Genomic DNA, 101,916 nt, shown 5'->3' on the forward strand with positions numbered 1-101,916 from the left:
CGGCTCCCCGGAATGGGGAGCCGCTTTTTTGTTTTTCAGACAGACTTTGGGAGACTAGCCGGAGCTAGACAACCCGACCGCCGCGGATAACGCGCAGCAGGATGGCGATGATGGCGATAACCAGCAGGATGTGAATCACATTATTGCCGGCCAGACCTGCGCCGAGTACGCCGAAGAAGCCGAGGGCCCAGATGATAATCAGGATGACGGCGATGATGTACAGCAGATTTCCCATGGTGGTTGGAGGTTGGTTGGAAAGCTGGAGAGAGAAACAAATCACTTTAAAGCCGGTTGAATCTGGTTGGATTCACGCTGTAAGGCGATTTGCGGTTTTGTACGCGGGCCTTTTCAAAAGGATATATCTCAATAAAAAAATTTAGCACTCCGCGGGGGGCTTCTCGCCTAAAACCCCGTTGAAGACCTGCAAAAGCACTTTTCTGCACCTATACTTTTTTTACATGCCCCGGGGATTGGCGCCCAGCGGCAGCTTGGGCACCCGTGAAATTCGGCTTAGCTTTGTGCCGCTGCCGACTCCGTTTCCCCGGACCGGGAGCGGCTTTTTCTTTCCCACCCTCCTTTTTTCCGCTCTGCATGATCAACGTTGCCGTTATTGGCTCGGGTACCATGGGCAATGGTATTGCCCACGTGTTTGCCCAACACGGCTTTGCCGTCGCCCTGATTGATATCAGCCAGCCCGCCCTCGACAAAGCCTTAGGTACCATCGGCAAGAACCTGGACCGGCAGGTAGCCAAAGGCGGCCTCACCGACGCCGACAAAACCGCTACTCTGGGTCGGATTCGCACCTTTACCAGCATTGCCGAAGGCGTGCAGGGCGTGGGCCTGGTGGTGGAAGCCGCCACTGAGAACGTGGAGCTCAAGCTCCAGATTTTCCGCGAGCTGGACCAGCACGCCCCCCAGGATGCCATTCTGGCCTCCAACACCTCCTCCATTTCGATTACCAAGATTGCCGCCGTTACCAAGCGGGCCGACAAGGTCATCGGCATGCACTTTATGAACCCGGTGCCGGTGATGAAGCTCGTGGAGGTGATTCGCGGCTACGCCACCTCCGACGCCGTGACGACCCAGATCATGGACATTTCGCGGCAGCTGGGCAAAACGCCCACGGAGGTAAACGACTACCCGGGCTTCGTGGCCAACCGCATTCTGATGCCGATGATCAACGAGGCCATCATCACCCTGTTTGAGGGCGTGGCCGGCGTGGAAGAAATTGATACCGTTATGAAGCTGGGCATGGCTCACCCGATGGGCCCGCTGCAACTGGCCGACTTTATCGGCCTCGACGTGTGCCTGGCCATCCTGCGGGTGCTGCACGAGGGCCTGGGCAACCCCAAGTACGCCCCCTGCCCCCTGCTGGTGAACATGGTGACGGCCGGCCGCCTGGGCGTGAAGTCCGGCGAGGGCTTCTACACCTGGGGCCACGGCACCAAGGACCTCATCGTCGCCGACCGGTTCAAGAAGTAAGTCAGCAGCACAAACTTTAGCACAAGCCCTTCCCGAGTTGTCGGGAAGGGTTTTTTGCATCCCGCAAAGCCTTTGGGACTAGTGCCGGGGGCCGGCGGGAGGCAATAACCCTCCCGGGACTTGTCTCGGCGGGCTTTGGGAAGCCCACGAGTGCTTCGGGACTTGTGCTGATGGGCTTCAACACTTACCAAAACGCTGCGGGACTTGTCTCGGCAGGCTTTAGCATTTGTAAAAACGCCTCGAGACTTGTGTTGATGGGGTTTAGCACTTACAAAAATGCCTCAAGACTTGTCCCGGCCGGCCGCTGTACTTACCAAAGGGCGCCGAGGCTGGTCCCGGCCGGATTTGGGCGCCTGGGCGGGGGCGGATGGTGCAGCGGATTGACGGTTCCGCCGGAAACCTTCAGTCCGGAAATTCGCTTATAAGCGTATCTCTTTCGAATTACACTTTTCGCAGATAACAGAATGGAACAAGCCACATTTGGCGGCGGCTGCTTTTGGTGCACCGAAGCCGTATTTCAGAATCTGAACGGGGTGGAGAAAGTCGTGTCGGGCTACACCGGCGGACGCATTGCCAACCCAACTTACAAGGAAGTTTGCAGCGGTCTGACCGGCCACAACGAGGTGATTCAGGTAACCTACGACCCCAAGGTTATCAGCTACGAGGAGCTGCTGGAGGTATTCTGGAAAACCCACGACCCGACCACGCTCAACCAGCAGGGCAACGACGTGGGCACCCAGTACCGCTCGGGCATCTACACCCACAATGAGGAGCAGCAGCGCCTGGCCGAAGCCTACAAGCAGAAGCTCACCGAGGCCGGCGCCTTCGAGCGGGGCATTACCACCGAGATTCTGCCGCTCAAGGCCTTCTACCCGGCCGAGAACTACCACCAGAACTACTACAACCTCAACGGCTCGCAGCCCTACTGCCAGTTCGTGGTCAAGAGCAAGGTCGACAAGGTGAAAGCCGTATTCGGCGACAAGCTGAAGAAGTCGGTGGCGTAAGTGCCCGGATTGCTGTTAACAAAAAAGCCCGCTGGTTAGCGGGCTTTTTTGTTGGGGGAAACCGGCCTAATAGCCGTGCTCCTTCTCATATTCGGCCAAGTAGTGCTTGAGTTCGTGAGCAGTACTGGTGACTGTAACAGACCCATCGTATCTGTTCACGATGAATGGCGCATTGCCAAGCAGACCGTAGCCTATATCCTTCGTTTCCAGAAACCTCTTGGAATTGTAGACAAAGATCCAGCCGTATGGCTTTGTAAGAATATGCTTGTCAACAAGTACACAATCCGTTACGGCATACGGGTCACCATAGGAATTGGCATTCAGCTTTTCCAGTTCACACAAAGCAATTAGGTATGCTTCTTCAAAGCTGAGCATGTTCTGCAGCGTTTACACGCTCACCCCGAAGTCGCGCAGGGCGTCGTTGAGCGAGGTTTTCAGGTCCGTGCTGGGCTTGCGCTGGCCGATGATCAGGGCGCAGGGCACCTGGTACTCGCCGGCGGGGACGGTCTTGGTGATGGAGCCGGGAATCACCACCGAGCGGGCCGGCACGAAGCCTTTATACTCCACGGGCACTTCTCCCGTCACGTCGATGATCTTGGTGCTGCCGGTGATGGTCACGCCGGCGCCGATAACGGCCTCCTTGCCCACGTGGCAGCCTTCGACCAGGATGCTGCGCGAGCCGATGAAGGCGCCGTCCTCGATAATCACCGGAGCCGCCTGCACGGGCTCCAGCACGCCGCCGATGCCCACGCCCCCGCTCAGGTGCACGCCGGACCCAATCTGGGCGCAGGAGCCCACCGTGGCCCAGGTGTCGACCATGGTACCCTCGCCCACCCAGGCGCCGATGTTCACGTAGCTCGGCATCAGAATCACGCCGGGAGCCAGGTAGGCGCCGTAGCGAGCCGTGGCCGGCGGCACCACCCGCACACCCTGGCCGGCATAGTCGGTTTTGAGGCGCATTTTGTCGCGGTACTCGAAGGGCTTCAGCTCGATGGTTTCCATCTGCTGAATCGGGAAGTAGAGAATAACGGCCTTCTTCACCCAGTCATTGACCTGCCACTGCCCGTCGGCGGTGGGCTCGGCCACGCGCAGGCGGCCCTTGTCGAGCTCCTCAATAACGGCGTGAATGGCCTCGGTGGTACGGGTTTGCTGGAGCAGGCTGCGGTCGGCCCAGGCGGCTTCGACGAGTTCTTGCAGGTTGGTCATGGGTTGGTCTTTCGTTGGTGGTTTCTGGTTGCTGACCGGCTAAAAACCTACTTCGGGAGTCGGGCGGCCCAACCAAGAAGTGCAAACTTACCATCTTAGCGGCCACAATGCCGCATCTTCAGGCTCCGACCGTCGTTTTACTGGCCTCCGTGCTCAAGCCTACGGACGATACGCGCATGCACGAGAAGTTCGGACGCACCCTGGCCCAGCGGCCCGGCTGGCAGGTGCACGTGGCCGGCCGCGCGGCCCCACCCTCGGCCGAGGCCCCACCCAACCTGCACGCCCATCCTTTGCTGAACGGCTCCCGCCTGAGTCTGGCCCGGCTGGGCGCCCAGGCCCGCTACTGGCGCCTGCTCGGCCGTCTACAGCCCGACCTGGTGGTGGTCCACGCCCCGGAGCTGCTGCCGCTCACCGTGCTCTGGCAGTGGCTGCGCCCCGCTCGGCGCCGGTTTATCTACGACGTACGGGAAAACTACGCCCTAAACGTGACCACCCAGCAGGTGTACGGGGGCCTGACCCGGCGCGGGCTGGCCACTGCGCTGCGCTGGGTGGAAGCCCGGGCGGCCGGCCGGGCCAGCGGCCTGGTTCTGGCCGAGCAAAGCTACGCCACGGAGTTGCCCTTCCTGGCCCGGCTGCCCGCCGGCCGCGTGGTGGTGCTGGAAAACAAGTACCAACCCGCTTCAGGCGAGGTGCTGCCGACTTCGGCCCAGCCCCTGCCCGGCCCCACCGAGCCGCTGCGGCTACTTTACTCGGGCACTATCTCGGAACTGAACGGCGTGTTTGAGGCCCTGGACTTCACGGTTCGCCTGCGCCAATACTGGCCCCAGGCTCACCTGACCATCATCGGCTACTGCCAGCAGCCCGACCAGCTGCGGCGCCTGGAGCAGGCCTTAGCGGCTGCTGGGGGCGCGGCTACGCTGGTCGGGGGCGCCGCCCCGGTGCCGCACCAGCGGATTCTGGCCGAAATCCGGCGCAGTCACTTGGGCCTGCTGCCCTACCGGCCGCACCCCAGCACCTGGCGCTGTCTCCCGACCAAGCTCTACGAATACCTGGCCCACGCCCTGCCCGTGCTGATTCCGCCCAATGCCCTCTGGCAGCAGCTGGTGGCGCCGGCCGGCGCGGGGCTGGTGGTGCGCTTCGACGCGCCGGCGGACCTGGCCGGGCTGACCGAGCAGCTTTCCCGGGGCCGGTTTTACGCTCAGGGGCCACCCGCGGAAGCGCTGTGGGCCGCCGAAAGCAGAAAATTGTGGGCATTCCTGGATAGTATCGGGTAACTGCCGACCTTTGCGCCCCGTTACAGAAAAAACGGCCGGGGCTTTTTGCTACCTTCGGCTCCTTTTCTGCTCTCTCTCCCGCCTATTCCCACTTTTCTTATGAGTACCCTCCGACATTCCGAAATTGCCGGCGTCGGTCATTACGTCCCCGAGCGGGTTGTGACCAATGCCGACCTCACCACCCTGATGGAAACCACCGACGAGTGGATTCAGGAACGCACCGGCATCCGGGAGCGGCGCTGGTTTGAGGAAGGCAAAGACACCACCGCCAACATGGGCGCCAACGCCGCTCGCAAGGCCCTGGAAATGGCCGGCCTCGAGCCCGACGACGTGCAGATGATTGTGTTTGCCACGCTGTCCCCCGATTATTTCTTCCCCGGCTCGGGCGTGCTGCTGCAGCGGGAACTCGGCATCAAGGCGCCCATCCCAGCCTTCGACGTGCGCAACCAGTGCTCGGGCTTCGTCTACGCGCTGAGCATGGCCGACCAGTTCATCAAAACCGGTATGTACGACACGGTGCTGGTCGTGGGCTCGGAAATTCACTCGTCGGGCCTCGACATCAGCACCCGCGGCCGGGGCGTGTCGGTGATTTTCGGCGACGGCGCCGGGGCCGTGGTACTGCGCCCCAGCACCCGCGAAGGGCACGGCATTCTGAGCACCCACCTGCACGCTCAGGGTGAGCACGCCGAGGAACTGATTGTAAAGGAGCCTGGCTCCAACCGCAACAACCGGGTGCAGTACGTGGTGGCCAATGAGCTCGACATGTACCCCTACATGAACGGCCAGAACGTGTTCAAGCACGCCGTGGTGCGCTTCCCGCAGGTTATCAAGGAGGCCCTCGACCAGAACGGCATGCAGCCCCAGGACATCGACATGCTGATTCCCCACCAGGCCAACTTGCGCATTACTCAGTACGTGCAGCAGAAGATGGGCCTCTCCGACGACAAGATCTACAGCAACATCCAGCGCTACGGCAACACCACGGCCGCCTCGGTGCCCATTGCCCTGAGCGAGGCCGTGGCCGAAGGCAAGATCAAGCGCGGCGACCTGGTTTGCCTGGCCGCCTTCGGCTCGGGCTTCACCTGGGCCTCGGCGCTGATCAAGTGGTAGTGCTTGGCTGAGTAGTTCCGGCTTTGGCCGGACAACCAGGTTTTCAAAACGGGGTAGCGGGCAGGTTGCTCCGCTGCCCCGTTTTTTGCTAATATTTGCCCCGGCCTCCGCCCAGCAGCGGCCCCATTGTTCACCCTTGTTACCGATCCGTCCGCTTTGCCTAGCTACACCGAGGAAAATTACCTGAAGGCCATCTACAAGCTCTCGGAAGCGGAGCCCGGCGTGGAAGTGAGTACCAACCGCATTGCGGAGGTCCTCCAGACCCGGGCTGCCTCCGTGACCGATATGCTGCGCCGGCTTGGGGAGAAAGAATTGCTGCACTACCAACGCTACCGGGGCGTGTCGCTCACCCACGAAGGCCGGCGGCTGGCGCTGCTTACCATTCGCAAACACCGGCTCTGGGAAGTGTTTTTGGTGCAGAAGCTGGGCTTCAACTGGGACGAGGTGCACGAGGTGGCCGAAGAAATGGAGCACCTGCAGTCCCCGCTACTCATCCGCCGCCTCGACGAGTTCCTGGACTTCCCCCAGTTCGACCCCCACGGCGACCCTATCCCGGCCGAGGACGGTGCCATCCTGCGGCCCCGCCACCGCCTCGTGGCCGACCTGCAGCCCGGCGACGGCGGCACCGTGGTAGCCGTCAAAAACACCTCCGCGCCGTTCTTGCAGTACCTCGATAAGGTCGGGCTAAGCCTGGGCGCGCAGCTTGAAGTCCTGGACAAGGTATCGTTTGACAACTCGTTAGAAATCAAAGTAAACAACAACGGAACGGCGTTGATTTCGGCGGAAGTAAGCCGTAATCTTTTCGTGGCGGGCTAAGCGGCGAGCCTGCCGTTCTAATGCCGCAGGAGCGGGGTTCCGGGCCGGCCTGCGGCGGCGTTTTCTATCTTTGCGGCCCGTTCACTTTTTCCCGCTGCCGTGGCCCTTCCGCTTCCTCTCGCGCTTTCCGATACCATTGTGGCGCTGTCGACGCCGCCCGGCGCCGGCGCCATTGCCATGCTGCGGCTCTCCGGCCCCGAAGCCATCAGCCTCACCGACGCCGTATTTGCCGGCAAACGCCTGCGCGACCAAGCCTCCCACACCCTGCACTTCGGCACCATCCGCGACCAGGACCGCATTCTGGACGAGGTGGTCGTGTCCTTGTTTCGGGGGCCGCACTCCTACACCCGCGAGGACGTGGTCGAAATCAGCTGCCACGGCTCCGACTACATCGTCCAGCAGATTCTAGCTTTGCTCACCCGCCGGGGCGCCCGCCTCGCCGAAGCCGGGGAGTTTACCAAGCGTGCCTTCCTGCACGGGGCCTTTGACCTGGCCCAGGCCGAAGCCGTGGCCGACCTGATTGCCGCCGACTCGGCCCTGTCGCACCAGGTGGCGCTGCAGCAGATGCGGGGCGGCTTCTCCCAGGAGCTGCGCGAACTGCGGGGCCAGCTGGTGAAGTTTGCGGCCCTGCTGGAGCTGGAGCTCGACTTTGGGGAAGAAGACGTGGAATTTGCTGACCGCACCGGGCTGGTAACGCTGCTGCAGGAAGTGCAGACCCTGGTTCGTCGGCTGCTCCGCTCCTTCGAGCTGGGCAACGTCATCAAGAACGGCGTCACCACCGTCATTGCCGGCAAGCCCAACGCGGGCAAGTCCACCCTGCTCAATGCCCTGCTCAACGAAGAGCGCGCCATCGTCTCGGCCATTGCCGGCACCACCCGCGACCTGATTGAGGACGAGGTCAGCATCGAGGGCATCCGCTTCCGCTTCGTGGATACGGCCGGCCTGCGCGACACCACCGACGTGGTCGAATCCATTGGCGTGGAGCGCACCAAGAAGCGGGTAGCTCAGGCCGCTTTGCTGTTGTATCTATTTGATATAACGAGCACTACCCCCGCGGAAGTTCAAGCGGAAATTGAAGCGCTGAACCCAGGCCGGCTGATTCCGATGCTGGCCGTGGGCAACAAGCGCGACGTGGCTTCGGACGAGGAAATCACGGCCTTTCAGGACCTGCCCGACACGGTGCTCATTGCCGCTTCCCGCGGCGACGGCCTCGATGAGCTCCAGCAGGAACTGCTGCGGCGGGTGCGCGGCGAAGGACTTGACCGCACCGGCTCGGCCACCATCGTCACGAACCTGCGCCACGCCCGCAGCCTCGAAAAAACCAGTCAGGCCCTCGACAGCGTGCTCACCGGCCTCGGCCAGGGCACTGGCACTGAGCTCTTAGCCGCCGACCTGCGTCACGCGTTGGCCGCGCTGGGCGAAATAACCGGTGAAATTTCGTCCGACGACCTTCTGACGAGTATATTTACGCAGTTTTGCATCGGGAAATGACCATTGTCAGGGCCGGCTAACTTCCCCCGAAACTACTCGGCAAGCCGCTCATTACGCCCGGCAAACCGGTTTTTTAGCCTTCTCATTTTCAAACAACACCCTGGGGGAAATTGTAGTATAGAGTTGAAACGCACCGGAATTTTTCCGGCTTGCCGGTAATTCTTTAGTTTCGCCCCGCAACCACCCTCTAACCAACCCCTATGGCAGAGTCTGCTGAATTGATCCTGGACGGGAAGTCCTATTCCCTGCCCGTCATCGAAGGTACCGAACACGAAAAAGCATTCGACATTGGCAAGCTGCGCGACCAGACCGGTTACGTAACCCTCGATTCGGGCTACAAAAACACCGGTGCCACGAAAAGCGCCATCACGTTTCTCGACGGCGAGGAAGGTATTCTGCGCTACCGCGGCTACCCGATTGAGCAGCTCGCGGAGAAATCCAGCTTCCTGGAAGTAGCCTACCTGCTGATTTACGGCACGCTGCCCACCCAGGCGGAGCTGGCCAACTTCGGCGACCAGATCACCAAGCACACGCTGGTGCACGAAGACGTGCGCAAGATTTTCGACGGTTTCCCGTCGGCCGCTCACCCAATGGCCATTCTGAGCAGCCTGATCTGCTCGCTCACCGCCTTCTACCCCGAAAGCGTGTCGCCGGACTTGAGCAAGGAGGAAATTGACCTCAACGTTATCCGGTTGATGGCCAAAATCTCCACCATTGCGGCCTGGACCTACAAAAACAACATGGGTCACCCGCTGAACTATCCGCGCAACGACCTCGACTACTGCTCCAACTTCCTGTACATGATGTTCAGCTTCCCCACGGAGAAGTATGAAATCAACCCCAAGGTGGTCAGCGCCCTCAACAAGCTGCTCATCCTGCACGCCGACCACGAGCAAAACTGCTCTACCTCGACCGTACGCCTGGTGGGCTCGGCCAACGCCAGCCTCTACGGCTCGGTTTCGGCCGGCATCAACGCCCTGTGGGGCCCACTGCACGGCGGCGCCAACCAGGAAGTGTTGGAGATGCTGCAGGCCATCCAGAAAGACGGCGGCAACACCCAGAAGTGGGTGGACAAGGCCAAGGATAAGAACGACTCGTTCCGTCTGATGGGCTTCGGTCACCGCGTCTACAAGAACTTTGACCCCCGCGCCAAGATCATCAAAAAGGCTGCCGACGAAGTCTTGACCGCCCTGGGTATTGACGACCCGCTGCTCAAGATTGCCCAGGAGCTGGAGCAGGCCGCCCTCACCGACCCGTATTTCGTTGAGCGCAAGCTGTATCCGAACGTCGACTTCTATTCCGGCATCATCTACCGCGCCATCGGCATTCCGACCGAGATGTTCACGGTGATGTTTGCCCTGGGCCGCCTACCCGGCTGGATTGCCCAGTGGAAAGAGATGCGCGAGAACAAGGAGCCTATCGGCCGTCCGCGTCAGATCTACACCGGCGAACTGGAGCGTGACTACGTCAGCATCGAAAAGCGCTAGGTTCAATTAGCCATCGTAAAAGAAAAAGCCCGCTCACGAGCGGGCTTTTTCTTTTACGATGGGTGCTGCTTACGTCAAATTTACTGCGCATTAACGGCCACGGTGCTGATTTTAGCTTCGTTGTAGGCGGCCAGCTGCCGGGGCTGGAGCACGGCGGCCAGGTCCCAGTCGTAGCGGGCTTGAAGCTCAGCAAGCTGCTCATCCATCTTGACGGGCTCCGCGGCAAAGCGGGCTTTGATGGTTTCCATCTCGCTCATCATCACCAGATTCAGGCGCTTTACCCGCACGTACTGGCCTTCGCTGAGCTTGGCCGTTTCGGCAATGCGCCGCGACAGAGACGTCACGCGGCTGTGCAGGGCGGCCTCGTTGGCCACCACATTCTGGGCCAGCAATACCGGCGCCCCAAGCGTGAGCAGTAGACAGGCGGTGGTGTAGATCTTTTTCATAGAACAGTGGTGGGTTGGAGTGAAACGATGGAAAGTCAGGGCGAACTACTACATAAGAATACGCATTCTATTATATAATAGCAATATTTTTTATAAATAAATTACAATGTACCTGACAACATACTTTTAATAGCTGCTGCATCCTGAGGGCATTGTCGCCAAGCAAAAAAGCCCGCGGTGAGGCGGGCTTTTTTCCGGATGCGAGGCGCAGTTTAGCGGGGCGTGCTGCCGAGGGCAGTCATCGTTTCCAGCGACTGGTGATACATGGCTACCTGCTTAGGCCGCAGTAAGGAGGCAAGGTCCATCTCATAGCGCATCTGGGTTTCGGCCAGGTGTTGATCCATAATGGAGGGGTCGGCAGCGAAGCGCGTCTTGAGGTCTTCGGCTTCGGTGAGCATCCGAATGTTGAGCAGCTTCACCTTGAGGTATTGCCCTTCGTCCAGCTGCACTTTCTTAGACATGGAGCGGGTCATGGCAGTAGCGCGGGCCTGAATGGCGGCCGTGCCCCCATCCGAGTCGGCGGCCAGTGCGGCAACCTGCAACCCAAGCAGCATAAAGGCGAAAACGTAGGCTTTTTTCATTGTGTGAACGGTTGGTGAAAAGGAAGAGAAAAGCGAATGGTTGGTAGTCTGATGGCAAGCTGCCGGGTGGGCCTACTACAGGGAGGAAATAGGATTGCCGGGCGGCGTTGAGGAATCAGAATACCCAAAGATAATACTTTTATTTAAACATAAAAAGATTTTTTATAACTATTCTACTTTAAAGCTTTTTTACATCGCCCCTCCCCCACTCAGAATCAGCGTTTTAAAAATCCCAGAAAAAAGAAATACTGCAATAAAAAAAGACCCGCTGCCGGATGGCAACGGGTCTTCGAGCGGGATAAACACCCGGCTCTTTACAAAATGCGGAACTCAATCCGGCGGTTTTGCTGGCGGTGCTGCTCGGTGTCGTTGGCACCCAGGGGCTTGGTTTCGCCGTAGCCTTTGTAGCGCAGCCGCGTGGCTTTCACCCCGTGCTCCACAAGGTAATTATACACCGAGCGGGCCCGGTTCTGCGACAACGTCATGTTATCAGCATCGGCGCCCACGTCGTCGGTGTGGCCGGATATTTCCACCGCCACCTCTTGGTACTGGCGCATAAACTGAATCAGGCGGTTCAGCTCCGTGCGCGACTTGGGCTTGAGGTCAAACTGGTTGGTGTCAAAAAACAGGTTGTTGAGCACGATGCTGCGGCCGGCCCGCAGGGGTTCGAGGTAGATGTCGAGCGTGAGCGGGTCGAAGCTGCGCTTATCGGAGTAGTCGAAGCTCAGGCTCTTCATCAGGTACTTGTCGGCCGCGGCGTACATGGCGTACTGCCGGCCCTCGTTGAGCACCACCGTGTAGTCGCCTTCCTCGGGGTCGGAGGTCACGAACTGGGTTAGCTCGTCGGTGAGCAGGTCGTAGAGCTGCACATCGGCCTTGATGGGCTTTTTGGTCATGGCATCGAAGACCCGACCCTGGGTGTAGGTGCTGGTTTCCCGGGCTTTCACGGGCGGGGGCACTTCGAAGGCAAACAGCTCCACCGGCCGTTCCCGCTCCGACTTGGTGCCCGGCTCGGCGGCCCGGGAGCGGGAGCAGAAGCCGCGGCGGTTGTCGGAGGAAATAAACAGCGAGGCTTCGTTTTCGAACGTGTTGAGCGGGTAGCCCAGGTTCTGCGGGTCGCTCCACTTGCTGCTGGTGCCGGAGCCCTGCAGCTCGCAGCGGTACACGTCGAGGCCGCCCATGCCCACGAGCCCGTCGGTGACGTAGTAGAGCGTGGTGCCGCTGGCGTGAATGAAGGGCGCCATGTCCTTGCCCGGGGTATTGACCGGCTCGCCCAGGTTGCGGGCCAGGCTCCAGGTGCCGTCGGGCTGCAGCGTGGTCACGTAGATATCTTCCTGACCCTTACCACCCCGGCGCGTGGAGGTAAAGTACAGCGTGCGGCCGTCGGCCGACAGCGTGGGCTGGGAATCCCACTCCACGGAATTGACGTTGCGGCCCAGGTTCTGGGGCTTGCTCCAGTTGTTGCCGGTGCGCCGCGAGATGTACAGGTCGCAGTTGCCGACGGCGTTGGGTCGGTCGCATGAGGCAAAAACCAGCGTTTTGCCGTCGCCGGAAATCGTGCCCGCGCCTTCGTTGTAGGGCGTGTTGATGGCCGTGGAAATGGGCACCGGCTGGCCCAGGGAGCCGTCCTTGTTCTGCTTGGAAATGTAGAGGTCCTCGTCACTCTGGGCCGTGGGCCGGGCCGTGTAGAGCAGGAAGCGGTTGTCGGCCGTCAGGGCGGGGAAATACTGAAACCGGAAAGTATTGAGCGGTTCGCCGAGGCGCTCCGGAGTCACGCCCACGGGGTTAGCCATGGCTTTCACGGCGTAGTCGCAGTTGAGCAGCTGGCGCTGGGCCCGAAACACGAACCGTTGGCCCTTGGGGGCCGTCTTGATATAGCGCCGGTAATTGTCGCCGGCCGTGGCGTAGTCGCCGAAGCTCATGGCCAGGTCGCCGAGGGTGTAGTAGTCCAGGGACCGGGCCGGGTCGACGGGCATCTTGCTCAGGCCACTGCGGTAGGCTTCGAAGGCCCCGCGGTTTTCGCCCATGGCCTTCAGCAGGGAGCCCTTGAGCACGTAGGGCTCCCCCAGCGAGGGAAACTTTTCGTTGAGCTGGGTCAGGGTTTCGAGGGCCTTGTCGAAGTTGCGGTCCTTGGCCTGCTCCTTGGCTTTTTCAAACAGGTTGCGGGCTTTGGTATTCGCAATCGGCTTGCTCTGAGCCACTGCCGAACCGGCGGACAGCACGCTGAGAGAGACGAAAGCAACGGGGAGTAGTAGCAAACAGCGCATAGGGCGGGAAGCTACGGAATATCGAGGTATTTATGCGTCTGTAAAGAGACCTGCCAGCGCGGATTCTGCTTCACATAATCCACTATCTGCGGGGTCATTTGGGCGGCCCGGCTCCATTCGGGCTGCAGGTACAGGCGCGTGTGCTCCCCGACCTGGGCGGCGTGCTCCTCGGCCCACTTAAAGTCGCTCTGGTTGAAGACGATTATTTTCAGCTCGTGGGCCTGGCGCAGCACCTCGGGCAGCGGGGCTTTAAACTTCTTGGGCGACACGCAGATCCAGTCCCACTCGCCGCTGAGCGGGTAGGCCCCGGAGGTTTCAATCCAGTTCTGGCAGCCCGCGGCGTGCAACTCGGCCGTCAGCTGGGTCAGGTCGTGCATGAGGGGCTCGCCGCCGGTGATGACCACGTTGCGGCCCGGGTGCTCGAGTACGGCGGCCACCATCTCGGCCACGGCCACGCGCGGGTGGGCGGCCATGTCCCAGGACTCCTTCACGTCGCACCACACGCAGCCCACGTCGCAGCCGCCCAGGCGCAGGAAGTAGGCGGCGCGGCCGGTGTTGAAGCCTTCGCCCTGAATAGTGTAGAACTGCTCCATCAGGGGCAGCGCGGCCACCGCCGGCGCGGGGGCCGAGGGTGCCGACGTAACGGGAAGTACGTGCAGCAAAACGAGAGGAAAAAGGTAAGGTCCGGTTTCGAGAACCGGCCGGGGCACCACAGCACCCCGGCCGGTTCTCGAAACCGGACCCCAAAATTACGACAACCCGCGCAGGTTTAAAAGGTTGGCGAGCAATAAGTCGGCTTAGCGCGGGTAGACCTCGCCTTTGGCCGCCCGCAGGGTGTTGAGCAACAGCATGGCAATGGTCATAGGGCCTACGCCGCCGGGTACGGGCGTGATGTAGCTGGTTTTGGGCGCTACCTCCTCGAAGTTCACGTCGCCGCGCAAGGCCCAACCGGCCTTCTTGGTGGCGTCCTCCACCCGGGTCGTGCCCACGTCGATAACCACCGCGCCGGGGCTGACCATGTCGGCCGTCACGAAGCCGGGCCGGCCCAGGGCCGCCACCAGAATATCGGCGGTGCGGGTTATTTCGGCCAGATTCTGGGTGCGCGAGTGGCATAAAGTCACGGTGCAGTTGCCAGGCTCCAAGTTCTTAGCCAGCAAGATGCTAACCGGCGTACCCACAATGTTGCTCCGCCCGATTACCACGCAGTGCTTGCCATCGGTAACCAGCTCGTAGCGCCGCAGCAGCTCCACGATACCCGAGGGCGTGGCGGGCAGCAGGGCCGGCAGCCCGGCCACCATCCGCCCGATGTTCATGGGGTGAAAGCCGTCCACGTCCTTCTCGGGCCGGATGGCTTCGATGACCTTATTGGGGTCGATTTGCGCGGGCAAAGGCAGCTGCACGATAAAGCCGTCGATGGCCTCGTTCTCGTTCAGGGCTGCCACCTGGGCCAGCAGTTCGGCCTCGGTGATATCGTCCTCGAAGCGCAGCAGCGTGCTCTCGAAGCCGACCCGCTCGCAGGCCAGCACCTTGTTGCGCACGTAGGTTTCGGAGCCCCCGTCGTGGCCGACGAGGATGGCGGCCAGGTGCGGGGTTTTCAGGCCGTCGGCTTTGCGCTGGGCAACCTCGGCGGCAATTTCCACTTTGATGTCTTCGGCGGTCTGCTTGCCGTCGATGAGGCGGTAGGTAGCGGGGGCTTCGGAAGTGGTGGTCATAGAAGGGCTATTCTTGGTTGGCTTTCTGGTTGGCTTCGTGGAGGGCAATAGCTTCGCGGCCGGACTGGAGAATGTTCTTCTCCATCTCGGGCCAGTCGTCGCGCCAGCGAAACTTGAGCTCCTGGCCGCGGCGGATTTTCTCCAGCTGCATTTCGGTCGTACAATCCTGGGTGAGCTTGTTGTTCATCGGGGTAGCGTTAGTCACACAGGGCTGTTGCCAGAAATGCATGAAGTGAAAAAAAGAAGCGCAAAAAAAACGCGGCTCGGGGGCCGCGTTTTGGTAAAATCAGTCGAGTTTAAGGACCGCCAAAAAGGCTTCCTGGGGTATTTCCACGGAGCCCACCGAGCGCATCCGCTTCTTACCCTCTTTCTGCTTTTCGAGCAGCTTGCGCTTACGGCTGATATCGCCGCCGTAGCACTTGGCAATAACGTTTTTGCGCAGGGCCTTCACCGTTTCGCGGGCAATGATTTTCTGCCCAATCGACGCCTGAATGGCAATATCGAACATCTGGCGGGGCAGTAGCTCGCGCAGCTTCTCGCAGATGCGCTTGCCCCAGTCGTACGACTTGGAGCGGTGCACGATGGCCGACAGGGCGTCAACCTTCTCGCCGTTGAGCATGATGTCGAGCTTGACCATGTCGGACTCGCGGAAGCCGATCAGCTCGTAGTCGAGCGAGGCGTAGCCGCGCGAGATGGTCTTGAGCTTGTCGAAGAAGTCGAACACGATTTCGCCCAGGGGCAGCTCGAAGTTCATTTCCACCCGCTCGGAAGTCAGGTAGCTCTGGCCCTTGATGATGCCGCGCTTTTCCATGCACAGCGTGATGATGGCACCCACGTACTCCGAGGCCGTGATAATCTGGGCCTTGATGTAAGGTTCCTCGATGTGCTTGATCAGGTTCGGCTCCGGCATCTCGCTCGGGGCGTTGATGGTCAGCAGCTGGTCTTTGGTGCCGGTGGCGTGAAACTGCACGCTGGGCACGGTAGTGATGACCGTCATGTTGAACTCCCGCTCGAGGCGCTCCTGCACGATTTCCATGTGGAGCATGCCCAGGAAGCCGCAGCGGAAGCCGAAGCCCAGGGCCGCCGACGTTTCGGGCTCCCAAACCAGGGAGGCGTCGTTGAGCTGCAGCTTTTCCATCGAGGAGCGCAACTCCTCGTACTCGGTGGTATCGACGGGGTAAATGCCGGCAAATACCATCGGCTTCACGTCTTCGAAACCGACAATGGCTTCCTGGGTGGGGCGGGCCACGTGGGTGATGGTGTCACCGACCTTTACCTCCCGGGCTTCTTTGATGCCCGAAATCAGGTAGCCCACGTTGCCGGCCGAAATTTCCTGGCGGGGCTCCTGGTTGAGGCCCAGAATACCAATTTCGTCGGCGCCGTACTCCTTGCCGGTGGCCATGAAGCGGAGCTTGTCGCCCTTGCGCATGGTGCCGTTCTTGATGCGGAACAGTACTTCAATCCCGCGGTAGGAATTGAAGACCGAGTCAAAGATCAGGGCTTGCAGGGGGGCTTCCGGGTCGCCCTTGGGAGCCGGAATTCGCTCGCAGATGGCGTTCAGGATGTTCTCGATGCCGATGCCAGCCTTGCCCGAGGCGTGAATAATGTCCTCGAGGTCGCAGCCGATCAGGTCCACGATTTCGTCGGACACTTCATCCGGCATGGCATGGGGCAGGTCAATTTTGTTGAGCACCGGAATGATTTCCAGGTCCGAGCCGATGGCCAGGTACAGGTTGGAAATCGTCTGGGCCTCGATGCCCTGGGAGGCGTCCACGATGAGCAGGGCGCCCTCGCAGGCGGCAATGCTGCGCGAGACTTCGTAGCTGAAGTCGACGTGGCCGGGGGTGTCAATCAGGTTCAGCGTGTACATTTCCCCTTTGTAGGGGTACTGCATCTGAATGGCGTGGCTCTTGATGGTGATGCCCCGCTCCCGCTCCAGGTCCATGTTGTCGAGCAGCTGGGCTTGCATGTCGCGCTTCGAGACGGTGCTGGTGAATTCCAGCAGGCGGTCGGCCAGCGTGCTTTTGCCGTGGTCGATGTGGGCGATGATGCAGAAATTGCGGATGTTCTTCACTAGTGGCGTATTTTCTAGAAACGAAGGTAGGCAAAACCGCCCGCAAATGCTATTCGGGGCCCGTCGGTCCGGCCCGGCGGCGCATGCAAAAAGTCTGGGGCCGGCCCCGTATTTTTAGCCCCGGTATTTGTTTTCCCTCTTTCTATGTCTGACGCAACCGGGGCCGAATCGGGCGGCCGCTCCGCCAAAACCTTTATCACGGCCTTCAACAGCACCGTTATTTACCTGCTGACCTACCTGCTGCTGCAAGGCCTCTACCAGGCCGCCACCGTGCGCATGGCCCGGCGGCTGGGCATTCCCGGCACCTGGCACGTGAGCAGCATCACGTTCAGCATCACCGACGCGGAGTGGTGGCGCCTGGCGGTGCTGGCCGTCTACGGCATCGGGCCGGCCGTGTGCGCCGTGGTGGGGCTGCTGGCCGCGCTCTGGTTCTGGCAACGGGCCCGCCTGCAGCGGGGCCTGCTCAAGCTGGTGCTGCTCTGGACGGCCCTGCACGCCTGCAACCTGGTGCTCGGGGCCCTGGTCGGCGACACGTTCGTGGAAAACTGGGCCTGGTACATTCCCAGCTGGCTGTTTCTGGCCGGCAACGGCCCCAACGTGGCCCTGGCCGTGGTGGCGGCCCTGCTGCAGTTGGCCATCGGCTACTTCGCCGCCGTGGCTTTCCTGCAGAGCCACGACTCCATCACGCTCATGCAGTACAGCAACCGCCCCCAACTGATCCGGGCCGGCATCCTGGCGCCCTGGGTGGTGGGCAGCTTGGTGCTGACGGCGCTGAAATGGCCCGAGTTGAGCCGCAATGAGCTGTTTCACTTCCTCACCATGGGCCTGCTGCTGGTACCCATGGCCCTGCACAGCGCCCGGGAACCCTTCGACCTGACCCTGCCCAAGTCCCAGAAAACCCGGCTTTCCTGGACCCTGCTGGTGGTGGCCCTGGTGCTGGCCGCCGCTTGGCGCGTGATGCTGGCGCCCGGCCTGCAGTTTTAAAGCCGGCGCCGGCTCAACCTTCCGGGCCCGAGTGGGGTACAGCTAGGCAACCAACCTTTCAGCTTTTCCCACCATGAGTATTCTCCTCGAACAAGCCCAGAGCGCCGTGCGCGCCGCCCAGCAAAAAGCCCTCGAACTGGGCGTCAAGATGAACATTGCCGTGGTCGACGCCGGGGCCAACCTGACGGCCTTCGCACGCATGGATGGCGCCTGGCTGGGCTCCTTAGACATCTCAATCCGCAAGGCCAAGACGGCCCGCTTTTTCGACATGCCCACCGGGGAGCTGGGCAAACTCTCCCAGCCCGGGGGGCCACTCTACCACATTGAGCACTCCAACGGCGGGCTGATAACCTTTCCCGGCGGGTTGCCCATCCTCGACAGCAACGGCCGCGTAATTGGGGCCATCGGCGTGTCGGGCAGCTCGGTGGAAGACGACCACGCCGTGGCCCAGGCCGGCGCAGGGGCCGTGCGCGACGTGCACTAGGCCCGCGCCGATTTTTGGCTATTGCCACTTTCTGACCTGCTTACCAGCCGGACTCCTGCCTCAAGGGTCCGGCTGTTCGTTTGCGGGCCGCTACCCCCGAATTTAGCCTCAACCCCCGCCCGGCGGCTGCGTAAGCCGGAAAGCGCGAGCTGGTCTGCCATCCGCGCGCCTTGCTCCCACTCCACACCACCTTAGCTATGAGCGTCAAACTTAATTCCGCCGCCGTCACCTACGCCAAGGAGCTGATCCGGGCCGGCAAAGTCAAGCACGATGAAGGCCACTGGGGTCAGCACAACCCTGACTCCGGGGCTGAAAACAAGTTTCTGGACCAGCACGACATGGCCGAGTACGCCAAGTGGCACCTGGGCCAGGACGCCAGCCACGGCGAGGACACCAAGGGCCGCTACAAGTTTCCCTACGGCGACTTCAGGACCGTGCACCGCGACGGCCTCGTTGCCGCCAAGGAGCGCGCCGCCCAGCAGGGCTACCACGACATTGCAAAGGCCGCCGACGAGCTGCTCCAGACCCTGGACAAGCAAGCTACCCGCTGACAAGCCCCTAGTATGCTCTGCCCGCCTCGTGCGGGCTATTTTTTTCACTTCCCTACTTTCTTTCCCTATTCCAATGGCCAAAGCATCTAAATCCACCCCTAAACCGGCCGACGCCGGCTCAACTGCTGCCGACGCAAAATCCCGGGACCTGGAGCAAAACCGCGAGTACGGCGCCGGCGAGCTGCTGACCTCCAACCAGGGCCTGCGCATCAACGACGACCAGAACTCGCTGAAGGCCGGCGAGCGGGGCCCCACGCTGCTGGAAGACTTCCTGCTACGCGAAAAAATCACCCACTTCGACCACGAGCGGATTCCGGAGCGGGTAGTGCACGCCCGCGGGGTGGCCGCCCACGGTTACTTCGAGGCCTACGACAACGCCAGCCAGTACTCCAAGGCTCACTTCCTGCAACCCGGGGTGCGCACGCCCATCTTCACCCGCTTCAGCACCGTGGCCGGCTTCCGCGGCTCCACCGACATGGCCCGCGACGTGCGCGGCTTCGCGGTGAAGTTCTATACCCAGGAGGGCATCTACGACTTCGTGGGCAACAACATCCCGGTGTTCTTCATCCAGGATGCCATCAAGTTCCCGGACCTGATTCACGCCGTCAAGCCCGAGCCCCACAACGAAATTCCGCAGGCCGCCTCGGCCCACAACACGTTCTGGGACTTTATTTCGGCCAACCCCGAGTCCATGCACATGGTGCTGTGGGCCATGTCGGACCGGGCCATTCCGCGCAATCTGCGCATGATGGAGGGCTTCAACGTGCACACCTGGCGCCTGATTGACGCCCAGAATAAGTCGCGCTTTGTGAAGTTTCACTGGAAGCCCAAGCTGGGCATCAAGTCGGTGGTCTGGGACGAGGCCCTGCAGATTTCGGGCAAGGACCCCGACTTCCACCGCCGCGACCTGTGGGACAACATCGAGGCCGGCAACTTCCCCGAGTGGGAGCTGGGCGTGCAAATCGTGGAGGAGGAAGACGAGTTCAATTTCGACTTCGACCTGCTCGACGCCACCAAGATTATTCCCGAGGAACTGGTGCCCGTCACCATTATCGGGCGCATGGTACTGGACCGCAACCCCGACAACTACTTCGCCGAAACTGAGCAGGTGGCCTTCCACCCCGGCCACGTGGTGCCCGGCATCGACTTCACCAACGACCCGCTGCTCCAGGGCCGCCTGTTCTCGTACACCGACACCCAGCTTACCCGCCTGGGCAGCCCGAATTTCCACGAAATTCCGATTAACCGCTCCGTCGCGCCCATTCACAACAACCAGCGCGACGGCCACATGCGCCAGCAGATCAACGTGGGCAAGAGCAGCTACGCGCCCAACCTGCTCAACAACAACGAGCCCCGGCAGGCCAAGCAGAGCGAAGGCGGTTTCGTGAGCCACCACGAGCGGATCGAAGCCCACAAGGTGCGCGCCCGCAGCAAAAGCTTCGTCGACCACTACTCCCAGGCCCGCCTGTTCTGGAACAGCCAGGCCGAAATCGAGAAAGTGCACATCATCAAAGCCCTGCGCTTTGAGCTGGGCAAGGTGGAAGCTGAGTCGGTGCGGCAGCGGATGCTGATGCAGCTGAGTTTGGTGGCCAGTGAGCTGGCCAGCCGCGTGGCCAAGGGCCTGGGTCTGGACGTGCCGTCGGCCGACGGCGTGCAGCTCAACTACACCCTCGGCGCCGATGCCGACGTGGCCGCCCACCAGTCGAAGCCCGCTACCGGCAACGAGGCCAAGTCGGACGCGCTGAGCATTGAAAACTCGCCCTACAACAAAAAGAAGAGCGTCGAAACCAAGCAGGTGGCCATCCTGGCCGCCGACGGAGCCGACGGGGCCACCATTGCCGCGCTGACGAAAGCCCTGGAAGCCCAGGGAGCCGTAGCCAAGCTGGTCGCGCCCCACCTGGGTCAGCTCAAGGTGAAAGGCGGCGAGGCCCTGCCCATCGACTTCAGCCTGCAAACCACCGCCTCGGTAATGTTCGACGGCGTGTACGTCGTCGGCGACGGGCAGACCCTAGCCCAGCAGCACGACGCGGTGCATTTCGTCAACGAAGCCTTCCGTCACTGCAAGCCCATCGGCGCCACGGCGGCCGGCCAGGCCCTGCTCAGCGAAGCGGCCTACGGCGGCGCCAAGGATATATTGAGCAGTGACGGCGTGACCATTGGCGACAACGGCACCGAGCAGTTTCTCACCGACCTGGCCACGGGCCGCTTCTGGAATCGGGAGCTGAGCGCCGGGCCCAAGGTGTAAACCGGCAAACGTTGCTCCGGCCCCACTCACCCAAAAGCCCCTGTGCCTTCTTGGCGCAGGGGCTTTTGGATTAAGCCCCGCCCGGTCACTGCCAACCGCGCAGGTCGTTAGAGTTGCATGCTTGCAAAAGCCCGAGCATCTTTAAGACCGATACTGCACCCGGCGCTTTGGGTCCTTGGCGCCGCATTTTCCTTCACCGCGTAAACAGGCTTACCCCATGAAAAAAGTAACGGGCATCGGCGGGATATTCTTCAAGTGTGCCGATCCGCAGGCCATGAATGAGTGGTACGCCACGAATCTGGGCCTGACAACCAGTGAATACGGCACCACCTTCGAGTGGCAGTCGGCTGATAATCCGCAGCAGAAGGGCTCCACCTCCTGGTGCACGTTTGCCCAGGACACGCCTTATTTCGCGCCCTCCACCAAGCCCTTTATGATCAACTACCGGGTGGACGATATCGTGGCCCTGGTGGCGGAGCTAAAGAAAAACAACGTGACGGTGGTCGACGAAATAGCCGAGTACGACTACGGCAAGTTCGTCCACATCCTCGACCCGGAGGGCAACATCCTGGAGCTCTGGGAGCCCGCCTAAAGCCAGTCGATGATTTTCACTGTCGAAAACCGCCGTTTTGAAATCCTGCATGCTACTGATATGCCCGCGCGGGACGGATTAGCCTGGGAATTGTGGGAGCATACCAATCAGGCCCGCACGATGCTCGTAGAGATATTCCGTCACGACGACCTGAAACGAATTGACTTCCGGACTTTCGACACGTTGAATATCCCCTACGCCGCCCTAGAGGCAATTCTATACGATTTCAATACAACCGGCGGTAAGGAGTTTATGAATATCCCCCTAGATGGAGCGTAGCTTCTCTTCGCTCTGGTCGTAATCCTCGAAAAGCCCCCGCTCCCACCGCCGGGGCTTTTTTCGTACCTTCGCTACCCCAAATTCCACCCTACTACCCCGCGCTATGTCAGTAGCTCCCGCAGCTCCCTATAAGCCGAAAAACCACATCCGCATCGTCACCGCCGCCGCTTTGTTCGATGGCCACGATGCCGCCATCAACATCATGCGCCGCATCATCCAGAGCAGCGGCGCCGAGGTTATCCACCTGGGCCACAACCGCTCGGTGCAGGAAATCGTGGACTGCGCCATCCAGGAAGACGCCCAGGCCATTGCCATTACCTCCTACCAGGGCGGCCACAACGAGTACTTCAAGTACATGCACGACCTGCTCAAGGAGCGGGGCGCCGGCCACATTCGCCTGTTCGGCGGCGGGGGCGGCGTGATTCTGCCCACCGAAATCGAGGACCTGCACGCCTACGGCATCGAGCAGATCTACTCCCCCGACGCCGGCCGGGCCATGGGCCTGCAGGGCATGATCAACGATTTGCTCCAGCGCTGCGACTTCCCCACCGGCCAGCACCTGAACGGCGAGGTGAAGCACCTCAAGGAAAAAGACGCCCGCAGCATCGGCCGCCTGATTTCGGCCGCCGAAAACTTCCCCGAGGAGTTTGAGAAGGTGCGCCAGGCATTAGTTGCTAGTTATCAGTTGTCAGTTGTTAGTGAAAACGGCAATCAACAGAACAACCTGACAACTGACAACCAAAAACTAACAACTAAAACCCCGATCCTTGGCATCACCGGCACCGGCGGGGCGGGTAAGTCGAGCCTGGTGGATGAGCTGGTGCGGCGCTTCCTGCTGGACTTTCCGGAGAAGACCATTGCCATCATCTCCGTGGACCCCAGCAAGCGCAAAACCGGCGGGGCCCTTTTAGGTGACCGGATCCGGATGAATTCCATCAACTCGCCGCGGGTGTACATGCGCAGCCTGGCCACCCGCCAGAGCAACCTGGCTTTGAGCAAGTACGTGCAGGACGCGGTGGACGTGGTGCGGGCCGCCGAGTTTGACCTGATCATCCTCGAAACCTCCGGCATCGGGCAGAGTGACACCGAAATCATCGAGCACTCCGACGCCAGCCTCTACGTGATGACGCCCGAGTACGGGGCCGCCACCCAGCTGGAGAAAATCGACATGCTCGACTTCGCCGACGTCATTGCCCTCAACAAGTTCGACAAGCGCGGCGCCCTCGACGCCCTGCGCGACGTGCGCAAGCAGTACCAGCGCAACCACGGTCACTGGGACAAGCCCCTCGATGACATGCCCGTGTTCGGCACCATCGCCAGCCAGTTCAACGACCCGGGCATGAACCGCCTGTACCGCGCCATCCTTTCCACCGTAGAAGCTAAGACCGGGGTGCCCTTCGCCTCCCACCTGGCCACCAGCCAGGAGGACTCGGAGAAGATCTACATCATTCCGCCCCACCGCACCCGTTACCTTTCCGAAATCGCCGAAACCAACCGCCAGTATGACCAGTGGGTTCTTAAACAAGCTGACACCGCTCAGCAGCTCTACGGAATCCGACAAGCCGTCGGAGCCGTCCAAAGTATCGGCAACGCCGCTGGCGGACCTGGCGCCGGGCACGGCAGCAGTGGACCCGACGCCGGAAGTCTCGTGGCCGGCCTGGAGAGGACCTTCGAGGAGGTCAAACTCCGCCTGGACGGGCAGAACTGGAAGCTCCTGGAAACCTGGCCGCAAAAGGTAGCCGCCTATAAAGCTCCGGAGTTCGTCTTCAAGGTGCGCGACAAGGAAATCCGCATCCAGACCCACACCACCAGCCTCTCGAACCAGCAGATCCCCAAAGTCAGCCTGCCGCGCTACACGGCCTGGGGTGACCTTTTGCGCTGGCAGCTCCAGGAAAACGTGCCCGGCGAATTCCCCTACACGGCCGGCGTGTTCCCCTTCAAGCGCGAGGGCGAAGACCCGACCCGCATGTTTGCCGGCGAAGGCGGCCCCGAGCGCACCAACCGCCGCTTCCACTACGTGAGCATGGGCCTGCCCGCCAAGCGCCTGTCCACGGCCTTCGACTCGGTGACGCTCTACGGCGAAGACCCCGACCTGCGGCCCGACATCTACGGCAAAATCGGCAACGCCGGCGTCAGCATCGCCTGCCTGGATGATGCCAAGAAGCTCTACTCGGGCTTCAACCTGGCCAACCCCAGCACTTCGGTGTCGATGACCATCAACGGCCCCGCCGCCACGCTGGCCGCCTTCTTCATGAACGCCGCCATCGACCAGCAGTGCGAGCTGTATATTAAAGAGCAGGGCATCGAGGCCGACGTCGACGCCAAGATCAACCAGCTTTACGCCGACAAGGGCCTGGAGCGCCCCCGCTACCAGGGCGAGCTGCCCGCCGGCAACGACGGCCTGGGCCTGATGCTGCTCGGCGTCACCGGCGACCAGGTGCTGCCCGCCGACGTCTACGAAACCATCAAGAAGCGCACCCTCTCGCAGGTGCGCGGCACCGTGCAGGCCGACATCCTTAAGGAAGACCAGGCCCAGAACACCTGCATCTTCAGCACCGAGTTTGCCCTGCGCCTGATGGGCGACGTGCAGGAGTACTTTATCAAGGAGAAGGTCCGCAACTTCTACTCGGTGTCCATTTCCGGCTACCACATTGCCGAGGCCGGGGCCAACCCCCTCACCCAGCTGGCTCTCACGCTGTCCAACGGCTTTACCTTCGTGGAGTACTACGTGAGCCGGGGCATGAGCGTGAACGACTTCGCGCCCAACCTTTCGTTCTTCTTCTCCAACGGCATCGACCCCGAGTACGCCGTCATTGGCCGCGTAGCCCGCCGCATCTGGGCCAAGGCCATGAAGCTCAAGTACGGCGCCGACGCCCGGAGCCAGATGCTCAAGTACCACATCCAGACCAGCGGCCGGAGCCTGCACGCCCAGGAAATCGACTTCAACGATATCCGCACCACCCTGCAGGCCCTCTACGCCATCTACGACAACTGCAACTCCCTGCACACCAACGCCTACGACGAGGCCATTACCACGCCCACCGAGGAATCGGTGCGCCGGGCCATGGCCATCCAGCTCATCATCAACCGGGAGCTGGGCCTGGCCAAAAACGAAAACCCGCTCCAGGGCTCCTTCATCATCGAGGAGCTGACCGACCTGGTGGAAGAGGCCGTGCTGCTGGAGTTTGACCGCATCACCGAGCGGGGCGGCGTGCTGGGCGCCATGGAAACCATGTACCAGCGCGGCAAGATTCAGGAGGAAAGCATGCACTACGAGATGCTCAAGCACACGGGCGAGTATCCCATCATCGGCGTGAACACCTTCCTCTCCTCTAAAGGCTCGCCCACGGTGGTGCCCGCCGAGGTGATCCGGGCCACGGAAGAGGAAAAGCAGTACCAGATTGAGATGCTCCGCAACCTGCACGCCCGCAACGCCGACCAGACCGAAACCCGCCTCCGCCAGCTCCAGCAAGTCGCCATCCAGAACGGCAACCTCTTCGCCGAGCTGATGGAAACGGTGAAGTTCTGCTCCCTGGGGCAGATTACGAATGCGCTGTTTGAGGTGGGTGGGCAGTACCGCAGGAATATGTAATTCCTCTTTCCGACTGAGTTAAAAGGGCGCTACCTTGCTGAGGTAGCGCCCTTTTTGTATTCCAGAGCTTTTCATACATGATTCGAACCTATACTTCTTATGCATTGACAATAATTTCAGGCCTATTAGTCTATTTAATGTTTGCTGCTATGTCAGCAGTAGCCGCCGGTATTACATGAATACCGATTGTTAGCTTTGTAGGAAGCATACTGCATATTGGAATAAGCAGTTGGTTGTTTTTAATATTTCCTAAATCAGGAAAAGTAGTTGCCATAGCCACAGCAATTATCATGTGCGTATGGCCGGCATATGCTTGTATTTGGTGTGCCATGGATAATGATTTTGCTACTGATCTACTTTCCTTCTTACCCATTTTTATTAATGGCTTACTAATACGAAACCACCTCAAGTCATTTCATATCGAAAAGCGCCTTTCCACAAGAATCCAGGTATTCCTTTCAGCTATGCCAATAGTTTTCTTGGGATATATGATGTACTACTACATCGTTTATTCGCTTAACTAAGGCAAACCACAAAGCCCCACGCTAAATAATCCGGCCGGCGTTCTGTTGAGCAGTACCGCCGGATGTAGAGACGCATATTTGCGTCTCAATCGTTGCTAATGTTATTTACCATGAACAAACCCAGGCGTTATCGTTCAACGAGGAGACGCAAATATGCGTCTCTACATCGTTCAGGTTATCCAATTATCGAATTATGGCTACCGAATTATACCACGACAAATACCGGGTGGCCTCGGCCCGGCTACGGGGCTACGACTACGGGCAGAACGGGGCCTACTTCGTGACCATCTGCACCCAGTACCGCACCCGCTACTTCGGCGACATCGTCGTGCCCGACCACGACTGGGATCAGGCCACCCTGCACCCCACGCCCGTGGCTGCGCTGGTTACCGCCGCCTGGCTCCAGATTCCCGCTCGCTTTCCCTTCGTCGGGCTGGATGCCTTCGTGCTCATGCCCGACCACCTGCACGGTCTGCTGCTGTTCGACAAACCCACCGAACCCACCCCACCCCTGCACTATGAAAACTGCTTCACGCCCCAGCGCGACAACCTGGCCGCCATCCTGCGCGGCTTCAAAGCCGGCACCGCCACCCAGGCCCGCCGCGCCAACCTGCCCCTTGCCTGGCAGCCCCGCTACCACGACCGGATCGTGCGCAGCGCCAAAGAGCTGGACAAAATCCGCCACTATATCCTCACCAACCCCGTCCGCTGGCAGCACGAGCAAACCGCCGAGGAAGGCCTGTTCCGTTAGAACGATGTAGAGACGCATACTTGCGTCTCCTCGTTGAACGACTCGCCCTCACGGACCCAGGATAAACAACGATTGAGACGCAAATATGTGTCTCTAAAGCCCGTACTGGCACACCCGCGCCGGCAACATGGTGTCTACCCTCATCCTCCCCAGAACTTTCATCCCCGCCCCTGGTTAGGACCCTACTCCCAACAACCCACCAACAAAATCCCGATGAAATCTACCCTTATCCTCGCGGCGGCCCTGACTACATTTGCCACGTCGGCGCCGGCCCAAACTGCCCCCCGCGCCGCCGCCGACCAGATTGCCACCAAGCAAGGCCCGCTCACGGTGCAGCCCATCACCCACGGCAGCGTGGTGCTGACCTGGAACGGCAAGACCATCTACGTGGACCCCTACGGCGGAGCCGCCGCCTACGCCGGCCTGGCCGCCCCCGATGTGGTCCTGATTACCGACATTCACCCCGACCACCTCGACCCGCAAACCCTCGCGGGCCTCGCCGTGGGCAAGGCCCTGATGATCGTGCCCCAGGCGGTGGCCGAGAAGCTGCCCGCCGAGTACAAAGGCCGGGTGCGCGTGCTGCGTAACGGGCAGAAGCTCGACACGCTGGGCATGAGCGTAGCGGCCATTCCGATGTACAACCTGCCCGAAGCCCCCGACGCCATGCACACCAAAGGCCGGGGCAACGGCTACGTGCTGGGCCTGGGTGGCAAGAACGTGTACCTGTCCGGCGACACCGAAGACACGCCCGAGATGCGCGCCCTCAAGAACATTGACGTGGCCTTCGTGTGCATGAACCTGCCCTATACCATGGACGTGAACCAAGCCGCCCAAGGCGTGCTGGCCTTCAAGCCCGGCATCGTGTATCCGTACCACTACCGGGGCCAGAACGGTCTGAGCGACGTGGACAGCTTCAAGAAAACCGTGAATGCGGCCAACAAGAAGATTGACGTGCGGCTGCGCAACTGGTACCCGGAGGCTAAGTAGGTTACTACCATCCTTACCCAAGCTGACCCGCGTGTAGGCGCCGCTATAACCCTTGCCCAACCTTGAGGCAGAGGTTGTTCTTCCGTAGCCGCAGCGCGACAACCCCGAATCAACGCCGCCCGGAGAAATCCAGGCGGCGTTGTCATTCCAACGGGAAGCCTCGTCTCCTGGCCTGAACCCGCACTCGTTGCGCGGCGCTGAACTCGCGCCGGTTGGGCGGCTACGTATCGGCTTTCTGCTCGGCCCAGCGCACCGTATCCCGCAGCCATTCCTCGTAGAGGCGGGCGCTGCCCTGGCTCAGGTTGCGGGGCAGCTCGCGCAGGGCGGCTTCGGCCTGGGTGCGGGCCCGCGCGGCATCTCCCTCCAGGCGGGCCAGGGCGGCTTCCACCCGAAACGGCTGCTCGGCCGGGGTGTGGGCGTTGATGACGGCCCGGGCCTGATACGCGCGGGCGGCTTTGGCATCGTGCTCGTAGGCGGCACTGAAAAACGCGGCTTCCAGCCAGCCACTGGCCTGCAGCGCGGCCGGCTGCTGCTCCAGGTGCTCCCGGTAGTGAGCCAACTGCCGCCCGGCTTCTTCCGGGTCGCCGGCGTCGAGGTGGTGCAGGTAGAGGTAGTAGGCCACGTAGGCGTTGAACGGATGCTGGACCGGAAGCGCGGCGGCAGCTTCGAGGGCCGGACGGCTTAGCTCCCGGGGGCGCACCCCGGCCATGCTGCGAACGGTAGCCGTGAGCATGGCCACTTCCAGCTCCTGCTTTGGTCCCCGCCGGCTTAGGTTGAGCAGGCGCATTCCGTCGCTGGCAAAGCCCCCGGCCTGAAACGGCAGCAACGTCACGACAAACAGCAGCAGCGAAATACCCCCGCTCAGGGCTAACGCCCCGGCGGGCACCGTGCTTTGCATGGGCGGCGGCAGCTGGCTAAACACTCCCAGCGCCAGCGCGGTCCACCCCAGGCTGCCCAGCGGACCACCCGCCGTAAACACCCGAAACCGCTCCCGCAGCCGCACATCGTCGGGCGGCACGCTCAGGGCCAGGCCGCCAGCGGTGTTCAGGTTGCGGTTCCACTCGAAGCCCAGGTGCCCGGTGGACTGGCGGCGCCACATCAGGGGGCCCACCGTCAGCCAGTGCAGCCGAAATCCCTGCAGGCGTCCGGCCAGGGCGTGCCCCAGCTCGTGCAGCCCCACCGCCACCAGCCAGGCCACCGGCAGCAGGGCCAGCAGCCCCAGCAGCTGAGGTTTCCCCCAATGGGCCGTCCCCGAGGATTTCAGGCCGTGCCGAGCGCCCCAGAACCCGACCACCCCGCCGAGGGCCCCCAAGGCCAGGCCCAGCAACAGCGGCTTTAGCTTCTTCATAGCAGAACAGTCAGCTGGAAATTCCGTGCATAAATGCCCCTTCCGGCGGCAGTCCAAATATAGCAGCCTCGTCCCGCGTACAGCGCCGGGACCACCTAGGTTCGGCTCGCGCTAGGCCGCCCGGCTTCACTATTATTCACCCACCGGAGCTCTTTTCCAGCGGATTCGCCAACACGACCACCCAGCGGCACAAAAACGGCACAACCATCGGGCGCATCATCTACCGTATAGCGCGGCCCAAAGCCAGGTGTTACTTCCCGGCAGCGACGACGGAATGTATCTCCTGAACGGCGGCGCTGTTATCCCGCTCAAAACGGCCCTGCAGGGTGGCAACAATGGCAGCACCCAGGGCTACGGAGCCACCCACGCTTCAGCAGATTTACCAGCGGCAGCGTTTGCCCGGCCTTCTCCCCAGCCCGGTGTATACTGCCCACGGGCGCGGATATAGCAGGACTAGGCAATGCGCTTTTCAGGCCGGGCTTTCCAGTCACACGCCTGCTATATTGCTCCGGCGTCTGCTCTGGATTTTGGTTTCTTAGCTTGCATCCCGCCGGCTCACTATTTCTGTCTATGCCTCCCCTTTCTACGGATTCTACCACCCGCTACGCCGAGTTGGATGGATTGCGCTTTCTGGCTAGCTTGGCCGTGGTGCTCCTGCATTTCACCTACAGTATGCCGCGGGTAGCCCACATTGGCCCGGATTTTCCGCTGCTCGGGAGCATTTTTCGTTACGGCTACCTGGGCGTCAACCTGTTTTTTATGATCAGCGGCTTTGTGGTGCTGCGCTCGGCGCGTCGCAAGTCGCTCCCGCAGTTCATCATCGGACGCATTGCCCGCCTCTACCCCGTCTATTGGCTTAGCTGTGGGCTGACCTTCCTGGGCTTGTATTTCAGCGGGAGTCAGGTGGCCGGGCCGGTTTCCTGGCGGCAGCTGCTGTTCAATCTGACTATGCTGCACGAGTTTTTCGGCCAGCCTTCCCTCAATGGGGTGTACTGGTCGCTTACCTACGAGCTCACGTTTTGCTTCCTGGTGGCCCTGCTTATCGGCTGCCGGCTCTGGCACCTGCTTTTCCCGATTATCCTGGGGTGGCTGGCCTACACGCTGGTGGCGGGGCCGCTGCCGGTCAGCCACTTGTTCAGCTACGTATTCATCCCTAAGCACAGCGCGTATTTCCTGGCGGGCATGTTGTTCTACGTGCTTCAGACCCGCCAGCACAGTGTCTGGCAGGTGTACGCAGCCCTGTGTCTGGCCTTGGCCTTGGCCCTGCGTAGCGACCGGGCCGAGCGGCAATGGGCTCAGCAGCTCTACCACGACGCCCCGCTCAACGCCTGGGTGGCGGCCGGGCTTATCGGCCTGTTTTTTCTGGCTTTCTACCTGATTTTTGGGGCCCAGTGGCGCCTGCCGGCCCAGCCGGTCTGGAGCTGGCTGGGGCGCCTTACCTACCCGCTCTACCTGCTGCATGGCCTGGGAGCCGTTTTACTGGGCCCGCTTAACGGCAAAGTCAACAGCTACCTTCTCCTCGGCGCCGCCCTCATCATAGTACTACTAGTGGCATGGGCCGCCCATGTCTTCGTAGAGCAACCCTTGGGTCGGCGGCTGGGCCAGGGGCTTACCCATTGGCAAGCCCGGCGCAAAGCCGCTGCCCGCTTGCCCGTCCAGGTCTGAGTTGTGGAGGTCGGGGCCAGGGTGGGCCAAATTGCCTAGCTTTACCCCATGCGCATTGCTTTCTATCGGTGGAAAAACAGCCTGCTAGCATTGCTGGCGTCCCTGGCCGCCTGCTCTTCCCCCGACCAGCCCGCCAGCGCCCCCACCCAAGACCCCAAAACCGGCGAAGTCTATACCCCGCGCCGCGTCGTCGTTGCGGACTCCCTGATCCGGGGCCGCCTGCTCGACCGCAACGACTCGGTGCTGGTGGACACCCGCCGGCAGTACCTGCTCAAGCTGCCCCGCCGCGGCCCGCTCGACACCCTGGCCCTGGGCCAGCTGCTGGGCTGGGACTCCACCACCGTGCGCCGCCGCATCCAGGAGGCCCTGCCGTACCCGGGTGCCTACGGCGTAGCGGTGCAGCTGCGCCTTTTGAAAAAGGAAGCCGAGCGCATCCGCCGCGACAGCAGCGCCACGGTGCCCCGCCTCACCCTGACTGAACGCTATCAGCGCACCTACACCACGCCCGCCGGGGCCCCGGTGCTGGGCTACCGCTACGCCGAGGCCCAGGCCTTCTTCGGCCAGGCCCGCCGCACCCGCCGGGGACGCTTTTACCGCCTGCGCAACGGCGGAGTCGAAACCTACTACAACGGCCTGCTCGCCGGTCACCACGGCTACTTGCACCCCTTGCTCGACAAACAGGGCCGGCAGCACGGCACCTGGGCCAAGGACACTGCCTTCCAGCAGGGTCAGGACCTGCACCTGACCCTCGACGCCAAGCTCCAGGCCTACGCCGAAAAGCTGCTCGGGGGCCGCAGGGGCTACCTCGTGGCCCTCGACCCGCGCACCGGCGAAATCCTGGCCTACGTGTCGGCGCCGGTGTACCCCACGGCCACGCTTACCGCCCCCGACCAGGCCGGGGTGCGGGCCGAGCTGCTGGAGCACGAGGACATGCCCCTGCTCAACCGCCCCGCCATGCTGGCCAACCCGCCCGGCTCGGTGTTTAAGCTCGTCAATGCCGCCGTGGCCTTGCAGATGCGCGCCATTACCCCCGGCTCGGCCTTCCGCTGCGACCAGTCATTGGTCAGCTGCGTGCACCACCACAAGCCGGCCAACAGCCTGTCCCTGGGCCTGAAGTACAGCTGCAACCCCTACTTCTACCAGGTGATGCAGAGCCTGATCAACTGCGTGCCCGACTCTCTGAGCCAGGATACGGTAGCGGCCCGCCACGCCAACCTGACCCAGTGGCGGCGCTACGCCCGCTCCTTCGGCCTCGACTCGGTGCTGGGCGTCGACGTGCCCCGGGAAGTGCCCGGCTTTCTGCCCACGGCGGCCTATTACGATAAGGCCCGCCACACCCGGCGCTGGACTTACCGCTCCATTTATTCGCTCAGCCTCGGCCAGGGCGAAATCAACCTCACGGGCCTGCAGATGGCCAACCTGGCCGCCATTATTGCCAACCGCGGCTGGTACTACCCGCCCCACCTGGTGCGCGGCATCGGCGCCAATGGCCCTTTGCCGCGCTTTCGGGTGAAGCACCACACGCTCATCGACAGCGCCCACTTCGAGGCCCTGATTCCCGGGATGGTGGCCGTGATGCAGAAGGGCGGCACCGCCGACGCCTCCAGCCTGGCCGACGTGGGCATCCGGGTGGCGGGCAAAACCGGCACCGTGCAAAACGACGAGGGCGACGACCACGCCGCCTTCGTGGGCTTTGCCCCCGCCGACCACCCCAAGATTGCCGTGGCCGTGTACCTCGAAAATGCCGGCTTCGGGGCCACCGCCGCCGCGCCCTGCGCCGTGATGGTGATGGAGAAATACCTGCGCGGCTCCATTGCCCCCAAGCGCAAGCGTTGGGAAAAGCGCATTCAGAACCGGGCCCGCCAGGAATAAGCGGCGCACGTCTCCCAGCCGAAAGTCAGCCGGCCGACCCTTACTTCCGCCCGCCGAGGCTGTTTTTTGGCGAGGACCAGAACCCTCAGCTTTTGCTCAATTGCTGAAGTCTCTCTTCAGCCCCACCTGGTTCAGGTCAGCACTGCACCAGTTCAGGTCGGAACCATGCTAATTGGCAAACGAGGTGAACTAGTTCAGGTCCGACCCGAACCGGTTCGGGTAAAAGGCGAACCAGTTTAGGTCCGACCCGAACTGGTTTAGCTCGGAACCGAACTCTATGGCGGCAAGGGTAAACTAGTTCAGCTCAGACCCAAACGGTCGGCGGCGAGGAAGCAAACCCGGGGCGGGGAGTAGGGCTAGCCACCGGGCGGCGCCAGAACCCCGTCGCCTGTCATTAATCTATATAGCTTTGCCACGATTTACTCCGCCGCTCCTCCGGCGGCGGGCCCACCCTTTTTCCTGCTCCCAAGATGCGCTTTCCCCGTCAGCTTGCCTGGTCTGCCCTTCCCCTCACGCTGTTGCTGGCCACGACCGGAGCGGCCCCCGCGCCTCCGGCGCCGGCCGTAGCCAACTTCACCCAGGGCGTTATCACCACCCGCGTCTCGTTGCCGGGCAACCCCTACGACAAGCTGCTCAGCCAGATTGACCCGGCTAAGGGCAACGTGCAGGCCCAGATGCAGCAGCTGGCCACCAGCCTTAGCCCCGCCGAGCAGCAGCAGTTGCAGGCCGCCGCTGCCAAGCTCAGCCCGGCCATGACCCTGGGGGCCCTGATGCTGCCGCGCAAGGGCACCATCTACTGCCGGGGCCAGGAAGCCCGCGCCACCACCGACGCGCTGACCTACCACCTGGAAAACTACTTCAACCAGGCCACCAACAAGGGCCTGCTGCTGATGGCCTCGCAGTCGGCGCCCCAGCGGGTGAACTACACCTACGACGCCGCCTCGGTGAAGAAAACCTGGCAGAGCATCGTCGTGACGGCCCAGGACTACACCGCTAAAACGTATCCCGAAACGGTGGCCGTGGCCGGCTACCCCAGTCAGAAAACCACCTATACCCTGAAGCCCGGGGCTTCGGAAGCGGCTCCGGCCGGCCCCGGCCAGCTGCCCAACAAGCCCGTGGCCCTCGACGTGTGGACCTCGGCCCAGATTCCGCAGAGCCTCAACTTTGCCCATCCCGTGTACGTGGCTGAAGCGCACGGCATCACCCGCCTGGTGGTGTACTTCGACAAGGAGCGTCAGCAGCGCATGGTCTACGAATTTGCCAGCGTGCAGTCCAAACCCGTCACCGACCAGGACCTGCAAATCAAGACCACGGCCCCGGTGCTGGATTACGCCAAGGACGAGATGCAGGTCGGCATGCAGATGCTGGGCGTGATGATGGGCGGCCCGGCCCGCCAGCCCGCCACCGACGAGTAAGCCCTGCCGGCCGGCCCTAAGGCCCCCTACACCCACGCCGCCCGGAGCAATCCGGGCGGCGTTTTGGTGGGCCAGGCCCGGTACCGGCCTCAGGCCATGCTCCGAAGCCACTGATTCTAGTAGTACCTTCCCGCATGCTCACTGACTCCCTGCGCCTGCTTTTCCGCCGCGACCTGGACCGCCTGGCCCAGGAGCTGGCGCTGTACCAACGCGAAGAAACCATTTGGGTAGTGGCCGACGGCATTGCCAACTCGTCCGGCAACCTGAGCCTGCACCTGGTGGGCAACCTGAACACCTACATCGGGGCCGCGCTGGGCGGCGTGCCCTACACCCGCCACCGCGACCTGGAATTTTCCCGCAAGCACGTTCCCCGCGCTGAGTTGCTAGCCCAGATTGAGGCCACCAGCCGCGTGGTCGACCAGACCCTGAGCCGACTGCCCGCCGAAGTGCTGGCCGGGCAATATCCGCTGCGGGTGTTTGAGGAGCCCATGACGACGGAGTATTTCCTGGTGCACCTGGTCACTCACCTGGCCTACCACCTCGGGCAGGTCAACTACCACCGGCGCCTGCTGGCGGCCTGAGCCCGGGGGGTTATGGCAATAATTTCGCGGCCGGCGTAAAGCATTTGGCTCCGGTAGCCGTCAGCCGTTGCAGATCCACCTAATCCGCTTTCCATGTCCACCATCACCATCGCCCAACACTCCGCCCATCCGCTCACCGTTTCCCGCCTCGGCTACGGCACCATGCGCCTCACCGGCCCCGACATCTGGGGTGAGCCCGCCAACCGCCCCGAGGCCCTGCAGATTCTGCGCACGGCCGTTGAGCAGGGCGTCAACTTTATCGACACGGCCGACTACTACGGCGAGGACGTCACCAACCGGCTGATCCGCGAGGCCCTGCATCCCTACTCCTCCGACCTGGTTATCTGCACCAAGGTGGGCGCCACCCGCCGGCCCGATAAAAGCTGGGTGCCCTACAACCGCCCCGAAAACCTGCGCGCCAGCATCGACAACAACCTGCGCACGCTCCGGCAGGAGCAAATTCAGCTCGTGCACCTGCGCCTCATCGGCCACGGCGACGTGCCGTTTGACGAGCAGCTCGGCGCCATGTTTGAGCTCCAGCAGGAAGGCAAGATTCAGCACGTGGGCCTGAGCAACGTGAGCCGGGAGCAGGCGGAGGCCGGGCTGAAGATGGGTTCCATTGCCACAATCGAGAATATGTACGGGCACGGACAGCGCACCACTCTTCGCACCCCGCACGGCGACAACCAGGGTGGCGAAGAGGTGCTCGACTTCTGCGAGCAGCACAGCATTCCGCTGATTCCTTACTTCTCGCTGGTCAACTCCCTGCCCAAGGCCGACTCCCAGGTGGCCGAAGTAGCCCGCCGCCACCATGCCACCGAGGCCCAGATCAACCTGGCCTGGCTGCTGCACAAGTCGCCCTGGATTCTGCCCATTCCCGGCACGTCGAAGCTGGCTCACCTGCGCGAAAACCTGCAGGCCGCCGCTATTCAGCTCTCCGCCGACGACCTGGCTTTTCTGGGCTAATGGCGTGGACGTGTGGGCGGGCTTACAGGTCGCGCCAGAGCCGCAGGCGCAGGCCGGTGGAAGCCGGCGCCGCTCCCGGCAGCAGGGTCGTGACCAGGTCGGCGCGCAGGTGCAGGGCCAGCAGGTCGCGCTGCAGGCCGGCGCCCACCTCCGCGTAGTGGCCCAGCGCCGGGGTGTGCAGGTAGTGCACCGAGCCGATTTCCTGAAGCTTGAGCCCCCGCAGCCCCGGCACTTGGCTGAGCAGTGCGCCCTTGAAAAAGTGCTGGTAGTGCGTTTCCACGAAGGCGCGCCGGGTGCTGTAGGCGTAGTAGTCGAGCAGCTGGAAGCGGCCGAAGTCGGAGGCCAGCGCGGTTTGGTTGCCGGCAAAGTGGCGGTAGTCCATAAACTCCAGGCGGGGGGTGCCCACGAAGCCCCCCGCCGTGGCCGATACCTGCCCGACGCCCAGCCGGCCCAGCGTCTGGGTGTGGTCGAGGCCGGCCGTGAGCAGGGTGTAGCGCACATCGGCGCCGAGTAAGCCGCCCACCGCCTGCTTCACGCCCAGGCGCACGAGCGGAAAGCGGGAGCCCAGCATAACGGTGCGGTCGGGCCGGCTGAGGTAGTGCTGGCCGGGTTTCCAGGCCAGCTCCACCGCCACGGTCAGAGCCTGGCTGCGCGGGGCGGCAAGGCCCGCCTCCACGCCCACCGGCTCGTTGGACGTAAAGCCCACACCGGGCCGGTCGATGAGCAGGGCCGTGGTGTGGTTGACGAGCAGCTGCCGGTCGGCCCAGCCCAGGCGGCTTTGCAGGCGCAGCCCCGGGGTCAGGTCGCGGCCGAAGCTCAGCGTGAGCTCGTCGAGCTGGTAAAGCTTGGCCAGGTTCTGGTTGCGGTAGAGCGTGTAGAGGGTGTTGTGCAGGGGCGTGAGTTGGGTTCGGTCGTTGAAGTCCACGATGCGGCGGCCCGCTCCCGCACTCACCACGGCGCGCTGCCGGGGCGCAAATTCGTAGGCGGCCGCCAGGTGGGGGCTCAGCAGCCGGGCCGCCGCCCCGTAGCGCAGTTGCGGGGTCAGCACCAGGGCGCGGCCGGCGGCCAGGGTTTGCTGGTACGTGCCCCGCAGGTCCACTACCGCGCCCTCCACCGTGTTGTAGGCCACACTTTCGCCCAGGGGCGCCAGCTGCAGGCGGCGCTGCCGGAAGGAATTCTCGCGGCGGTAGCCGGTCAGCAGCACCGCGCTGGGCCGGAAGCGGTTCTGCCGGCGGTCCACCGAGTCCAGGTAGGCCCGGGTGCTGTGGCGGACCTCCACACTGTCGCGCTGCCGGTAGTCGCGCTGCTCGTCCAGCGTCAGGGGCACGGGCCGGATATCGTCCCAGTAGGCGGCGCTGCGGGTGTTGGCCCCGGCTTCGAGGCGCAGCACTTCGCCGGGGCGCAGCGCATTGGTGTCGGCCGGGCTCTGCGTCGCCTGCCGCCGGGCCCGCCGGGACAGGTCCCGCAGGTCGGGGGCCTGGGGCTTGACGTCCTGCACCGTTTCGCGCCGGGCCGGCAGCAGCGCGGCGGCCAGCGGGTCGGGGCGGTTTTCGGCCGGGCGGACGGCGTAGGTGGGCACCACGCGCCGGTAGTTCAGATACACAAGTTGGCTGGTACCCGCTCCCTTGATGCCCATAAACGAAAAGGTGAACCGCATTTTCTGCGTTTGCAGCACCCACACGTCTCCCGAGCCGGGCGGAGCGGGCCCAAACTGCTGCTCCACGCTCAGGCTTTCGAAGCCATCCTTGAGCAGGGCCGGCCCCACCGTCAGCTGCACGCTGTGCAGGCGCCAGGATCCTTCCACCAGGTAGATAAAGCCGTGGTAAGCCGGGGCCTGGGGCCGGCGCGGGCTCACTTTGATCTGGTGGAGCGTGAGGCCGTCCTGCTGAGTGGTGCCCACCAGTTCGTAGGTGTAGTAGCGCAGGGCGCCGTCGGCAATAGGCGACACCAGGGCCTGGGTCACGATGTTGACGCGCTGCTGGTTGCGGTAAATCAAAAACTGGTTGGCGGCCCGGCCGCTGCCGAAGTCCTTGCTGCGCCCGCTCACCCGCGTCGACAGCACCCGTTCCTGCACCGGGCCGGGCTGGCGGAAGCTGAGCTCGGTTACGGTTTCCTCGAGGTGCAATACCTTGGGGTTGGTGCCCGGCTCGGCCGGCGGCAGGCGCAGGCCCAGCAGCTTACCCGGAATTTCATCCAACCCGAACACGCTCTTCAGGTACGAGCGGGCCTGGTAGGCGGCCACCTCCCGCTCGTGGTAGGGCCGCCAGTTGATGGCATGCTGCACCAGGGCGTAGGCCGGGTCCTGGTCGGTGGCGCGCACCACCACCCCCCGGAGCTGGACGCTGAGCGGCTCCAGCGTCACGTTGACCACCACGACGGAGTCGCCGGCCGGCACCTGCACCAGGGCCGTGCGCAGGCCGTAGCCCACGTACTGCACCACCAGCTCGTGCCGGCCCTGGGGCAGCCGCAGTTGGTAGTAGCCTTCCTCGTTGGTGGCCGCGCTCAGGGCGCTGCCGCGCACGGCCACGTTGGCATAGCCCAGGGCCGCCCCCTGACCGTCCTGCACGCGGCCCCGCACCACCCCGGCCCAGCCGGGCAGACTCAGCGTCCAGAAAAAGCAGAAGAGAACGAGCAGGCGACGCGGGCAAAGCAGCATGAGGCAGTGGGGTTAGACTAAGGCAAACCTAGCCGTCCGCCCGGCCGCGTCGTCGCTTTTTCAACCAACCCGGCGTCGGCCGCGGCCAACGGCCTGCTCCCGGCCACCATCCCCCCCTGCTACCGGCTCCGGGCCGGTGCGCCGGCGTTGGGGGCGGGCACCGGGGAGTTGGGCGGTGTCCGGGGCCCGTTGGTTGAAAAAGCGTCGGCACAGCGCGCAGCGGGTGGTACTTTTAAGCTCTCATCCGGCGGCTTCCCTGCTTATGCTCCCTTCCCTTTCCGCGTTATCCGGCTCCGGCTCCACCCCGCCCGCCCAGCCCTGGCTGCCGCGCCCGGTCGTGGCCCAGCCCATTCCGCTCACGGTGCACCTGCTGCTGTGGGGCCTGATGCTGCTCAGCAACGCGCTGTACTGGCTCCTGGCCCGGCGTCACGTGGCCTGGACCTGGCCCCTGGCCGCCACCGACACCTTATTGACCTGTGGGGCCTACGCCACCCTGTTTTACGTCAACTGGCATTTTATCGTGCCGCGCTACCTGCCCCGCACGCCCACCACCCGATTTCTGGCCGCCCTGCTGCTGGCCCTGGCCGTCACGTTTCTGGTGCGCATCGCCAGCCACGCGCTGCTGGGCTTCACGCCCCCGCCGCCCCCGGATCTGCCCGTCGGCGGGGGCACGGCCTGGCACCTGGGCTACTACCTGGGCCGCACGGCCAACCTGGCGGGCGGGGGCATTGCCGTAACTACCCTGCTGGTATTGCTGCTGAGTTTTTACCTGCGCCTGACCACCGACTACCAACACGAGCAGCGCCGGCGCCAAGAGGAAAACCAGCGCCGGGAGGAGCTCGAAAAGCAGCATCTGGCCGCCGAGCTGAGTTTGCTCAAGGCCCAGATCAACCCGCACTTTCTGTTCAATACCCTGAACAATATCTACTCCCTGACCAGCGTGGAATCGGCGGAGGCCCCCGCGGCGGTGGCCGTACTCCAGCTGGCCGAGCTGATGCGCTACCTGCTGTATGAGTCGGCCGCCGACCACGTGCCGCTGGAAAAGGAAATATCCCATTTGCAGAGCTTTCTGAGTTTGCAGCGCCTGCGCCTGCCCGCCACCGCCGCCGACTGCCTGCGCTTCGACATCCTGGCCGACGAGCAGCAGGCCGCGCAGTATCCCGTGGCGCCCATGCTGCTGCTGCCCCTGGTGGAAAATGCCTTCAAGCACGGTGACCTGCGCGCCCGTCCCCACGCCGTCAGCCTCACGCTGACGCTGGAAGCCAACCAGCTCACGTTTTCGGTGCGCAACGACGTGCTGCGCGCCGTGCAGCCCCGCCCGGCCGGACCCGGGGGCGTGGGCTTGGCCAACCTGCGCCGCCGCCTGCAGCTGCTCTACCCCGGCCAGCACGCCCTGCGCCTCGACGAATCGGCCACCCATTACCACATTACGCTTACCTTGGCGGCTCCGGCCGCGTAGTCGGGTCCCGTTATTTCCCGCCATGGACAGCTTTTCCCCCGCCCCCGGCAGCCTCACCTGCATCATCGTCGACGATGAGCCTTTAGCCACGGCCGTGCTCCAGCGCTACTGCGCCCAGCTGCCGGGGCTCCAGCTGGCGGGCATCTTCCACGACGCGCTGTCGGCCCTGGCGTTTTTGCAGACCACGCCCGTGGACCTGGTGTTTCTCGACATCGAAATGCCCGGCCTGACCGGCCTGCAGCTGGCCCGCATTCTGCCCGCCGGTCCGGGCCCACGCCTGATTCTGACTACCGCCTACGACCACTACGCCGTGCAGAGCTACGAGCTGGGCGTGGTTGATTACCTGCTCAAGCCCATCGGCTTTCCCCGGTTTGTGCAGGCCGTGACCCGGGCACAGACCAGCCCCGCTCCTACGGCCCCCGCGGCCCCGGTGCTCCCGCCGTCCGGGGCGGAACCGGCCGCCGGAGCCATGTTCGTCCGCAACGAGCACCGCCTGCAGCGCGTGGCCTTCGACGACATTCTGTTCATCGAGGGCATGAAGGAATACCTGATGCTGTACACCGCCGACGGGGGCAAGATTCTCACGTTGCAGTCGTTTCGGCGGGTAGAGCAGGTGCTGCCGCCCCAGCGCTTTGCCCGCATCCACAAGTCGTTTCTGGTGGCCCTGGACCGCATTGAGCACGTGGAGCGCAGCAAGGTGCAGGTGGCCGGCCGCCTGCTTCCCGTCGGCGACGCCTACCGCGACGCCTTTATGAGCCTGATCCGGGCCTATAATCTGCTGTAAGCACCAAGGTGGCCCTGCCAACATTCAGCTGGTTATTTATTCACCACAAAAAGCCCGTTCCTGCTGGCAGAAACGGGCTTTTTGTGCGCAACAACGGCGGCGCTTTACTTCGTCGGGGCAACGGCCGGGGCCGGCGTAGCCGCGGGAGCCGCAGGAGCAGCTTTCTGCCGACGGGCTTCCTCAGCCTCGTAAAAGGCCAGCTCCTGCCGGTAGGGTTCGTAGTTCCAGTCGCCGCGGACCTGGGCGGCTTTGGCGGCCGCGTCGCGGATGGCTTCAAACTGAGCCGTGGGCATAAACGACTCGGTGGCCGGCTTGCTCAGCAGCGCCGTGCGGGTGGTTTCGAGCGCCGCTTCCAGGGCCTGAATTTCTGCCCCGCCCCGGCCTTCAAACGTGGCCGGGTTCGTACGCTGCCGGATGATGCGCTTGCCCTGGTAGGCGTAGGGCCGCACCGTCACGCCGGGCGCTGCGGCCGCGGTGGCCGGGCCGGCGGCGTGGGCATTTTTCTTCGAACGCGCGGCCATTGAGGCAATGGCCACACCAGTGCGGGCCCCGCCCATCAGCAGCTGAAGCTGGGCCTGGGCCGCGTGCATGCCCATCACGAGCAATAGGGTAAACAAGTATTTCATAAAAAGATGAAATGAGGTAAGGAAAAGGATGAAACTAATCCTGCAAGCTACGCCAAAATCCGCCGGCTTTAGGGCCTTGGGGCCACCGCCCCAGATTACCCCAGGGTTATTTATGATGCTTGCATAACACTTTATCAAACTTTGCGTAGTATCTTTGCACCCAACAAGCTGAATTGCTTTTACATACCCCGTTTGCCATGAAAAAGACCACTGCTTTCTCCTCGTTGCTCTTCCTGGGCAGCCTCGGGTCGCTGGGCTACCTGACTGCTCAACTGCTGGACCTGAATCTGCACTTCGACCTGCGCGGCGAAGACCAGAGCTACTACTGCTAAATCAGCCGGATCCAGCCTCCGCCCCCACAGCTCCGCCCCGGCGGAGCTTTCTTGTTTTAGGGCCCCTAAAGAATCCGGGCGTCTGAATCAGGCGCTTAGCTCGACGACGCGAAAAAAACCACATCCATTCTCGGCTGTTTTCGGTACTTCACAGTTCGGCGGCCCGCGCGGGGCCGCGGTTTTTTCCCACCAGCTGTTGCCTCGGGCGGCGTACTCCCTACACCCCACCGCCCGGGCCGCAGCGACAAGTACGTAATTTATGAACCTGAGCAGCCTCAAAGAGCAGATCAGCTACATCATCGGGCGCGACCTGGCCCGCAACTTTGCCCAGCAGGGCCTCGACCTGGACGTGGACGTGCTGGCCGCCAGCATGAAGGAAGGCCTCAGCGGCCAGCCCAGCCGCCTGACCCAGGACCAGATGCGCGAAGCCATGGAGCAGCTGCAAGCCCAAATGGGCGGCCCCGAAGACGATGACGACACCCCCAACTCCGCAGATATGAGCAACAACAAGCAGGCCGGCGAAGACTTCCTGGCCGAAAACAAGAACAAGGCCGGCGTGCACACCCTGCCCAGCGGCCTGCAGTACGAAGTACTGACCGAAGGCAACGGCCCCAAGCCCGGCCCGAGCAGCTCGGTCACGACTCACTACCACGGCACGTTGCTCAACGGCACGGTGTTCGACAGCAGCTACCAGCGCGGCCAGCCCGCCACGTTCGGCGTCAACCAGGTTATTGCCGGCTGGACAGAAGCCCTGCAGCTGATGCCAGAAGGCTCGAAGTGGCGCCTGTACATTCCCTCGGACATGGCCTACGGCAAGCGCGGCGCCGGCCGCGACATCGGGCCCGACTCGGCCCTGATTTTCGACGTGGAGCTGCTGAAAGTAAATAACTGAAGTAGCCCGAACCCAACGGCTTCCGCCGTAGCTAGTGCCGCCCGGCCCCGCTGGGTGCGCACCGCTACGGCGGAACCTGTGTTCGGCCCTTCCACACCCATGACCATCCCGCCCCTGCCGCCTGCTGAGCTGCCCCCGGACCGGCCCACTCCCCCGGAGCCGACTGCACCGCTGTGGGTCCCCGGTCCCCCACCCGTGGCTACTGCCGCTCCGCTGCCCACCCTGCGCAGCGAAGATGGCCGCCTGGTGCTGACCGGGGAGCGGCTGGAAGTACAGGGTCAGGTGTTCTCGCTGCTGGAGCTCGAAGGCGTGGAGCTGACGCCGGTGCGCTGGCTGCTGTGGCTGTTGCTGGGCGGTTTCACCCTGGCGGGCTTCCTGCTCGGATTTCTGCAAAACTGGCTGCGCACCAGTCCGGCCATGCTGGGCATCACGGCCGGAGCGCTGCTGCTAGCCTACGGTAGCCGGGGCACCAACCGCCTGCGGCTGTTTCGCCTGGGCCGGGAAGCCGTGTTTTTTTCCCTGCCGGGTTCCCCTGAACCCTGGTACAAGCTCACGGCCGAGGTCAACCGCCGCATTCGGCAGCGCCACGACGAAGCCGCCGCCGCCGCGGCCGCCCTGCTGGCCTGGCAGGCGGAGCAGGATGCCTTCCAACAGGCCCAGGCGGCGGCCGCAGCCGACGAGTCGCCTTTGCCGTAACCTCTGCCAGGTACCGGACGAAGCACCGCACCAGCGGTTCATCTTTCGTTCAGCCCGTTTGCGCTACCTTTGGCCGCTTTTAAAAACGCGCCTGTTTCTTTTTCACTTTCCTCATGGACGCCAAACACCGGCACACCGCCATTTCCTCCGCTGGCCTGCTCATTGCCCTGGGCATTATCTACGGCGACATTGGCACCTCTCCTTTGTACGTGATGAAGGCCATTGTGCCCGAACTCATTGACCCGCGCCTCGTGCTGGGCGGCATCTCCTGCGTACTCTGGACCCTGACGCTGCAAACCACCGTCAAGTATGTGCTGCTCACGCTCAACGCCGACAACAACGGGGAAGGCGGCATCTTCTCGCTCTACGCCCTGGTGCGGCGGCGGGCGGCCTGGCTGACCATCCCGGCCATCATCGGCGGGGCGGCCCTGCTGGCCGACGGCGTGATTACGCCACCCATTTCAGTGGCCTCGGCCATTGAGGGCCTCAAGCAGGTGTATCCGCACCTGAGCCAGGACGTCATCGTCTACATCGTCATTGCCATCATTGCGGGGCTGTTTTTCCTGCAGAGCTTCGGCACCCAGATTGTGGGCAAGGCCTTCGGCCCCATCATGTTTCTGTGGTTTAGCATGCTGGGCGTGCTGGGGGCGAGCTGGATCATGCAGAACCCCATGATTCTGAAGGCAGTCAACCCCTACTACGCCTACGAGCTGCTGGTAGAGTATCCCGGGGGCTTTTGGCTGCTGGGGGCCGTGTTTTTGTGCACCACCGGGGCCGAGGCCCTGTACTCCGACCTGGGCCACTGCGGCAAGGGCAACATCCGCATCAGCTGGGTGTTCGTCAAGACCTGCCTGGTGCTGAACTACTTCGGTCAGGGTGCCTGGCTGCTTTCCCACCAGGGCCAGCAGCTCAGCGGCCGCAACCCGTTTTATGAGCTCATGCCGCCCTGGTTTCTGCTCATCGGCATCGGCATTGCCACCATTGCCGCCATCAGTGCCTCCCAGGCCCTGATTACGGGCTCCTTCACGCTCGTGGCCGAGGCCATCCGCCTCAACATGTGGCCCAAGGTAAAGCTCAACTACCCCACCGACGTGAAGGGCCAGCTCTTCGTGCCGAGCATGAACCGCCTGCTGCTGCTGGGCTGCATCGGGGTGGTGCTCTACTTCCGCGAGTCGTCGAACATGGAAGCGGCCTACGGCTTGGCCATCACGCTGACCATGCTCATGACCACGCTGCTGCTCACCGTCTGGCTTCGCTCCCGCCGCACCCCGCTGGTTATTGTGGTGTTGTTTGCCCTGCTCTACGGGGGCATTGAGGGCTCCTTCCTGATTGCCAACCTGATCAAGTTCCCGCACGGGGGCTGGGTATCCCTGGCCATCGGCACGGCCCTGATGGCGGTGATGTACACCTGGCTGCGGGCTTACTACATCAAGCGCCGCCTGACCGAATTCGTCAAGATTGAGCCCTACATGGAGGCGCTCAAGCAGCTCTCCGATGACGAATCGGTGCCCAAGTACGCCACCCACCTCGTGTTTATGACCTCGGCCGAGCGGGCTTCCGAAATCGAGTCCAAGATCATCTACTCCATCTTCCAGAAGCGGCCCAAGCGCGCCGACATCTACTGGTTTGTGCACGTGGATACCACCGACGAGCCCTACACGATGGAATACAAGGTGGTGGAGCTGGCCCCCGACGACGCTTTCCGCATCACGTTCCGCCTCGGCTTCCGCGTGGAGCAGCGCATCAACCTGTACTTCCGCAAGGTGGTCGAGGACCTGGTGCGCAACAAGGAAGTGGACATCACCTCCCGCTACGAGTCGTTGAGCAAGCAGCACGTGACCGGCGACTTCCGCTTCGTGGTACTGGAGAAGTTCCTCAGCGTCGAAAACGACTTCCCGCTCGTCGAGAAGCTCGTGATGCAGGCCTACTTCTACATCAAGCAGTTCATTGCCTCCGAAGACAAGTACTTTGGCCTCGACACCTCCTCGGTGAAGGTGGAAAAGGTGCCGCTGGTCATCACGCCCGTGCGCGACGTGGCCCTGAAGCGGGTGATGTAACCTACAGAATTCGGGCTCTTTTGGGAGCTCAACCGTACCGAAAAAGCCCCGGCGCCCCGCGCCGGGGCTTTTTTGTTGTAAGTCCTTCACTGCCGGGCCGGTAGCTAGGATACTCGGCTTGCATACCAAGTGGATTATTCCTTCTTTAGCCCTGCTCTTTTTCACTACCACCAAAACCCACTGTTCTATGCGTACTACTACCCTTCTGGGGCCGGCGGCCGTGCTGGCCTTTTCCCTGGCCAGTTGCCAGCAGCAGGCCGAGCTGGCGGCGCCCGCCGTGCCCGAAACGCCCACCGAAGCCCTGACGGCCCAGCAGCTCGACGGCCAGATTATGGCCGGGCTGCGCAAAGACGGGCACTACGACTGGGCCACGGCCTCCGACCACACCATCTGGAGCGCCCTGACCCGCTCCGACTTTGTGCTGGCGGTGGGCTACCGGGCCGCGGGCAAGCCCCGGGGTTGCGCCCTGCCCGACGATGCCGACCAGGAGCCCGCCTGGCAGGCTGCCCGCCAGCAGGTGCTCCAGCTGATTCTGGCCGAGGAGCGCAAGGCCAACCCCCAGCTGACGCTGGAGGAATTGGTGGTGTTCCAGGAAAATACCTTGCCCGTGCTCAACGTGCTGGTGCATGAGCTGAGCACCGTGCAGCTGTTGCGTCGCTCCGGGCTGGTGCGCTACGCCGAGCCCATGGGCTACGAGCCCTACCACCCGGTGGCCAACAAAGCCGCGGGCTCCCTGACCAACAGCGGCTGCGGCAACAACACGGCCACGGCGGGCCTGGTCGCCGGCGACGACTACGCGGTGCTCAGCAACGGCAGCAAGTCGTCGTGGAGCCAGGCCGACCAGTACCACGGTATCCGCAGCAGCTGGAGCCAGAGCACGGGCCAGGGCATGAAGGTGGTCATCATCGACACGGGCTGCTCCGACGCCCAGGAAAACCTGGGTTCGGCCTTTAATCAGGGCCTGAGTTCGGGTCGCACCATCGAGCGGCTGGTCACGTACCCGCGCAACTCCCTGTTCGGCATTCCCTACGGCGACACGCCCACGGCCAACGACGAGTGCGGGCACGGCACGAGCATGGCCGGGGCCTGCGCCGGCCCCCGGGGCACCGACGGAGCCGCCGTGGGCGTGGCCTACAACGCCAACCTGATTACGATTCACGCCACCGAGGACGTCTTTATCGACGGCAGCCGGGAGCTTAAGGGCGTGTCGGATGCCTACGTGCTGGCCGCCAACCGCCCCGACGTGCGCATCATCTCGATGAGCATGGGCCGCCTGACCAGCTCCTCCCAGCTCGCCGACGCCATCCAGTACGCCTACGGCAAGGGCAAGCTGATTTACTGCGCCGCCGGCACCTCCTTCGACTGGACCGCCGGCTGGGCCGGGGTTATCTACCCGGCTTCCCTGCCCGAGTGCGTGGCCGTGACGGGCCAGAAAACCGACCTGAGCACCCGCTGCGACGAGTGCCACGTGGGCGCCGACGTGGAGTTTACGGTGGTCATGCAGCGCACCAGCAACGACCGGCGCCCGCTCACGCTGGCCATGAGCGGCGACGCGGCCAGCACCGTGGGTGGCTCCTCGGTGGCCACCAGCACCATGGCCGGGATGACGGCCGTGCTCTGGGCCAAGTACCCGACCGAAACCCGGGCCCAGATTATGAGCCGGCTCGTGGCGGCCAGCTCCAACCGCAACGCCCGCAGCTCCACCTTCGGCTGGGGCCGGGTCAACCTGGGCGCCGCCGTGGGTGTGCTGCCCCTCTAAGTGGTCCACAGCCCGTAGCGCTAACCCAAAGCCCGCCTCGATGATTGAGGCGGGCTTTTTTTGATTTCGCAGTACTCCCCACCTAACCTCCGCGGGCGGGCCCGGCCGCCGGCCGGGGCTTTCCCAGAAATCTTCTAAACTGCAATTGCGCCCTTCCAGCCGCCGAGTTGGGAGCTTGTAGCCACCTACCCACCACCTTTCCGCCTTGCTGCCGAAGCATATTTCCTTGAAAAAGACAATTTCCTAGCTACCCTCGGGCCCGAACGGTCAGCAATAGGATCCGCCGAGGAACGTGCCACCCGCAAAAAGCCCCGCCGCCCCGGCTGCTCGTTGGGGCAGGCCAGAACGGCGGGGCATTTTGCTAAAGGCTAGGCCGGGAGCTGCTTACTTGGTCACCGGCAGCCACTTGCTGAGCACGCGCTGCTGCTGCTCGGTGGGGTTGGGCAGGTGCTCGATGCGGAAGCGCTGGGCAGTGCTGGCCACCAGCGGGAAAGTCACTTCCTTGAGCTGCCCGTCGCGGCTGACGAGTAAGGTCACCTGGGCGCCGGCGGGGGCACCCACCAGGGCCTTGTTGGGGTCATCGGTGAGGCGGGTGCCGTTCAGGGCCAGCAGCTCGTCGCCCACGCTCAGGCCGCCCTGCCAGGCGCTGCCCTCGCGGCCCACGCTGGTCACGGTGTATTTGCCCCCGGTGGTGCTCACGTTGGCGCCCAGCGTGGCGTCGGTCGTGACCGGGGTGCTGGTCAGCTTCAGGCCGGCGTAGCCCAGGGCCGTGTTGTAGTCCAGGGTCTGGGTGCCGTAGACGTTGTTGCGGAAGAACTCGTCGAAGCGGCGGCCGGCAATTTTAGCCACGGCATCCTGGTACTCGGCGTCGGTGAAGCCGCGGCCCAGCTTTTGGTAGTACTGGGCGTAGAGGTAGCGCATCACGTCGTCGAGGTGCTTCTCGCCGTTGGTGGCGTTGATGACCATCAGGTCCAGCACGGCCCCGATGACCTCGCCCTTGTCGTAGTAGCTGATGCCGGTGTTGGCCGAGTTTTCATTGGGCCGGTAGTACTTGATCCAGGCATCGAAGCTGCTTTCCGCAGCCGACTGCAGCTTGTTGCCGGGCGTGTTTTCCACCCGTCCGATGCCGTTGCTCAAGTCGGCCAGGTAGGCGTCCGGGGTCAGGAAGCCGGCGCGCTGCACAATCAGGTTGGAGAAGTACTCGGTGCCGCCCTCGCTCACCCACAGCATGCGGGTGTAGTTTTCCTGGTCGTAATTGAACGGCCCCAAAGCCACGGGGCGGATGCGCTTCACGTTCCAGAGGTGGAAATACTCGTGGGCTACCAGGCCCAGGAAGCCTTTCCAGCCCGCCTCGGAGCTATACGCCGTGCGCGACACCGACAGCGTGGTCGAAAACAGGTGCTCCAGCCCGCCCGTGCCCCGGTCAATGTTGTGGATGATGAACACGTAGCGGTCCAGCGGGTTCTGCCCCACCACCCGGTGCGCTTCCTCGCAGATCTTTTTCATGTCGCGCAGCAGGCGGGCCTCGTCGTACTGCACGTTGCCGAACATGGCCACCGTGTGGGGCGTGCCGTTGGCCTCGAAGCTTAGCACCTTCTGGTTACCGATTTCGATGGGCGAGTCGGCCAGCTCGTCGTACGACGAAGACTTGTAGGTAAACGTGCCGCCGGCGGGCTTCAGGCTGGTACTGATCTGGCTCCAGCCCGGGGCGGGCTGCACAGTCAGGGTGCTGGGCATTTTCACCTCCCCGTCAGGGTACATAAACACGCTCGTGCCGTTCACGTAGCCGTGGGCCGCGTCGATAAAGCTCGTGCGCACGCTCAGCTCAAAGGCGTAGACCTTGTAGCGGACCGTGAAGTCCTTGGCGCCGGGGTGGTAAATGCGCCAGGTGTTCTTCGACACTTTCTCGGTGCGCAGCGGGGCAGCGCCAGCCTGGGCCGAGAAGCTTTCCACGTTTTTGGCAAACTCCCGCACCAAATAAGAGCCGGGGGCCCAAACGGGCATCTTGACGTCGGTAAACTGCTTGCCGAAGCCGCCCAGGGCCATTTCCACTTCGAAGTAGTGGGTTTGCGGGGCCGGCATCGACAGGGTGTAGCGGAGGCTGGAAGCCGCCTCCGCGGGCGTAAACTGGCTTAGCACCAGCACCGCGGCCCCGGCCAGCAGCCGGCGGAAATAGGAATGCATCATGCGGGAAAAAGTAAGGGAGAGGAAAGGCAGGTGGCATCCGGTGCCACTTTCCCGACGGGAAAAACCGGCCGGGGTTGCAAGATACGGGCGAAAACCAACCGCGCCAGCCCCGATTCAGTCCCGCTAAGCCGAAAAACCGCAGGAACCCGCACCCGAGCTCCACCGTTAGCAGGGCACGCGCCCCGTCGGCGTGGCTTCCCTGCTCCCGCTTTTGCTGCCGTTTTATGCGCTACGTCTGGCTTACGTTTCTGGTCCTGGTTCTGGGTCTTCTCACGGTGGTGGGGTGGCAGAAATGGCACCGCCCCCCGGCCCCCGACGCGGAAGTTACCACGGCCCTTGCCCCCACCCGGCCCGTGTCCGACACGATGCCCGCACCCGCTGCGGCAGAAACGACGCCGTCCGGCTCAGCCTTGCCCCAGGCCGACAGCCTGATTCAGTTTGCCATGCAGCAGTTGGGCTCGCCCTACACCTACGCCGGCACCACGCCCACCGGGGGCTTCGACTGCTCGGGCTTTCTACTGTACGTCTACGGCCGTTTCGGCGTGCCCGTGCCCCACTCCACGGCCCTGCTGATTGATACGGGCCGGGGCATTCCGCGGGAGCAGGCCCGCCCCGGCGACATGGTCATCTTTACCGGCACGGCCACCACGTCTACCACGCCCGGGCACGCGGGCATCGTGCTTTCCGAGCCCGGCCAGCCCATCCGGTTTATTCACTCTTCCTCGGCCCGCCGTGAGTCGGGGGTGAAAATCAGCCAGGTCGAGGGCACCGACTACGAGCGGCGCTTCATGGGCATCCGCCGGGTGCTGGGCGTGGTACCCGCGAAGGCCGGGGCCGAACCGAAAGCCGCGGCCCGCCCTGCCACAGCTACCGGCCACCTCGCGCCCAAAGCCCCGGAGCTCGGCACGGCGGTAGCAGTATCTGCTCCCGCCGTGCGTAAGCTGCCCGTGCGGAAGGCTGCCCCCAAGCCCCGGGTAGCCGCGGCCAAACCCAAAGTGACAAGCCGCGCCACAACCACCAAAAAACCAGCTCCAAAGAAGCCGGCTGCCACTAAAAAGCCCGTTACTGCCAGAAAATAAGCGGCGTTAGCAAGACGTAGTCGTCCTGATTGCTAACCCACAGGAAACAACGATGCCCGGTCGCCTATGCAGAACCTCGCGGAGAGGCTGCTGGGCGAGCCGGGCATCTAATCCTTCAAATCTTACCAAGCGAAGTGGCTGGGGTACAGCCCCGTCATCCTTTGTGTAAGACCTTGCCAGAATGCGGGAAATAGCAGAATTGAGCTGGTTTCCGCGCGAAAGCTGTTGTTAAGCGCGTCCGGCGGTGAAGCGGACTACATTCGACAGGCTTGGCAGGATTTGTTTGGGACTACTAGACATTTTGTACCTCCTTTCTTTAGATCCGACATGCCCCCGCCGGCGCGGCCCAGCATCTTAGGGCTGCTTGGGCGGGGTCGTAGTACTCACTACTGGTTGGTAAAGTTAAAAGCCCCCCGGATGGTTCAAAATTAAAAACCCTTTTTTTTACCCCGGCAGCCGCATTTTCATCCAGCACCCTGACTATCAGCCGCTTCATTTTCGGTAAAATCCGGGCTTTTCGCCTTGGCCGGATTTCGGCCTCAAAGTTGCAAATGGCCCCGGCAGAAGCTTGCCCGCCGCGCTGGTGGCACTTCCAGAGTTTTCACTTATCTTTTTCCCGAAAATCACCTTTATTCCTTCCCATGAAAAAAACCCTGTTCCTCTGTCTGACGATGTTGCTAGGCTTTACTGGCCTGGCTTCCGCCCAGAAACTCTCCCCGCTCGGCATCTGGACAAATGAAGAGAAAAAAGCCACGTTCGAGATTTACCAGAGCGGCGACAAGCTGTTCGGTAAAATCGTGTCGCTGACCATTCCCAACGACCCGGCCACGGGCAAGCCGAAGCTCGACACGCAGAACCCCGACCCCAAGCTGCGCAACCGCCCCCGCCTGGGCCTGGTGTTCATGAAGAACTTCGAGAAAGACTCCGAAAATAAGTGGGATGATGGCACCATCTATAACCCCGAGGATGGTAAAACCTACTCCTGCTACATGAAGGTTCTCAACGCCAACACCATGGAAGTGAAAGGCTACATCGGCTTCTCGCTCATCGGCAAGTCGCAGACCTGGACTCGCGTGAAATAAGGCGCTGGAGCCTCTCTGCCAGCTCACCACAAGCGACGCCCCAAACCGGGCGTCGCTTTTTTTGTTACCTTCCCCATAAGAGGCGGCTTCCCTCCCAACCTGTTTTTTCCTCTCTCCCGCTTGAAATCCCTGCTTTTCTGCTTGTTGCTCTGGCTGCTGGCCCCGACTAGCCCCCAGGTGTCGTCGCCGGTGCCTTTCGGGGTCTGGGCCGACGATACCGGGGAAGCGCACATTGAAATATACCGCTGCGGGGAACGGCTCTGCGGCCGGGTGGTGTGGCTGCGCGAGCCTCAGGATGCCACCACCGGCCGGCCCCGGCTGGACCGGCGCAACCCCGACCCGGACAAGCGGGCCCAGCCCCTGCAAAACCTGGTAGTACTCCAGGACCTGCGCTACAACCCCGACGCGGAGCGGTGGGAAGACGGGCAGATTTATGATTTTGGCAGCGGCCACACCTACTCCTGCTACGTGAGCCTGCGCACCCAAGACCGGCTCGAGGTGAAGGGCTACATCGGCTTTTCCCTCATTGGCCGCTCCCACTACTGGAGCCGAGTGCGCTAGGCGCGCCGCGTTGCCGAGTTCGGGCCCCGCCACTCACCTGCTTGCCCCGGCATTACGGCCCAAAAGATGCCCGCAAGAAGCGCTACCCCGGGCCGAGGCGCTAAACTATTTCCTCCGGCCCTGGTTTTTCCCCTACACTAGCTTATTCCACTTGTTCGGATTCTTAAAACATATCCTCTCGAAGCCCGGAGCTCAGGAAGGTGCGCAATGGAAGCCTCTGGCCCGTACGACGGCCCAGGTGCGGGCGCACGAGCAGTGGGTGGCGCAGCAGGTATATCTGAACTGGATGGGCCCGTATTTCAAAGCCTATCACTTCCGCAAAACCGGCGTCAGCGGGCAGGGGCTGCGCGTGCAGCTGCTCGACGAGTGCGGGCGGCAGGGCGCTCTGTTTCTGTTTGACCCCAGCATCGGGCCCGGCAACTTCCGGCACCTGTTCGACTTTATCCGCGACCGGGTTATCAGCTTGGGCTATAATCTCTCCACCTCCGACCAGCGCACCCTGCGCCACGAGCGGTACACCGAGGTTATCGATAAGCACTTTCTCAAGCCCCAGCCCAAGGACTGCACCCAGTCGGGCCGCTGCAACCAACTCTTTGGTACCGTGACCGTGGACATGGTGAGCGTGAACGGGCAGCCGGGCTTTATCCGGTTTTCGTCCAACCCCTACCACGACGCCATTTTCACCCCGGCCGGCTCCTTTGATGCCCTAATGGATAAAGTCTTCAACCTGCCCCCGGCCCCGCCGGAAGTGCAGGCATTGATCAAGCAATATGCCAAATAGCCCCTTACTTGCACAGAAAATGCCCCGCCAGCGTGCTGACGGGGCTTTTTCTGTGCTGGGCGGGATCTGGCTACTCGCGCACGAAGCGGGCCAATGACACGACCCCTTCGGGGGAAGTCAGGCGCAGGTGGTAAAGACCGGGCGTCAGGGCACGAGTGTCGAGTTGGGCCGAGGCGGCGCTGACGGTCTGCCGCAGGAGCACGCGGCCGGTGGCGTCGGTTACTTCGGCCTGGGCGGCCCCGGCCCCGATATCCTGGAGCCGGAGCACGTCGTGACAGGGGTTCGGGTATACGGTCAGCGGGGCGAGGCGGGCCACGGCGCGGGCGGCCAGCACCAGGGTGTTGTCGCGCACGATGGTGCCAGTGCCGTTGAGCACCCACTGGTCCGGATCCAGCTGAATGCTGCTGACGGTACCATTGACGGGCACGCTAAAGGAAGACACGAGCTGACTCTGGCGCAGGCGCACAATCTGGCTGGTGCCGGAGCTGTAGGTGACTTTGTAATCCAGCGGCGTGTCGAAGAAGGGCGTAATGGTGGGCGCCGACACGGTTTCGGTGGTGCGCAGGTACAGGCTGTTGCCGACCTGATTCCAGCGCACGGCAAACGTCGGGTAGCCTTCCCCCACGTACCACTGCTGGAAGAAGTACGTGAGCGACGTACCAGCTTCGGCCTCGAAGATGCGCTGCAGGTCGCTGGTGCGGGCCGTACGGCCGCCATAAGTGGTCTGGTAAGTGCGCAGGGCCCGGAAGAACTTCACGTCGTCGTTGAGCAGGTAGCGCAGCATGTGCACCACGGCGGCGCCCTTCTTATAAGAGAAGCGGCTGCTGAAGATGCGCCCGACGTTGGTCGTGTCGGGCACCCGGACGCTGCCGTTGGGCACTTGCATGGTGAAGCCATGGGCCTGGTCCATCCAGTAGCGGCCGGTGTAGGGGGCCGTAGCCGGAAAGGCGTTGAGCGAGAGATACTCGCCGTAGGAGGCGAAACTTTCGTTGAGCCAGATATCCTGCCAGGAGGCGCAGGTCACGTTGTCGCCGAACCACTGGTGAAACAACTCATGGGCCGTGAGCGTGAAGTTGAAGCCGTCCTGGGTGGTCATGGTCTGGTGCTCCATGCCCCCGCCAATGGGCGCCATGCTGTGACCGTACTTTTCGCTGGCAAACGGGTAGAGCCCTACCAGGGCCGAGTAGTTTTCGATAAAGCCCGGCGTGCGGTCAATTTCGAACTGGTAGTCGGTCTTGGCCGCGGCGTTGTAGAGGTAGTTGACAATCGGAATAGTGGGTCCGCCGGCGGGATGGGCGTAGTTGACGTACTCGATGTAGGGCGCCACGGCCACCGAAATCAGGTAGTAGTCGATGGGCTTGCGCGACTTCCACTCGTAGCGGCTCTTGCCGTTGGGCCGGGCCGTGACGCGCTCCAGCACGCCGTTAGAGCCCACCTTGTTAATGTTCGAGGTGGTCACCCACACGTCGGAGGAGTCGGCCTTGTCGGTGAGCAGTTGCTTGCAGGGCCACCACTCGTAGGCGTTGAAAGGCTCGCTCAGGCTCCAGGTCACGTTGACGCCGTAGTTCGTTTCAAACTCTGTGTCGAGGGCGTTGCCGATGGCGGCGGAGTTGCCGTTAGGCGCTGTGCCGCGGTAGTAGATGTAGGCGTTGAAGAGGGTGTTGGGGGTTACGGGCTCGGCCAAGCGGACCGTTACGTCGCCGGCGGCGCGGCGCAGCCCGGGGCTCTTGCGCCCGTTCACCACCACCGAGTCGATGATATAGGTCGGGTAGAGCTCGAAGGCCAGCGAATCCAGGATCTGCCCCTTGGTCAGGGCCTGCATCCGCACCGAGCCGCTCACGGTCCGCACGTTGTTTTCCAGAGCCAGGTCCAGCTTGTAATACTTCACGTCGTAGCGCTCCATTTTCTGGGCGTGGCGCACCGTGGTGGCGGGCTGACGCAGGGCCGCGGCCTCGTGCCGGTGGGCGCAGCTGAAGGCCGCGTCGGCGGCCAGGTCGGCGGGCTTGGGGCGGAAAGCCGGCGTTTGGGCCCAGGCGGGAGCGGCCAGCAGCAGGCTGAGCGCGGCAGAGTAAAAAAGTCGCTTCATGCAGAAGGATAAGGAGGTAAACCGGCCGGAAAACAACCCGGCGTAATGGGGCTCACAAGATACGCAGCCGTCCAGATAAACTCCCCCCTTTGGCATCCGGTTCCGCCCGCGCGGTTGTATCTTTCGGCAGAAAAGGATGATTTTAACCTGACGAGCTATGCCCCCACCTTTCCGACTGCTTTTCCGGGCCTGCCTGGGCCTTGTGCTGCTTCTGCTGGCCAGTTCGGGCGCCCGGGCTACTCACATTGTGGGGGGAGAGTTGGACCTGCAGTACGTGGCCGGCAGTCAGTACCGCATTTCCCTGAACCTGTACTTCGACGCCATCAACGGCAACTCCGGCGCCCTCGACACCGACCTGACGGTCAGCATTTTCGACAAGGGCACCAACCGACGGATGCAGGACGTGTCGCTGCCGTTGACCAGCAACACGTTTGTTACTTATTCCAACGTGGCCTGCACGGTGCCCACGCTCAGCACCCGCCGCCTGGTGTACTCCCGGCTGATTGATTTGCCGGCCAACCAGTACTTCAGCCCGGCCGGCTACTACGCGGCCGTGGAGCGCTGCTGCCGCAACAACGGCATCAGCAACATCGTCAACCCCGGCGACGCGGGTCAGACGTTCTACCTCGAGTTTCCCGCCGTAGTCCGCAACGGTCAGCCCTTCCTGAATTCGACGCCCCGGATTTTTCCGCCCCTGAGCGACTATGCCTGCCGCGGCGACCTGTTTTACTACAACTTTGGCGGCACCGACTCCGACAAGGACTCCCTGATTTATGAGCTGGTCACGCCGCTGTCGGGCCACTCCACCCCCGGCCAGCCCAAGCCCGGGGCCGCCGACCCGGCACCCTACAACCCGATTCAGTGGCAGCCGGGGCTGAACGTGCTCAACCAGATTCCCGGCAACCCGCCCCTGCGCATCGACCGGCAGTCGGGGCGGCTGCAGGTGCTACCCACTCAGCTGGGCCTGTTCGTGTTCGGCATTAAGTGCTCGGAATATCGCAAGGGCGTTAAAATCGGGGAAGTGCGGCGCGACTTTCAGCTGCAGGTGCTCAACTGCCCCCGCAATACGCCCCCGAGTATGAGCGTGCTGATGCCGGGCAAGGGCACGCCCTACCGCGCCGGCCTCGACACGCTGCGCCTGACGCCGGGTTCGGGCCGCTGCATCACGCTGCGCTTCACCGACCCCGACCCGAGCTCCACGCTGAGCTTGTCGTTGAACCCGGTGAACTACACCGGCGTGCTGCCCTCGTTCAGCATCACGAAAGGACTGGTGAAAACGCCCGGCGCGCCCGATACGCTGATTTCCCAGCTGTGCTTCCCGACCTGCGTCAACACCCGGGGCAAGGTCTTCCTGCTCGACGTGATTGTGGCCGACGACGGGTGCAGCCTGCCCAAGCGCGACACGGTGCGGGTGGCCTTCACCTCCATGCCCGACCCCAACGGCAACCCGACCATCACCACCACCGCCGGCCCCGGCCTGCCGCTGCGGGCCCGCCCCGGCGACTTGGTCACGTTCACGCTCACCGGTACCGACCCCGACAATGACCCCGTAACCCTGGAAATGACCGGGCGAGGCTTCAACCCGACTGCCTACGGGGCCCAGCTCACCCAAACCGCGGGCGGCAGCCCGGCCCGGGGCACATTTACCTGGCGCGTCGACTGCCAGGCCGTGAACAAGCCGATTTTCGAGTTTGAGTTTGCCGCCGCCGCCAGCCCCTGCAACGAGCGGCAGGCCAGCAGCCTGATTGTCCCCATCCAGATTGACTACAGCAACGTGGCGCCGGTGCTGACCACTACCCTGCCGCCGGACTCGGCGGGGCTGCCTCCGGTGATTCGGCGCCGGCTAGGGGAAGTCTACGAAGCTACGCTGGAAGGCGTGGATGCCGACGCCAACCCGTTGGTGTTCACGGCCACAGGCAAGAGCTTCGAGCTGGCCGCGGCCGGCATCACCTTCGTGCCCCGCAATGGTACGGGCCGGGCCACGGCCACCTTCCGCTGGGAAGCCTCCTGCGAGGCCGTGCGCCAGCAGGGGCTGGAAGTCACGTTTCAGCTCCAGGAAACCACCTGCCTGCCCCAGCCTCAGACCCGAAAAGTGCGCCTGGAGGTGATTCCGCCGGTGGTGCCGCCCTTCCTGCCCCCGAACGTGTTTACGCCCAACAATGACGGGCTCAACGACTTCTTTCAGCTGCCCAACCTGCCCCCCGACTTCTGCGACTCCCGCCTGAGCACCATCAAAATCTTCAGCCGCTGGGGCAACGAGGTCTACCGCACCACCGACCGGGACTTCCGGTGGAATGGCAGCGGCCTGCCCGCGGGCGTGTATTTCTACCTGGTTGAGTACACCGACCGGCAGTTCAAAGGCACCGTGACGCTGGCCCCCTAGCCCGCCAGCCCAACCACAAAAAAGCCCCGGTCAGCATGCTGGCCGGGGCTTTTTTTACGCGGTTGAAATTCTAATACAGAAACAGGAACAGCAGGAACAGCGCCACCCACAGCCCGTCGATGAAGTGCCAGTAGAGGCTCAGCATCCGCAGCTGCAAACGGCGGTAGGGGTTGCGGATGAAGACCAGGCTACGCACCGCGTCGCGGGAGGCGTGCAGGGTCCGCAGCAGCAGGGCCAGCAAAAACAGCATTCCGCCCAACAGGTGCGCCACGTGCAGGGCCGAAATCAGGTAGACGTAGGTGCCACTGGCTTCACCGGTGAAAAAGACACCCTGGAGCATCAATTCCCGCCAACCCAGCACCTGCAGGCCGGCAAAGATGCTGCCCAACACCAACGTGGCGCCCAGGCAGCGGACCAGGCCCGTCACATCGTCGGCCCGATACAGGCGCTGGGCCTGGCTGAGCGTGTAGCTGCTCACCAGCAGCACGATGGTGCTGATAGAAAAGTAGCGCGGCAGCGGGTGCAGCCCCGTGGGCAGGCCACTCAGGTGGCGGGTCTGCACGTAGGCCGCCAGCAGAATCACAAACAGCACCGTGATGCCGGCCAAGCCCAAGTAGAGCAGCATCAGCAGCGGGGGCACCCGCTCAATACGGGAAAACGCGGAGGTGGACCGGCCGGCCCCGACCTTGTCTTTGCGTTCTTTGTCGGAATTCATCATCGGTGGCTGAGGAGAGCAACGTACTACTGGCAAACCAAATAGCAAGCCATTAGTTCCGCGCCGACAGCTCCGGCAATCCCCCTTGGCTTCTGAGGGTAAATACGCAAAAACCCCGCGGCCGGCCCGCCAATATTCGGGTCTTTTTCCGCCCGGTAGCGACCCCGCCACCGGGCCGTCCTGCCGCAGCCGCTTGCCAGCAGCCGGCCCCTGCGCCACGATCAATGCAGCCGCGGCCCGGCCCCGCAAACAGCAGCTTACGAGAAGAAGGAGCCGATTTTACCCAGCACGGCGTTGAGCGTAATCTTGGGGGTGCGGCCGGCGCCGAAGGTCACGTAGGTTTTGCCCGCCACCCGCAAATCCAGGATCAGCCCGAGCTGCCGGGCCAAGTCGTTGAGTTGCTGGAGCGGGTCGGAGCCGGGGGCCTTGGGCTTTTTTGGGCCGGGCGGCTTGGGCGGACCGGCCGTGAGCTTGTCGAGCACGCGCTGGCTGGGCACGTTCACAATCAGGTAAGTGCCCGAGCCCGCCAGCTGAATATCGTCGCCGTCGATGCTGATAACCAGCCGCGCTTCTATTTCGAGGCCGCTAGCCAACGTTGCTCGGATTGGCCGTCGGCAGCTGGGGCGCGGCCGCGGGCGGATTTTCGCCCCGGGTCCGGACGCGCATCGAGCCGTTTAGGCGCCAGGTGGCGGGCGTCGCGGCAGGGTTCTGAGGGTTGGGCACCTGCAGCTCCATCTGGTCGAAGGCGAAGGAAAGCTCGACGCCGCCCGAGAGCTTGGACAGCAGCGAGGCGGCGGTGTCGGCCCAGGAGCCGGAAGGTTGCGAAGAATCAGCCATGGGAAAGAAGGATAAAAAACGAACTGAAATGTACCGGGGAAACGTGTCCGGGCGGCACAAGTTACGCGGCCGGGCGGGGCAATGGTAGCAAAAACGCGGAAAACCTCGGCTGGCAGGGCTTTTGTAACGCTTGCGCCACAGCCCGCGCGGCGGCCCCGTGCCGGTTAAAATCCAAACGGCGGCGTATGCGTATGCGGCTCAACACTAGGTTCACACTTTTGCTCCCATGAAGCTTCCCGCCCTGCTTGCCCTGCCCCTGCTTGCCCTGGCTGCCCGCGCCCAGACCACCCCGCCCTCGCCCGATACGGCCACGACCGTGGCTTCAGCCCCCGAACCGGCCGTGGAAACCGCCTGTGCCCATCCCTTTGGCCTCTACGACAACATGGAGCTGGTCTACCGCCTCACCAACGGGGCCAGCAAGCCGACGGGGGAGCTGCGCTACCGCGTGGTGCGCCTGGGCTCGGAGCTGAACAAGAAAAAAACCCGCACCACGACCACCGTATTGCTGAAAAGCGGCCTCTACGACGTAAAGAACCGCCTGCTCCACCAGCAGGACCTTACCTTCCGCTGCTCCCGCGACACCACCTTCACCGACGGCCTGACCCAGTTCAACCCCGAAAGCCTGAAGTCGTTCCGGGAGCGGATATTTGACTTTGCCCCCATCAACATTGCCTGGCCTAACCGGCCCACCATTGGCAGCCGCCTCCCCGACGGCGGCAGCGTGGTGCAAGTGCGGAGCTCGGCCGTCGATATTGCCAAGGTGAGTACCCTGGCGCAGAAGCGCCGCGTGGTCAGTGGCCCCGAAGCGGTGAAAACCCCGGCCGGCACCTTCCAGTGTTACAAGGTGGAGTCGGAGCGGGAATCCTCGACCAAAGCCCGGGCCGACGTGGCCTTCCGCACCACCGTGCGGGTCATCGACTACTACGCCCCGGCCGTGGGCGTGGTCAAAACCGAGATTTTCGGCAAGAACGGTAAGCTGGCCGAAACCCGGACCCTGGCCGCCATTTCCAAAGGCAAGTAGGCACTGGACTGAAAATCCGTATTTTTCAGCTTCCAACCCTTACTCCTCTGTTTGCCATGCGCGTTACAACCCTTTTGCTGGCCTCTGCCCTGACCGCGCTGGCCGCCTGTCAGGCGGCTCCGGCCACTGATACTGCTACGGCCCCCGCTACTCCTGCCCCCGCGGCCCCGGCCGGCAAAACCTACGGCGCCCCCCTTACGGCTGCCGGCGCCCGGCCCATGAGTGAGCTGAGTCAAGTGCTGGGAAACCAGGATTCGGCCCAGGTGAAGCTGGTGGGCAAGGCTTCGGGCGTGTGCCAGGCCAAGGGCTGCTGGCTGACCATGGCCACCCCCGACGGCCGGCAGATGCGGGTGCGGTTCAAGGACTACGCCTTTTTCGTACCCAAGGACCTGACCGGCAAAACGGTCGTTATCAACGGCTGGGCCCACCGCGAGCAGGTGCCCGTGAGCGACTTACAGCACTACGCCAAGGATGCCGGCAAGTCGGCCAAGGAGGTGGCGGCCATCACCCAGCCCGAGGAGCAGCTCAACTTCGAAGCCGACGGCGTGCTGGTGCAGGAGTAGCCGGAGCGCAGAACCACTTTTCGTAAAAAAGGCCACCCGCGGGTGGCCTTTTTCGTTTTCTGGCTGCCAACTGCGGACCCTGACCTCAAGCCGGTTATTTTTGCCCCATGCCCGACCAAGATTCCATCCAGCTGCGTCTGCGCACGCTCACCGAGCGCCTGCACTACCTCAACTACCAGTATTACCAGAACGACGTTTCCGAAATCCCGGACCAGGAATTCGACCACCTGCTGGCCGAGCTGAACGCCCTCGAAAAGCAGTATCCGGAGCTGGCCCTGCCCAACTCTCCCACCCAGCGCGTGGGCGGCACCATCACCAAGCAGTTTCCGACGGCTCTGCACAAGTACCCGATGCTGAGCCTGGGCAACACCTATTCCGAGGCCGACCTGCGCGAATTCGACGAGCGGGTGCGCAAAGGGCTGGAAGGCGCCGAGTTCAGCTACGTCTGCGAAATGAAGTTCGACGGCGTGGCCATGAGCCTGACCTACGAAAACGGCCAGCTCACCCAGGGCGTCACGCGCGGCGACGGCACCCGCGGCGACGTGGTGACCAACAACGTGCGCACCATCAAAAACCTGCCCCTGCACCTGCGCGAGGCCGGTCCGGCCCAACCGGCCGAGTTTGAGGTACGCGGCGAGGTTTTCCTGCCCCTGCCCGTATTCGAAGATCTGAACAAGGAGCGGGAGCAAAACGGCGAGGCGCTGCTGGCCAACCCCCGCAACGCGGCCAGCGGTACGCTCAAGCTCCAGGACTCGGCCCTCGTGGCAGCGCGGCGCCTGCGCTTTTTTGCCTACAGCTTCCTGAGCCCCGGGCGCAACGTATTTCCCTCCCACAGCGCAGCTTTGGAGGCCCTGAAAGCCTGGGGCCTGCCCGTGTCGGACACCTGGCGGCGCTGCTCCACCCTGGCCGAGGTGCTCGACTTTATCCATCACTGGGAGAAAAAGCGCTTTGAACTGCCCGTCGCCACCGACGGTATCGTCATCAAGGTCGACGACTTCCAGCAACAGGAAGTGCTGGGCTTCACGGCTAAGAGTCCGCGCTGGGCCATTGCCTATAAGTACCCGGCCGAGGCCGCCCGCACCCGCCTCAACAGCATTCAGTATCAGGTGGGCCGCACCGGGGCCGTCACGCCGGTGGCCATGCTCACGCCCGTGCCCCTGGCCGGCACCGTGGTCAAGCGTGCCTCGGTGCACAACGCCAACCAGATTGCCGCCCTCGATTTGCGCCTCGGCGACTTGGTGTTCGTGGAGAAAGGCGGCGAAATTATTCCCAAAATCACCGGCGTCGACCTCTCGGCCCGGCCCGCGGACAGCCAGCCGATTCAGTACCCGACCGAGTGCCCGGCCTGCGGTACCCCGCTGATCCGGCCCGAAGGCGAGGCCCACTTCCGCTGCCCCAACGATACGGGCTGCGCGCCCCAGCTCAAGGCCCGCCTCGAGCATTACGTGAGCCGCAAGGCCCTGAACATCGACGGGCTGGGCGCCGAAACCGTGGCCCGCTTCTTCGATCTGGGCCTCGTGCGCACCCCGGCCGACATCTACGACCTCACGCCCGAGAAGCTCACGGGCCTGGAGCGTTTGGGCGAAAAGTCGATTCAGAATCTGATGAACGGCATCGAGGCCAGCAAGCAGGTGCCCTTCGACCGGGTGCTGTTCGGCTTGGGCATCCGCTACGTGGGCGAAACGGTAGCCGAAAAGCTGGCCGCCCATTACCGCTCGATGGACGCCATCATGGCCGCCGCCGCGCCGGAACTGGCCGCCGTGCCCGAAGTTGGCGGCGTCATTGCCGAGTCGTTGGCCGCCTGGGTGGCCCACGACAGCAACCGCCAGCTCATCGAGCGGCTGCGGGCCGCGGGCGTGCAGCTGGCTTTGACCGGCGAGGCGCCCCAGCCCGTCAGTGACCGACTGGCCGGGCAGACCTTCGTGCTGTCGGGCGTGTTTGAGCAGCACAGCCGCGAAGAGCTCCAGCAGCTCATTGTTCAGAACGGCGGCAAAATCACGGGTTCCATCTCCAAAAAGCTCAGCTACCTGGTGGCCGGCGACAAAATGGGGCCCGCCAAGCGTGAAAAGGCCACCGAGCTGAAAGTGCCCATCATCTCCGAAACCGACCTGCTGGCCATGCTTCCGTCGGCGACGGAGCTGGCCGCCGCTGCCGACGATGAGACCCCGGCCACCGCGCCCACCACTGCACCCACGCCCGACACCTACCCCGCCCCCCGGTCGAACGGGGGCCAGCAGGCTTCGCTGTTCTAACCCACCCCCTATTTTTCCGGGTCGGCAGTACCAGGCGGCCGGTCCTTCCTCAGCTATTTTCTTCGCCCATGCTTCGTTTCCTGCTCTCAGCCACGGCCGGCCTGCTGCTTACGCTGGCCACCACCTGCCCCGCCGCCGCCCAGGCGAAGGTTCCGGTGGCCGACGTTGCCACCACCCACAAGCTGGCCCACAAGCGCAACGTGGTGGTGCTCGACGTGCGCACTCCGGCCGAATACGCCACCGGCCACCTGCGGCAGGCCCAAAACCTGGATTTCAAGGCCCCGGATTTTGCCGAAAAAGTTGCCGCTCTGGACCCGACCAAAACCTACCTGCTCTACTGCGCTTCCGGCAACCGCAGCGGCCAGGCCTCGGCCATTATGCAGGAAAAGGGCTTTGCAAAAGTCGTGAACGGCGGCGCTTTCAAAGACCTTAAAGCGGCCGGGCTGAAAACGGACTGAGGCGCGGCTGTTCTTGTGGCCCGGTAGCCGCCTTAAGCAGCTCCGCGGGGCCAGGTTTTGCCCGAGGCCCGGTAATCCGGCCCGGGCGCCTGGTGCCGCGGAGCTGCTTGCTACCCGCTACCGGGTAAAATCCCAGACTATCTGCACAAACATCGGGGCAGGCAACTCCGCTGAGTGGCCGGTGGGCGAGAGTTTGCCCGTGGTCTTATCGACGCGGTAGGTAAAGATATTGTTGGAGTTCTGGTTGGCCACCAGCAGCACCTGCCCGCTGGGGTCGAGGGCAAAGTTGCGGGGCGTCCGGCCCTGGGTGCTCACGTGCTGCACCAGCGTCAGCTTTCTATCGGCACCGACGGCAAACACGGCGAGGCTGTTGTGGCCCCGGTTCGAGCCGTACACAAACCGTCCGTCGGGCGACACGTGCACGTCGGCGCCGGAATTGCTGCCCGCAAAGTCGGCCGGCAGCGTGGACTGGGTCTGGAGTCCAGCAAAAGTGCCCTTCCCGGCGTCGTAGTCGAGGGCCGTGATGGTCGAATTCAGTTCGTTGATCAGGTAGGCGTGGCGGCCGTCGGGGTGAAACGTGAGGTGGCGCGGGCCTGCCCCGGGCGCGGCCGTGAAGGCTGACCCGCCAGCTTGCCAAGTGTGCGCCGCGGCATCCAGGGAATAGCGGTACACCTTATCGGTGCCCAGGTCCACGGCGAAGACATAACGGTTGGCGGGGTCGGGCAGCAGGCAGTGGGCGTGGGCACTTGCCTGGTTTTTGTGCGGACCACGGCCCTCATGCTGGTCGAAGGCGGTGGCGGGGGCCAGCCCCCCGTCGGCCTGCACGGGCAGCAAGCTCACGTTGCCGCCCACGTAGTTGGCCACCAGCACGTTTTTCTCCGCCTGATCCAGGCTGATGTAGCAGGGCGAGGCCCCGCCCGAAGGCTGTTGCCCCAGCAAGGTCAGCTGCCCCGACTGCGGGTCCACGGCAAAGGCACTGACGCCCCCGCCGGCCGCCCCGCGGAAGGTCTGCGTTTCGCTCACCGCGTACAGGTGGCGGCGGGCCGCGTCCATCGTCAGGTAGGTCGGCGCGGCGCCGCCGGGCTGGGCCGCGAGCTTGGTCAGGGCCCCGGTGGCGAGCTGCAGGCGGTAAAGAAAGATGGAGTTTTCCCCTTCCCCCGCCACGTTGGTACCCACGTACACGAGGCAGTCGGCGGTGGCGGCACTGGCGGCGGGCACGGTACGGGCGCAGCTCAGCAGGCCGGCGGCCGTCAGGCCCAGCGCGAGGGTGGAAAAGCGAAGAAAGGTGCGGCGGCCAAAGTGGGGCATATGGTAGGACAAGCAGGTTCAATCACAAAAAAGCCCGCCTGCTCGGGAAAGCAAGGCGGGCTGAAAAGTACGCGCTTTGGCGCAACTGCGGCTTAGAAGCTCTGCACGATGCTGTTGTGCAGGGTGCGGGGGCTCCAGTAGCCGCTGGCAATGATGCGGCGGATGGTGAACAAGGGGTCAATCGGGTCGCGCTTCTCGGCCAGGATAAAGGCGCCCACGAAGCCGCGCTTCTTGAGCTCGGGAATGGCCTGCTGGTTCCAGAGGCCGAAGGGATAGGCAAAGTAGTTGATTTTTTTGCCGGTAATTTCCTCCAGGGTCTTGGTCGGCTTGTCGATCTGGGTTACCCAGTCCTGGCCCTGGTACTTCTTCACGTTGTGGTGGTCCCAGGTGTGGGAGCCAATCACGTTGCCCTCGTCGGAAAGCTGCTTCACCTGCGCCTTGCTCATGTAGTTGGGCCGACCCAGGCTCACGGTCATCACGAAGTAGACGGCCTTGTAGCCGTACTTGTCGAGCGTGGGGCGGGCCACGGTGAACTGGTCGAGGTCGGTGTCGTCGAAGGTGAGCATGATGGGTTTGCTCGGCAGCTTGGCCCCGGTGGTGAGGTAGGCGTAGAGCTGATCGGGCAGGATGGTGTGGTAGCCGGAGTCGGCCAGCATCTTCATCTGATCCTTGAATGCCTGAATCGGAACGATGTAATCCTTAGCGCCTTTTGAATCTTTGGCGCGCCAGTCCCGGATCTGGTGGTAGCACAGAATCGGCACCTGCGGGCGGGCCGTGATGGTAGCCGCGTCGGCCACCTTGCCGGCCGGAATCGAGGTCGGGTCCGGGGCGGGAGTGGCGTTGGCTTCGGCCTCCGTGGTGGCGGCCGTGCCCGAGGTCACGGGCGTGCCGGCCGAGTCGGTGGCAACGGCTTCGGCCGTAGGGCTGCCCGACTCCGCGGCGGTGGCGGGCTTGGTTTCGCAGGCAGTAAAGAGGGTGCTGGCAGCCAGGGCAGTGGCGGCGACAAGAAGCGGAGTACGGAACAAAATCATGCGAGAATAACGGCGGCTAGACGCCAACCAGGTACTTTTGAAAAGGGAAATGGCGGAAGCTCGGGCCATGACAGGCCGCTTTGTACCTTTGCCCCAGCGCTTCCGCCTACAAAACAACAGCTTAATTCCCGCATGGACAAACTCCGTGGCACCGGCATTGCCCTCATCACGCCCTTCACCCCGGCCCCCGACCACGCCGTGGACTACCCCGCCCTGCGCCGCCTGCTCGATTTCTGCATCGACGGCGGGGTCGAATACCTGGTCATCAACGGCACCACCGGCGAGACCCCCACGACGACGGCCGAGGAAAAAACCGAAATCCTGCGCGTCTGCAAAGAGCACGTGGCCGGCCGCGTCCCGCTCGTGTACGGCATCGGCGGCAACGACACGGCGGGCCTCGAAACCCTGCTGCGTACCACCGACCTCGACGGCATCGACGCCATTCTGTCGGCCTCGCCAGCCTACAACAAGCCCAGCCAGGCCGGCATCATCCAGCACTACCTGCGCCTGGCCGACCTGAGCCCGAAGCCCATCCTTCTCTACAACGTGCCCGGCCGCACCAGCTCCAACCTCACGGCCGACACCACCCTGCGCCTGGCTCAGCACCCGAACATCATCGGCATCAAAGAAGCCAGCGGCAATCTGGAGCAGTGCATGGCCATTGCCGCCCGCAAGCCCGATGACTTCCTGCTCATCAGCGGCGACGACATGCTGACCACCCCGATGATTTCGTTCGGGGGCGTGGGCGTTATCAGCGTGCTCGGCAACGCCTTTCCCCAGCGCATGAGCGACATGACCCGTCTGGCCCTCCAGGGCGACTTCGCCGCGGCCACCAAGCTGCTGTTCGAATTCCTGCCCCTGAACCCGCTCATGTATGAGGAAAGCAACCCCGTGGGCGTGAAAGCCGTGCTCGAAGCCCAGGGACTGTGCTCGGCGGCCGTGCGCCTGCCCCTGCTCGAAGCCAGCAGCGGCCTGAAGGAGCGCATTGTGAAGCTGATGTAATTTCTCTCCGCCATTGCGAGCTACGCGAAGCAATTTGTCCTAGACAACGTGCTAAGCCTCATAAAATGCAAAGCCCCGACGTAGGCATACGTCGGGGCTTTTTATTGAAAAGGAGTTTTTTACACTTCCGAGGACGGATTGCCTCGCGTAGCTCGCAATGACCGTGGTTTTCTACCAGCCGCTGGCCAGCACATCGGCTACGTGCAGGGTTTTGATGGGCTTTTTCTCCCGGCGGATGTAGGCGTCCAGGTGCATCAGGCAGCTCGTGTCGGTGCTGATGAGGTAGTCGGCGCCGGTGGCCAGGGCATGCTCCACCTTCTGCTCGGCCATGGCCACCGAAATAGCCTCGAACTTGACGGCGAAGGTACCGCCGAACCCGCAGCAGGTTTCGTTTTCGGCCATTTCCAGGCGCTCCAGGCCCTGCACGGCGTCGAGCAGCTGGCGCGGGGCCTCCCGGATGCCGCACTCCCGCAAAGCCGAGCAGGAGTCGTGGTAGGTGTACTTGCCGCTGAGCCGGGCCCCGGGAATGCTCGGCACGCCCAGCACGTCGACGATAAACTCGGTCATCTCGAAGATGCGCCGCTGCACGCCGTGGTAGCGGCCCTGGTCGGGGCTGCCCTCAAAGAGCTCGGCGTAGGAGTTGCGCACCATGCCCACGCAGGAGGCCGACGGACTCACGATGTAGCGCCCCTCGGCCGAAGGAAAGTCGTTGAGAAACTTGGTGGCGACTTCGCAGCTTTCGGCCTTGTAGCCGGCGTTGTAGGCCGGCTGCCCGCAGCAGGTCTGGTTGCCGTTGTAGTGCACCGCGCAACCCAGCTTCTCGAGCACCTTGACCATGTTCATGGCGGTGTTGGGAAAGAGCTGATCCACGAAGCAGGGAATAAACAGGTCGACTTGCGGTGTAGGCATACTACTGCTGATTTGAACGGCCGGGGCCAACATTACTATGGCGAATAACGGCAATTTGCTCGGGCGGAAGGCCCAGCGGGTTCGGAAAATCTACGTCCCGGTTGAGCAGGAGCCGGTCAATGAGGAAGTTAAGCATAGCCGTGTCTTCCGCATCGTCGCCGTCCTGGTACTGCTCCGGGTCGCGCGTCACCCAGGCCTGGGTGGTTCGGGCTTCGCCGGTGGCCGTTTCGTCGAAGCTCACCTGGAATATTTCGTTGCCGGTCCAGCTGCGGTGCAGGTGCAGCACGCCCTGATGATAGTAGATAAACCACTTGTCTTCCATTTCAACCGGAATAAGTCCGTGCTGGATCAGGGCGAATTCCGCGGCCGTGAACTCGCGCGCGAAGGGCAAAGCCTGCCGCGGCTCCGAGAGCGGGGAGTGTTGCCAGGAATCGGGTTGGGCAGTTTGCATAGCCAACAAAATTAATGTACTACAGCGCCAAACACCCCGCCGGCCAGCGCCTGGGCTTCGGCCAGAACTTCCAGGTTCAGCCCGAGCTCCTCCCCTTTTTCCTGAAAATACGCCAGCAGATTTTCGGTGGCCATGTTGCCCGTGAGCACGTCGGCGGCCATGGGGCAGCCACCGAAGCCGCCCAGGGCCCCGTCGAAGCGGCGGCAGCCGGCCTGGTAGGCGGCGGCCACTTTTTCGCGCCAGCTGGTGGGCGTGGTGTGCAGGTGGGCCCCAAACTCAATCTGCGGAAAGGCTGGAATCAGCTGCCCAAACAGCGGGGCAATGGTGGCCGGCGTGGAGGCGCCCACCGTATCCGACAGCGCCACGATGCCCACGCCCATGTCGGCGAGGGTCTGGGTGAACTCGCCCACGACTTCCGGGCTCCACGGGTCGCCGTAGGGGTTGCCGAAGCCCATCGACAGGTAGGTTACGAGCTGCTTGCCGGATTTCTCGCACAGGTTCTGCATCTGGGCCAGCTCGGCCAGAGCTTCCAGGATGCTCTTGTTGGTGTTGCGCTGCTGAAACGTTTCGGACACCGACAGCGGAAAGCCGATAAACTCGATTTCGGGGTGCGTCACCGCCGTTTCGGCCCCGCGCAGGTTGGCCACGATGGCCAGCAGCCGGGTGCGGGTCTGGCTCAGGTCGAGGCCGGCCAGCACCTCGGCCGTGTCGCGGAGCTGGGGAATGGCCTTGGGCGAGACGAAGGAGCCGAAATCGAGCGTGTCGAAGCCCACGCGCAGCAGGGCGTTGAGGTAGGCCGTTTTGGTGGCCGTGGGCACAAACTCGGTCAGGCCCTGCATGGCGTCGCGGGGGCACTCGATGATTTTCATGGCAGTGGGGTTGGTGGGGCGGGCCCGCAAAGGTAGCCGCTCCCACGACAACCGCCCCGCGGGCTTTTCCTCCCGCGAATCCGGCCTACTGCACCAGCCCGAACCGGGCGCCGCGCACGTCCAGAATGATGATGCGCCCCATGAAGGGCACGTTGCCGAGCATGCCGCCCAGCCCGGAAAAGCGCGTGAGCATCTCCTGCATGAAGGTCATGCCCTCGATGTAGGTCACGGTCTGAAGCGGAATTTTGGCGGCTCCCAGCTCCAGGTTGGCCGGGGTGGCCACGCTGTGCTTGGTGAGGGTTTTGCCCCAGGAATTGACGGCCGTGGTGCTGGGCTGGGCGCCGGGCCGGGCCAGCTGCTCCCAGTTGGCTTGGCTGGTAATCAGGCCCGCGGCGCTGCTGCCCGTATCAAACATCATCTGCTTGGTCTGGCCCTGCACGGCGGCGTCAAACATTACCCGGCGGCTTTTGAACGCCAAAGGCACGAAGGTGGCCCGGGCAGCCAACTCGGCCGGCACTTGCGCAGCCAGCTCCATCCGCTGACGGGCATAGTCGAGCACCAGCACCCGGCCTTCGAGCAGGTCGCTGCCGAGCGTGCCAATGAGCACGGGTGCGGCGCTGTCGGCGGGCAGCTCACTCGCGCCGCCCCGCAGCAGGGGCAGCCGGCGGGCCAGCACCTGCCCATCACCGAGCGTGAAGGTCAGGTTACGCACCGTGTCGTGGGGCGCCGCCAGTGCGGCCTGGGTACCTGGGTAGGCCGCCCGCAGCGCCGCCACCGACTTGGCGTAGAGCAGGGTGTAGGGCGCCCCGGTGTCGAACTGCAAATAGCAGGCACGGGGGCAGCCCGGCACCCGCACCGGAATCAGCAGGGCCTGGTGGGCCACGGCGGGACGGGCGGTGGTGTCGGCCTGCCACACGAAAGCGCTGGTCAGCGGCAGCTGGCTCACGACGAGTTGATTGGCCGGGGCCTGGAATTTCTTCTGCATGTAGAAGTAGCCCCCCACGCCGCTCACCACGAGGAGCAACACAACGGCCAGCAGGATTTTCAGGAGTAGTTTCACGGTAGGATAAGGTTAGGGGTTCTTGTTGAGGCAAACATAGCCGCGGCAACCGGCAGTCCTTGCGTCATTGGGCCGCCATTGGGCCGCCACCAGCGGCAACGCGCTAAGAATCAACCGAAAAATCTACAGCCACCCCGGGTACAGATCCAGGTTTCCCTGCCGCAGCCGCCGCGCCGCCCGGCTCACGAAGGCCACGTTCAGGGTGTAGCTCAGCCCGAATACGGCCAGGTAGCTGCCCCGCCAGAGTGGCTGCCCGTAGTGCGCGGCCACCTGCTGCAGGAGCAGCACGAGCAGGTAGGCCCCGAAGCAGCCTACCTGCCAGAGCACCTGAAACCCCAGCACCTGCCGGCCCACGGCCGCGGCGTGCCGGATGGTATGGCGCCGGCGGCGCCAAAGCCAGGCGGGCACCAGAATGTTGAGCAGCGGCAGCACCAGTAAGCTCAGCGCGCTCAGGTTGAGCAGCTGCAGAAAGTCAGGGTCGGCGGGCAAGACGGGAGGCGTCGCCGGGGTAGCGCAGGCGTCCGTCGGGACCAGGGCAAGGACTGATAACTCGGATGCGCCGGGCGGCAGAACGGGGCGAAAATCGTCCAGCCCCACGCCCAGGGCGGCGGCCAGGGCCTGCACGGTGTGGCCCCGCGGTACGGTGCCGCCCTGCTCCACCCGCTGAATCGTGCGCAGGCTCACCCCGGACTGCTCAGCCAGCAGCTCCTGCGAGTAGCCCTTGCTCTTGCGGATTTCCAGAATGCGGGCGGCAGAGAACATAACAGCGAAAAGTAGCGGGCCAAAAATCCGTCAATGATACTGGATTTTTGCCCAGCTTTTTCCGCGTTTTCCGCAGTCCGTAGCGGCGCCTCTAGTCCGGAACAGCCGGGGCCCCTTCCCTCTTGCCCGGCAGCGAACCAGCGGCGCCCAAACCGGGTTGAGAAGCTGTATCAACTTGCTTCGATGTCCGCTATCCGCCTGCCATTCCGGCTTCTGCTCCTGTTATTTCTTTTCACTGCCTGCGGCAAACAGCAAACCTTGCAGGGACTTTTCCAGAAAAGCACCGCCCACGAGGCCTACGCCCGCCGCCTGCGCCAGGCCCACCTCGACGAAACGGCCCTGGGCCGCGACTGGCTGGCCGCTGCCGACCGGGCTCTGGGCGACTCGCTGACGGTGAGCCTGCCCTTCCAGGAAACCGGCTTTTTCCGGGCCGACCGGGCTACGGCCGCCGCCTACCGCTACGCCGTGCGGGCCGGGGAACAAATCAACATCAGCCTGAAGCTGCCGGCTGGCACCGATGCCCACGTGTTTCTGGACGCCTTTGAGCTCAGCCCCGACCGCGCCGCGCCCGTTCCCGTGGCCTCCGCCGATACCGCTGCCCTCTCGTTCAGCTACGTGGCCGACGACGACCGTCAGCACCTGCTGCGGGTGCAGCCCGAATTACTACGCACCGGCCGATACACGCTGCGCATTCAGCGGGCCCCGTCGCTGGGCTTTCCGGTGCAGGGCAAAAGTGACGCGGCGGCTGGCAGCTTCTGGGGTGCCAACCGCGACAATGGTGCCCGCCGCCACGAAGGCATCGACATCTTTGCCAAGCGCGGTACGCCCGCCGTAGCCGCCGCCGCGGGCCTCATTACCCGCACCGGCGAAACCCCGCTGGGCGGCAAGGTGGTTTGGCTTACCGACGCCACCCACGGCCAGCACCTCTACTACGCTCACCTCGACAAGCAGCTCGTGCAGGCCGGGCAAGTGGTGAAGGCTGGCGACACGCTGGGGCTGGTGGGCAACACCGGCAATGCCCGCACTACGCCCCCGCACCTGCATTTCGGCGTGTACCGCAGCGGCCGCGGGGCCGTCGACCCCTTCCCCTTCGTGCGCCGCGCCGATGCTGAGCCGCCCGCCCCGGCCACCAAGCCCGAGCGGCTCGGGCAGTGGGTGCGCGTCCGGAGCAAACAGGCAAGCCTGCACCTGAGCCCGCAGGCCAAAGGAGCCGCGGCCGGGCAGCTGGCCCGCAATATGCCCCTGCTGGTGGTAGGCAGCCAGGCCAGCTGGTACCGCGTAGAGCGGCCCGACGGCCGCGTGGGCTACGTGGCGGCCAAGGAAGTGGTGCCGGCCGAACCGCTGCGGCACGAATCGGTGTCGGCCGCCGCCGACCTGTACGTGCGCCCCCGGGCCGGAGCAGCGGCCCTAGACTCGCTGCCCGCCCGCAGCACGGTGGCCGTGCTGGGCGAATTTGACGGGTTCCGGCTGGTGCGCAATGGCGCTGGCGTAGTGGGTTGGCTGGGGCCGGCGGCGGTGCCGCAAGGTTAATTTTCGACTTTCACCCAATCTTCATCGACCATAGCCGACCTTTCGCTCAGGTGATTGGATCGAAAACGGTGTAACCTTTTCCGGAAGGCCGCGCCGTTTTCTTATCCGGCCGTTTCGGCCATACAAAAAGCCCCGGTGGTTTCCCGCCGGGGCTTTTTATGGGCAAAAAGTGCTGGAGCGGCTATTCGGCCACCACCACTGCTTTTTTCTGCTTTTTGTCGTAGGCAATGCGACGCTCCTTGCCGGCGGCCGTCACGTAGTCGAAGCCGACGGCGCGGGTATCCGCCTTCACCGACGACCAGGACTGAGCGTCTACTTCCCCGGGCTGGGTGGCCGTTTTAGGCACGGCAGGTTGCACGAACCGGTCTTCGGCGAAAAAGCCGTTCATGCCGCGCAGAATGGCAATTTCCTTGTCGCGCACGGTGGCGGCCTGCGGGTCTTCCAACTGCCGCTCATCGAGCAGGGCCGTGGCGGGCATCACCTCTTTGCGCAGGGTGTCGCCGGTACTGCTCAGAATAATGAAACGGGCCTGCCCGCTCATGATTTTGGGACCCTGCAGCTGCAGAATGAAGTTATCCTTGGTCTTGGTGTTCGAGAAGTAGTGCGAGGCCCGCACCGTGTTCAGCACCGTCCGGCTCGACACCCGGGTGGTGGCCGTCGGGGGGGTGTACACTTTATCCGCGTTTCGGGAAGTACCAACCTCGCGCTCCGTGTTCAGGCACGAGGTGAGTTGCAGCAGCACGGTAGCCGAAACGGCAAAAAGAACTATTTTTTTCATTGGGGGGTGAACAGCCATCTTCTAATCAGTTCGGCAAAATACAAAACCTGCCGATATCCCGCCGAAACGGCGGCAAGCCGGTAGTTTGGGAGCAGCTACTACCGGGGCAGGCGCGCTAAATCATGTACCGCAAAAATAGTTCTAGGGTTGCCGGGTGCGGGTTGAATATTCCCCCGCCCCAGGGGCGTTTTCCTTGCCGGGCCAAACTGCCGGCGGCGGCCCGGTCCGCCCCCAGCCTGGCTTTGTGCTACCATCCGGCCAGCGGGCCGCTACAACCAGCTCAGTTCCAGCCCCAGCACCCAGCGCGGCAGTTCCGGGTAGCGGGTGCCTTCGGTGGCGCGAAACACGTCGGAAAAGCGGCGGCGGCCCACCAGGGCAAAGCGGCCCGAGCCCAGGCGGGCACCCGCGCTGTAGCTCCAGCGGTTCACGTAGGTCAGCCCCCGCTCGGCGGTTTGCACCTTCCGGGCCCCACTGGCGGCCCCGTCCTCGTAGTGGTGAGCCGAGCTTATCACCCAGCCGCCCCCGCCCAGCAAGTCGAGGTAGCGGCCAATGGCATTGCCGCGGCGGCCGTAGTTGAGCCGCAGAAAGCCCTCGGCCTGGGCCTGGGGCAAGGCCAAGTATTCCCGGGCGTGCAGGGTGGCGTTGGGCACTGTTTTCTGCGCATGCTGCGCCAAATGAAACACCGGACGGGCGTAGCGCACGTCGAGGCCCAGGGCGGCGGACTGGGTGAGGCGCCACTTGTTGCGCAGCCCCAGCTGCACCTCCGCCGACCGGCCGTAGCGCACGGCGGCGCCCGGGGCCGCGGCCGGGCCCAGCACCAGCCCGTAGGCCACAAACACGTGGCTGAAGTAGGCGCGGTTGGGACCAAACGTGGCTGCCACGGTGTCGTTGGCCACATTTTCGCGCAGCAGCACGCGTTGGGCCGCGGCGGGCAGGCTCAGCGCCGCGCCGAGCAAAACGGGAAGAAACCGAGGCCTCATTGTGCGGAATACGTTTGAATAAAGCCCCGGTACAACACCCGCACCGTATCGCCGGCGCGCAGGCGGGAAAGCGGAATGCGCAGCACGGCCCGCTGGTTTACCTCGCGCACCTCGTAGAAGCGCAGCACGTTGCGACGGTCGGCAATGTGCCAGTACAGGTAATCGGGGTGCGCGGGCGGCAGGCCGGGGGTCGGGGCTTCCGCCGGGGCCGCGGGGCTGGTGGGCTGGGACTGGGTGGCCGGGGTTTCGCGCCCCAGCGCCGGGGCCTTGGCGGGCTTCTCGGCGGCGGGCGGCACGTCGGCAGAATCGGCGTAGAGCGGCAACGTGCGGGCCGGCAGCAGCGCCGCTTCGGGCCGGATCAGCACGGCCAACGCACTGTCGCGGGGCAGAATGTCGAAGGTGGGTACGGCGGGCGGCGCGGCGGGCTGATTCGGGAGAAAAAAGCGGGCCTGGGGCGTGCCGTAGCCGTGGGCGTAGTCGAAGTACGGGTACAAATCGGCGGAGCGCTGAATCTTCTCGAACAGCTGCATCACCGTCAGGCCCCGCTCCTGCTGCCAGGCGCAGGCCGCGAAGCCCGCCAGCAGCGGACTGGCGAAAGACGTGCCTTCCACCGGGGAGTAGCCCCCCGGCGCGGCGGCCAGCACCGAGCCGAAGGCCACCACGTTGGGCTTCAGGCGGCGGGCGGCGTTGGGGCCGTAGCTGCTGAAGTCGATGTGCAGGTAAGTGTCGGGGTCGAGGCCCCCGACGGCCAGCACCGAGTCGCCATCGGCGGGCGTGCCCACGGTGTGCCAGTCCTCGTCATCGCCGTCGTTGCCGGCGGCATTTACCACCAGGATGCCCTTGCGCACGGCCAGCTCGGCGGCCCGGGCCACGAGGCTGGTGCGGCCGTTCATCTGCTCGGGAAAGTAGCGCCGGTCGGTGTAGCCCAAGGATGAGTTGATGATGTCGGCCCCGTTGCGGTCGGCCCACTCGGCGGCGGCCAGCCAGGCTTCTTCCTCGGCGTACAGCTCCCGCCAGGGCCGCTCGGTGCGGGCCAGCAGAAACTCGGCCCGGGGCGCCAGGCCCAGCGGGGTACCGTCGGGGAGCTGCCCGGCAATGCAGGACAGCACCTCCGTGCCGTGGGAGCCCCCCACGAACACGTCGGCCTTGTTGCGCACAAAATCGTGGGTGAGCACCACGCGCTTGTCTTGAAACAGCTGCTGGAAGGCCGGGTGCTTGTCGGCGCTGATAAAGCCCACGTCGAAGATGGCAATGCGCAGCCCCTGCCCCGCCAGACCCGCCTGCCGGAATGCCGCCGCGCCCAGGCTGGCGGTCTGCTGCCGGGCTAAGCGGCGGTTGGCCGCTGAAATTTCCATGCGGGCACCCTCCGCGGGCGGGCGGACTGCCGCGGGTTGGAGCGTAACGGCGCTTCGCAGCTCCACCGCCCGCACGCCGGGCAGGCGGCGCAGGGCGGCGGCCTGGGCCGGGGTGGCGCGGCAGGCCACGGCGTTAAACCAGCGGCTGACCAGCGTCACGGTATCGGCCAGGGCGCTGATCTGACGCACGTAGTCGGCCCGCACGGGAAAGTCGGTGCTGTCGCAGGCGGGCAACTGCTGGCGCAGGCGGCGGGCCCGGGCCGGGGCGCTGAAGTAGTGAGCCGCGTCGAATTGGGTGCCGGCCTTGTCGCGCAGCAGCACCCAGTAGGCCGCCTTGGACGGGGTCTGGGCCACGGCGGTGCCGGGCAGCGCAAGGCTCAGCCCGGCAGCGCCCAGCAGCAGGCCGCAAGCGGCCCGGCGCACCGGGGCCAGAAAAGGGAAAGCGGACAAAAGCGAAAAAGCGGCCATAACAGGCGGAAGGTACGATGCGCAAGCGGCGCGGAAAACACCTACGGAAAATGCCGGCGCCGCGGTGCCGCTACCGCGCGGGACCGAGCGGCACCTCCGCCACTGCCACCCACTGCCGGCCGTCGTGGCGAAACAGGGTGATGGAGCGTACCTCGAAGGTGGCAGCGTAGCGGCGGGCGGCGAAATCCTGCTGGAGTTCGGGCACCAGCGCCGCGGGCAGGTCACGGGTGGCCAGGGTCAGGTGCGGGGTAAAGGGACGGGTTTCGGCGGGCACGGCCGGCAGGTGCGTGGCCAGCCAGGCGGTCAGGGCGGCGTGGCACTGCTGCACGCCCCGGGCCTCGCTAACCCGCACAAACAGGGTGCGGGCACCAAACCAGGCAAAGTTTTCCAGCCCGACGAAAAAGGGCGGCTGGGTGGTGGCAAACGCCTGCAACGCCCGGCGGCAGTCCGCCTCAAACCCGTCGGGCTGGCGGGTGGGCGGCACCAGGGTAAGGTGCGGGGGCAGGCGCACGGCGTTGCGGCTGCCCGTGCGCTGGTGCACCTGCTGCTTCAGGGCCCAGAGCTGGGAGAAAACCGGCTCCGGCGGCAGCAGCGCAACGAGAAACAGAGAATCCATAGCCAGAAATTTCCGCCCCGAACTGCATCCTGAGGCGCCGTTTCCGGGCCTTAGAGGCCGTATTTGCTCAGCAGATACACCAGGCTGGCCATGCTGGCCCCGCCGAGTTCCAGCTCCCGGCGGTTGACCTTGTCGAAGGTGTCGGCGGCGGTGTGGTGAATATCGAAGTACCGCTGGGAGTCGCAGTCGTAGCCAACCAGGGCCTTGGCCTGGTCTTTCAGCGGACCGATATCGGTGCCGGAGTGACCGGCCACGAACAGCCCGCTGAAGTAAGGCTCGAACAGCGGCTGCCACTGCTGCATTTTGCGCACCGTGGCCTCGGGCGCCTCAATGTTGAAGCCCCGGGGCGTGAAGCCGCCGCCGTCGGACTCCATGGCGGCCAGGTGCTTCTCCCCGGCGGCCTTGGCCAGCGCGGCGTACTGTTCGCCGCCACGGACGCCGTTTTCCTCGTTCATAAACAGCACGGCCCGCACCGTGCGCTCGGGCCGCAACCCGGTAGCTTTGAGCAGACGCAGCACTTCCATGCTCTGCACGCAGCCCGTACCGTCGTCGTGGGCGCCCTGACCCAGGTCCCAGGAATCGAGGTGGCCCCCGACGACAATGATTTCGTCAGGGTGCTTCGAGCCCCGGACTTCCCCCACCACGTTGTAGGACTTCACCTCGGGCAGGCTCTGGCAGTTCATTTCCAGCTCCAGGGTCAGGCCGGGGTCGGCCTTGAGCAGTTGGCTGAGCTCGTCGGCGCCGTTGGTGCTCAGGGCCGCGGCGGGCAGCTTGGTCACCTTCTCGTCGTAGCGCATCATGCCGGTGTGGGGAAAATCGTCGTGGGCCAGGCTCAGGGAGCGAACCAGGGCCCCCACGGCCCCGCGCTTGGCGGCTTCCACGGCCCCGTTGCGGCGCTGGTCGCCGGCTTCACCGTAGGCCCGGCCGGTTTCGATGTAGGTCGGGTTCATGGGCCGGTTGAAGAACACGAACTTGCCCTTGACCTTGCTGTCGGGCAACGCGGCCAGCTCGGCCCAGCTTTTAACCTCCACCACGCCCGCGCGCAGCTTACCGCCGGTGCCCACCGAACCACCCAGGGCGCACACGTTCAGAGCTACCCCTTTGCCCTTGGCGGGCTTGATTTCGGCCTTTTCCTTGGCCCCGCGCACCCAGTGCGGCACCATCACCTCCTGCAGATATACCCGGTCGAGGCCGAGCTTTTCCATGGGTACCTTGCCCCAGTCGACGGCCTGCTGGGCTTGGGGGGAGCCGCTCAGGCGCGCCCCGATCTGGCTCGTGAGCTGGCGCAGGTTGTCGTAGCTCTGCCCCCGCAGCAGGGCCTCATCGTAGATTTTGCGGATGTTGACGGAGTCGGTTTTGGTGGTCTGGGCCAGGGCCGGAAGGGTGAGCAGCCTCAGGCTGGCGAGCAGCAGGCCGCGGCGGAAGAAAGCGCGCATAGGAGAAGTTGATTCAGCGAATAAAACCGGCGGAAAACGGCGCCAGGCCACCCCGGCTGGGTTCCCGTCGGCGGGCTAAGGTAACAGGAAACCCGGCCGGGCTGCGTGAAGCTGGCTACTTTTTGGCTAGCGCCCCCGAAGCTGAACGGGCTTATTTAGGACTCGGGGCGCCGTAGCGTCGGGCCGTGGCCGTGGGCGAGCCGGCGGCGGGCACCCGCACTTCCAGCAGGTAATCATGCGCGGCGTCGGCAATGCTGGACACGGGCCGGGCGGCCCCCAAGGCTTCCACCATTTCCAGGATGGTGTTGGAATGGCCCACCACCAGCACGGCTTTGCCCGCGTAGTCGCGCCGGATCTGGGCCGCCAGCGCGGCCTGGTCCTTGGCGCTGTACACCAGCGGCGTGAGGCTCAGCTTGGCCGCCAGCGGGGCTACCGTGGCGCGAGTGCGCTTGGTGTCGGTGGTGAAGATGGCCGCTATCCGGCGCTGGCCCAGCTCGTCGCGCAAAGCCAGGGCGCGCTGCTCCCCGGCCGGCGTCAGCAGCGGGTCGGTGAGGCCGGGTGCGAGGTCCTTTTCGCCGTGGCGCACGAGGTAAACGGTGGTTTCGGAGCCCGCGGACCGGGAGCCGGCGCAGCCGGCCAGAGCCAAAAACAGCAGCAGGAACAGCCCGCGCAGGGAACGTGCAAACATAAAGGCAGCGCTAGAAATGGAAGAAGGCAGCAGGAAGCGGGTTATTTCAAACTCAGAATCTGGTTGAGCTCGGCCGGGCTTATGGTCAGCAGGCCCACCTTGGGCAGGCGGCCGGTGAGGGTGCGCCAGTTGGGCTCCTGCCGGAAGATGGGTCCCAGCAAGGCCAGCGCGGCGGGCAGCTGCTGCTTGTTGGCCAGCGTAATGGCGTGCCAGTACTGCATTTCCAGGTTCTGGGGAAACATTTTCTCGGCCGCCTCATACTCGCGGATGGCGGCGGGCATGTCGTTTTTCTCCACGGCCAGGTCGCCAGCATTCATGTGCTCATAGGCGCGGTGCAGGCGCAGCAGCCGGGCCAGCTCGGTCAGCGGGGCCTCATTATCGTCCACGCGCAGGTCGATGAGCCGGTCGTCCCAGGGGGCGGCGCTGGCTTTACCGCGCACCACCAGCAGGGCCGCCGACTGCCGGCCGCGCACGTCTCCGCCCGCGGCCTGCGCCGCGTCGAGCGCTGCCAGCACCCGCTCGGCCAGGGGCAGCTTCATATTTTGCTCGTAGGCCTTGGCCATGGCGGGCCACACCGTGGCGTTGAGCATCATGTTGGCCTGCACCGAGAACTGGGCGCCAACTTGGTGGCCGGCCATATCCACGCACTTCTTGCCGGTGTGCGTAGCCACGTTGCCCTTGGCGTCGAGAATGGACACCTGGCGCACGTCGCGGCCTTCATCGGTGGCCAGCAGCTCGGTAAGGGCTTGCTGGGCCGTTTTGCCGCTTTTGAGCAGGGCCAGCCCCCGCATTCCAAACGACTTATTGGTAAACGACTGGGTAGCCACCACCCCCACCCCGGCCTCGCCCCAGCTGACGGCGGTGCCCACCGAAAACCAGTGGCTCTGCACGGCCACGGCCAAGTCGCCGGTGAGCGGGTCGCGGGCCACGATGGAAAAAGTGTGGGCCAGCGGGTCGGTGGCGGAATAGACCTGGGCGGCGGCCGGGCGAATCAGGGCGCCGGCGGTCAGTAGCAGTAGGAACGCGGATCTAAGCATAGTAAAAAGGATGGTAGGATGTAAAACGGTTCAAGATATGGCCAAACCCGCAGTAGCGGCCCACGGTTCAGCTTGCGCGGGGCAGCTTTGCGGGGCTTGGTGGACACGTCGGGCAGGGGTCGAAACCGGCTTCATGCACTCTTCACGGCCGGGTTGCGTATGTTGTGCCCAGTAATCCAACCCACCGCCATGCACGTTCTCATTGTTGAAGACGAAAAAAGCCTGCACCAGGAAGTGCGGCAGTTTCTGACCCAGGCCCAGTACTTGGTCGACTCGGCCTACACCCGGGCCGAGGCCTCCGAGAAAATATTTGTCAACGGCTACGACTTCGTGCTGCTCGACCTGGGCCTGCCCGACGGCGACGGGCTGAGTCTGCTGCGCGAGGCCAAGGAAAATGAGCGTCAGGAAGCCTCGTTCATCATCCTGACGGCCCGCGGGGCCCTCGACGACCGGATCAAGGGCCTCGACCTGGGCGCCGACGACTACCTGCCCAAGCCGTTTTCCCTGCTGGAGCTGCTGAGCCGGATGCAGGCCATTACCCGCCGCAAGTTCGGGCTCAAGCGTCAGGAAATTCCCTTTGGCCGGGGCTTTCAGCTCGACGTGACGGGCCGGGTGCTGCGCCACGAAGGCCAGGAGGTGACCCTCACCAAAAAGGAGTTTGATTTGCTGCATTACCTGCTGTTGCACAAAAACCGCGTCCTGACCCGCCTGCAGCTCGGGGAGCACCTCTGGGGCAACGTGCTCGAGGACGACTCCGACTCGAACTATATCGATGTGCACATCAAGAACATCCGCAAGAAGCTCGGCCAGTACGCTCCCACCGACTTCCTGGAAACCGTGCGCGGCATCGGCTACCGGGTGGCGGAGGCCGGGTGATTCTGTTTATACTGGATGTTGAGGCCGGCGCCTTGGCTCGCCTGAGCTGACCAAGCCGCCTTGCCAGAGCAGTTTGCTGGCCAATTTAACCTTTCACCAGTCAAGCTCACGTAAAGAATGCGCCTCGAAGCCAAACTGGCCCTGTTCAATGCCCTGTCCAAGCTGCTGCTGGTGCTGCTCGGGGCCGTGGTGATTCCGCCGGTGGTGAGCCGGGTGGCCGTGGCCCACACCGACCAGCGCCTGCACGAGAAAATGGGGGAAGTGCTGGCCCTGGTGAAGCGCGACGGGATTTCGGCCTTCGTGCGCGAGGAGCACAGCGAGGCCTACGCCGACTATAACCTGCTCAAGCAGGAATACATTACCCTGACGCCCGTGGCCTCGCTCCCGGCCGGGCGGCCCGACGCGGTGCGCATCTTCAACGAGCAGCGCCAGGTCGACAACGAAATCGAGGACTTCCGCATTCTGGGCTACACCCTGCCCAGCCAGAACCCCCGCACTTACCACCTCGAAATCGGGAGCAGCCTGGCCACCGTGGAGCTGCTCACCGACACGCTGCGCCACATGGCCCTCTGGGTGCTCGTGATTGGGGCCGCGCTGACCATTCTTACCGATGCGGCCTTTGCCCACTACCTGCTGCGGCCCCTGCGCCAGCTCATTGCCAACAAGCTGCGCGGCGTGCACCACCCCTCGGCCTTTCCCTACGCCCCCATCCAGACTGATACCACCGACTTTCGCCGCCTCGACGAGAGCCTCAACGAGATGATGCGCAAGGTGCAGTCGGCCTTCGAAAAGGAGCGCGAGTTCATGTCCAACGTGTCGCACGAGCTGCTCACCCCGGTGTCCATTCTGCAGTCCCGGTTCGAGAACATGCTCCAGGACCCCGAGCTAGGCCACGCCCACTCGCTGAAAATCGTGGATTCGCAGAAAACGCTCTACCGGCTGCGCAACACGGTGAAAACCCTGCTGCTGATTGCCAACATCGAAAACGAGCAGTACCTGCGCGAAGACAAGGTGTCGCTGCAAAGCGTGCTGGCCGAAGTCACGAATGAGCTCGACGACCGGCTGGCCCAGCGCGACCTGGCCCTGCGCCTGGAGCTGCGACCCGACTACGTGCTGCCCGCCGCCAACCACGCGCTGGTGTTTACGCTGCTGTTTAACCTGCTCTCCAACGCCATCAAGTACAACCGGGAGGGCGGCAGCATCACGGTGCTCGGCGGCCCCCACGGCGGCGGCTACCGCCTGTCGGTGGCCGACTCCGGCCCGGGCATTGCGGCCGAAAACCTGCCCCACCTCTTCGACCGGTTCCGGCGCTTCAACAGCGGGGCGGCCTCCCCGGAAGGCTACGGCCTAGGGTTACCCATTGCCAAAACCATTGCCGAATTTCACGGCGCCCACCTCTCCGTGAGCTCGGAGCTAGGCCGGGGCTCGACGTTTTTTCTCGACTTTACGTAAAGGCCAACGGCCGCCAAGCTCCTCCGCAGGCCCGTTCACGCGGGCTTCATGTGGGTAGCGTAGCTTCGGTCAGTTCATTTCTTTTCAACTCCCACCACACATTTCTCTCCGCCATGAAAAAGTCCGCTTTGTTGCTCGCCGCCCTGCTCGTTTCGGCCGCCTCCTTCGCCCAGGCCGTGCAAACCAAGTCGTCGTCGACTACCACCACGGCCACGCCCACCGGCACCAAGCAAACCTCGACCCGCACCCACGAGGTCAGCACGCCCAGCGGCCAGAGCAAGACCATGACCATGTCGAAAACGGCCACCACCAAGCCCGCCGTGCGCCGCACCACGAGCAGCAGCAAAATGACCCACACCAAGAAAACCACGTCCAGCAACATGTAAGTGTCGCTGCCTGCTTTTTTTGAGCAAGACCCCGGCCGGCGCCGGGGTCTTGTTTTTTAGGGGCTTCCCGAGCCGGTCCGGCGCAAAAAATGCGGTAATCAGCCTTTTCAAGCCGCTTTTTCACCCGGAATTCATGTACGCCGGATTAGTTTCGGGCAATGACTTCTCTGCCCGCTTCCACCCTGAAAAAGCTGCTGCTCGTGCTGGGCCTGTTTCTGGCCGGCCTGCTGGCCCTGCGGCTCTGGCTGACTCCGTCCCACGCCCGGCCCCCGGTGGCCGCTATTCCGCTGGTGCGCAAGTCGGCGCAGGCGGCTCCCACGCCCAAGCTCGTGCGCACGGTGCCCGCCCTGCCGGTTGTGCATCCGCGCCGCTAACCTCCTTAAAAGCCCGAAAGCCGGCCCCGGAATGCAGTTTCCGGGGCCGGCTTTCGGCTTTGTGGCGGCTTGCTACCGGTGGGGCGGTTAGCTTTTGGCGCCTTTCTTGACCCGGTTTTTTTGGGGGGCCGCCAGGGTTTTATCCGTGGCCGTTTCCCGGTGTACGGGGTTGGCGGCGGGTTTCTTGCCGGCCAGGTCCAGGGTCCAGCTTTCGTTCATCTCGGCCAGGCCGTGCAGGGCCGTCAGGTCGAACTGGCAGGGCACGATGGAAATGTAGTTGGCGGCCAGCGCGGCCTCGTCGGTGTCCTCGCCCTGGTCCTCGTTGACGAAGTTGCCAATGAGCCAGTAGTAAGGGCGCCGGTGCGGGTCGTAACGCAGATCAAACTCTTCCTGCCACTTGGCCCGGGCCTGCCGGCACAGCCGGGCGCCCTTGATGGGGTGGGCCGACTTCTTGGGAATGTTGATATTCAAGGCCGTGCCCGCGGGAATGCCGTTGGCCAGCGCCTGCCGGGTCAGGTGCTCAATCCACTCCTCGGTGTGCGAAAAGTCGGCCAGGTGGCCGTAGTCGCACAGGGAAAAGCCGATGGCGGGCAGCCCTTCAATGGCCGCCTCGATGGCCGCCGACATGGTGCCCGAATACAGCACGTTCACGCTGGAGTTGGAGCCGTGGTTGATACCCGATACCACCAGATCGGGCCGGCGGTCCTGGAGCACGCGGTGCTTGGCCAGCTTCACGCAGTCGGCGGGCGTGCCGCTGCACTCGTAGGCCTCAATGCCCTCGAAGATGGTGCTTGGGTCGAGCCGCAGGGAAGTGCCGATGGTAATGGCGTGGCCCATGCCCGACTGGGGCGAGTTGGGCGCCACGACCACCACTTCGCCAATGCGGCGCATCACGCGCACGAGCGTGGCAATGCCGGGGGCCGTGATGCCGTCGTCGTTGGAAATCAGAATCAGGGGTTTGGATTTTTTGGCAGCCACGGCAGCGGGGTTTGGGTGAAGAAAGCTGCGCTAAGGTACGTAGAACGGGCGCTTTCGGTCGGAATCAGCCCGCACCGGGCCGCGCGGCCAACGCCAGCCGCACCCGGCGCGTATAGCCCAGCTATGCTTCCACGCCTGCCCGTTTCCTTGGCGGCCGCGCTGCTTGCGCTAGCTGCCGCCGCCTGCGACTCGCCCGCCACCAGCACTGCAACTGCCACCGCGCCCGCCGGTCCCGAGCCCTTCGTGGCCCCCGACGCTCCGGCCGACCCCAAAGCCGCTGCGGCCCGGCTGGCCTCCGCCGGCACCCAGCCCGACTCGCTCCACCTGCTCAGCCCCGGCCGGGCGGGCCGGCTGGCGCTGGGCATGAGTGAAAAATCGTTGCTGGCCCGGGTGCCCGCCGCCCAGCTCACCAAAACCACCCACGTCTACAAGGGCGTCACCTACCCGGCTTACCTGATGACCGACGCCCAGCAGCCCACGGCCCCGCCGAGCCGCCTGGAGCTGGTGGGCTCCGCGGCCACGGGCTACACCCTGCGCCGCATCCGCATCACCGACCCGCAGTACCGCACCGGCGAAGGCATTGGGGTGGGCTCCCCGTTTGGCGCGGCCCGGCAGGTGTACGGCCTGACCCGGGTGCGCAGCAGCGAGGGCGACTTCGTGGCCATCTCCTCCCAACAGCGCATGGGCTGGATTCTGGACGAAAATTCCCTGCCCGCCGACCACTCGGCCGACATGCCCTCGTCGGCTATTCCGCCCGCTACGCGCATTGTGGGGGTATTTTTAGTCAAATAGGGCGGAATTGGTATATAGCGCGGCACTTCGCGTTATTTCCTGTACTTTGGTAGCGTCGGGGATATTACTATACCCGGACCTATCCCCTTCTAGCCCCCCGTCGGACTCTCCTATTTATGACTCTGTTCGAAAACCGGTACCGCACCCACGACCTCGGCCTGCTGCTGTTGCGCATTGGCATCGGCGTGATGTTTACCATTCACGGCTACCCCAAGCTGATGGGCGGGCCCGAACAGTGGACGCAGGTGGGCGGGGCCATGAAGTCGGTGGGCATCAACTTCGCGCCGGCCTTCTGGGGCTTTCTGGCCGCTTTGGCCGAAGCCGTCGGGGGCCAGCTGCTGGCCCTGGGGCTGTTTTTTCGCCTGGCCTGCGGGCTGATGTTTGGCACCATGCTCATGGCTACCCTCATGCACCTGACCAGCGGCGACGACTTCAACAGCTACTCCCACGCCCTGGAATCGGCCATCTTATTTCTGAGTCTGCTCTTTATCGGGCCGGGCCGGCTGAGCCTCGACCAGGTGATGTTTGCCCCGCGCCGCCGACTTTACTAGGGGAATGTTGAATCTTGCGGACTGAATGGTGAGTGCCGAGCCCATAGCGGGCCCCGGCTCCCGTTTCCCATTCAGTTCTCACCATTCAGAATTTCCCCGAATGTTCTCATTTCTGCTCACGGCCCTGCTGCTGACCGCACCGGCGGCCAAGGACGACTGGCGCACGCCCTTCGAAAAAGGCAACGGCAACACCACCGCTACCTACGCCGAGTGCCTGGCTTACTACCAGCGGCTCGACGCGGCCTACCCTGAAATAACGATGCGCGCGGCCGGTACCACCGACGTGGGCCAGCCGCTCTACGAGGTGGTCGTGTCCCTGGACGGCGACGCGGACCCGGCCTCGGTGCGGGCCAAAAACCGGCGCGTGGTCTTTATTCAGAACGGCATTCACCCCGGGGAGCCCGAAGGCATCGACGCCAGCATGGCCTTAGTGCGCGACTACGTGCAGCAAAAGGAGTTGCGCCGCCAGCTCGCCGACGTGACCCTGGTCGTGATTCCGGTGTACAACGTGGACGGCATGCTCACGCGCAACTCCACGACCCGGGCCAACCAGAACGGGCCCGAGCAGTACGGCTTCCGCGGCAACGCCCGCAACCTGGATCTGAACCGGGACTACCTCAAGCAGGACTCCCGCAATGCCCGCTCCTTCGCCCAGCTGTTTCGCAAGTGGCAGCCCGACGTGTTCGTCGACACCCATACCTCGGACGGGGCCGACTACCAGTACACGATGACGCTCATTGCCACCCAGCGCGACAAACTGCACCCGGCCCTAAGCGTGTATATGCAGCAGAGTTTGCTGCCGGCTTTGTACGGCGGCATGGCCCAGCGCAAAACGGTGATGACGCCCTACGTGGACTTCGAGGGCCGCACGCCCGATGCCCGCGGGCTGGTGGGCTTTCTCGAAACCCCACGCTATGCCACGGGTTACACCACGCTGTTCAACACCATCGGCTTCATCACGGAAACCCACATGCTCAAGGCTTACGCCCCGCGGGTGAAGGCCCAGTACGACTTTCTGGACTTGATGGTGCGCACCGTGCATGCCCAGGCGGCAACCCTGGCCCGGGCCCGCACCGCGGCCGAGGCCGAGCTGCTCACCCAGACCACCTTCCCGCTGAGCTGGCAACTCGACACCACCCAGGTCGAGAAAATCAGCTTCCGGGGCTACGCCGGGGAAATGCGGCCCAGCGAGGTGAGCGGGCAGCCCCGGCTGTTTTACAACCGCACCAAGCCCTACACCCGCCAGATCAATTACTACAACACCTTCAAGCCCGTGGTGAGCGTGGAAAAGCCCGTGGCCTACCTGATTCCGCAAGCCTGGGAAGAGGTGCTGGACCGCCTGCGCCTCTCGGGCGTGCAGCTGCGCCGCCTCACCCGCGACACGGTGCTGACGGCTGACACCTACTACATTACCGACTACAAAACCGGCTCCCGCCCTTACGAGGGCCACTACGTGCACTCGGGCGTGGAGCTGCGCACCGAGCAGCAGCCCCGCCCCTTCCGCGCCGGCGACTTCGTGGCCTACCTCGACCAGCCTGCCGCCCGCTACCTCGTGGAAGCTCTCGAACCCCAGGCCACCGACTCCTTTTTCGCCTGGGGCTTTTTTGACGGCATCCTGCAGCAGAAAGAGTACTTCTCCGACTACGTGTTCGAGGACGTGGCCGCCGAGCTGCTGCGCAAAGACCCTGCCCTGCGGGCCCGCCTGGAAAAGCTCAAGGCCCAGAACGCCGTGTTTGCCCAAAGCGCCGCTGCCCAGCTCGACTGGGTATACCGCCAGTCACCGTACTACGAAAAGTCGCACCTGCGCTACCCCGTGGCCCGCTGGCAGGGCGGCAGGCTGCCGGTGGAATAGCGTATACTTGCCTTCTTTCTCTGCTCCGCCCTTTCCCCTATGGCCCTGCTCGAACTCGATAATCTTTCCAAAAGCTACGGCGGCACCCAGGCCCTGCGCGGCCTGTCCCTGCAGGTGGAAGCCGGCAGCGTGTATGGCCTGCTCGGTCCCAACGGCAGCGGCAAAACCACCACCCTGGGCTTGGCCCTGGGCGTGCTACAGGCCAACGGCGGCACCGTGCGCTGGTTTGGGCAGCCTCTCTCGGCGGCCACCAAGCGGCGGGTGGGCGCCCTGCTCGAAACCCCGAACTTCTTCCCCTACCTCTCGGCGAGGCAAAACCTGCTGCTGGCCGCCGACATCAAGCACGCCGCCCCCGCCACCGTGGACGCGGCCCTGGAGCTGACGGGCCTGAAAAGCCGCCAGCACGATGCCTTCAAGGGCTTTTCTTTGGGCATGAAGCAGCGTCTGGCCCTGGCTTCCACCCTGCTCGGCAACCCCGAAGTGCTGGTCCTCGACGAGCCCACCAACGGCCTCGACCCCCAGGGCATTGCCGAAGTGCGGGAATTGATCCAGCGTCTGGCCACCGAGGGCAAGACCATCATCATTGCCAGCCACCTGCTCGACGAAATCGAAAAGGTGTGCACCCACGTGGCGGTCCTCCAGCGCGGGGAGCTGCGCGCGGCCGGGCCGGTCAGCGCCATCCTGGCGTCCACCGACCGGATAGTCGTGCGCGTGGCCCCCGACGTGCCCACCGCGGCCCTGCAGCAGGCCCTGGCCCAGCTGCCCTGGGTGACGGACGCGCAGCCCGAGGCTGGCGGGGTCCTGAGTGCCGTGCTGGCCCCCGGCCAGACCCCAGCCGACCTAAACCGTGCTTTGTTTGCCCAGGGCGTCGTTCTGGCGGGCCTGGAGCTGCGTCACCGGAGCCTGGAAGCTCAATTCCTGGAGCTCACCAAATAGTGAACTTGTGAAAGGTGAAGGGGTGGCCGGTTCGGCTTGCGCATTCGTGCGGAGCCTGGGCATTGCTTCCCCCCTGCCGTTTCACAACTTCTCAACTTCATCATTTCACCTTTCCCCCATGCTACGCGCTGAACTTCGTAAAATCCTACCCTACCGAACGGTCTGGTTTATTCTGCTGCTGTTTGTGGCGCTGCTGGCTCTGTTTGTATCCGTGGGCAGCGGCGTGGTGATAAACGGGCAGGCCGTGGGCAACACGCTCTACGCCTTTCCCGAGGTGTGGCACAAGCTGGCTTACGTGGCCAGCTACTTCAACCTGCTGCTGGGCATTCTGCTCATTATTCTGATTACCGACGAGTACCAGTTCCGCACCTTCCGCCAGCAGGTTATCGACGGCAGCTCGGCCGCGACCCTGGTGCAGGGCAAGCTGGCCGTGTCGGGACTGCTGGCCGCCTTCGGGATGCTGGTGGTGCTGGGCGTGGGCCTGTTCTACGGCCTGACCCGCTCCCCCGAATCGGCCGCCAAAGTCACCCAGGAGCTGGGCGCAGTGGTACTCTACGGAGTGCAGGCGTTGGGCTACCTGTCGTTGGCGGCGCTGCTGGCGTTTCTGCTGCGCAAAAGCGGCCCGGCCATCCTGGCTTTCATGCTCTACGCCTGGGTGGTGGAGCCCGTGGTGCGCCTGCGGATTCCCGACGAAATTGACCGGTACTTCCCCACCAAAGTCTTTTCCAGCCTCACGCCCACGCCCGGCCAAGCCCTGCTCGACACCGTGACGGGCCCCTCGGGCGCCATGCTGCCCAGCCAGGCGTTGCCCCTGGCATTGGCCTACGCGGCCCTGTTCTGGGCGTTGAGCTACCTGCTGCTGCGCAACCGGGATTTGTAGCAGGGCCAAGCAGCTCGCACTGCGCGAAAATGGCCGCTGATAGCAGTATCAGCGGCCTTTTTCAGTTTTCAGTCCCGCAGGGTTACTTATTCTGAGCCTGCAGGTAATTGGCGTAGTTGACGATAAAAGCCAGGTCGCGGGCCTCGGTGAAGCTGAGCTTGTTTTCCTTGGCGTACTGCTCCAGTTGCTTAGCCTGGGCCCGGAACACGGCCAGCAGGTCTTTCTTGGGGCTGCGCAACGGCACCACGTTGCCATTCGGGGTGCCGAGGTAGAATTTGTCTTGGATTTCGGTATAACTGCCCGCGTAGCGGGGCACCCCGCCGTAGCCGTAGCCCCCGTAGCCGTAAGGGCTGGCCCCGTAGTTGACGGGCCGCTCCACCTGAATTTCGCGGCGCAGCAGCACCTGAGGGCCACGGCTGAGCTGCTCGAAGAAGCCCGGCGACTTAAAGTCGCTGTAGTCGTTGTCGTGATTCCAGCGGTAGACGCGGTACACGCGCACCAGGCTCGTATCAACCCGCTCCCGCCGCTGCCGGGGCGGCATGCCGCCGTAGTAAGGACTCCCGTAGTAATAGCCTTGGCGGGCGTCGTAGAAATCGTAGAAGTTGTTGCGGCGCTGCTCTTTTTCGCCCTTCACGGCAAAGCTCTGCACGGCCACGGCCGAAAGCGTGCTCACCGTGTTGTCGGGCTGGGTAATCAGTACCACGTCCTCGGCGTGGTGCAGCACCAGCGGCCCCTGCAACGTGTCGCCGTTGGTGAGCAGCACGGTGCTACCCGCAAACTGCTGCACGTAGGAAGTGCGCTGGGCCTGGGCGCGGCCGGCCACGGCCAGCAGGGCCGTTAGCAAAACGAGGGAAATGGAGCGTAGCATGGTCATAGCCGGGGAAAGATAGCCGAAAAATCGGGGGACGACCCGGCGCAGCTGCCCGCGGGCCAAGCTCGGTCCTAAACCGGCGCTGTACTGCCCTAACCACCGAAAAGGGCGGCAGGTTCACGTCCCGCGGCCCCGCTTTTACTGGCCCCCGCGGTCCTTCCAACCCGGGCACCCACCGCAACTCAAACCAGCATTGAGGCTTCAACTCAGTACCTCCACCCGGGCCTTATCGTAGAGCCTGCGCCAGTCGCGGCGCAGGATGGCATCGAGGTACTCGTCCTCAAATTCTCCCGCCTCATTCACCCCCGATTCCCGCAGCACGCCTTCCAACTGGAAGCCCGCAGTTTTCTCAATTGAGCGTTTGGAAGACAGGTTGGACACGAGGCAGCCGGTAGTCACCCGGTGGAGGCCCAGCAGCTCGAAAGCCAAGTAGAACAGGTGGGGCTTGCTGCGGGGCGTGATGCCGCGGCCGCGCATGTGCTCGAGCACGTCGGCGCCGGCGGAGCCGGTTTTCTCCTCCCAGCTGTCGACGGTCAATAGCGTCAGGCCGGCCAGCTCGGTGTCCACCAAGGAGTAAAAGCCAACATTGGTCCGCCGGCCGTTTTCGTAGCGGGGCAGGTAGTTGCGCATCAGTTCTTCCCGCATGGGCCGGGAGTCGGCAAAGCCCCCGAACCACTCGTAGGTGGCGGCCAGGTTGTCCTCGCTGATCAGGCGCAGAGTAATGCCGTCGGAGGGCAGGGCGCGAAACGTGGCAGACAAGTCACCGCAAGAACTAAAAAGCCGAAGATTCGGCCTCATTTTTATTCACTGGCAGCTTCCGGGAAGCTACTGCGCGGGGTAGCCCAGCACCGGCACCCGGGCCCAGTCCGGCAGTTCGGGCAGCAGGGCCGCCAAGGCGACGGCCTCAGCTTCCAGCGCTTCGGCCCGCACCCGCAGCAGGTGCCACTCGGCGGCGCGTTCGGCATCGAGGCTGGCCACCGTTTCGGCCTGCCGGGCCAGCAGCCATTCCCGGGTCCGGACCGCGGCCGGATCGGGGGCGCTGGCCGCAGCCGGTGCGGCGGCCAGCAGGCCGGGTAGCATCTGCTGCCAGCGCTTGGCAAACCGGGTGCGCCGGGCTAGCACCTCCATCTTCAAGCGCAGCTGCCGGGCTTTGTGCAGGCACTCGTCCAGGCGCTGCTCCACCGGGCCCGGCGCGGGTGCTACCGTCGGCAGGTCGTTGTACTCCGTGGCGTCGGCGGCCGGGTGGTCGGGTAGCACCTGGGCCAGCGCCGTCAGCCGGGCCAGCAACGCGGCCGTGGGCACGCGGCGACCAGCTTCAATGTGTTTGATCAGCTCCGGGCTCACGCCCAGATATTCGGCCAGCTGCCGCTGGTGCAGGGCGAAGTAGCCCCGCACGCGGGCCAACACCGTATTGGAAGACAGAGATTTACGGGGCATAGCAACAGCCTTGTACCTTATTCCTATCTATTAAAAAGATAGGGTACGATTTTGGTACCTTATTTCCCTCATTAATTATAATACGGTACTGAATATTTCACCGTAAGGTTGCCCTTGGTTTCGAATATAGGGTATTCGGTGGCTATGTAGTTGCTTCGTCCGCATGCATAAAAAAGCCCGTCGAGCGGGGCGCGACGGGCTTTTTTATGCATGCGGACGAAGCAAGCGCAGGTATTACCCTACCGGCACGGCCGCGTCGGGGTCGGCGTGGGCGGTGCGGTCCTTGGTCAGGATGGTGTGGCCGAGCTTGTCGCGCTTGGTAGTCAGGTAGCGCTGGTTGTGCTGGTTGGGCGCAATTTCGATGGGCACCGTGTCCACGATTTCGAGGCCGTAGCCCACCAGACCGGTGCGCTTGCGGGGGTTGTTGGTGAGCAGACGCATTTTCGAGATGCCCAGCTCGCGCAGAATCTGGGCGCCCACGCCGTAGTCGCGCTCATCCATGCCGAAGCCCAGCTCAAGGTTGGCTTCCACCGTGTCGCGGCCCTGCTCCTGGAGCTTGTAGGCCCGCAGCTTGTTGAGCAGACCAATGCCCCGGCCCTCCTGGTTCATGTACACCACCACGCCGCGGCCTTCGCGCTCAATCTGCTCCATGGCCTGGTGCAGCTGGGGGCCACAGTCGCAGCGGCAGGAGCCGAAGATGTCGCCGGTCACGCAGGAGCTGTGCACGCGCACGAGTACGGGCTCGTCGCCGCTGATGTCGCCTTTTACCAGGGCCAGGTGCTGGGCGTTGGTGGAGCGCTGCGTGAAGGCCACCAGCTCGAAGTCGCCGTGCTCGGTGGGCATCTGCACCGCAATTTCGCGGGTAATCAGGCTTTCCGCTTTGAGGCGGTATTTAATCAGATCCTGAACCGAAATCAGCTTCAGGTCCCACTTCTTGGCCACCAGCTCCAGGTCGGCCAGGCGGGCCATTTCACCGTCTTCCTTCAGGATTTCCACCAGCACCCCGGCGGGCTCAAAGCCGGCCAGACGAGCCAGGTCCACGGCGGCCTCAGTGTGGCCAGCCCGGCGCAGCACGCCTTCCTTGCGGGCCTTAAGCGGGAAAATATGGCCCGGCTTGCCCAACTCCTCGGGTTTGGTGTCGGGGTCAATCAGGGCCAGAATGGTCTTGCTGCGGTCGGAGGCCGAAATACCGGTCGTGACGCCGTTCTTGAGCAAATCGATGCTCACCGTGAAGGGCGTGGCGTGCAGAGCGGTGTTGCGGCCCACCATCAACTCCAGGCCGAGCTCTTCGCAGCGGGCCTCGGTGATGGGCGCGCAGACCAGCCCGCGGCCGTGGGTGGCCATGAAGTTGATGACTTCGGGCGTGGCGCAGCGGGCGGCGCAGATAAAGTCGCCCTCATTTTCGCGGTCCTCGTCGTCGACGACAATTACAACTTTGCCCGCCCGGATATCGGCAATGGCGTCTTCAATGGAATCAAGCATAGGAATGGGGAGCGGGTGGAAAAACGGCTCCGGCAGTACAACAACCGGCGACGGTGGCGCGAAGTTACGGGGTCCGGGCTTCTTTTAGCGAATGGCCCGGTGCCGACGCCCCGCGCCGGCCCGGGAAAAGTCTCGCGCAGCCGGCCGCTGTTTGCTAAAGCGCCGGGCGGGACAACTATTCCCGTTTGGCGGGGTTTGCAGAGAATGGAATTGCTGCTTATGCCCGCTTTCGACTTTAATGCATACCCCAGACAACGGTGCTGCTTCAGCCCAAGGTGGCTACCACCGGGGCCCTGGAGCAGCTCAGAGCCTACGGCCGGCAGGAGCCGTTAGTCCCTCTGCCACCCGCACATGGGGCGGCACTGCCTCCACTTCGGCAAGCCTTTCCTGACGTTCTTGTGCTCGTAGCGCCGGACCCGGTCCTAAGCGGGTATTTGCACCAGATTCCGCAAACGGGCTGCTACCGCTCCTTTTCCACCACTTTTCACAATCCGGCCTGCGGCCCGGCTACCAGCGGCAGCCCCCCTGGGCCGCGGGACAACTTTTCCCGTTACTCTTCACCTTTTTGACCTTATGACGATGAATAGAATAGCCCTGATTGTGGGCGCAAGCGGCATTATGGGCAGCAACCTGGCCCGGGAGCTGCTGGCCACGGGCTGGACCGCCTACGGCCTGGCCCGCCGCCCCCAAACCGATATTGCTGGCCTGCTGCCCGTTGCCGCCGACCTGCTCGACCCCGCCAGCCTGGAAGCGGCGCTGGCCGAGGTTGCCCCCACCCACGTCTTTCTCACCAGCTGGCAGCGCAACGACACCGAGGCCGAAAATATCCGCGTCAACGGCGCGATGGTGCGCAACCTGCTGGCGGCGCTGGCCCCCAAGCACTCGGTGCAGCACGTGGCCCTGGTCACCGGCCTGAAGCATTACCTTGGCCCATTCGATTCCTACGCCCAGGGCAACTCATTGCCGCCCACGCCCCTGCGCGAGGAGCAGCCCCGGCTGGCGCTGGAAAACTTCTACTATGCCCAGGAGGATGAGGTGTACGCCGCGGCGGCCCGCGACGGGTTTACGTGGAGCATTCACCGCCCCCACACCGTCATCGGCAAGGCCGTGGGCAACGCCATGAACCTGGGCACCACCCTGGCCGTGTACGCCAGCATCTGCAAGCAAACCGGGGAGCCCTTCCGCTGGCCCGGCTCCCGGGCGCAGTGGGAGGGTCTTTCCGACGTCACCGATGCCCGCGTCATTGCCAAGCAGCTGGCCTGGGCGGCTACGGCCGAAACGGCCCGCAACGAGGCGTTTAACATCACCAACGGCGACTATTTCCGCTGGAGCTGGCTGTGGCCGCGGCTGGCCGCCTGGTTCGGCATTGAGGCCGTGGGGTTCGACGGCACCGTGCACCCGCTGGAAGCCGAGCTGGCCGACAAGGCTCCCCTCTGGCGCGACTTGGCCACGCGCTACGGTCTGGCGGAGCCCGACTTAGGCCGCCTGGCGTCGGCCTGGCATACTGACCTGGACCTGGGCCGCCCGATTGAAGTGATGACCGACATGAGCAAAAGTCGGCAGGCCGGCTTCCATGAGTACCAGCGCAGCGACGAGTCGTTCTTTGACCTTTTTGCCCAGTTGCGCGCCGACCGGCTGATTCCGTAAGCAGTCAGCCGCGGGCCTGTTGCACCAGGGTATTTGCGTAGCAGTACCAAGGAGTCAATCAGCTGTTCGCCGACTCTGGCTAACCAGTGAAACGCCAGCGCAAGCCCCCTGCTGCGCTGGCGTTTTTGCGGGCTTTTTTGCCGGGGCAATTCTCAGTGCAGGCGCGGCACTACTTCTCGAACAGCACTTCGAGCTTGCGGGTGGCGGCGGCCCAGTTGTAGTGCTGGCGCACAAACTCCTGCCCGCGCGCGGCCAGCGCCTCGGCCAGAGGGGCTTCGCTGAGCAGGCGGGCGAGGTGGCCAGCCAGTTCGGCGGCGGTTTCCCCGACGAGCAGATCCTCGCCCGGTTCGCCGCGCAGGGCGTTGTTGGCCAGCGGGGTCGTCACGCAGGGCAGGCGCATGGCCATGGCTTCGAGCAGCTTGTTTTGCAGGCCCGTGCCCACCCGCATCGGCGCCACAAACACCCGGGCCGCGGCGTAGGCATCCCGGATATCGGGCAGCCAGCCGCTGACTGTTACGTGCTCCGAGGCCAGGGCCAGCACCCGGGCTACGGGCGTGGTGCCGGCAATGAGCAGGCGGGCACCGGGGTGGGTGCGGTGCACCAGGGGCAGAATCTCGGTGGCCAGAAACACGGCCGCGTCCACGTTGGGATGGTAGCTCATGTTGCCGCAAAACACGAGGTCGTGCTCCCGGGGCCGGTCCTGGGGCTGGAAAAAATCGGTGTCGATGCCGTTGAGCACCACGTGAATCCGCTGGCGCTCGGGGTGGTTGATGAGCTGGCGGTCCTGGTCGGAGATGATGGTGTGGTGCCGGAACCAGCCGAAGGCCTCGGCCTCGTAGGCCAGCAGGCGGCGGGCTTCCAGGGCCATGACCGGGCGCTGCCAGGCCGGGGCGTTGGCGGCGCGGCGGACCATGCCGGCCGAAAACACGTCCATGTAGTCCAGCGTCATAGGGTAGCGGCCGGCGTAGGGCCGCAGGTACTCAGCCATCCGGATCAACTGGCAGTAGACGTGGTCGGGCTGAAACTCGCGCAGCAGCGCCTCCACGCGGGCCTGGGCGGCCGCGTCGTAGAAGTAGCCTACCTGCGCCGGCCGGCCCGAAGCCAGGGCGCGGGCCATGCTCAGGGCAATGCCGGGCTTGCGCAGGCGGTGCACGTGCAGCCCGCCCCGGCACAGGGGGCCCACGGCGGCCTCCGCCTCGGCCGACACGGCTTCGTCGGTGAGGGCCAGCAGGCAGATGTCGTGGTGCCGGGCCAGGTAGCGCAGTTGGTGAAACGCGCGCAGCTTGTCGCCCTTATCGAGCGGGTACGGAAACCGGGACAGCAGTACGAGCAGCTTCATAGATGGGGAGCGGGCTTAGGCGGTTTGCGCGCGGCGCCCCACGATGCGGTACAAATCCAGGAAGCTTTCCACCACCCGGCGGTTGTCGTAGAGGCGGGCAATGGTGCGGGCCGCCTCCTGCCCAATTTCCTCGTGCAGAGCCTCGCCGCGGTAATAACTCCGGATGCGGCTGACCCACTCCGAGGGCTCGTCGCAGAGGATGATGTCGTGGCCGTTGCGCACAAAAATGCCCTCCGAGCCCAGTCCGGTACTGATAATGCACTTGCCCAGAGCCATGCCCTCAATGATTTTGATGCGCATGCCGCCTCCCGACAGCAAGGGCACAATCATCACGTCGTACTGCTGCATAAACTCGGCGGCCGAGTCCACGAAGCCGTGCACGATGACGTTTTGCCGGGCCAGGTTCAGCAGCCGGGGCGGGGTATTTTTGCCGGCCACGTGCAGCTCCAGGTCGGGCATCTGCTCGTGCACCGCGGGCCAGACCTGGGTCAGAAACCAGTCGAGCCCTTCCAGGTTGGGCAGCCAGTCGAGCGAGCCAATCATGAACAGGGTCCGGGGCTTGGGGCGCAGGGCGGCGTTGCGCTGAAAGCGGCTCAAATCGACGCCGGCGGGCACAAACACCACCGGCTCGGGGGCGCCCAGGGCGCGCAGGCGGCGCTGGTCGGGCTCGGTGATGGCCGCCACGGCGTCGAAGCGGGCGAGGTAGTGCTCCTCGAACTTCTTGAGGCCCCGGGCCAGGTGCCGGAGGTAGAAGCGCTTGAGCGGGTTCAGCTCCCGGGCGGCCAGCATCTGCCAGATGGTGTATTCCAGGTTGTGGGCCCGCAGCACCACGGGCACCTGCGGGGCCGCGCGCCGGACCACGTCGACGTACCAGGCTACGAACGTGCCCTCGAGCTGGACTACGTCGAAAGCCTCCTCGTGCAGCAGCTCAGTCAGCCGCTCGGCCACGGCCGGACTCACGAAGCGCTCCACATTATAGGGCATCGAGCCCACGAGCAGGTTTTTAAGCGCCTTCACCGGCGAGAGGCTCGTATCGACGGGCACCGTGACCAGGCGCACGCCGGGCAAGTGGCTGAGCACGTCGGCGGGCTGAAAGTGCTTGGGCGTGTTGATGGCCAGCACCGTCACCGCGTGTCCCTGCCGGGCCAGGCCGGCCGCCACGTCGTACATGGCAATAGCGCCCCCGTCGTGGGGCGGAAATGGCACGCGGGGACAGACTTGGAGGATGCGCACAGCAGAGAGGGATGAGAAACCCGGGACAAACAGCCTGCAAAGCTACGCAGAAAGCCTTTTCAGCGCGCCCCGGCGGGCCGGATTAGCCCGCCCGCCCGGCCCGCCGAAGCCAACTCCCTGACTGCAAGCCGTTCTAGTGGCGGCCGGGGCCCAGCGTGATGAATTGCCGCACCAGGGCCTTCACCTGCTCATCGGTGCCCAGCACCAGCAGCACGTCGCCGGCGGCGGGGCGGGTGTCGGCGCTGGGGCTGACGATGAACTCGCCGGTGCTGAGCTTGAGGCCGATGACGGTGGCGCCGGTGCGGGAGCGGATGTCCAGCTCGCGGATGCTCATGCCCTGCCACTCCCGGCGCAGGTCGCGGTAGCTCATTTCCTCCAGGCGCAGCTTGTTGGGACCCAAGCCGTTAATCATTTCCAGAAAGCGAATCACTTCGGGTCGCACCACCAGGTTGGCCATGTGGGAGCCCCCGATTTCGTCGGGCATCACCACCGAGTCGGCGCCGGCGCGCAGGAGCTTGCTTTCCGAGGTTTTGAGGCTGGCGCGGGCAATAATCTTGATGTGGGGGTTCAGCTCCCGGGCCGTGAGGGCCACAAACACGTTGTCGGCATCCTTGGGCAGGGCCGTAATCAGGGCCCGGGCCTTTTCCACGCCGGCCGCGCGCAGGGTTTCGTCGGTGGTGGCGTCGCCGAACACGGCCGGAATGGCGCCCTCCCCTTCCTCGCTGGCGTCGCGCAGCAGGTTCTGATTTTGCTCAATGACGACCACCCGGGCCCCGTTGGCGCGCAGCTCGTGGTAGGCCTTGCGCCCGTTGCGGCCGAAGCCGCAGACGATGACGTGGTCGGAGTAGCCCCGGATTTCGTGGTCGGATTTAAACATCTTGAAAATAGTACGCAGCTCGCCGTCGAAAATATAGGTGGTCAGCACCGACACGAGGTAGGCAATGACAAGCAAGTTGAAGAAGATGTAGACCGAAACAAACAGCCGCCCGGTGGGCGACATCGGGTGCAGTTCCCCGAAGCCCACCGTGGAGACGGTAATCATGGTCATGTACACCGCGTCGAGCAGGCCGTAGCCCTCGATGACCATAAACCCGATGATACCCGCCCCGAAGCTGAACACGGCCAACAGCAAAGCCAGCACAAACCGGCTCAGGTTAGCCCGCTTCCAGAGTGCGACGAGGTTGTTGTTGGGCATTTTTTAGAGCGTAGATTTTAGAGCGTAGAACAGAGAAGCTACTGTGCCGGATTCTGAGTTCTACGCTCTAAAATCTCAGCTCTAAGCTCCTACATAGCTCCGCGCGGGATGACGGTGCCGAGCAGCTCGCCGAGGCGGTTGTCCATTTCCTTGAGCAGCTTGATGTTGCCCAGGGTTTCGAGCATGGTCAGCTCGTCCATGGGGTGGCGCAGGGCTTCGAGCTGGATGCTGAGTTCCCGCTCCACGTGCACCTTGTTGAGGCGCAGAATGGCGTTGTCGCAGGCCTGCTGGAGCTGGTCCAGCTCCCGGGGCACGTAAATCTGGTGGGTACTCCAGTTCGGGCTCAAATCGTACTTCTCGGTGGCCAGGTCCGACACCACGGCGCGGATGTCGGCCCGGCTGTGCTGGATGAAGTAGCGCACCTCGGGCCAGCGGCCCTCGTTCATCTCCTCCCGGCACAGGTGCATCAAGTCGGCGTAAATCGGGGTGCGCAGGGGCGTTTCCTCGAGCTGGGCGAAGATGTACTGGGCCACGGCAATGTCTTCGGTGAGGGGCTGGGCGGCGTAGAGTACCAGCAGGCGCACAATTTCCCGCTCGCAGACCTGCACTAGGTCGGGCGTGGGCTCCAGCTCTTCTTCCACGGTCCCGCCGCCCAGGGCCGCGAAATCTTCGGGCGTGGCCCCGTACATGGCCATTTCCGCCTCTTCCTCCGGGCTCATGGAGGGCGCGGGCACCCGCGGCGCACTCGGCGCGGCCGGCGCGGCAGCGGGCAGTCCGTTCGACCAGCTGCTGCCCCCGGTGTGGGCGCTGCCGGCCCCCGAGGTGTTGGTGGGGGCCTTCTGAGTGGCGGTTTTGACCAGCTTGTTGTACTCGGTGATGAGCACCTGCTCGTCGATGCCAAAGGCGCCCGAGGTCTGCTGCAAAAACACCTGGCGCTTGATCGGGTCGGGCACCTTGGCAATGCTCTGGAGCACGTCCCGGATGGCCTCGGCCTTCTTCACCGGGTCGCCGGCGGCTTCCTTGGCCACGACCGAGGTCTTGAAGCTGATAAAGTCCTGGCTGGCTTTTTCGAGGTGCTCCTTGAAGCGCTGGTCGCCGACCTTGCGGATGTAGGAGTCCGGGTCGTCGCCGTCGGGAAAGAGCACCACGCGCACATTCAGGCCGCCTTCGAGCAGCATGTCGATGCCCCGCAGCGAGGCCCGGATACCGGCCGCGTCACCGTCGTAGAGCACCGTCACGTTTTCGGAGTAGCGGGCAATGAGGCGAATCTGGCTTTCGGTGAGCGAGGTGCCCGACGAGGCCACCACGTTCTTGATGCCGCCCTGGTAGAGGCTCAGCACGTCGAGGTAGCCTTCCACGAGGTAGCAGACTTCCTCGCTCCGGATGGCCTGCCGGGCCTGAAACAGCCCGTAGAGCACGTCCGACTTGTGGTAGATGTCGGATTCGGGCGAGTTGAGGTACTTGGCCGTCTTGTCGTTGGCCTTGAGCGTGCGCGCCCCGAAGCCGATAACCCGGCCCGACACGTTGTGAATCGGGAACATGACCCGGCCCCGGAACCGGTCGTAGCGCCGGCCCGAGTCCTTGCCCTGCTCGTCCTCGCGGATGATGGTCAGGCCGGTTTTTTCGAGGTACTTGGCCTGGAAACCTTCCTTCTGGGCGGCTTTGAGCAAATCGTCCCACATATCGAGGGAGTAGCCCAGCTCAAAGGTCTGGATGGTGCTCTGGTTGAGGCCGCGCTGGCGCAGGTAGCTCAGCCCGATGCTCTGCCCCTCCTCGCTTTCCAGCAGCAGCTTGTGGTAGTGGTCCTTGGCCCAGTTCGAGACGATAAACTGGGAGTCCTTTTCGTTTTGGGCCAGCTGCTGCTCGGGCGTCTTTTCCTCTTCCTGAATTTCGACGCCGTACTTTTTGGCCAGGTATTTCAGGGCCTCCACGTAGCTGGTGCCCTCGATGTCCATGATGAACTGGACCACCCCGCCGGCTTTACCGCAGCCAAAGCACTTGTAGAGGCCCTTGGCCGGGGCCACCGAAAATGAGGGTGATTTTTCGTGGTGAAAGGGGCAGCAGGCCCACATGTTGTTGCCCTTTTTCTTCAGGCTCACGAAGTCACCCACCACCTCCACGATGTCGGCGAGGTGGATGATCTGGTCAATGGTTTCTTTGGGAATGCGGGCCAAGGGTACTTACAGCAACAGGGTGGTAACGGAACAGCCGTACGAAGGTACGACGAGAAGCGCGGCCGTGCGCAGGAAAACCTTGGTCCCGTTTGGCCGCCGCCCCGCCCCTACGACAGCCGGCCCGCCTCGGGCGCCGCAGCACCCGGACGGGCCGGCGAATCAGAATAACAATCGGCTTTACGTAAGGAATCGGCGACCAGAATCAATTAAAAGTTGCGGCTGGCGGTGGTTTCGGGGATGATAACCACGTAGTCGTAGCCCAGGATGGTGGCTTCGAGCTCCTGGCTGGCGACTTTCAGCCCTTTGCGCAGCAGGGCCCGGCGCAGGGGGCGCACGTCAAACACCTGCCAGGCGTCCCCGGCGGGGGTGGCTGCCATGAAGGGCTGGACCATGGCCTCGTCGGCGTGGGAGTAGTGGGCCACGTTCTTGCTGAAGTCGTCGGGGTTGGCCCCGCCCACCTGGGTGCCCTGCTTGCCGATAACGAAGATGTGCAGGGTTTTCTGGTCGTGGGCGTCGGCCAGGTTCACGGCCAGGTTGCCCACGTCGTAGATGTCGCCCCAGATGCTGCGGCCCCGGCCCAGGTGGTAGGCTCCGAACTTGAAGAGCATGGGCGGCAGGGGCTGGTCGGTGGTCAGGTAGGGCTGCAGCTCGCCGAGCAGGTTGCGCTTCATCAGGTTGATGCGGGTCTGGTGGGCCCCGGGCTTGCCGGCAAAGTTGGTCTGTTAGATAGCCACGCTGGCTTCAAAGTCGCGCAGCATCTGGCGGACGGCGGGGCTTTCGGCGCGGGTGGCGGCCCGCAGGCTGTCGAGGGTGGCGGGGCGCAGCGTGTTCACCGTGGAGTGGTGGTAGGTGCCGGCCACCAGGTCGCGGCGGTCCTGGGCCTGGAAAGCGGCGGCGGTTTTGCGCAAATAGGCTTGGCTGGCCTTGTGCTTGGTTTGGTCGGCCATCAGCCCCAGCAGCCGGCCCGGGGTGGCGGAGCCCACCTGCTCGACGCCCACCAGCGCGGCGCCCTGGGCCTGCAGGGCGCGGGCCAGCTCAAACTCCTCGGCCCAGCTGTAAAACGACAAGGCCATCGGATACTCTCTGCTGAAGGCGGTGGGCAGGCCGGGCTGGGCGGCCAGCCGGCTCAGGTCGCGGGCCTGGTACTTGTCGATTTCGGCCACGTAAAGCTTGGGCTTGAGCACCTGCCCCACGGCGGCGGCAAAGCCCGGAATCTGGGCCATGCCGTGGTCTTCGCCCACCAGCACCAGCGTGCTTTTGCGGATATCCTGCTCCAGCTTGTCCCAGCCCGGGCCGCTGAAGCGGGCGCCGGTGGACACAAGGGCAAACTGATTTTTCTGCACCAGCCGGGTGAAGGCCGTGTCCGGAGCCTGGGCCCGGGCGGCCGGGCTCAGCGTTGCCAGGGTGAGGGCCAAACCCGCCAGGCGGCGGACGGTGCGCTGGGAGCAGGCGGCGGCGAAGAGTGAGGAGCGGAACATAGCCGGTTGGTTTTGGAAAAAAGGAGAAGAACTGAGCCAAAGAAATTGCGGAGCTTTGGCTGCCGAAACATTATTCGACCAACTAGCGGCCCCACCCCACCAAAGTTCGAGTTGTCCTCCCCTTTTCGTCCGTTTGAACCCGCTTTTACCTTCGTGCGTCACCGGCTGACGGCGCTGAGTCCGCGCGCCGCGGCCGCGCTGCTGCAACTGGGGCTGTGGGCGGTGCTGGCGGGCTTCTACTTCGCCTGGAACAACCGCCCCAACTTCCACTTCGACGGGCCGGTGTGGCCGCTGGTGGCGTTGCAGATGGGCTTTGCCATCCTGCTCTTCAACGCCCTGGTCTACCTGATTATTCCGCGCTGGCTGCTGCGCGGCCACCTGGGCCGGGCCCTGGCCGGGGGCGTAGTGCTGCTCTACGCCTTTCAGGTCTGGATGTACGTCGGCTCCCGTCTGGCCGCGGCCTACCTACCCCTGAGCCCAGTGATGCGCCGCACCCTGCACGGCTTCTACGTGGCCGACTTCTGGTCCACGCTGCTGAGCCCGCTGGGGCAGCTGGGCGTACTGCTGGGCATGCTGGCCATTCTGCTGTTTCCGGTGCTCATCAGCTTTCTGGCCTACGCCCTGGTGGTAGACCGGCGGCGGCTGGCCCTG

At 63.9% G+C, this 101,916-nt stretch carries 94 protein-coding genes; 50 read left to right on the forward strand and 44 right to left on the reverse strand.

The features are described from left to right. Positions 1 to 64: 64 nt before the first annotated feature. Positions 65 to 235 (reverse strand): lmo0937 family membrane protein, encoded by a 171-nt coding sequence (locus EWM57_RS08105; RefSeq protein ID WP_129920638.1) that lies wholly within the window; start codon positions 233 to 235, stop codon positions 65 to 67. 356 nt (positions 236 to 591) lie between these two features. On the opposite strand from EWM57_RS08105, the gene EWM57_RS08110 reads away from it, so the two are divergent. Continuing rightward, on the forward strand, positions 592 to 1,482 hold the full coding sequence (locus EWM57_RS08110) for a 3-hydroxybutyryl-CoA dehydrogenase (RefSeq protein ID WP_129920639.1): 891 nt from the start codon (positions 592 to 594) through the stop codon (positions 1,480 to 1,482). Positions 1,483 to 1,946: 464 nt separating this feature from the next. Beyond that, a complete protein-coding gene (msrA, locus tag EWM57_RS08115) occupies positions 1,947 to 2,486 on the forward strand; it encodes a peptide-methionine (S)-S-oxide reductase MsrA (RefSeq protein ID WP_129920640.1) in 540 nt (179 codons plus the stop codon). Positions 2,487 to 2,552: 66 nt separating this feature from the next. Here the strand turns inward: msrA and EWM57_RS08120 are convergent, their stop codons facing one another. Beyond that, positions 2,553 to 2,861 carry a YrhB domain-containing protein gene (locus EWM57_RS08120; RefSeq protein WP_129920641.1) on the reverse strand — a complete coding sequence of 103 codons (309 nt, stop codon included), beginning with the start codon at positions 2,859 to 2,861 and terminating at the stop codon, positions 2,553 to 2,555. A 12-nt stretch (positions 2,862 to 2,873) separates the two neighbouring features. Continuing rightward, the gene (locus EWM57_RS08125; RefSeq protein ID WP_129920642.1) at positions 2,874 to 3,692 is read right to left on the reverse strand and encodes a 2,3,4,5-tetrahydropyridine-2,6-dicarboxylate N-succinyltransferase; all 819 of its coding nucleotides are present in this window, start codon (positions 3,690 to 3,692) and stop codon (positions 2,874 to 2,876) included. 107 nt (positions 3,693 to 3,799) lie between these two features. Here EWM57_RS08125 and EWM57_RS08130 point away from each other — a divergent pair, with 107 nt between their 5' ends. The 5 genes from EWM57_RS08130 to EWM57_RS08150 all read left to right on the forward strand — a co-directional run bounded on the left by EWM57_RS08130 (position 3,800) and on the right by EWM57_RS08150 (position 9,870). Further along, positions 3,800 to 4,966 carry a glycosyltransferase gene (locus EWM57_RS08130; RefSeq protein WP_129920643.1) on the forward strand — a complete coding sequence of 389 codons (1,167 nt, stop codon included), beginning with the start codon at positions 3,800 to 3,802 and terminating at the stop codon, positions 4,964 to 4,966. Positions 4,967 to 5,065: 99 nt separating this feature from the next. Next, a complete protein-coding gene (locus tag EWM57_RS08135) occupies positions 5,066 to 6,076 on the forward strand; it encodes a 3-oxoacyl-ACP synthase III family protein (RefSeq protein ID WP_129920644.1) in 1,011 nt (336 codons plus the stop codon). 156 nt (positions 6,077 to 6,232) lie between these two features. Beyond that, complete coding sequence (locus EWM57_RS08140; protein ID WP_129920645.1) at positions 6,233 to 6,892, forward strand: metal-dependent transcriptional regulator; 660 nt, start codon at positions 6,233 to 6,235, stop codon at positions 6,890 to 6,892. A 177-nt stretch (positions 6,893 to 7,069) separates the two neighbouring features. Next, complete coding sequence (gene mnmE / locus EWM57_RS08145) at positions 7,070 to 8,383, forward strand: tRNA uridine-5-carboxymethylaminomethyl(34) synthesis GTPase MnmE (RefSeq protein ID WP_242510020.1); 1,314 nt, start codon at positions 7,070 to 7,072, stop codon at positions 8,381 to 8,383. Positions 8,384 to 8,583: 200 nt separating this feature from the next. Then, positions 8,584 to 9,870 carry a citrate synthase gene (locus EWM57_RS08150; RefSeq protein WP_129920647.1) on the forward strand — a complete coding sequence of 429 codons (1,287 nt, stop codon included), beginning with the start codon at positions 8,584 to 8,586 and terminating at the stop codon, positions 9,868 to 9,870. A gap of 80 nt (positions 9,871 to 9,950) precedes the next feature. Here the strand turns inward: EWM57_RS08150 and EWM57_RS08155 are convergent, their stop codons facing one another. The 7 genes from EWM57_RS08155 to lepA all read right to left on the reverse strand — a co-directional run bounded on the left by EWM57_RS08155 (position 9,951) and on the right by lepA (position 16,950). Further along, on the reverse strand, positions 9,951 to 10,316 hold the full coding sequence (locus EWM57_RS08155; RefSeq protein WP_129920648.1) for a hypothetical protein: 366 nt from the start codon (positions 10,314 to 10,316) through the stop codon (positions 9,951 to 9,953). Between the two features lie 212 nt (positions 10,317 to 10,528). Continuing rightward, positions 10,529 to 10,897 (reverse strand): hypothetical protein, encoded by a 369-nt coding sequence (locus EWM57_RS08160; RefSeq protein ID WP_129920649.1) that lies wholly within the window; start codon positions 10,895 to 10,897, stop codon positions 10,529 to 10,531. A gap of 314 nt (positions 10,898 to 11,211) precedes the next feature. Further along, on the reverse strand, positions 11,212 to 13,164 hold the full coding sequence (locus EWM57_RS08165; RefSeq protein WP_129920650.1) for an OmpA family protein: 1,953 nt from the start codon (positions 13,162 to 13,164) through the stop codon (positions 11,212 to 11,214). A gap of 11 nt (positions 13,165 to 13,175) precedes the next feature. Further along, on the reverse strand, positions 13,176 to 13,826 hold the full coding sequence (locus EWM57_RS08170; RefSeq protein ID WP_394345407.1) for a 7-carboxy-7-deazaguanine synthase QueE: 651 nt from the start codon (positions 13,824 to 13,826) through the stop codon (positions 13,176 to 13,178). 135 nt (positions 13,827 to 13,961) lie between these two features. After that, positions 13,962 to 14,876, reverse strand: a complete 915-nt coding sequence (locus tag EWM57_RS08175; RefSeq protein ID WP_129920651.1) for a bifunctional 5,10-methylenetetrahydrofolate dehydrogenase/5,10-methenyltetrahydrofolate cyclohydrolase — start codon at positions 14,874 to 14,876, stop codon at positions 13,962 to 13,964. Between the two features lie 7 nt (positions 14,877 to 14,883). After that, positions 14,884 to 15,081: a hypothetical protein gene (locus tag EWM57_RS08180; RefSeq protein WP_129920652.1), complete on the reverse strand. Its 198-nt coding sequence runs from the start codon at positions 15,079 to 15,081 to the stop codon at positions 14,884 to 14,886. 81 nt (positions 15,082 to 15,162) lie between these two features. Further along, the gene (gene lepA / locus EWM57_RS08185) at positions 15,163 to 16,950 is read right to left on the reverse strand and encodes a translation elongation factor 4 (RefSeq protein WP_129920653.1); all 1,788 of its coding nucleotides are present in this window, start codon (positions 16,948 to 16,950) and stop codon (positions 15,163 to 15,165) included. 144 nt (positions 16,951 to 17,094) lie between these two features. Between lepA and EWM57_RS08190 the strand changes: the two genes are divergently transcribed. The 7 genes from EWM57_RS08190 to EWM57_RS08220 all read left to right on the forward strand — a co-directional run bounded on the left by EWM57_RS08190 (position 17,095) and on the right by EWM57_RS08220 (position 25,677). Beyond that, complete coding sequence (locus EWM57_RS08190; RefSeq protein ID WP_129920654.1) at positions 17,095 to 17,934, forward strand: hypothetical protein; 840 nt, start codon at positions 17,095 to 17,097, stop codon at positions 17,932 to 17,934. Between the two features lie 73 nt (positions 17,935 to 18,007). Next, on the forward strand, positions 18,008 to 18,418 hold the full coding sequence (locus EWM57_RS08195) for a GlcG/HbpS family heme-binding protein (protein WP_129920655.1): 411 nt from the start codon (positions 18,008 to 18,010) through the stop codon (positions 18,416 to 18,418). A gap of 197 nt (positions 18,419 to 18,615) precedes the next feature. Then, positions 18,616 to 18,969 carry a hypothetical protein gene (locus EWM57_RS08200; RefSeq protein ID WP_129920656.1) on the forward strand — a complete coding sequence of 118 codons (354 nt, stop codon included), beginning with the start codon at positions 18,616 to 18,618 and terminating at the stop codon, positions 18,967 to 18,969. A 73-nt stretch (positions 18,970 to 19,042) separates the two neighbouring features. After that, positions 19,043 to 21,214, forward strand: a complete 2,172-nt coding sequence (locus tag EWM57_RS08205) for a catalase (RefSeq protein WP_129920657.1) — start codon at positions 19,043 to 19,045, stop codon at positions 21,212 to 21,214. Between the two features lie 217 nt (positions 21,215 to 21,431). Beyond that, positions 21,432 to 21,806 (forward strand): VOC family protein, encoded by a 375-nt coding sequence (locus tag EWM57_RS08210; protein WP_129920658.1) that lies wholly within the window; start codon positions 21,432 to 21,434, stop codon positions 21,804 to 21,806. 9 nt (positions 21,807 to 21,815) lie between these two features. Continuing rightward, on the forward strand, positions 21,816 to 22,085 hold the full coding sequence (locus EWM57_RS08215) for a hypothetical protein (protein WP_129920659.1): 270 nt from the start codon (positions 21,816 to 21,818) through the stop codon (positions 22,083 to 22,085). Positions 22,086 to 22,188: 103 nt separating this feature from the next. After that, positions 22,189 to 25,677: a methylmalonyl-CoA mutase family protein gene (locus tag EWM57_RS08220; protein ID WP_129920660.1), complete on the forward strand. Its 3,489-nt coding sequence runs from the start codon at positions 22,189 to 22,191 to the stop codon at positions 25,675 to 25,677. A gap of 130 nt (positions 25,678 to 25,807) precedes the next feature. Here the strand turns inward: EWM57_RS08220 and EWM57_RS08225 are convergent, their stop codons facing one another. Continuing rightward, positions 25,808 to 26,050, reverse strand: a complete 243-nt coding sequence (locus EWM57_RS08225) for a hypothetical protein (RefSeq protein WP_129920661.1) — start codon at positions 26,048 to 26,050, stop codon at positions 25,808 to 25,810. Positions 26,051 to 26,394: 344 nt separating this feature from the next. Between EWM57_RS08225 and EWM57_RS08230 the strand changes: the two genes are divergently transcribed. Both EWM57_RS08230 and EWM57_RS08235 read left to right on the forward strand, forming a co-directional pair. After that, positions 26,395 to 26,952 carry a transposase gene (locus EWM57_RS08230; protein WP_129920662.1) on the forward strand — a complete coding sequence of 186 codons (558 nt, stop codon included), beginning with the start codon at positions 26,395 to 26,397 and terminating at the stop codon, positions 26,950 to 26,952. 213 nt (positions 26,953 to 27,165) lie between these two features. Continuing rightward, a complete protein-coding gene (locus tag EWM57_RS08235) occupies positions 27,166 to 27,939 on the forward strand; it encodes an MBL fold metallo-hydrolase (RefSeq protein ID WP_129920663.1) in 774 nt (257 codons plus the stop codon). Between the two features lie 220 nt (positions 27,940 to 28,159). Here the strand turns inward: EWM57_RS08235 and EWM57_RS08240 are convergent, their stop codons facing one another. Then, positions 28,160 to 29,287: a M50 family metallopeptidase gene (locus EWM57_RS08240; RefSeq protein WP_129920664.1), complete on the reverse strand. Its 1,128-nt coding sequence runs from the start codon at positions 29,285 to 29,287 to the stop codon at positions 28,160 to 28,162. Between the two features lie 570 nt (positions 29,288 to 29,857). Between EWM57_RS08240 and EWM57_RS08245 the strand changes: the two genes are divergently transcribed. The 5 genes from EWM57_RS08245 to EWM57_RS08265 all read left to right on the forward strand — a co-directional run bounded on the left by EWM57_RS08245 (position 29,858) and on the right by EWM57_RS08265 (position 35,786). Then, complete coding sequence (locus EWM57_RS08245) at positions 29,858 to 30,952, forward strand: acyltransferase family protein (protein WP_129920665.1); 1,095 nt, start codon at positions 29,858 to 29,860, stop codon at positions 30,950 to 30,952. A gap of 48 nt (positions 30,953 to 31,000) precedes the next feature. After that, positions 31,001 to 32,824, forward strand: coding sequence for a peptidoglycan D,D-transpeptidase FtsI family protein (locus EWM57_RS08250; RefSeq protein ID WP_129920666.1), 1,824 nt, complete (start codon positions 31,001 to 31,003; stop codon positions 32,822 to 32,824). A gap of 470 nt (positions 32,825 to 33,294) precedes the next feature. Next, complete coding sequence (locus EWM57_RS08255; RefSeq protein ID WP_129920667.1) at positions 33,295 to 34,239, forward strand: hypothetical protein; 945 nt, start codon at positions 33,295 to 33,297, stop codon at positions 34,237 to 34,239. A 134-nt stretch (positions 34,240 to 34,373) separates the two neighbouring features. Beyond that, positions 34,374 to 34,820, forward strand: a complete 447-nt coding sequence (locus EWM57_RS08260) for a DUF1572 family protein (protein WP_129920668.1) — start codon at positions 34,374 to 34,376, stop codon at positions 34,818 to 34,820. A gap of 93 nt (positions 34,821 to 34,913) precedes the next feature. Further along, positions 34,914 to 35,786: an aldo/keto reductase gene (locus EWM57_RS08265; RefSeq protein WP_129920669.1), complete on the forward strand. Its 873-nt coding sequence runs from the start codon at positions 34,914 to 34,916 to the stop codon at positions 35,784 to 35,786. 22 nt (positions 35,787 to 35,808) lie between these two features. On the opposite strand, the gene EWM57_RS08270 is transcribed toward EWM57_RS08265, so the two are convergent. Beyond that, entirely contained in the window at positions 35,809 to 38,442 is a 2,634-nt protein-coding gene (locus tag EWM57_RS08270; protein ID WP_129920670.1) for a DUF5686 and carboxypeptidase regulatory-like domain-containing protein, read from the reverse strand. A 262-nt stretch (positions 38,443 to 38,704) separates the two neighbouring features. Here EWM57_RS08270 and EWM57_RS08275 point away from each other — a divergent pair, with 262 nt between their 5' ends. Both EWM57_RS08275 and EWM57_RS08280 read left to right on the forward strand, forming a co-directional pair. Beyond that, the gene (locus tag EWM57_RS08275) at positions 38,705 to 39,901 is read left to right on the forward strand and encodes a sensor histidine kinase (protein ID WP_129920671.1); all 1,197 of its coding nucleotides are present in this window, start codon (positions 38,705 to 38,707) and stop codon (positions 39,899 to 39,901) included. 22 nt (positions 39,902 to 39,923) lie between these two features. Then, positions 39,924 to 40,685, forward strand: a complete 762-nt coding sequence (locus EWM57_RS08280) for a LytR/AlgR family response regulator transcription factor (RefSeq protein WP_129920672.1) — start codon at positions 39,924 to 39,926, stop codon at positions 40,683 to 40,685. Positions 40,686 to 40,789: 104 nt separating this feature from the next. Here EWM57_RS08280 and EWM57_RS08285 read toward each other — a convergent pair whose 3' ends face one another. Then, the gene (locus EWM57_RS08285) at positions 40,790 to 41,311 is read right to left on the reverse strand and encodes a hypothetical protein (RefSeq protein WP_129920673.1); all 522 of its coding nucleotides are present in this window, start codon (positions 41,309 to 41,311) and stop codon (positions 40,790 to 40,792) included. 197 nt (positions 41,312 to 41,508) lie between these two features. Between EWM57_RS08285 and EWM57_RS21775 the strand changes: the two genes are divergently transcribed. The 5 genes from EWM57_RS21775 to EWM57_RS08305 all read left to right on the forward strand — a co-directional run bounded on the left by EWM57_RS21775 (position 41,509) and on the right by EWM57_RS08305 (position 47,047). Further along, complete coding sequence (locus EWM57_RS21775) at positions 41,509 to 41,643, forward strand: hypothetical protein (protein ID WP_262708237.1); 135 nt, start codon at positions 41,509 to 41,511, stop codon at positions 41,641 to 41,643. A 259-nt stretch (positions 41,644 to 41,902) separates the two neighbouring features. Continuing rightward, positions 41,903 to 42,535, forward strand: coding sequence for an FKBP-type peptidyl-prolyl cis-trans isomerase (locus EWM57_RS08290; protein ID WP_129920674.1), 633 nt, complete (start codon positions 41,903 to 41,905; stop codon positions 42,533 to 42,535). A 99-nt stretch (positions 42,536 to 42,634) separates the two neighbouring features. Then, complete coding sequence (locus EWM57_RS08295; RefSeq protein ID WP_129920675.1) at positions 42,635 to 43,231, forward strand: hypothetical protein; 597 nt, start codon at positions 42,635 to 42,637, stop codon at positions 43,229 to 43,231. 113 nt (positions 43,232 to 43,344) lie between these two features. Next, the gene (locus EWM57_RS08300) at positions 43,345 to 45,288 is read left to right on the forward strand and encodes a KUP/HAK/KT family potassium transporter (protein ID WP_129920676.1); all 1,944 of its coding nucleotides are present in this window, start codon (positions 43,345 to 43,347) and stop codon (positions 45,286 to 45,288) included. Positions 45,289 to 45,475: 187 nt separating this feature from the next. Next, the gene (locus tag EWM57_RS08305) at positions 45,476 to 47,047 is read left to right on the forward strand and encodes a S8 family peptidase (RefSeq protein WP_129920677.1); all 1,572 of its coding nucleotides are present in this window, start codon (positions 45,476 to 45,478) and stop codon (positions 47,045 to 47,047) included. Between the two features lie 384 nt (positions 47,048 to 47,431). Here EWM57_RS08305 and EWM57_RS08310 read toward each other — a convergent pair whose 3' ends face one another. Further along, positions 47,432 to 49,234, reverse strand: coding sequence for a M61 family metallopeptidase (locus tag EWM57_RS08310; RefSeq protein WP_242510015.1), 1,803 nt, complete (start codon positions 49,232 to 49,234; stop codon positions 47,432 to 47,434). A gap of 224 nt (positions 49,235 to 49,458) precedes the next feature. Here EWM57_RS08310 and EWM57_RS08315 point away from each other — a divergent pair, with 224 nt between their 5' ends. The 4 genes from EWM57_RS08315 (at position 49,459) to EWM57_RS08330 (ending at position 52,737) form a co-directional block, all read left to right on the forward strand. Further along, positions 49,459 to 50,313, forward strand: a complete 855-nt coding sequence (locus EWM57_RS08315; RefSeq protein WP_129920678.1) for a C40 family peptidase — start codon at positions 49,459 to 49,461, stop codon at positions 50,311 to 50,313. A gap of 641 nt (positions 50,314 to 50,954) precedes the next feature. Further along, positions 50,955 to 51,395: a DUF2147 domain-containing protein gene (locus EWM57_RS08320; RefSeq protein ID WP_129920679.1), complete on the forward strand. Its 441-nt coding sequence runs from the start codon at positions 50,955 to 50,957 to the stop codon at positions 51,393 to 51,395. A gap of 120 nt (positions 51,396 to 51,515) precedes the next feature. Next, positions 51,516 to 51,956 carry a DUF2147 domain-containing protein gene (locus tag EWM57_RS08325; RefSeq protein WP_242510016.1) on the forward strand — a complete coding sequence of 147 codons (441 nt, stop codon included), beginning with the start codon at positions 51,516 to 51,518 and terminating at the stop codon, positions 51,954 to 51,956. Positions 51,957 to 52,107: 151 nt separating this feature from the next. Continuing rightward, on the forward strand, positions 52,108 to 52,737 hold the full coding sequence (locus EWM57_RS08330; RefSeq protein ID WP_129920680.1) for a hypothetical protein: 630 nt from the start codon (positions 52,108 to 52,110) through the stop codon (positions 52,735 to 52,737). Between the two features lie 70 nt (positions 52,738 to 52,807). On the opposite strand, the gene EWM57_RS08335 is transcribed toward EWM57_RS08330, so the two are convergent. Further along, complete coding sequence (locus EWM57_RS08335) at positions 52,808 to 54,823, reverse strand: M1 family aminopeptidase (protein ID WP_165370455.1); 2,016 nt, start codon at positions 54,821 to 54,823, stop codon at positions 52,808 to 52,810. A 157-nt stretch (positions 54,824 to 54,980) separates the two neighbouring features. Between EWM57_RS08335 and EWM57_RS08340 the strand changes: the two genes are divergently transcribed. Then, positions 54,981 to 57,206, forward strand: a complete 2,226-nt coding sequence (locus EWM57_RS08340) for a gliding motility-associated C-terminal domain-containing protein (RefSeq protein WP_129920682.1) — start codon at positions 54,981 to 54,983, stop codon at positions 57,204 to 57,206. Positions 57,207 to 57,276: 70 nt separating this feature from the next. On the opposite strand, the gene EWM57_RS08345 is transcribed toward EWM57_RS08340, so the two are convergent. From EWM57_RS08345 to EWM57_RS08355, 3 genes are all read right to left on the reverse strand, one after another. After that, a complete protein-coding gene (locus EWM57_RS08345) occupies positions 57,277 to 57,924 on the reverse strand; it encodes a cytochrome c oxidase subunit 3 (protein WP_242510017.1) in 648 nt (215 codons plus the stop codon). A 254-nt stretch (positions 57,925 to 58,178) separates the two neighbouring features. Beyond that, a complete protein-coding gene (locus tag EWM57_RS08350; RefSeq protein WP_129920683.1) occupies positions 58,179 to 58,514 on the reverse strand; it encodes a hypothetical protein in 336 nt (111 codons plus the stop codon). After that, entirely contained in the window at positions 58,507 to 58,758 is a 252-nt protein-coding gene (locus tag EWM57_RS08355; protein WP_129920684.1) for a hypothetical protein, read from the reverse strand. Before EWM57_RS08355 ends, EWM57_RS08350 begins: the two co-directional genes overlap by 8 nt. A gap of 226 nt (positions 58,759 to 58,984) precedes the next feature. Between EWM57_RS08355 and EWM57_RS08360 the strand changes: the two genes are divergently transcribed. The 4 genes from EWM57_RS08360 to EWM57_RS08375 all read left to right on the forward strand — a co-directional run bounded on the left by EWM57_RS08360 (position 58,985) and on the right by EWM57_RS08375 (position 63,052). Then, positions 58,985 to 59,779 (forward strand): TapB family protein, encoded by a 795-nt coding sequence (locus EWM57_RS08360; RefSeq protein WP_129920685.1) that lies wholly within the window; start codon positions 58,985 to 58,987, stop codon positions 59,777 to 59,779. Between the two features lie 56 nt (positions 59,780 to 59,835). Beyond that, the gene (locus EWM57_RS08365) at positions 59,836 to 60,342 is read left to right on the forward strand and encodes a DUF4920 domain-containing protein (RefSeq protein ID WP_129920686.1); all 507 of its coding nucleotides are present in this window, start codon (positions 59,836 to 59,838) and stop codon (positions 60,340 to 60,342) included. Between the two features lie 107 nt (positions 60,343 to 60,449). Beyond that, positions 60,450 to 62,594: an NAD-dependent DNA ligase LigA gene (ligA, locus tag EWM57_RS08370; RefSeq protein ID WP_129920687.1), complete on the forward strand. Its 2,145-nt coding sequence runs from the start codon at positions 60,450 to 60,452 to the stop codon at positions 62,592 to 62,594. 68 nt (positions 62,595 to 62,662) lie between these two features. Next, positions 62,663 to 63,052, forward strand: coding sequence for a rhodanese-like domain-containing protein (locus tag EWM57_RS08375; RefSeq protein ID WP_129920688.1), 390 nt, complete (start codon positions 62,663 to 62,665; stop codon positions 63,050 to 63,052). Between the two features lie 117 nt (positions 63,053 to 63,169). Here EWM57_RS08375 and EWM57_RS08380 read toward each other — a convergent pair whose 3' ends face one another. Both EWM57_RS08380 and EWM57_RS08385 read right to left on the reverse strand, forming a co-directional pair. After that, the gene (locus EWM57_RS08380) at positions 63,170 to 64,360 is read right to left on the reverse strand and encodes a lactonase family protein (RefSeq protein ID WP_129920689.1); all 1,191 of its coding nucleotides are present in this window, start codon (positions 64,358 to 64,360) and stop codon (positions 63,170 to 63,172) included. Between the two features lie 92 nt (positions 64,361 to 64,452). After that, positions 64,453 to 65,391: a polysaccharide deacetylase family protein gene (locus EWM57_RS08385; RefSeq protein ID WP_129920690.1), complete on the reverse strand. Its 939-nt coding sequence runs from the start codon at positions 65,389 to 65,391 to the stop codon at positions 64,453 to 64,455. A 132-nt stretch (positions 65,392 to 65,523) separates the two neighbouring features. Between EWM57_RS08385 and dapA the strand changes: the two genes are divergently transcribed. After that, positions 65,524 to 66,393 (forward strand): 4-hydroxy-tetrahydrodipicolinate synthase, encoded by an 870-nt coding sequence (gene dapA, locus EWM57_RS08390; protein WP_129920691.1) that lies wholly within the window; start codon positions 65,524 to 65,526, stop codon positions 66,391 to 66,393. A gap of 171 nt (positions 66,394 to 66,564) precedes the next feature. Here the strand turns inward: dapA and EWM57_RS08395 are convergent, their stop codons facing one another. From EWM57_RS08395 to EWM57_RS08415, 5 genes are all read right to left on the reverse strand, one after another. Then, positions 66,565 to 67,302 carry a (Fe-S)-binding protein gene (locus EWM57_RS08395; protein ID WP_129920692.1) on the reverse strand — a complete coding sequence of 246 codons (738 nt, stop codon included), beginning with the start codon at positions 67,300 to 67,302 and terminating at the stop codon, positions 66,565 to 66,567. A 1-nt stretch (position 67,303) separates the two neighbouring features. Beyond that, the gene (locus tag EWM57_RS08400) at positions 67,304 to 67,753 is read right to left on the reverse strand and encodes a hypothetical protein (RefSeq protein ID WP_129920693.1); all 450 of its coding nucleotides are present in this window, start codon (positions 67,751 to 67,753) and stop codon (positions 67,304 to 67,306) included. Positions 67,754 to 67,764: 11 nt separating this feature from the next. Next, positions 67,765 to 68,622, reverse strand: a complete 858-nt coding sequence (locus EWM57_RS08405) for a hydroxymethylglutaryl-CoA lyase (protein WP_129920694.1) — start codon at positions 68,620 to 68,622, stop codon at positions 67,765 to 67,767. A gap of 85 nt (positions 68,623 to 68,707) precedes the next feature. Continuing rightward, entirely contained in the window at positions 68,708 to 69,682 is a 975-nt protein-coding gene (locus EWM57_RS08410) for a hypothetical protein (protein WP_129920695.1), read from the reverse strand. Between the two features lie 123 nt (positions 69,683 to 69,805). Next, entirely contained in the window at positions 69,806 to 70,444 is a 639-nt protein-coding gene (locus tag EWM57_RS08415; protein WP_129920696.1) for a helix-turn-helix domain-containing protein, read from the reverse strand. 258 nt (positions 70,445 to 70,702) lie between these two features. Here EWM57_RS08415 and EWM57_RS08420 point away from each other — a divergent pair, with 258 nt between their 5' ends. After that, positions 70,703 to 71,974, forward strand: coding sequence for a M23 family metallopeptidase (locus tag EWM57_RS08420; protein WP_129920697.1), 1,272 nt, complete (start codon positions 70,703 to 70,705; stop codon positions 71,972 to 71,974). Between the two features lie 181 nt (positions 71,975 to 72,155). Here the strand turns inward: EWM57_RS08420 and EWM57_RS08425 are convergent, their stop codons facing one another. The 7 genes from EWM57_RS08425 to EWM57_RS08455 form a co-directional block, all read right to left on the reverse strand. Further along, positions 72,156 to 72,752 (reverse strand): hypothetical protein, encoded by a 597-nt coding sequence (locus EWM57_RS08425; RefSeq protein ID WP_129920698.1) that lies wholly within the window; start codon positions 72,750 to 72,752, stop codon positions 72,156 to 72,158. Positions 72,753 to 73,021: 269 nt separating this feature from the next. Then, a complete protein-coding gene (locus tag EWM57_RS08430) occupies positions 73,022 to 73,732 on the reverse strand; it encodes a hypothetical protein (RefSeq protein WP_129920699.1) in 711 nt (236 codons plus the stop codon). Next, entirely contained in the window at positions 73,729 to 75,537 is a 1,809-nt protein-coding gene (locus EWM57_RS08435; protein ID WP_165370456.1) for a S8 family serine peptidase, read from the reverse strand. Before EWM57_RS08435 ends, EWM57_RS08430 begins: the two co-directional genes overlap by 4 nt. An 88-nt stretch (positions 75,538 to 75,625) precedes the next feature. Next, positions 75,626 to 76,171, reverse strand: coding sequence for a 2'-5' RNA ligase family protein (locus EWM57_RS08440; protein ID WP_129920701.1), 546 nt, complete (start codon positions 76,169 to 76,171; stop codon positions 75,626 to 75,628). A 50-nt stretch (positions 76,172 to 76,221) separates the two neighbouring features. Beyond that, on the reverse strand, positions 76,222 to 77,607 hold the full coding sequence (locus EWM57_RS08445) for a M28 family peptidase (RefSeq protein ID WP_129920702.1): 1,386 nt from the start codon (positions 77,605 to 77,607) through the stop codon (positions 76,222 to 76,224). A gap of 151 nt (positions 77,608 to 77,758) precedes the next feature. Further along, positions 77,759 to 78,295 (reverse strand): histidine phosphatase family protein, encoded by a 537-nt coding sequence (locus EWM57_RS08450; protein WP_129920703.1) that lies wholly within the window; start codon positions 78,293 to 78,295, stop codon positions 77,759 to 77,761. A 41-nt stretch (positions 78,296 to 78,336) separates the two neighbouring features. Then, entirely contained in the window at positions 78,337 to 79,332 is a 996-nt protein-coding gene (locus EWM57_RS08455) for a DUF1028 domain-containing protein (RefSeq protein WP_129920704.1), read from the reverse strand. A gap of 189 nt (positions 79,333 to 79,521) precedes the next feature. Here EWM57_RS08455 and EWM57_RS08460 point away from each other — a divergent pair, with 189 nt between their 5' ends. From EWM57_RS08460 to EWM57_RS08475, 4 genes are all read left to right on the forward strand, one after another. Beyond that, on the forward strand, positions 79,522 to 80,208 hold the full coding sequence (locus EWM57_RS08460; protein WP_129920705.1) for a response regulator transcription factor: 687 nt from the start codon (positions 79,522 to 79,524) through the stop codon (positions 80,206 to 80,208). 117 nt (positions 80,209 to 80,325) lie between these two features. Then, the gene (locus EWM57_RS08465; RefSeq protein ID WP_129920706.1) at positions 80,326 to 81,660 is read left to right on the forward strand and encodes a sensor histidine kinase; all 1,335 of its coding nucleotides are present in this window, start codon (positions 80,326 to 80,328) and stop codon (positions 81,658 to 81,660) included. Positions 81,661 to 81,773: 113 nt separating this feature from the next. Beyond that, the gene (locus EWM57_RS08470) at positions 81,774 to 82,046 is read left to right on the forward strand and encodes a hypothetical protein (protein ID WP_129920707.1); all 273 of its coding nucleotides are present in this window, start codon (positions 81,774 to 81,776) and stop codon (positions 82,044 to 82,046) included. 158 nt (positions 82,047 to 82,204) lie between these two features. Next, the gene (locus tag EWM57_RS08475; protein WP_129920708.1) at positions 82,205 to 82,420 is read left to right on the forward strand and encodes a hypothetical protein; all 216 of its coding nucleotides are present in this window, start codon (positions 82,205 to 82,207) and stop codon (positions 82,418 to 82,420) included. Between the two features lie 87 nt (positions 82,421 to 82,507). Here EWM57_RS08475 and surE read toward each other — a convergent pair whose 3' ends face one another. Next, positions 82,508 to 83,398, reverse strand: coding sequence for a 5'/3'-nucleotidase SurE (gene surE / locus EWM57_RS08480; RefSeq protein WP_129920709.1), 891 nt, complete (start codon positions 83,396 to 83,398; stop codon positions 82,508 to 82,510). A 123-nt stretch (positions 83,399 to 83,521) separates the two neighbouring features. On the opposite strand from surE, the gene EWM57_RS08485 reads away from it, so the two are divergent. The 5 genes from EWM57_RS08485 to EWM57_RS08505 all read left to right on the forward strand — a co-directional run bounded on the left by EWM57_RS08485 (position 83,522) and on the right by EWM57_RS08505 (position 88,409). Continuing rightward, positions 83,522 to 84,190, forward strand: coding sequence for a hypothetical protein (locus EWM57_RS08485; protein ID WP_129920710.1), 669 nt, complete (start codon positions 83,522 to 83,524; stop codon positions 84,188 to 84,190). A gap of 116 nt (positions 84,191 to 84,306) precedes the next feature. Continuing rightward, complete coding sequence (locus EWM57_RS08490) at positions 84,307 to 84,741, forward strand: DoxX family protein (protein WP_129920711.1); 435 nt, start codon at positions 84,307 to 84,309, stop codon at positions 84,739 to 84,741. Between the two features lie 100 nt (positions 84,742 to 84,841). Next, positions 84,842 to 86,593 carry a M14 family zinc carboxypeptidase gene (locus EWM57_RS08495; protein WP_129920712.1) on the forward strand — a complete coding sequence of 584 codons (1,752 nt, stop codon included), beginning with the start codon at positions 84,842 to 84,844 and terminating at the stop codon, positions 86,591 to 86,593. Between the two features lie 39 nt (positions 86,594 to 86,632). Beyond that, on the forward strand, positions 86,633 to 87,529 hold the full coding sequence (locus EWM57_RS08500) for an ABC transporter ATP-binding protein (protein WP_129920713.1): 897 nt from the start codon (positions 86,633 to 86,635) through the stop codon (positions 87,527 to 87,529). A 118-nt stretch (positions 87,530 to 87,647) separates the two neighbouring features. Then, positions 87,648 to 88,409: an ABC transporter permease gene (locus EWM57_RS08505; protein WP_129920714.1), complete on the forward strand. Its 762-nt coding sequence runs from the start codon at positions 87,648 to 87,650 to the stop codon at positions 88,407 to 88,409. Between the two features lie 82 nt (positions 88,410 to 88,491). On the opposite strand, the gene EWM57_RS08510 is transcribed toward EWM57_RS08505, so the two are convergent. The 4 genes from EWM57_RS08510 to EWM57_RS08525 form a co-directional block, all read right to left on the reverse strand. After that, the gene (locus EWM57_RS08510; protein WP_129920715.1) at positions 88,492 to 89,283 is read right to left on the reverse strand and encodes a hypothetical protein; all 792 of its coding nucleotides are present in this window, start codon (positions 89,281 to 89,283) and stop codon (positions 88,492 to 88,494) included. A gap of 198 nt (positions 89,284 to 89,481) precedes the next feature. Then, on the reverse strand, positions 89,482 to 90,039 hold the full coding sequence (locus EWM57_RS08515; protein ID WP_242510018.1) for a GNAT family N-acetyltransferase: 558 nt from the start codon (positions 90,037 to 90,039) through the stop codon (positions 89,482 to 89,484). Between the two features lie 66 nt (positions 90,040 to 90,105). After that, on the reverse strand, positions 90,106 to 90,717 hold the full coding sequence (locus EWM57_RS08520) for a helix-turn-helix domain-containing protein (RefSeq protein WP_129920717.1): 612 nt from the start codon (positions 90,715 to 90,717) through the stop codon (positions 90,106 to 90,108). A 234-nt stretch (positions 90,718 to 90,951) separates the two neighbouring features. Next, positions 90,952 to 92,199 (reverse strand): bifunctional 3,4-dihydroxy-2-butanone-4-phosphate synthase/GTP cyclohydrolase II, encoded by a 1,248-nt coding sequence (locus EWM57_RS08525; RefSeq protein ID WP_129920718.1) that lies wholly within the window; start codon positions 92,197 to 92,199, stop codon positions 90,952 to 90,954. Positions 92,200 to 92,778: 579 nt separating this feature from the next. On the opposite strand from EWM57_RS08525, the gene EWM57_RS08530 reads away from it, so the two are divergent. Further along, complete coding sequence (locus EWM57_RS08530) at positions 92,779 to 93,846, forward strand: SDR family oxidoreductase (RefSeq protein WP_129920719.1); 1,068 nt, start codon at positions 92,779 to 92,781, stop codon at positions 93,844 to 93,846. Positions 93,847 to 94,015: 169 nt separating this feature from the next. Here the strand turns inward: EWM57_RS08530 and EWM57_RS08535 are convergent, their stop codons facing one another. The 6 genes from EWM57_RS08535 to EWM57_RS08560 all read right to left on the reverse strand — a co-directional run bounded on the left by EWM57_RS08535 (position 94,016) and on the right by EWM57_RS08560 (position 101,265). Next, positions 94,016 to 95,185 carry a glycosyltransferase gene (locus tag EWM57_RS08535; RefSeq protein ID WP_129920720.1) on the reverse strand — a complete coding sequence of 390 codons (1,170 nt, stop codon included), beginning with the start codon at positions 95,183 to 95,185 and terminating at the stop codon, positions 94,016 to 94,018. A gap of 15 nt (positions 95,186 to 95,200) precedes the next feature. Continuing rightward, a complete protein-coding gene (locus tag EWM57_RS08540; RefSeq protein ID WP_129920721.1) occupies positions 95,201 to 96,418 on the reverse strand; it encodes a glycosyltransferase family 4 protein in 1,218 nt (405 codons plus the stop codon). A gap of 133 nt (positions 96,419 to 96,551) precedes the next feature. After that, positions 96,552 to 97,613: a potassium channel family protein gene (locus EWM57_RS08545; protein ID WP_242510019.1), complete on the reverse strand. Its 1,062-nt coding sequence runs from the start codon at positions 97,611 to 97,613 to the stop codon at positions 96,552 to 96,554. Between the two features lie 89 nt (positions 97,614 to 97,702). Continuing rightward, positions 97,703 to 99,787: a DNA primase gene (dnaG, locus tag EWM57_RS08550; RefSeq protein WP_129920722.1), complete on the reverse strand. Its 2,085-nt coding sequence runs from the start codon at positions 99,785 to 99,787 to the stop codon at positions 97,703 to 97,705. 206 nt (positions 99,788 to 99,993) lie between these two features. Next, complete coding sequence (locus EWM57_RS08555) at positions 99,994 to 100,458, reverse strand: hypothetical protein (RefSeq protein ID WP_129920723.1); 465 nt, start codon at positions 100,456 to 100,458, stop codon at positions 99,994 to 99,996. A 51-nt stretch (positions 100,459 to 100,509) separates the two neighbouring features. Next, on the reverse strand, positions 100,510 to 101,265 hold the full coding sequence (locus EWM57_RS08560) for a hypothetical protein (RefSeq protein ID WP_129920724.1): 756 nt from the start codon (positions 101,263 to 101,265) through the stop codon (positions 100,510 to 100,512). Positions 101,266 to 101,418: 153 nt separating this feature from the next. Between EWM57_RS08560 and EWM57_RS08565 the strand changes: the two genes are divergently transcribed. Continuing rightward, positions 101,419 to 101,916: hypothetical protein (locus EWM57_RS08565; RefSeq protein WP_129920725.1), on the forward strand; the 498-nt coding region annotated here is incomplete at its 3' end.

This window comes from Hymenobacter persicinus, from assembly GCF_004167665.1.
In the GTDB taxonomy this organism is placed as follows: domain Bacteria; phylum Bacteroidota; class Bacteroidia; order Cytophagales; family Hymenobacteraceae; genus Hymenobacter; species Hymenobacter persicinus.

Excerpts from the sequence above, each read along its gene's own strand:
- EWM57_RS08105 (WP_129920638.1), bottom strand. The coding sequence starts at position 235 with ATGGGAAATCTGCTGTACATCATCGCCGTCATCCTGATTATCATCTGG.
- EWM57_RS08110 (WP_129920639.1), top strand. The coding sequence starts at position 592 with ATGATCAACGTTGCCGTTATTGGCTCGGGTACCATGGGCAATGGTATT.
- msrA (WP_129920640.1), top strand. The coding sequence starts at position 1,947 with ATGGAACAAGCCACATTTGGCGGCGGCTGCTTTTGGTGCACCGAAGCC.
- EWM57_RS08120 (WP_129920641.1), bottom strand. The coding sequence starts at position 2,861 with ATGCTCAGCTTTGAAGAAGCATACCTAATTGCTTTGTGTGAACTGGAA.
- EWM57_RS08125 (WP_129920642.1), bottom strand. The coding sequence starts at position 3,692 with ATGACCAACCTGCAAGAACTCGTCGAAGCCGCCTGGGCCGACCGCAGC.
- EWM57_RS08130 (WP_129920643.1), top strand. The coding sequence starts at position 3,800 with ATGCCGCATCTTCAGGCTCCGACCGTCGTTTTACTGGCCTCCGTGCTC.
- EWM57_RS08135 (WP_129920644.1), top strand. The coding sequence starts at position 5,066 with ATGAGTACCCTCCGACATTCCGAAATTGCCGGCGTCGGTCATTACGTC.
- mnmE (WP_242510020.1), top strand. The coding sequence starts at position 7,070 with ATGCTGCGGCTCTCCGGCCCCGAAGCCATCAGCCTCACCGACGCCGTA.
- EWM57_RS08150 (WP_129920647.1), top strand. The coding sequence starts at position 8,584 with ATGGCAGAGTCTGCTGAATTGATCCTGGACGGGAAGTCCTATTCCCTG.
- EWM57_RS08155 (WP_129920648.1), bottom strand. The coding sequence starts at position 10,316 with ATGAAAAAGATCTACACCACCGCCTGTCTACTGCTCACGCTTGGGGCG.
- EWM57_RS08160 (WP_129920649.1), bottom strand. The coding sequence starts at position 10,897 with ATGAAAAAAGCCTACGTTTTCGCCTTTATGCTGCTTGGGTTGCAGGTT.
- EWM57_RS08165 (WP_129920650.1), bottom strand. The coding sequence starts at position 13,164 with ATGCGCTGTTTGCTACTACTCCCCGTTGCTTTCGTCTCTCTCAGCGTG.
- EWM57_RS08175 (WP_129920651.1), bottom strand. The coding sequence starts at position 14,876 with ATGACCACCACTTCCGAAGCCCCCGCTACCTACCGCCTCATCGACGGC.
- EWM57_RS08190 (WP_129920654.1), top strand. The coding sequence starts at position 17,095 with ATGTCTGACGCAACCGGGGCCGAATCGGGCGGCCGCTCCGCCAAAACC.
- EWM57_RS08195 (WP_129920655.1), top strand. The coding sequence starts at position 18,008 with ATGAGTATTCTCCTCGAACAAGCCCAGAGCGCCGTGCGCGCCGCCCAG.
- EWM57_RS08200 (WP_129920656.1), top strand. The coding sequence starts at position 18,616 with ATGAGCGTCAAACTTAATTCCGCCGCCGTCACCTACGCCAAGGAGCTG.
- EWM57_RS08205 (WP_129920657.1), top strand. The coding sequence starts at position 19,043 with ATGGCCAAAGCATCTAAATCCACCCCTAAACCGGCCGACGCCGGCTCA.
- EWM57_RS08210 (WP_129920658.1), top strand. The coding sequence starts at position 21,432 with ATGAAAAAAGTAACGGGCATCGGCGGGATATTCTTCAAGTGTGCCGAT.
- EWM57_RS08215 (WP_129920659.1), top strand. The coding sequence starts at position 21,816 with ATGATTTTCACTGTCGAAAACCGCCGTTTTGAAATCCTGCATGCTACT.
- EWM57_RS08220 (WP_129920660.1), top strand. The coding sequence starts at position 22,189 with ATGTCAGTAGCTCCCGCAGCTCCCTATAAGCCGAAAAACCACATCCGC.
- EWM57_RS08225 (WP_129920661.1), bottom strand. The coding sequence starts at position 26,050 with ATGGGTAAGAAGGAAAGTAGATCAGTAGCAAAATCATTATCCATGGCA.
- EWM57_RS08230 (WP_129920662.1), top strand. The coding sequence starts at position 26,395 with ATGGCTACCGAATTATACCACGACAAATACCGGGTGGCCTCGGCCCGG.
- EWM57_RS08235 (WP_129920663.1), top strand. The coding sequence starts at position 27,166 with ATGAAATCTACCCTTATCCTCGCGGCGGCCCTGACTACATTTGCCACG.
- EWM57_RS08240 (WP_129920664.1), bottom strand. The coding sequence starts at position 29,287 with ATGAAGAAGCTAAAGCCGCTGTTGCTGGGCCTGGCCTTGGGGGCCCTC.
- EWM57_RS08245 (WP_129920665.1), top strand. The coding sequence starts at position 29,858 with ATGCCTCCCCTTTCTACGGATTCTACCACCCGCTACGCCGAGTTGGAT.
- EWM57_RS08250 (WP_129920666.1), top strand. The coding sequence starts at position 31,001 with ATGCGCATTGCTTTCTATCGGTGGAAAAACAGCCTGCTAGCATTGCTG.
- EWM57_RS08255 (WP_129920667.1), top strand. The coding sequence starts at position 33,295 with ATGCGCTTTCCCCGTCAGCTTGCCTGGTCTGCCCTTCCCCTCACGCTG.
- EWM57_RS08260 (WP_129920668.1), top strand. The coding sequence starts at position 34,374 with ATGCTCACTGACTCCCTGCGCCTGCTTTTCCGCCGCGACCTGGACCGC.
- EWM57_RS08265 (WP_129920669.1), top strand. The coding sequence starts at position 34,914 with ATGTCCACCATCACCATCGCCCAACACTCCGCCCATCCGCTCACCGTT.
- EWM57_RS08270 (WP_129920670.1), bottom strand. The coding sequence starts at position 38,442 with ATGCTGCTTTGCCCGCGTCGCCTGCTCGTTCTCTTCTGCTTTTTCTGG.
- EWM57_RS08275 (WP_129920671.1), top strand. The coding sequence starts at position 38,705 with ATGCTCCCTTCCCTTTCCGCGTTATCCGGCTCCGGCTCCACCCCGCCC.
- EWM57_RS08280 (WP_129920672.1), top strand. The coding sequence starts at position 39,924 with ATGGACAGCTTTTCCCCCGCCCCCGGCAGCCTCACCTGCATCATCGTC.
- EWM57_RS08285 (WP_129920673.1), bottom strand. The coding sequence starts at position 41,311 with ATGAAATACTTGTTTACCCTATTGCTCGTGATGGGCATGCACGCGGCC.
- EWM57_RS21775 (WP_262708237.1), top strand. The coding sequence starts at position 41,509 with ATGAAAAAGACCACTGCTTTCTCCTCGTTGCTCTTCCTGGGCAGCCTC.
- EWM57_RS08290 (WP_129920674.1), top strand. The coding sequence starts at position 41,903 with ATGAACCTGAGCAGCCTCAAAGAGCAGATCAGCTACATCATCGGGCGC.
- EWM57_RS08295 (WP_129920675.1), top strand. The coding sequence starts at position 42,635 with ATGACCATCCCGCCCCTGCCGCCTGCTGAGCTGCCCCCGGACCGGCCC.
- EWM57_RS08300 (WP_129920676.1), top strand. The coding sequence starts at position 43,345 with ATGGACGCCAAACACCGGCACACCGCCATTTCCTCCGCTGGCCTGCTC.
- EWM57_RS08305 (WP_129920677.1), top strand. The coding sequence starts at position 45,476 with ATGCGTACTACTACCCTTCTGGGGCCGGCGGCCGTGCTGGCCTTTTCC.
- EWM57_RS08310 (WP_242510015.1), bottom strand. The coding sequence starts at position 49,234 with ATGATGCATTCCTATTTCCGCCGGCTGCTGGCCGGGGCCGCGGTGCTG.
- EWM57_RS08315 (WP_129920678.1), top strand. The coding sequence starts at position 49,459 with ATGCGCTACGTCTGGCTTACGTTTCTGGTCCTGGTTCTGGGTCTTCTC.
- EWM57_RS08320 (WP_129920679.1), top strand. The coding sequence starts at position 50,955 with ATGAAAAAAACCCTGTTCCTCTGTCTGACGATGTTGCTAGGCTTTACT.
- EWM57_RS08335 (WP_165370455.1), bottom strand. The coding sequence starts at position 54,823 with ATGAAGCGACTTTTTTACTCTGCCGCGCTCAGCCTGCTGCTGGCCGCT.
- EWM57_RS08340 (WP_129920682.1), top strand. The coding sequence starts at position 54,981 with ATGCCCCCACCTTTCCGACTGCTTTTCCGGGCCTGCCTGGGCCTTGTG.
- EWM57_RS08345 (WP_242510017.1), bottom strand. The coding sequence starts at position 57,924 with ATGATGAATTCCGACAAAGAACGCAAAGACAAGGTCGGGGCCGGCCGG.
- EWM57_RS08355 (WP_129920684.1), bottom strand. The coding sequence starts at position 58,758 with ATGGCTGATTCTTCGCAACCTTCCGGCTCCTGGGCCGACACCGCCGCC.
- EWM57_RS08360 (WP_129920685.1), top strand. The coding sequence starts at position 58,985 with ATGAAGCTTCCCGCCCTGCTTGCCCTGCCCCTGCTTGCCCTGGCTGCC.
- EWM57_RS08365 (WP_129920686.1), top strand. The coding sequence starts at position 59,836 with ATGCGCGTTACAACCCTTTTGCTGGCCTCTGCCCTGACCGCGCTGGCC.
- ligA (WP_129920687.1), top strand. The coding sequence starts at position 60,450 with ATGCCCGACCAAGATTCCATCCAGCTGCGTCTGCGCACGCTCACCGAG.
- EWM57_RS08375 (WP_129920688.1), top strand. The coding sequence starts at position 62,663 with ATGCTTCGTTTCCTGCTCTCAGCCACGGCCGGCCTGCTGCTTACGCTG.
- EWM57_RS08380 (WP_129920689.1), bottom strand. The coding sequence starts at position 64,360 with ATGCCCCACTTTGGCCGCCGCACCTTTCTTCGCTTTTCCACCCTCGCG.
- EWM57_RS08385 (WP_129920690.1), bottom strand. The coding sequence starts at position 65,391 with ATGATTTTGTTCCGTACTCCGCTTCTTGTCGCCGCCACTGCCCTGGCT.
- dapA (WP_129920691.1), top strand. The coding sequence starts at position 65,524 with ATGGACAAACTCCGTGGCACCGGCATTGCCCTCATCACGCCCTTCACC.
- EWM57_RS08395 (WP_129920692.1), bottom strand. The coding sequence starts at position 67,302 with ATGCCTACACCGCAAGTCGACCTGTTTATTCCCTGCTTCGTGGATCAG.
- EWM57_RS08400 (WP_129920693.1), bottom strand. The coding sequence starts at position 67,753 with ATGCAAACTGCCCAACCCGATTCCTGGCAACACTCCCCGCTCTCGGAG.
- EWM57_RS08405 (WP_129920694.1), bottom strand. The coding sequence starts at position 68,622 with ATGAAAATCATCGAGTGCCCCCGCGACGCCATGCAGGGCCTGACCGAG.
- EWM57_RS08415 (WP_129920696.1), bottom strand. The coding sequence starts at position 70,444 with ATGTTCTCTGCCGCCCGCATTCTGGAAATCCGCAAGAGCAAGGGCTAC.
- EWM57_RS08425 (WP_129920698.1), bottom strand. The coding sequence starts at position 72,752 with ATGAAAAAAATAGTTCTTTTTGCCGTTTCGGCTACCGTGCTGCTGCAA.
- EWM57_RS08430 (WP_129920699.1), bottom strand. The coding sequence starts at position 73,732 with ATGAGGCCTCGGTTTCTTCCCGTTTTGCTCGGCGCGGCGCTGAGCCTG.
- EWM57_RS08440 (WP_129920701.1), bottom strand. The coding sequence starts at position 76,171 with ATGGATTCTCTGTTTCTCGTTGCGCTGCTGCCGCCGGAGCCGGTTTTC.
- EWM57_RS08445 (WP_129920702.1), bottom strand. The coding sequence starts at position 77,607 with ATGCGCGCTTTCTTCCGCCGCGGCCTGCTGCTCGCCAGCCTGAGGCTG.
- EWM57_RS08450 (WP_129920703.1), bottom strand. The coding sequence starts at position 78,295 with ATGTTTGCACGTTCCCTGCGCGGGCTGTTCCTGCTGCTGTTTTTGGCT.
- EWM57_RS08455 (WP_129920704.1), bottom strand. The coding sequence starts at position 79,332 with ATGCTTAGATCCGCGTTCCTACTGCTACTGACCGCCGGCGCCCTGATT.
- EWM57_RS08460 (WP_129920705.1), top strand. The coding sequence starts at position 79,522 with ATGCACGTTCTCATTGTTGAAGACGAAAAAAGCCTGCACCAGGAAGTG.
- EWM57_RS08465 (WP_129920706.1), top strand. The coding sequence starts at position 80,326 with ATGCGCCTCGAAGCCAAACTGGCCCTGTTCAATGCCCTGTCCAAGCTG.
- EWM57_RS08470 (WP_129920707.1), top strand. The coding sequence starts at position 81,774 with ATGAAAAAGTCCGCTTTGTTGCTCGCCGCCCTGCTCGTTTCGGCCGCC.
- EWM57_RS08475 (WP_129920708.1), top strand. The coding sequence starts at position 82,205 with ATGACTTCTCTGCCCGCTTCCACCCTGAAAAAGCTGCTGCTCGTGCTG.
- EWM57_RS08485 (WP_129920710.1), top strand. The coding sequence starts at position 83,522 with ATGCTTCCACGCCTGCCCGTTTCCTTGGCGGCCGCGCTGCTTGCGCTA.
- EWM57_RS08490 (WP_129920711.1), top strand. The coding sequence starts at position 84,307 with ATGACTCTGTTCGAAAACCGGTACCGCACCCACGACCTCGGCCTGCTG.
- EWM57_RS08495 (WP_129920712.1), top strand. The coding sequence starts at position 84,842 with ATGTTCTCATTTCTGCTCACGGCCCTGCTGCTGACCGCACCGGCGGCC.
- EWM57_RS08500 (WP_129920713.1), top strand. The coding sequence starts at position 86,633 with ATGGCCCTGCTCGAACTCGATAATCTTTCCAAAAGCTACGGCGGCACC.
- EWM57_RS08505 (WP_129920714.1), top strand. The coding sequence starts at position 87,648 with ATGCTACGCGCTGAACTTCGTAAAATCCTACCCTACCGAACGGTCTGG.
- EWM57_RS08510 (WP_129920715.1), bottom strand. The coding sequence starts at position 89,283 with ATGACCATGCTACGCTCCATTTCCCTCGTTTTGCTAACGGCCCTGCTG.
- EWM57_RS08520 (WP_129920717.1), bottom strand. The coding sequence starts at position 90,717 with ATGCCCCGTAAATCTCTGTCTTCCAATACGGTGTTGGCCCGCGTGCGG.
- EWM57_RS08525 (WP_129920718.1), bottom strand. The coding sequence starts at position 92,199 with ATGCTTGATTCCATTGAAGACGCCATTGCCGATATCCGGGCGGGCAAA.
- EWM57_RS08530 (WP_129920719.1), top strand. The coding sequence starts at position 92,779 with ATGAATAGAATAGCCCTGATTGTGGGCGCAAGCGGCATTATGGGCAGC.
- EWM57_RS08535 (WP_129920720.1), bottom strand. The coding sequence starts at position 95,185 with ATGAAGCTGCTCGTACTGCTGTCCCGGTTTCCGTACCCGCTCGATAAG.
- EWM57_RS08545 (WP_242510019.1), bottom strand. The coding sequence starts at position 97,613 with ATGCCCAACAACAACCTCGTCGCACTCTGGAAGCGGGCTAACCTGAGC.
- EWM57_RS08555 (WP_129920723.1), bottom strand. The coding sequence starts at position 100,458 with ATGAAGCGCAACCTGCTCGGCGAGCTGCAGCCCTACCTGACCACCGAC.
- EWM57_RS08560 (WP_129920724.1), bottom strand. The coding sequence starts at position 101,265 with ATGTTCCGCTCCTCACTCTTCGCCGCCGCCTGCTCCCAGCGCACCGTC.